Here is a 96925-nt window from a genome sequence, read left to right on the forward strand (position 1 = left end):
CTTCGGTTCAGCCGACATGGTCGGTCCGATCGGCGCCCGTACCCAGTCCTCCCCCGGGTACGCCAGGGGGCTGCCATCTTCACAAGATCACTGCACGGCCCCCCAAGTCGGGCGCGTCACGGCTGCCGGGGCGGCCGGTCCGTGATCCCGGATGAGTAGCTTTCGCCGTTCTGGCAACCGTGGTAAGGGGGGCCGGGCGACAGCGGTAGGAACCACGACAACCGGCCGGGGCGACGGCCGGGGGAAGGGCGGTATGGCTACAGAGCCGCGTTGGGACAAGGCCTGGCCGTTCGAGGCGGTCGAGAGCCTCGTCGCCGACTTCAAGGGCGAACTGCACGATGTGACGGATGCGAGGCTGGCCGCCGAGGGCTTTCTGCGCCGGCTGGCGCGGGCGTCGCCACCGACGAGTCCCGACCACTGGAACGATGTGCTGCTGGTGGTCGACGAGCTGGCCGCGAATGCCGTCCAGTACGCGCCGGGTCCCTTCGCGCTGCGGATGCGTCCGACGTATGACGGGATTCATGTGACCCTGCACGACACCAATACCACTCCGCCTGCTCCGCGCCCCTTCCGTCCGGGGCGTCCTGGCGGGATCGGCTGGCATCTCGTGCACACGCTGTGCGACCAGGTGAGCGTGGTCGTCCAGCCGGAGGGCAAGGACGTGCACGTCTTCCTCCCCTGGTAGAGGGCGTACGCAGGGCATCGGCGCCCCTCAGGCGACCTGGCGCCGCAGCCCGGGACCGCCCGGCGCGACCGGGCCGGTCTCCGGCCGGACTGCGGCCTCCGCCGGAGTGGGCGGCGCGTTGTCGGGAGACTGCACGGGGACGGCACGCAGATGGCGGCCGTCGCCGGCGGCGGGGGCTTCCTCGACGTCCAGTGGGCCCAGCAGGCGCTCCTCGTACCGTCCGAGGGCCGGCACCAGACAGAGCAGGGACACGGGTATCAGCAGGGACACGGCGATCATGCGGGCTCCCTCCACGGGTGTCCCGATCCGCGTTGCCGCTCCTCGCCCGTGAAAACACAGTCGGCCGCAGTCAGCCGCACGGACATGCGTCATCGCCGGTACGGAGCCGGGCGGGGCCCTCATCCGCCCAGCTCGGAACCGGTACGCAGGGGCACGAGAACGCTCACGAACTTGCCGCCTTCCGCACACCGCTCGATGACGATGTCCCGCGCCAGCTGGATGATCAACGGCCAGCCGTAGCCGCCGCCGTCGTGCCCGACGGGAAGCGCTCCGGAGCCGAAGGCCGCGATGGGGATGTGGGGACTGCGGTCGTACACCGTGAGCCGGACCCCGTCCCGGGTGGCTGCCGCCTCGAAGGCCGTGAGTCCGCCTCCGTGGCGGATCGCGTTGGACACCAGCTCCGAGGTGACCAGCAGCAGATCGGTGACGGACTGCTCGGCGGGGCGACGGTCCGGGGCGTCCCAGTGGCTCCGGACGACCGTCAGAACCTGCGCGCGGGCCGAGGCGGCACTGATGACCGGGGACGCGGGCGCCGAGCCCTCCTGCCGGACGCCCTCGCCGCCGCGCGCGTGCGCGGCGGCCCGTTCCTCTCCCCCGAGGGCCGGGTTCTCGCCGTCCCGTGCCGGCCGCTCGGCTGGTCTCATCGCTTGCTCGCGTGCGGTTCGGGCAGGACGCGGTGAACGGACGGGACCGGCGACCGCGGGGCGGCAACCCACGGCGTCGGGCAGCCGGCCTTTGCCGTTCGCCGGGTGCGGTCGGTATCCCGCCGCCCGATGTGCGGTGGGTGGTGCGGGCAGCGCCCGTAGGCGCGCGGAACACGTCCGTGCGGCGCCCGTCCGCGACTCTCCTCGGCGCGACCCGTACCGCCGGGGCGTTCGCCGCCGGGCCGACGGCACGTGGCCTCCCGGAGTGCACAGGACGAAGCGGCGTGTTCTCGTACGTTCATCACCCCTCCTCTACCCGGCCTCGTCGAAGCCATGGGTCCGGCCGCCCGGCCGTTGCCCACCGTCCCCGGAGACCGCGCCCACCGGGGGGCGCGGTCTCCGCCGGGCATGGTCGGGGCCGCCGTACCGGCCGGCAGGGCGCCCCGGGGCCCGGCCGACGGTCATTCCGCGCTTGGCGGCAGGCCGCGGTAATAGGCGTCGACTCTGGCGAGATACTCCGGATCCAGTGTCTCCCGGTCGGTGCGGAACAGCGGCGCGGCCTTCACCTCCTCCTTGGAACAGGCCAGCGTGATCCGCCGTGCCCCGGTGTCTATGCCGGTGACGACACCCGCGGGTATGAGCACGCTCTTGCCGAAGACCCACACCCCGGTGTCGACGATGAGATGGCGCATGCCCGGGCTGTCGGCCTGCCGGTCGACCTGTCCCACGACCCCGTCGGTGGCCTCGACGGTGAAGCCGGTCAGGTCCTCCCCTTCCATGTGGCCGGTCGCCCGGTCGTACGTCCACGGTCTGTCGATCGTCACAAAGCTCCCTCCCTCGGTGGGTGTGGAGCAGCGAATACCCGCCTCCGAGGGCGGCATTCGAGAAGTGACGGCCTTCTGGCGGCCTTTCGCCGTCAGCCCGCCCCGGACTGCTCCCCGGCGCGGCCGTCCTCACAGGGAGCGGTGAGGTGTTCGAGAGATCCCGTGAGCTCAAGGAGTCGCTGGAGCGCCGGGGGACGTTCGTCGAGACTGAGGTCGATGGCCGCCGCGTCCGTACGCCTGCGGATCGTCAGCAGGGCGGACAGACCCATGGAGTCGACGTCCCCGAGCCCCGCGAAATCGAGGTGCAGCGCGGTCAGCGGGGAGCCGTCCCCGGGCCACTGGGCCAGCTGACGGTCGACGGTGCTCACCAGTTCGTCGCACGTCTCGTAGTCGAGGTCCCCGGCGACGCGAACGACGATCGCGTTCCGCTCGATCTCGACCCTGAGCGTGAGGGAGGGTGTGTGAGAGGGCGTCATCTGGACTTTCCGCGGGCTGCGGGTTTTCGGTGCTGCGGGGCGGGCCGTCACGGCGTCGTGCGCCTCGCCGAGAATACGACGAGCCCGCGGGAAGACTCCCAACCTGGTCGCGAGAAACTCCGGCGCCGGGCACGACGGGCGGGGACGCCACGGGCCGTCACGACGTCCGCGGTGCACCGGATGAACGCGACGAACAGGCAGGCGTCGTCGAGGACCTCGGCAAGCAGCCGGGCGGGCAGGACATGCCATGCCCCGTCCCCGCAGGCCACCGTGGTGCGGGCCCGGCCGGGTGGCTCGCCGCGGTGTTCGTGGTGGAGGGCGGGCGCGGCGATCACCCGGTCGTGCATGGCGGTGACCGCATGCTCCTGCGCGACGGTGAGGCGGCCCGCGGCCCATACCGTGCCGACTCCGTCCTGCACCGGGGCGAGGGGGTCCGGCACGGCGGCCTCCATGCCGGTGCCGTCCCGCAGGGCGGCGGGCACCGCCGCGCAGGCGGTGTGTTCGTCTCCCGCCCGGACGGCCCGCCAGAGCCGGTCGCGCAGCACGTCCGGTCCGGCCGTCGCGGCGGACCGGACGGGTGTCGTGGTCACGCGGTGTACCTCCCCCGGGTGTGCCCGTCGACCGCGCTGAGGTGCGCGTGGTGCGGTGCGGTCACGGCGACGACCGCCATGTCGTCGTTGCGGCCGCTGCCGACCCATTGCGCCGCGAGTATCTGCACATGCTCCACCACCGCTTCCGCGGGCATGCCGGCGCACTGCGTCAGCGCCGCCTTGAGGCGGTCGGTACCGAACGGTTGGTTCCCCCAGGGCCGGCCGCCGGCCTCGATGATCCCGTCGGTGAACAGCAGACAGGTCTCGCCGGGGGCGAGTTCGAGGTGTGCGGTAGTGGAAGTGATCTGGGGGAAGACGCCCACCAGGGAGCCGCGCGTCTGCGCCTCTTCGACGCGGCCGTCGGCCCGGACGAGCAGCGGCGCCGGGTGTCCCGCGCTGGTGACGCGCAGCCGTACGGTGCCGCCGCGGCGGATGGCGGACGCCAGCGCGAGGGTGGCGAAGCGTGTGTGATGCGAGTTGATCAGTGCGCCGTTGAGCAGTCCGAGCACGCTGTGGTGGTCCGCGGCCAGCGGCAGCAACGCCTGGAGCGTGTTGCGGATCTTCCCGGTGAGTACGGCCGCCTCGAGTCCCTTGCCGCACACGTCGCCCAGGACGACCAGGGTCTCCTCCTCGTCGGTGGCGCCCGGGTGCACGTCGTAGAAGTCGCCGCCGACGCGTTCCTCCTGGCCGGAGGGCTGGTAGGCGCCCGCGAACTCGACGCCGCGCACGCTGTGCAGCTGCGGCGGCAGCAGCTCGCGCATCAGGGTCGTGGTGATGGCGGCCTGGTCGGCGTACATCCGTGCGGCGGAGATGGCGGCCCCGGCCCGGGCGGCGAAGAGCCGGGCGAAGACCTCCTCGCTCTCGCTGAACGCCCTGCGGTCCTCGGTGCGCAGGAGGACAAGTGCTCCCGCGGGTTCGCCGTGCCCCGGCAGCGGTGACACCACGACGGAGCCGACCGGTCCGGCCAGGCCCTCGGGCACCGCCCAGTCCGGGAGGGCGGCGGGGTCGATCCAGCGGGACGGTACGGGCGGAAAGCCGCGCAGTGCCTCGCCCAGGCCCGGCAGGTCCTCCGGGTTCGCGTGCACCGTCGTGTGCGTGACCTCGCCCGAGGGGCCGCAGGAGGTGACGGGGTGGCCCCGGCCGCGGCCCGGGGCCACGGTGACGGCCGCGTCGGCGAGGTGCTCGACGGCCAGCCGGGCGGTGGCCTCCATACAGGTCTCGACGTGCAGCGAGGCCAGGAGCGCGGTGGAGGCCCTGGCCAGGAAGGCGATGCACTCTCGTTCGCTTCGGAGCGCGTCTTCGGCGGCACGGCGGTCGGTGTCGTCCACCAGCCACCACACCACGTGGTCCGGCTCGGACAGCGAGGGGTGGGCTTTGTACGAGCGCTCACCGATCCGCCCGGACGCCGGGGTCACGTCGGTGGGGTACTGTCCGGCCCGGTCCGAGGTGAACCGGTCGTGGGCCTTGACGAGCCACGGCGGTACGACGTCCCGCAGACTCGCCCCGTGCCTCGCGGCCGGTAACAGGCTCGCCGCGACGGCGTTCAGCTCCACCATGCGGCCACGCCTGTCCGCGATCAGGACCGGGCAGGGGGCGCTGCCCCACGCAGTGTCATGGCCGTTGCCGCGCGGGGCGGCGGAGGACCGCTGGGAAGTGTCCACAGGCAGGGCTCTCGCGTCCGCGGCCAGTTCCTTTCTCTGTTGCACCAGCGACGAAACCGTTGTCGCACGGCAACCATCTCGCGTTCGGCGGTCATCCGCAAGCGGCTCGTCCCTGCGCCCGGCCTGAACTCGCGGGACTCAGGCGGCCAGTGTGGACGCGAGTTCCGTGGCGGCCTCGACCAGCGCGGCGTCGGGCTCCGTGAGCAACTGCCGCAGGGTGCCGCGGTCGGCACGCACGGCGCTCCGGGCCTCCCGCTCCCATCCCACGTAGTTGTGACGGTGATGGAGCAGCTTGGGATACACGGAGGCGGTCGTCTCCCACTGACGGGCGGCGGCGATGCACTTGAGCAGGTGGATGATCTGCACTCGGCACGTCACCTGGGGCTGCTTGGCCAGCTCCCACAGGAAGGGAACCGTGGCGGCCGTCGCCTGGTCGACGACGAAGCCGTACTGGCAGATGCGCGCCCGCAGATCGCCCAGTGCCGCTCTCGCGGCGGACTCGTCACCTCGGGCGACGGTGCGGAGCAGACGCGGGATGGCCTCCGCGGATCCGCTGGAGTCCTTGATCGTGCCCCACGGCACACCCTCCAGGCCCTTCAGTGGTGTCGCCATGTCCGCTCCCCGCAAACAGTGTGGCGCCGGGCCCCCGTCGTCCCTGCCCCGCGCGCGGCCCCGCCGAGAGGGCCTGGCTTCCGGTACCCAGGTGATGACACGACATCTCCCTGATGCGACGTCAGCAAGTGGCGTCCATCGTGCGATTGACGCCGCCGCTATTATCCACGCAGTCAGCACCGTTGTGCAATTGCATGGGAAATTGCATGACGGGTAGGAGAGTCACGGGCGTCAGGACGTGCACCCCGCCCGTGTGCTCGGGTGCCCCGTGGCAGAACGTCAACGAGGAGACTGCGGTGTCTTCAGTGCCAAACGGAGTGCGGGCCAACGCCTTGGACGCCCGCTGGATCAAGAGCCGGCACAGCAATGCCGAGGGCAACTGTGTCGAGTTGGCCGCCCTGGCCGACGGGAGCGTCGCGGTGCGCAACTCACGGGATCCGGAGGGCCCGGCCCTTGTGTACACGCCCGCGGAGGTGGCGGCGTTCCTGGCCGGCGCGAAGGACGGGGAGTTCGACCACCTGACGTGAGGTGGTGCGGAAAGTCCTCTCATCGGCGCATGCGGCAGCACCCTGTCGGATGCGATACTGCAGGCCTGCTTTTCTGTCGGCCAGCAGGGAGCCACGATGTCCGCCGAGTCGCACCGCATCTCCCGCCTCGAACCGTATCTGACCCGGACGGAGCCCGCTCCGACTCTGCTGAAGATGCTGGTCGGCGTGCAGTTGGCGGGTATCCGGGAGGGAGCCGGTCTCTCGCAGGAACAGGCGGCCCGCGCCCTGGGTTTCAGTCCCGCGAAGCTGTCACGCATCGAGGCGGGCAAGGGCCGCAGGCCGCCCACGGAAGGCGATGTCCGCGCCCTGCTGCGGCTGTACGAGGCGGACGACCACGAGGCCACCGTCCTGGTCAAGCTGCTGCGACGGGCCGGTGAGCCCGGCTGGTGGCAGCGCTACGACAAGCGTCTGATGCCGGAGTGGTTCGACCGTCTGGTCGGGCTCCAGGAGGCGGCCGCAGCCATCCGCACCTTCGAGATCCAGTACGTTCCCGGACTGTTGCAGACGGCGGCCTACACCCGGGCCGTGGTGGAGCGCGGCCTGCCGACCGCTTCGGCCGCCGAGGTGCAGCGCCGGGTGGAGCTGCGCATGCGCAGGCGGGAGCTGCTGTCGCGCGCCGACGCCCCTCAACTGTGGGCCATTCTCGACGAGTCGATCCTCATGCGGGTGCTGGGCGACCGCGAGGTGATGCGCGAGCAGCTCGAGCACCTCGTCGAGATGGCCCGGTTGCCTCATGTGACCGTGCAGATCGTGCCGTTGGACGTGACGCACGCGTCGGCCCCGGCGATCCCGGTGACCTATCTGCGTTTCGGCGGTCTCGATCTGCCGGACATCGTCTACCTGGAGCACATCAGAAGCGCCAACTTCCTGGAGGACCGGGACGAGACGGAGGAGTACCGGGTGGTACTGGACCGGCTCGCCGACGAGGCCCTCGACCCCCGCGCGTCCCTGGAGCTGTTGCGGGAGACTCTCGAGCAGCGCTACTCGGCCCGCTGACTCGCGGTCAGCGGGCCGCAGAGAGGGAACCGCGTCAGAGGATGCGCCCCACTCCGCCGAACTCGATCCATTCCTGGGTGAGTTGACGCGGAGCCACTTCCGTGTCCGGCCGCCAGGTGGAGACCTCCACCAGCCCCGGCTCGAGGATGTCCGTCCCCTCGAACCAGGCGGCGACGTCCTTCTCCTGACGCACGCGGCCCCAGTGTCCCTGGGTCGCCTGGTCCATGAATCCGGTGACGAAGTCCCGGACTTCCGGGTCCTCGCTGACCAGCTGGCACATCACCAGGTAGCTGCCGGGCACAAGACGCTCGGTCACCCGGCGCACCAGGGCGGGCGGGCCGTCGGTCTCGCTGTCCGGGATGCAGTGCATCACCGAGTTGAAGAGCACGGCCACCGGCTGCGAGAAGTCGATCAGGCGAAGGGTCTCGGGGTGGGAGAAGATGGCCTCGGTGTCCCGCATGTCGGCCTGGATGACCACGGTCCGCTCGTCCTGCTCCAGCAGCGCCCGGCCGTGGACCAGAACCATCGGGTCGTTGTCGACGTACACCACGTGGGAGCGGGGGTCGATCCGCTGCGCGATCTGGTGAACGTTGTTCTGCGTGGGCAGGCCGGATCCGTGGTCGAGGAACTGCCGGATGCCGTACTCCTCCGCGAGTGTACGCACGACGCGCTGAAGGAACCTCCGGTTGTTCAGCGCGAGCGCCCGCGTGCTGGGTACGACCTTGTCCAGCTCTTCGCAGGCCGTCCGGTCGACCGCGTAGTTGTCCTTGCCGCCGAGGTAGTGGTCGTACATACGGGCGGCCGTCGGCACCGTGGCGTCGATCGCCGTGGACAACTGCCTGCCTGGCTCCATCGCTCCCCCAGATCCATGCCGTGCCGTCGAGACCGGCTCGGCGTTGCTCCCATCCTAGGGAAGGGACGTTTGCCGGTGCCAGTCCTCCGGCGAAGGACGAGGGGGCGAGTACGGCGGCACCGGGGCGTGGTCAACTCGCTTGCAGCGACGGCAGGGTGGGGAACGGTTGCAGTGGCGTACGGCGGTCGCGAAAGGGGCACACCGCCCGGAGCGGCCCTTGGGCGCGCAACGCCGCCGGCGCGCGATCGGCATGCGTGCTCACCCGCAGCTCGCTGCGCACCACCTCGAGGACCGCGCGGTCCTCGCCGATGACGAAAGTGACACGCTCGGTGGGGGCGAGGGCGAAGCCGGTGCCGTCGGGCTCGACCTCTCCCCCCGCCGCTCAGGGTGAGCGCCGTGCGCCCGGTGTCACCGGCTGCGGTGCGACGGAGCCGGTGACACCGGACGGGCAACTTCGTCAGGACGCGGGACACTCCTTCCAGGCCAGGTGGTAGACGGTGCTGATGTCACCGTCCGTCGAGTCCATCGTCATGAAACTGCTGCTGCCGGGCGCCGACGTGCCGGCGCTGACCCGCAGTTCGGTGTTGATGTTGAAGTTGCGCTGCACTCCGCAGGGCGCCCACACCAGCTGCGCCCAGTCCGTGATGTCCGTGGCCTGCCAGTTGTCGTTGTAGGGGCCGGAGAACGGGTGGGTGCGCGCCGCCGTGCTCGATGAGCCCTGGAAGTAGTACGAGGCCTTCTGTGTGCTGCTCGCCCCGCGCTGGAGGGAGGCGAAGCCGCGGTAGTCCGCGCTGGCGACGGCGTACGTGAAGCCCTGCGGCACATGCACGAGCAGGTTGAGCTGGCAGTTCTTGCGGAACGCGGTGGGGTCGGCGTTCCCGCCGACCTGGGCCAGGTAGTCGCTGTAGGTCACCGTGAAGGCCGTGTTGTCCGGGGAGACGGCGACCGCGGTGGTGCCTTGGGGACAGCCGGAGCCGTTCACCGTGGCGACCTTGATGACGATCTTGTCCGGGGGCGGGTCGGTGAACCCGCCGGACGGGTCCTGCGCGGGGATCGCGGTGGCGACGAGCGCGGCGATCGCGCCGCCGAGGAACAGTCCACCAGCCATGGTTCTCCCATCCGTTGCATCGGTTCTCCGGCGGTGCGGCACCGCCGGGTATCGAGGGGGGTGCGGCCCCGCGCGCAGGCGGGACCGTCGCGGACCAGGTGCGTTGGATCAGATGTTCGATCATGCGCATGCCAAGTCGGCAGGCGTGCCATCCGGCCTGTGAACGAGCTGTGAAGACCGGGAGCGACCGCATCGTATGTACTGCACGACAAATCCGGAACAGCCATCTCCGGCCAATCGTTCACCGCGCTCTGCCGCCCGGCCGCCGGGGCACGCCCGGCGGCCCGCCGCTCCCCCACTTCCGGAGCGGCGGGCCGGGCCGGCCCGGTCAGTGGGCGGGCCAGCCGTCCAGGTGGCGGTGGAGGGTGACGGTGGGCTGCTCGGCACCCTTGGGCGCGTTCGCGACCGCGTTGTGGAGCACGGTGTTCACCTCGGCGGCCAGGGCGTCGGCCCGCTTCCTCAGGTCGGTGGCCGGCAGGGTGGAGCGGGTCAGGCCGTCCAGCCGCCGGTGGATGTCGGCGAGGTGCCGCTTGGTCTCCTGATCCAGGGTGAGGGGACGGGGGGTGGAGACGACGAACTGATAGGCGCCCGCGAGGGTCTGGCAGCCGCCGCAGTGGTTGTTGACCGCGTCGCCGCGGTTGAGGGCGTTCAGTTGGGCGTGCTCCCCGGCCATCGTGACGATCTGGAAGGACAGGGCGACCGAGCGGCAGTGGTCGTCGACCGAGCAGCCCACCCCGACGGCGTTGGCCTGGTTGCGCACGGTGGCGGCGTCGACCGTGCCGAACTGCCGCACGGTGAAGGAATCCCTGGCCTGCGTGTGGTGATGGAAGTCGGCGCGGCTGAAGGTCTGGTCGACGGCGATCGCGGTGTGCTGCGGTGTTCCCGTCGCAGCCTGCGCGGGTACGGCGGTGGCGATTCCGGCCGCTCCGGCGGCGAACAACCCGACCCGCACGGCGCGTTGGGTGAAGGTGGAATGGGTACGGGGTTTGCGGTGCTGGTTCACTTGGCTCTCCTGCTGGAGTGATGTCGACGGACGGAGCGCCGCCGGACCGGGACGCACGGCACTCCCGGCCGGCGACGTGGACCGGCCCCGGGCCCGGGGCCGGTCCGTGGGGCCCCCGGGCCGCAGCCCGGGGTGTTCAGGACGCGGTGGGCGTCGGCGACCCGGCGGGTGGCTCGCTCGGACTGACCGGCGCGGACGGGGTGTCGGCCGGGGACGACGGCGCGCTGGGCGAGACGGAGCCGGGGGTCGCAGGAACGGACACCGGGGGCCCGCTCGCGGCGGGACTGCCGGTGGGCTTGCCGCCAGGGGCCTCGGAGGACGTGTTCGAGGTGCTGGGCCCGGGGCTCTGGGAGCCGGACGGGCTGACCGAGGCGGAGGGAGCGTCGGAGGCACTCGGGGACGCCGTGCCGGAGGGCACACCCGCGGCCGTCGCCGAGGCCGTGCCCTGGGGCCGGTCCGGTGTCGTGGCGCGCCGCGCGGGCGGGGCCGAGGTGGACACACCGGGCTGAAGAATCGGGGCGATCGGCGGCTTCTTCGGCAGAGGGTCCGGCGTGAGGCCCGACACCCAGGCGTAACTGAGCCCGCCCAGTCCGGCCAGGACCACCCCGCACAGCGCCACGCGCAGTACCGGCCGTCCGGCCGTCGACTTCGCCGCGCCCCGCCACAGGCGTCCGCCGAGTTTCACCGACAGATAGACCACGCCCGCCATGGGGCACAGCAGCATGACGCAGCCGACCACGCCCATCAGGCCCGCCGCGATCTGTCCGTGCGCGAACGCGCCGCCGGTGCCGAGGACTTGCTCGGTGAGTGAACGGACCATGGTGGTGGTGATCCGGGGCAGGTTCCACAGCGCGTAGCCCAGTTCACCGACCAGCAGGGGCACCATGGTCAGCACCCAGGTGGCGACGATGACGCGGGCCGACTTCTTGAGCGCGGCGACCTCACCGCGGGCCTTGCGCCCCTTCGCCCCCGGGACCAGGCTCAGCAGGATCGGCTTGATCTTGCCGTAGAGGTCGGGAACGCCGGCGAGGTCTCCGAGGATGTAGTAGCCGTCGAGGCGCACGGCGGGCATCAGCTGCTCGAGGATCTCGAAGTGCCCCAGATAGACGGCGGCCAGGAAGAACGCCTGGCCGCTCACGGCGTAGGCACCGGCCATGGCCAGCATGAAGACGACGTTGAAGTAGACGCCGCCGAGGTCGGTGCGGAGCCGGCCCGCCCGCCCGATGCGGTACACGTCGGTGACGTCCGTGTACATCGAGGGCCAGATGAGGAACAGGCCGCAGCCGATACAGCCGGGCCGGGCGCCGCCGTAGCGGCAGGCCGAGGCATGGCCGAACTCGTGGAAGACCAGGGACGCCACGGTCAGCACGAACACCACGAGCAGCAGCACCGGCTGGTCCAGCACCTCGAGCACGGGCGTGATCGCGCCGAAGAACAGGAACAGCCAGACGTCCAGCACGGCGACGCCCGCGAGCACGGCCACCACCACCAGGGGGCGGTGCAGCCAGGCCAGCGCACGGGCGATCTTCGCCACCCGCCGCTCGTTGAACAGGACGCGGTGACCCTTGAGGGCGAGGAGCAGGTCCGACCGGGGCGCGGAGACCTGGTCGTCCTCCTGGCCCTCGGGAACCGTCACTCCGAGCGGGTCCAGTTTGTTCTCGATCAGGTAGCGGACGTTCTCCGCGCTGACCTCACGCCCGAACCGGGCGCTGACCCGGTGGGCAATTGTCTCGATGTCGCGGTTGCCGTCGACCGACGACGCGACCAGGTGCAGCAGCCGGGACAGCTGCACGACCTGCCCGTCCCCCCGACGGGCGATGTACTTGGGCTCGGTGAAACCCGATCCCTGGTATTCGCCGTGCAGTTGCAGCCCGGCGCTGAGCCGCGGCACGACCGGCTTCTCGAGGCCGATGACGGTCGTGGCGCCGGTGGCGACCTGCTCGTAGGTCACCGGCATCCCCCCGGGCCCGGGTACCGGGCCGGTGTCGTACAGTGCCGCGGCGTTGTCCCCCAGCAGCGTCATATGCGCCTTTCCTCCCCCCAGAGGCGGACCGCGCGTGCCCATGCGCGGTCCGCCGAACGTGCCCTCGTCGTACGGGGGTTACTGCTTGATGGTGATCGACTGAGTGGCCTGGGACTCGGCGACCGACCATGCGGAGTGGTCGTTGAGCGCGGCCGACTCGTTGTGCGCCGAGACGTTGGCGACGTGCTTGCTGACGTTCACCGTCTTGCCGAAGCTGAACTTCAGCCGGCCCAGCGCCTCACGGCCCGGCAGCAGCTGTGCGGACTCGGCGTCCAGCTCGTGCGCGTTCATGCTCATGGCGTGTCCTTTCCGAAAGACCTTCGTTGACAGACGTGATGGGGCCGGGCGGGCTCAGGCACCGCCCGGCGAGAGGTGGTGACGTGTCGTCGCTTTGCGGAGCCAGGTGGGATACCGCCGCGGCGGGCGGAGGTGTGTGGTGATGCGTCGCCGCGGCGGTACCCGATGCCGCACGGTGCCGAGTCACCGACCCGTGCGGCACCGGATCACTGGCTGATGTTGATGGACTGGGCGGCGCCCGAGTCCGCCACCGACCACGCGGAGTGGTCGTTGAGCGCGGCCGACTCGTTGTGCGCGGAGACGTTGGCGACGTGCTTGCTGACGTTTACGGTCTTACCGAAGCTGAACTTCAGCCGGCCCAGCGCCTCACGGCCCGGCAGCAGCTCCGCGGACTCGGCGTCCAGCTCACGAGGATCCATCATGATCGATTCCCCCTCAGGGTTCGCGATGTGTTCCCGTCGGACACGGTCAGGTCCCCCCGGATCGTGTCCAACTCCGTCGGACGGACTGTCCAACGAGATTGGACACTAGGGGCCGGGACCGCTGTGACGCAAGCGGTTCGGGAGAACACCTTCCGTCACTCACCCAAGTCGCCCCTAGAATGATCCGACACGGAAGAGTTCCGCCCGGCGGCGAGCAGGAAGTGACCATCGGTGGCCAACGCACTGCAGCAGATCATCCGCGACCGGCTGGACGGCGAGCGCTGGTCGTACGGCGACGTCGCCCGCCGCGGAGGTATCCCGCGCTCCACGGTCCACCACCTGGCCACGACCGATCACATGGCCCGTATGCCCCAGCCGGCCACGCTCGAAGGGCTGGCTCTGGGCCTCGGGCTGCCCCTGCGGACCATCCGCCAGGCCGCCGCGGAGGCCTGCGGCATCCACCTCTACGCCGCGGCCGGCGAGCCCGCACCCGCCTCCGAGGCCTCCGGCGACCCCGAGGTCGACGTGCTCATCGCCAGCGTCCAGCGGCTGTCGGCCGAGGACCGCCGCCATGTCGCGGCCCTGGTCGAGTCGCTGCTCCAGCGCGACTCGGACCCTTCCTGAGCACGGGCGGCGGCAGGCGGAGCGGACCCGTACCCCAGCGGCCACTTCCGCAAAAGAAGCCACTCCCGCACAAACACCCATGATCCGCCGCTAGTCTCTCCTCCTGCCCGGGACCCGTGAGCCGAACGCCCCGGGCTCACTGGGGGGAACTTTGCTCTTCGTACACGGCGGCCCCACCACCGCCATCGTCAAAGGGCCGACGGGAGAATCCGTGGTCCTGCTCGCCGGCGAGTTGCCGGCTGACCTGACCGACGCCGCCATCGGTGAACTGCTCGACCTCGCCGCGGCCGTGCTGAGCGAGGAGGAGCTCGCGCTGTTCGACCAGTGCCTCGCCATGCTCCGCCGCGGCGAGGGCCCCACTCCGCAGCGCATCGAGGTGAACGGCGCCGTGCTCACCGTCTACCGCGAGTGACCGAGGGCGACCGTCGGGCGCGGGGATGACCTCGTACGCGATTCCGGGCGTCAGGAGAGTGGCTAGACGTCCCGGAGCAGGGCACCATCACGACCATGGGAAAGACCGCACCGCCGCACCACCGCCCCGTCCTCCGGGGAGCGCCATGAGCCCGGCCCGTATCCCCGGCCTGATCGTGCCGCTCGCCCTCCTGTTCGCCCTCCTGGCCGGTGCCGTGTGGTACTGGCGCCATCGTGGCGACTAGGGGGCTTGGTCTGGATCAGCCCGGTCCTCGTTCCGCCTGCTCACGCAGGAACGTGCTGATCTGTCCGGCGAGGGTCTCCGACACACCCTCGGGACGGGTGCCCGTTCCGGGCATGCCGTCCGGTGCGTTCAGGTCGCCGGACCACAGATACCGCTCGGCCCACTCGTCGCCCGCTTTCAGCTGCACCTGGATGTCGACGAGCGTCAGGCAGGACTCCGGGGCGGCCGCGTACAGCAGCGCCGTCGCGCGGCGCAGCGGATAGAGATCGAAGCCCTCGATGAATTGTGAGTTGCGCCAGTCGAGGAACGCGCTCTCGCCGTCGGGGCCGGTGCGGATGTCGAGTTGGCCGTCTTCGAGGTGGATGCCGACGACGTCCCCTCCACGGTTTTCGACGGTCACCCGGAAGCGGAAATACGTCAGACCCTCGGCGGACTCGTCCCGCCCGCGCGGCGGCTCCGCCTTTTCCAGGCGGTGTACGCGGATACGCAGACCGGCGTGCTCGTCCGAGCATTCCAGCCAGTCGCCGATCACATGGGGCTCGCGCACAGTCCACCTCTCCACTTCCGCGCCATGTTTCCTATCCGCGCGCGCAACAAAGTGTCAAATGCGGCGAACACCGCGTGGCCAGCGTGTTTGCCTCTCTTGATCACCGATCAAGCCGTGCGCAGCACGGATCGCCCGAAGTGGCCGTGAGGGACGAGCGCGCACGTGTCGCACATCACGCCCGCGGCCGGCCGGAACCGGGTTCCCCCGGGGCACAGCGGCGGCTGGCACACTGCACGCCATGGCCCCGATCACGCCCGCCCGTGCACTGCGCCTGCTCGTCACCGGGCTGGTCTGTCTGACGACCGCGTGCGGCGCCCTCATCGGCGCGCTCTTCGGTGGGGCCCGGACCGCCCTGGCCGCCGCGGCGTGCGCCGGTGCGGCGACCGCGCTCGGCGCGTTCTTCCTCCGCCGACGGGCGCTGGCGCACTTCGCCGCGGCCCGGCGGCAGGCCGGTGTACGCGGCTACTCCGAAGGCATCGCCCACGGAGTGCTCCTGCACGTCGCCGCGTACGAGGCCGCGGTCTTCCCGCGCACGGGGCCGACGGGGGTCACCGCCGAGGAGCGGGCGGCGCGTCGCGCGGTCGCCTATCGGATGGCCGCGCTCGACGAAGTGCCCCGGCTGGTGCGGGAGGCCGCGGCCGACGCCCTCGCCGCGCTCGACGTGGCCGACCCTGCCCGGGCGGAGGAGGCCCTCGCCCACCTCGCGTCCACTGTTCGGCAGGAGTACGCCCGCCCCTGAACTGCCCGGCAACCGCGCTGTGGTCCCTTCCCTTTCCGGTTCGGGCGAAGCCGATCGCGACCGCGTCGCCCGTTGAGCAAGCTCCTACCGTGCCGACGTAGCAAAGGACATGACGACGTATGAACCGCGGGCGCTCCTCACGGCCGGCGACCCGCGCACCTCGGCTCCCGGTGCGGCGCCGGCCGATGGGCGGCAGGGCGGGAGCCGCCGGGAGCGGCTGCGGCGCCACCGGCGGCCGCTTCTCGCGCTGCTGGTGGTCATGCTGCTGGCGCAGATGGCCGTCGCGATGGTCAGCACCGCCGTGCGGCAGACGCCCACCATCGACGAACCCGTGTACGTGGGCACGGCGGTGGTGTACGTCCGTGAGCACAGCCTGCGGTTCAACCCGGAGCATCCGCCGCTCGGCAAGCTGATCGTCGCGAGTGGCACGGTGTTCGCGCATCCGCGCCTGGAGCCCGGATTCCGCGGCGATCAAGGGCGGTTGGGGCGGCGGCTGCTGTACGAGTCCGGCAACGACCCGTGGCGGGTGATGTTCTGGGCCCGGCTGCCGGTGATGGTGGTGACCTTGCTGTTCGGACTGGTTATCTTCGGATTCGCGTGCGATCTCGTGGGAGGGCTGGGCGGACTTGCGGCGCTCGCCCTGTACACCTTCTCCCCCGATCTGATCACGAACGGCTCTCTGGCCACCCTGGACGTGCCCGCCGCGGGGTTCGTGGTGACCGCGGTGTGGATGCTGTGGAGGGCACGGCGGCGGCCGCTGCCGTATCTGCCCCTCGCGGGTGTGGCGGCGGGCGCCGCCGTCGCCACGAAGATGAGCACCCTGCCCGCGATCCCCGTCCTGCTGGCGCTGGCCGCCTGGTCGTACTGGCGGGCGACGGGAGGTACCGCTTCCCGGTGGCGGCGCGCGGCGCATGCCCTGGCGGCGGCCACCGGTGTCGCACTGATCCTGGTGGGAGTCGTGTGGGCCGCGTATCTGGCCGTGGACCCCCGGCTGCGGTGGACGCCACCCGCGCACGTACCGACGGTGCACGGTCCGCGGGCCCTGCTGATCGACTGGCTGCCGTTCCCCGACGCGTACCGCGACGGGATGCGGATCCAGTTCGGCTTCGAGAACGCGCGGTGGCACGGCTATCTGTTCGGACGCCTCTACACCGGCTCCCTGTGGTACTACCTGCCGGCCGCGCTGCTGGTGAAGACGCCGCTCGGCATGCTGGCGCTGTGGCTCGCCGGCACCGGGACCATGGCGGCGGTGCCCCCGCTGCGGGCCGCCGTGCCGTATGTGCTGGTGGTACCGGCGGTGCTGCTGACGGCGGCCATGCAGGGCTCGCGCGACCTGGGGGTGCGCTACGCCCTGTTCGTGCCGGTGTTCCTGGCCGTCGCGGCCGCCTGTGTGCTCGCCCTGCGGCGGCGGTGGGCGTACGCCGCGGCGGCGCTGCTGGTGGTGTTCGTCGCGGTCAGTTCGCTGCGGGCCTACCCGTACTATCTGCCGTACTCCAATGAGGCGTTCGGCGGTCCCGCGAAGACCCGTCTGAGGCTCCACGACTCCAACGTCGACTGGGGCCAGGACCTCGGGCGGCTCGCGGACCGGCTGCGCGAGCGCTACCCGCGGGAACGGGACGTCTGGCTCGTCTACAAGGGCAGCGGTGTGCCCTCCTGGTACGGCATCCACGGGCGCGACCCGCTGAAGGTGCCGCCGGGCCGCGTGCACGGGCTGCTCGTCGTGTCCGACACGTCGATCGCCAAGGCCCAGGGCCGGCTGAAGCGGCTGATCCGTGGCAGCAGGGCGATCGACGACGTCGGTCACTCGATCACGATCTTCCGGCGGCCCTGAGTCAGGGGTGGAGGGCTTGCCCGCCGTGCCGATCCGGGTGCGGAACAGCTTTTTTCGCCGAGGTCCTTGCCCGACAGCCGCCGCGAGAGACGGACGAACTGGGCCGTGGTCCCGTGCCCGCCGAGGTGTTCGGCCGCCCAGGCGCGCAGGAAGCGGGGGAAGACCGTGTCGCCGACGGTCGTGCGCAGCCGGTGCAGGGCCATGGCGCCCCGGGCGCGGACAGGCGTGTCGAACAGATGGGCCCCGCTGCCCGGATCGGCGGCTCTGTCGGGTCAAGTTCCTTCCCCTCGAGCCCGTTGACCGGACCGGGAGCGCGGATCTGTTCAAGGCCGTGGAGAGGTGATGGAGTTCGTTCCATGACAGATCAGTTGCCACCGTGGACCGCGGAACCTGTGAGGGTGGGGCTCGTCGGGGCGGGCCCCTGGGCACGCGCCGTGCACGCGCGGGTGCTCGCGGCCGGGCCCGAGACCCGTCTGACGGCGGTGTGGGCGCGCCGCGAGGAGGCGGCCCGGGAGACCGCGGCCCCGTACGGCGCGAAGGCCACCACCCGGTTCGAGGAACTCCTTGACGCTTGCGAGGCGGTGGCCTTCTCGGTGCCTCCGGCCGTCCAGGCCGAACTGGCCGCGCAAGCCGCGCGGGCGGGCAGGGCCCTGCTGCTGGAGAAGCCACTCGGGCAGGATCTGTCCCCGGCACGGCGGCTCGCCGACGCGGTCGAGGAGGCGGGCGTCGTCTCCCAGCTCGTCCTGTCCAACCGCTACCATCCCGCGGCCCGCCGGTTCCTGGCCGCCGCACGGGAGACGCAGATCTCCGGCGCGCGCTCCCACGGGCTGAGCGGCGCCTTCCTCGGCGGGGACTTCGCGACCCCGTGGCGACTGGAGCACGGCGCGCTGCTCGACGTGGGGCCGCATCTGCTCGACCTGCTGGACGCGGCGGTCGGTCCCGTCGCCCGGGTACGCGGCACCGGGGATCCCCGCCGCTGGATCGAGCTCACGTGCGAGCACACCACCGGGGCGATCAGCCAGTGCTCGCTGTCGGGCTCGGTGAACGTGACGCAGGGCGGCACCCGCGTCGAGCTCTTCGGACCGCGGCCTCCCCTGGTGTACGACACCGAGGGGCTCGACTACGAGGAGGCCTGGCCGGTGCTGCGCCACGAGTTCGCCACGGCCGTACGCACCGGGGTGTCCGGCGGGCTGGACGCCCGGCGGGGGCTGCGGCTGCAGGAGCTGATCGCTCAGGCCGCACAGGGATAGCCCGGGCGCCGTTCAGGGGAAAATGCCGGGCCGGGGCGCGTGGCTGCGCCCGGCGGCGTCCAGAACTGACCCGTGAGACTTCCGCTGATCGCCCCCATGCTCGCCACTCCCGGCTCACTGCCGCCCGCCCGCCAGGACGACCAATGGGCGTACGAGACCAAACAGGACGGGCAGCGGGCGGTGGTGTATCTGCCCGGCGACGGCAGCCTGGAACTGCGCGCCCGGTCGGGGGAGGTCATCACGGGGGCGTATCCGGAGCTGCGTCCGCTGGGGGGCGTCCTGGGCGCGACGCCCGCCGTGCTGGACGGGGAGGTGGTGGCCCCGGACGAGCGGGGACGGGGGGACTTCCAGAGGTTGCAGTCCCGCATGGGACTGGCCCACGCCCCGGCGCTCGCGGCGCGCCGCGCGGCACAGACCCCCGTGCACCTGGTGCTGTTCGACGTGATGTTCCTGCGGGGCGACCTGACCAAGCTGCCCTACACGCGACGGCGTCAGGAGCTGGAGGCGCTCGCGCTGGCCGGGCCGCACTGGTCGACGCCGGGCGTGATCGTGGGGCACGGCGCCCAGGCCCTCGAGGCGACCCGGGAAACCGGTCTGGAGGGGCTGGTGTGCAAGCGGCTGGACTCGGTGTACGAGCCGGGGGTGCGGTCCCGGTCCTGGATCAAGATCCGCAACGTACGGGCCGTGGACGTGATCGTCGGCGGCTGGCTGCCCGGCCAGGGCCGGCTGTCGGGCCTGCCCGGGGCGCTGCTGGTGGGGCAGCGGGAGGCGGGGCGGCTGCGCTATGTGGGCCGGGTGGGGACGGGCTGGAGCGAGGCGGAGCGGGCGGAACTCGCCCGGATGCTTCAGGCCGTGGAGTCGCGGGTGTGCCCCTTCGACCGGGACCCCCGGGTGCCGGGTGCCCGCTGGGTGCTGCCGAGGCTCGTGGGCGAGGTCCGCTACAGCACCCGCACCCGGTCCGGTCTGCTCAGACAGCCGTCATGGCTGCGGATGCGCCCGGATCTGACGCCGGAGGAGTCGGCGGCCGATCTGCCGTGACGGGCGCACGTCACGGCACCGCGTGCCGGGCGCGGTGCCGGAGGGCTGTGTCCGTGCCGGGGCGCTGGTCGGCGGCTCAGACGTGGCCCGGGCCGCCGCTGCCGAACGCCCCGCTGGAACCGGGGAGCCAGCGCTTGCGGTTCTGGTCGTCGCAGCGTTTGCTCGCCGCGTGGTGGAGCTGGTACGGCATGAGCCGTTCGCTCTCCTGACCGGCGTGCGGTACCTCTTCGGGCTCGCGCGCCTCCCGCTCCTCCAGGACCGGGCCGCCGTCGGGCAGGTGGGGCTGCTCCTCGGGGCGGGGCGGTTCCGGCTCCCGGTCCCGTACGGACATGCCCATCCGCACGGCCCAGATCAGTGCTCCGGAGACGACCATGCCGCCGAGGAAGGCGGCGAACACGTTGACCTGTTCCTGCGTCACGGCCAGCAGTACATAATTCACCGTATTCATGACTTGACCATACTCCGGCCGAATAGGAATCGCCCCCCGGGAATTTCCCGGGAAAACGCCGGGAAAGCCCCGGGATATTCGGATGCCGTGCGGTCGGGGATTATCGGGTTCGCGGGTCCTGGTCGATACCGGGACGGAGCGCCGGTCAGATCCGGTATTCGCGCAGGGCCGGTGTCGCGAGGGCGAGGCCGAGGGTGGCCAGTACGACCAGGAGGCCACCGCCCGCGATGGCCGTGCGGACGCCGACGGCCGAGCCGACCGTACCGTGCAGGACGTCCGCGAGACGCGGGCCCCCCGCGACGACGACCGTGAACACCCCCTGCATCCGGCCGCGCATCTCGTCGGTCGCGGCCGACAGCAGGATGGCGCCGCGGAAGACCATGGAGACCATGTCGGCCACTCCGGCGGCCGCCAGGAACGCCACGGCCACCCAGAGGTTGGTGGTCAGTCCCAGCCCTGTGACGGCAACGCCCCAGGCGATCACCGCAGCGATGACCATGAGCCCGTGGCGGCGGGCGCGGGAGAACGTACCGGACACGAGACCGCCCAGCACCGCCCCGACCGGAATGGCAGCGAACAGCAGTCCGAGCGCGAGGCCTTCACCGTAGGACGCGTAGGTGCGGGCGGCGAGCTGCGGAAACAGCGCCCGGGGCATGCCCAGCACCATGGCGATGATGTCGGCGAGGAAGGACAGCAGCAGCACCTTGTGCAGCGAGAGGTAGCGGAAGCCCTCTGCTATCGACTGCCAGCCGGCGCGGTTCTTCGCCGCCGCCGTCAGGGGCGGCAGAGCGGGCAGCCGTACCACGGCCCACACGGTGACGCAGAGGGCCATGGCGTCGATCAGATAGAGCTCGGACAGGCCGATCACGGGGATCAGGACGCCCGCCAGGAGGGGGCCCGCCACCAGACCGGTCTGCATGACGGTGGAGCTGAGGGCGTTCGCCGCGGGGAGTTCGTCCGCCGGGACCAGGCGGGCGATGGAGGCGTTGCGGGCTGGGGAGTTGAGGCCGAAGAAGGCCTGCTGGAGGGCGAGCAGCACCATGAGCACGAAGACCGAGTCCAGACCGATGGCGGCCTGCACCCAGAAGAGCACGGATGTGACCGCCAGGCCGGAGTTGGTGAGCAGAAGGAGTGTGCGGCGGTCCATGCTGTCGGCGATCGCACCGCCCCACAGGCCGAACAGGGCGAGCGGCAGGAGACCCGCGAGACTGGCGTAGCCCACCCACGCCGAGGAGCCAGTGATGTCGTAGATCTGCTTGGGTACGGCGACTGCGGTGAGCTGGCTGCCGACGGCCGTGACGATCGTCGAGGACCACAGGCGGCGGTAGGCGGGGCGGCGCAGCGGCCGGGTGTCCATCGCCCATCGGCGCCAGCCCCGGCCCTTCGCTCCCGCCCCGTCCTGCCCGTCGCCCTGCGCCGCTGTTCCGTTGTCGGTGGTGCTCTCGCTCGTGTCCACGGACGTCCTAGCTGCCTCGTACACCTTTTGATTCCCGGTTCACTATCACCGATGGTTCGGCGTCCTCCGCAGGCGGGCCCCCCGGGCCGGGCTCGGGTTCGGGTTCCGGTCCGGGTTCTCGTTCAGGTTCGGGTTCGGGTTCTCGTTCGGGTTCGAGCTCAGGCTCGCTGGCGAGGGCCGCGCCGAGGCCGACGGTCCAGCGCAGCGGTCCTTGGCCGGCGGCGAGGGAGCCGAGCAGGAAGACGGTGTCGAGGTAGACGTGCGGGTCGAGCCAGGTTGTCGCGAGGCAGGTGAGCACGGCTCGCCTGGGGAGCGCTCGGCGTCACCCTCCAGTCGCATGGCCGGGGGCCGTAGGGTGCGGCGGGCGGCCAGGGCTCCATAGACCAGCAGGAACCGCCACCGATCAGGCCGACCGCGGTCAGCGCTCCGCGGCGGTGGCGGAGGTGGTCGAGGCGACGGCCGCGGACACGCTCGGCACGGCGCCACGCGCGTGACCCGTCGGCGAGGGGGCCGCGGCCCGCGCTCGGGTCAGTCCTCCGCTACGACGAGTACGAGCGGGATGCCGTCGCAGGGGACGAGCCGCAGACCCTCGTGGCGGCCCGGCCGCGCCTCGGTGAACAGTGTGCCGAAGTCGGGGCCCTTGGTGAGTGAGCCGACCAGGTGCGCCGGGTCGGCCGAGGCCGCCACCCGGCCGCGGGCGTTGACCAGGTGCGCGGGCCCGGGCAGCTGCTGGAGCAGCGGCATCACGGCCGCCTCGAAGTGCCTCAGGTAGACGTCGGCCGCGGCGACCCCGGTGAACCGGCCCGCCACGTGTACCGGTGCGGACAGCGTCAGGCTGTACTCGTCGGAGCAGAGGTAGTCGACGTACGGTCCGGCGACGGCACGACGGCCGGTGTCGCGGGGCAGAGTGAACCAGTCCCAGTGCGTGTAGTCGGAGTACGCGGACTGCCGTGGGTCGAGGTCCAGCAGCAGCGGCCGCACGGCCCCGTCGGAGCCGGTCTGCCACCACTCCAGCCAGGCCGGTGCGTCGCCGAGCAGCCCCGGCACCGTCACGAAGCCGACGCCGGAGACCAGTGCCTGCCGGGCGAGGTCCCGTTGGAGGCCGGGGCGCAGCGCGGCGAGGTCGGCGGTCACCGGGGAGCGGCCCTGGGCGGCGATCCGGGTCAGCAGGTCCGTGGTGTCGGCCCGGACCCGGGCGACGGTGTCGAAGACGGCTTCCAGGGTGCGGCGCACCCGGGCCGCCACGCCCGCCTCCGTGGGCGCGTCGAGCGTCGCCGTGGCCGCACCCGTGTGACGGCCGCCGTCTCTCACGGTGGGACCGGGGCCCGTCGGAACGGCCTGGGGTACGAGGCACGGCGAGGAGCCGGGCTGCTGCGGGAAGTCGGACATGAACGCGACGGTATACGCCCGGTTCGCTTCACCGCATCTTGACTCTCCGTCAACTTACCTTGCACAGAGGGAAGTTGATCGGATTAGCGACACTCCATAAGGTGTTGGCCACCCCGTCCCCCAACGGGGCCGACCTGTCCTGCCGACGGACTCCGGGCCCATGAACGGCCTGGTCCCGACGCCGGATGCGGTGCACGGCCGTACCGGCTGTGCCCTTCGTTCGCGTCGCATCCTGCTTGCCCCATGCACCGACCGCCACCCGCCGCCGCACATCCGCCCCCGATCCCCCCCACTTCCCCACACCGTGGAGATTTCCGTGCGTCTGAAAAGATCCATCAAAACGACGGCCGCCGCCTGCGCACTGCTGCTCGTCAGCGGCTGCGGGCTGTTCGCGAAGTCGAGCGCGTCCTCCTCGGCGGGCTTCAACCCGCCGGACCTCAAGGCGAAGTCGAAACTGGGCCCCACGGAGGGTCAGGTGAACCTGATCGCCTGGGCCGGTTACGTGGAGGACGGTTCCACGGACCCGAAGGCCGACTGGGTCACCCCCTTCGAGAAGCAGACCGGCTGCCAGGTCCACACCAAGGTGGCGGCCAGTTCGGACGAGATGGTCAAACTGATGAAGACGGGCGCCTACGACGCCGTGTCCGCCTCGGGTGACGCCTCTCTCAGGCTCATAGCCTCCGGTGACGCCGCGCCGGTGAACACGGACCTGGTGCCCAACTACCAGGACGTCTTCTTCGGGCTGAAGAACCAGAGCTGGAACTCCGTCAACGGCACGGCCTACGGAATCCCTCACGGCCGGGGCGCCAATCTGCTGATGTACAACACGCGTGAGGTCTCACCCGCGCCGACGTCCTGGTCCGCGGTGTTCGACGACGCATCCCGGTACAAGGGTCACCTCACGGCGTACGACTCGCCGATCTACATCGCGGACGCGGCCCTGTATCTGCGTGAGACCCGGCCGGGGCTGCACATCGAGAATCCGTACGCGCTCGACCAGAAACAGTTCGACGAGGCCGTCGCCCTGCTGAAGAAGCAGCGTCCCGACGTCGGTGAGTACTGGAACGACTACCTCAAGGAGATCGCCGCCTTCAAGAGCGGCGACTCGGTCATCGGCACCACCTGGCAGGTCATCGCCAACCTCGCGCAGAGCGAGGGCGTCAAGGTCAAGGCGGTCCTTCCGGAGGAGGGCGCCACCGGGTGGTCCGACACCTGGATGCTGTCCGCCAAGGCGAAGCACCCCAACTGCGCCTACAAGTGGATGGACTGGATCATCTCCCCCAAGGTCAACGCGGAGGTCGGCGAGTACTACGGCGAGGCGCCCGCCAACATCAAGTCCTGCGACCACACCAGCGACCCGGCGTTCTGCGACACCTTCCACGCCACCGACGAGAGCTACTGGAAGGACATCGCGTTCTGGACGACCCCGATCGAGCAGTGCCTCGACGGGCGGACGAACGTCAAGTGCGTGCCCTACTCCCGGTGGGTGCAGGCCTGGACCGAGATCAAGGGCTGAGCCGGTCCCACGGGTGAGGCCCGCCGTAGCGCGCGGCGGGCCTCACCCGTGGGAAGCGTCGGCGGTGGCGCGCTGACGGCGGGCCAGGGCGTGGCCGATGTCGCGGGTCGCCGGGTACAGCCGCAGATAGAGGTCGTAGAGACCGTCGTAGCGGGACCGCCTGGCGGCATCCGGCAGGATGCGCTCGCGCACGGGGTTCCAGAAGTCGATGTCGGCGTCGCCGACCGCGTTCGCGGCCAGGAACGCCGCCCCGTAGGCAGCACCGAGGGTCACGGTCCTGATCTCCTGTTCCAGTCCTGTGGCGTCGGAGACGATACGGGTCCACAGACCGCCCCGGGTGCCCCCGCCCACCGCGACGACCCTGCGGATGTCGGCGCCGGCCGCGCGCATCGCCTCGACGTTGTGCCGCACCCCGAAGGCGGTGGCCTCCAGCGCGGCGCGGTACAGGTCGCCCCGGGTGTGCTCCACGGTCAGCCCGGCGATGACCCCCCGGGCGTCCGGGTCGGCGACCGGGGTCCGCTCCCCCGCGAAGTAGGGCAGCATCACAAGGCCTTTGGCGCCGACCCCGGACGCCTCGGCCTCGGCGAGAAGCACGCCGGGGTCGAAGACACCGAGCAGTTCCCGTAGCCAGTCGGTGATCGCCCCGGAGGTGGCCATGCCGCCGGCGAGGCTGCGGGTGCCGGGCAACGCGCCGACCGTGCTCCACAGTTGCGGCACGAGAAGCCGCTCCGCCACGGTGTTGATCAGGAACATGGTGCTGCCATACATGAGCATCAGGTCTCCGGTGTGCTGGGCGCCGACGCTCAGCGCCTCCGCCCAGGCGTCGATGGTGCCGGTGACGACCGGGATGCCGGCGGTCAGTCCGGTTACGGCTGCCGCGTCGGCGGTGACCCGCCCGGCGATCTCACCGGGCCAGCGCAGGGGCGGGAGTTCGAGGTCCGGCGCGATACGGCGCGCCCAGGGTCGGTACCACTCCTGGGCGGTGGAGTCGTACAGCGGTACGGACTGGCTCGCCGAGTGGTGGTCGAGGACATAGGCGCCGGTGAGCCGGTTCACCAGGAAGGAGCTGGGCATGTACAGTCGCCGGGCGCGGGCGCTGATGCCCGGGCGGTGCTCCGCGAGCCACACGATCTTGGGGCCCACCGCCTGCGTGGACAGCAGGGATCCGCAGCGCTGAAGGACGGCGTCGGAGCCGAATTCGGCGTCGAGCCGCGCGATCTGGGCGGTGGCGCGGGTGTCGACGCCGTACAGGATGGCCGGGTGCAGCGGCGTGTCGTGCTCGTCGGCCAGGGCCACACACGGGCCCATGCCGCTGACGCCGACCGCCTCGACGGTGGTGCCGGGCCGCACCAGCTCGCGGGCGAGTGAGGCGAACTCCTCCCACCAGACGGCCGCGTCCATCTCGACATGGCCCGGCCTCGGCCGGCTGACCGCATGGGGTCGTACCGCCGTGGCGAGAACCGTCCCGTCCGCGTCGACCAGCACACCCTTGCTGCTGGACGTACCGATGTCGACCCCGAGCACCGTCATGCGCCCACCGTCCTCCGCCTCGAGACTCCCGGGACATCGTTCCCCTCTTGCGGGACGCTCACTGGCCGAAAGGGGGAAGTCGGTGCGGCCCGGGCCGAGCGGGCGGTTCAGCGGGCGAGGGATGTCGCGTCGCCAGGGGGAGGCGGTCAGGACGGCCGCTGGTGCACGTATTGCTGTGATCATGCGTTCGACTCGGGCTCATGGATGTGGGAAATTCGTCAGGCTGGCGCACGCTGCTCGGGCGGTGGGCCGAGTACCCCGGGGAACGCGTCGACTTGTTGCCGTTTCAGAACATCCCCGGCCTTGGCGGAGCCTGATCTTCCGGGCCACCATGCGCCCATGAAGGGTGATCTCTTTTCCAGCGACCACATGGTGCAGCCGGCCGCCGGGCCGGGCATGTCCGTGCAGAACGCCAAGTCCATCCGGTACGTCGTGAACGGCGAGATGCTCGCGCGGCAGGGCGCGATGGTCGCCTACCGCGGGAACCTCCAGTTCGAGCGCAAGGGCCAGGGCGTGGGCGGGATGCTCAAGCGGGCGGTCACCGGTGAGGGGCTGCCGCTGATGGCCGTGCGCGGCCAGGGCGAGGCCTGGTTCGCGCACGAGGCGCAGAACTGCTTCATCGTGGATGTCGAGCAGGGTGACGAGTTCACCGTCAACGGGCGCAACGTCCTGTGCTTCGACGCGACACTGGCGTACCGGATCCAGACCGTGAAGGGTGCGGGCATCGCGGGCGGCGGCCTGTTCAACAGCGTGTTCACCGGGCACGGCAGGCTGGGACTGGTCTGCGAGGGCAATCCGCTCGTCATCCCGGTCTCGCCGCAGCAGCCGGTCTTCGTGGACACCGACGCCGTGGTGGGCTGGACGGCACGGCTGCACACCTCGCTGCACCGGTCGCAGTCCATCGGGTCGATGCTGCGCGGAGGTTCGGGGGAAGCCGTCCAGCTGAAGCTGGAGGGCGAGGGCTATGTGGTGGTGCGGCCCAGCGAGGTGACCCCGCAGAAGGAGCACTGACCTCGGGGCCCCGCCGCGTGGCTTCTTGAACGTGCGGCCGTCGCCGTACGGCATGCGGCCCGATGGCGCCCGGCCTCCGGTCCCCGCGCGGCGGCGACCGGAGGTGAGAGGGCTCAGACGGTGCGCCGGGTCAGGGCCGACAGCAGGCCGCGCACATCCGCGGCAGCGCGCGGGGAGGACGGCACCGAGTCCAGGAGGGCGTCCGCCAAGGCGAGTTGACGACGGGTCTCGCGCAGGGCGGCCGCACGGCCGCCGGACCGCGCCACGAGGTCGGCGGCACGCTCCGCCGCATCGCCGGCGGTGAGCAGTTCGGCGAGCTCGGGGCCGTGCGAGCCGCCGAGTGCGGCGAGGACCGGGAAGGTCTTCTTCCCCTCCCGCAGATCGCCGTGGACGGGTTTGCCGGTGATCTCGGGATCGCCCCAGATGCCCAGCAGGTCGTCGACGATCTGGAACGCCACGCCGAGGTGGCGGCCGACCCGGTCGAGGGCGGCCGCCGTGCCGTCGCTCGCCCCGCCGAGGTGGGCACCCAGAGCGAGGGCACAGCCGAGCAGCGCTCCCGTCTTGCGCTCGGCCATCGCCTCGTACTCCTGAATGGTCACGGCCTCGGGGCCGGTCCAGGGGCGGCGGGCGAAGAGCAGGTCGTCGGCCTGACCGTGGACGAGATCGCCGAGGGCACCGGTGAGCCGGCGTACGGCCGACGGGACGGTGCTCAGCGTCTCCACGCCGAGGGCGAAGAGCGCGTCGCCCGCGAGGACGGCCGGGCCGGTGCCGTACGCCTTCCACAGCGCGGGGCGGCCCCGGCGCAGGGCGTCGCCGTCCATGATGTCGTCGTGCACCAGGGAGAAGGCGTGCACGAGTTCGACGGCCACGGCGGCCGGTACGCCGGTGTCGGCGGGCGCGCCGGCCAGTTCGGCACCGAGCAGGGCGAGTGCCTGGCGCACCCCCTTGCCTCCTCGGGGGCCGGTGTCCGCCCCGTGGCGGCCGAGCGCGTACCCGGCCATCTCGGCGACCCAGGGGTGCAGGGTGGCGACGGCGTCCGAGAGGGCGGGGGCGACCAGCTCACGAGCCCGGTCGAGGATCCGCCCGGCCGCGAGGTGCTCCCCCGGGCGGCCGAGGAGGGCGTCGGTGGCCGGGGCGGTCATCGTCCGGTTCCTTCCGGGGAGGCGAGGCCGAGTTCCTCGTAGGCCCGCAGGACCATCGCACGGCCGTGCCGCAGTCCGATCCCGTCCAGGTTCCGCGCGAGCCCGTGGAGGTCGTCGGCCGTCTCGGCGCGGTCACGGCCCAGGCGGGCCAGCGACTTGACGAGTCCCAGGCGGGCGAGGGCGGTCCCGCGCGGCTCGTCCATGCCCTCGAACTCGGCCAGCGCCCGGGCGTAGACGTCGCGCGCCTCCTCGTAGCGCCCCGCGCGGTAGAGGACGTTGCCGCGCATCTTGTGGTTGTAGGCGAGCGCGCCCGCCAGGTTCATCTCCCGGCAGGTCGTCTCCGCCTCACCGAGCAGTTCCAGGGCCCGCTCCGTGTCGCCGTCCCGGACGGACAGGATGTCGGCGAGACCGCGCAGCGCCCAGGCGTGACCACGGCGGTCGTCGGCGCGGGCGGCGATCTCGGCCGCCTCCTCGAACATGGCGTAGGCGGTGTCGTACGCCCCGGTGTTGCGGTGTATCTGCGCGATGCCCTCGAGCGCCCACACGGTGTGGCGCGCCTCGCCGCGGCGGCGGGCCTCGGCCAGGAGCTGCTCGTGCAGGGCGGTCACGGCGTCGTAGTCGCCCTGGATGCGACCGGTCTCAGCCATTCCCGCGAGCGAATATCCGCGCACGACGACATCGCCGGCCCGCTCGCCGAGGTCGGCGGCGAGCCGCAGCAGCCGCCACGCCAGGGGCAGGGCGCCTCGCTGCCGGGCCAGGGTGCCGCCGCTCCACAGGGCCCAGGCCATCGCCGCGGTGTCACCGGCCTCCCTGGCGGTGCGGTAGCTCGCCTTCCAGGCCCGGTCGGCGTCGGCGACCTGGCCGAGCCGGCGGTGCGCCTCGGCGACCGCTAGACCGGAGCGGGCGGCCTCCTGCCGAGACCCGGCACGCTCGGCGGCCCGCAACTGCTCGGTGCCCGCGGCCAGGACGTCCGTGAGCGAGGAGTTTACGGACAGGGAGGTCAGAGCGCCCTGGTACTCCGGGGCGAAGGCCTTGCCGTACATGAGTGCCTTTCGGTCTGCCGTCGGCCCGGTGCCTTGGCACACGGTCGACGGGTGCTGGCTTTCAGCGGCGGCGGTCACAGCGAGGACCCGACGCTCCACTCCGCGTATACACGGCATGTATACGCGACATGTATACGCAATGGGTATACATGGAGCGCATAGAGATCCGGACACCCGCCCGGGGACCCCTTCGGTGATCGACCGCGCCACCGCCCGTTGTTGATCAGGACGTCACGCGCACCCGCCAGGTTGCTTCGCAGCAAAGCAGTTGACGTACGCCACACCGGCACGCGATGCGGCATAGCAGCGACCAGAACACATTTTCGAATAACGGAGTACGCTACCTCCATGGGCACGCACCTCCAGGGCTCACTGTTCGACCAGACCGACGACCTCCGGCTCGGCCCGCTCGACGAGCTGCAGCGCACCCCGCTCGGCGCCGGGGCATGGATCGACCTCCTCCCGGGATGGCTGAGCGGGGCCGACGCGCTGTTCGAGCAGCTGGCCGCGGAGGTGCCGTGGCGCGCCGAGCGACGGCAGATGTACGACCACACGGTGGACGTGCCGCGGCTCCTCGCCTACTACCACCCCGGCGAGCCACTGCCCCACCCCGTCCTCGAGGAGGCGCGCAACGCCCTGTCCGCGCACTACGCGGACGATCTGGGGGAACCCTTCGTCACGGCCGGGCTGTGCTACTACCGCGACGGCCGCGACAGCGTGGCCTGGCACGGGGACCGGATCGGCCGCGGCGCGCGGGAGAACACCATGGTCGCCATCCTCTCCGTGGGGGCACCCCGCGATCTGGCACTCAGGCCGCGCGGCGGCGGGGAGACCCTGAGGCGCCCGCTCGGGCACGGTGACCTGATCGTCATGGGCGGCAGCTGCCAGCGGACCTGGGAGCACGCGGTACCGAAGAGCACCCGGGCCACCGGACCTCGGATCAGCATCCAGTTCCGGCCGCAGGGAGTGAACTGACCTCGGTTCGCGCCGAAACGCCGTCCGCACCGTCGCGTGACCGAAAGGCAGGCGGTGCGGCAGTTCGCGTCAGATCGCGGACGTGAGCCGCGCCACGAGCGGGGCGCCCGAGGCGAAAGATCCTCTTCCGGAAACTCCCAACGGGGTGGAACTTTCCCGTCCGGTGCACGCACAGCCCTGCCCACAGGAAGATCATCTTCGTTCAATCTTGCAGGAGTTGTGGGCAATTGTCCTGATCGTAGCCAACCCGTCGTCCAAGATTTCCCGGGCCCGGCAGCCGGCGGATAGGCAGGGGGACGTCAACCCCCAGCGACCCAGGAGCACTTCGCATGCCCGAACTCACCCGCCGCCGCGCCCTCGCGGCCGGGGCCGCCATCGCCGCCACGGGCGGTCTCGCGGCACAGGCCCCCTCGGCCCCCGCCGCCACCCCGTCGGACCTCGCGCCGGCCTCCGCCGCCATGGTGGCGGGGCACGATCACGGCGGGCCCGCGCCCTTCGACGAGGTCTACCGGGGCCGCCGAATAGAGGGCCGCCCCACCGCGGGGGGACACCACGGCTCGGGGTACGGCGTGTTCATCGACGGCGTCGAACTGCATGTGATGCGCAACGCGGACGGCAGCTGGATCAGCGTGGTGAGCCACTACGAGCCCGTGCCGAGCCCTCGCGCGGCGGCCCGCGCCGCCGTCGAGGAGCTGCGGGGCGCCCCGCTCGTCCCGTTCAACTGACCCCTCCCGCACAGGACTTCCGGAGCCTTCCGCACATGACCGTACGCAAGAACCAGGCGAACCTCACCGCCGACGAGAAGCGCCGACTCGTCGCCGCGTTCATCCAGCTCAAGCGAAGTGGCCGCTACGACGCCTTCGTCACGACCCACAACGCCTTCATCATGGGCGACACCGACACCGGTGAACGAACGGGCCATCGCTCACCGTCGTTCCTGCCGTGGCACCGCAGATTCCTCGTCGAGTTCGAGCGGGCCCTGCAATCCGTCGACTCCTCGGTCACACTGCCGTACTGGGACTGGACCACCGACCGCACCCCGCGCTCCTCGCTGTGGGCGCCGGACTTCCTCGGAGGCACGGGGCGCAGCCTGGACGGGCGGGTGATGGACGGACCGTTCGCCGCGTTCGCCGGAAACTGGCCCATCACCGTGCGCGTGGACAGCCGCACCTATCTCCGGCGCTCTCTCGGAGGGGGCGGACACGCGTTGCCGACCCGGGCCGAGACCGACTCCGTGCTCGCCCTGTCCACTTACGACACGGCGCCCTGGAACAGCGCCTCGGACGGGTTCCGCAACCACCTCGAAGGGTGGCGGGGCGTCAACCTCCACAATCGCGTGCATGTGTGGGTGGGCGGTCAGATGGCCACCGGCGTCTCCCCCAACGACCCGGTCTTCTGGCTGCACCACGCCTACATCGACAAGCTGTGGGCCCAGTGGCAGCGCCGGCATCCGGCGTCCGGCTATCTGCCGGTGGGCGGTACACCGGACGTCGTCGACCTCGACGAGCCGATGAAGCCCTGGAACGACGTCCGCCCGGCCGATCTGCTGGACTACACGGCGTACTACGCGTTCGACACCGACTGAGGTCGCGGCGGCCGGGACCTCCTGGGCTGGGCTCAGGGCGACGGTGTCCGGGGACCGGCGCCGCCGGTGCGCTCGGCGGCGCTGCACGCAGGAAGCCTCGGGCCGTGTTTCACGCCCGAGTGCCCCGCAGGCAACGTTTGCCCGGCAAGGTGCGGCGAGAGTGCGTGCCGGGCGTCGCGGGGCAGGCGGGGCTCTCGAAAACCGCCCTAGTCCTGGCCGGTCGTGCGGCACTCCGGGTGGCCCCAGCCCTGGGCGTTCTTGGCGATGGGGTCACCGGCCGTGTACGGGCGGCCGCAGACGCAGCGGCCGGGGAACTTGGCCTTGAGGGTGCGGGCGGAGCCGCGCTTTCTCGTGGGCGCGCCACCCGCGCCCGCCCCGGCGGCCGCCGGGGCGGGCGCGGGTGGCGGCTCCGGGGAGCCGTGCTCACTGCCCGCCGGCTGCTGAAGGGTGGCCGCCTGGCTGGCGGCGCGGTCCGCGAAGTCGTTGAGGGGGTCTCCGCCCACCTGGTGCGCGGGGACGTAGCGGAACTCGACGTCACGGCCGTCGAGCAGCGCGTCGATCCGCACGACCAGGTCCTGGTTGGCGACGGGCTTGCCGGCGGCGGTCTTCCAGCCGTTGCGCTTCCAGCCGGGCAGCCAGGTCGTGACGGCCTTCATCGCGTACTGGGAGTCCATCCGGATCTCCAGCGGGACGTCCCGGTCGACGGCGGTCAGCAGACGTTCCAGCGCGGTCAGCTCGGCGACGTTGTTGGTCGCTGTGCCCAGCGGGCCGGCTTCCCAGCGGCCGGGGATCTCGTCCTCGGAGGCGACGACCCAGGCCCATCCGGCAGGCCCCGGATTCCCCTTCGAAGCCCCGTCGCAGGCGGCCACCAATCGTTCAGGCATGCCTCTGATCATGCCACGGCAGGGTGACCGCCCAGGGTCCCGGGTCCGGGCCGGCGCTCCGGCCCGAGCGCGTCCGCCGCCTACACCTCGGTCATGGCCGGCATCTCACCGCGGGTGGTGGTGACGTCGATGACGGAGAAGTTGGCGCCCTGGGGGTCGCTCAGCGCGGCGAACCGGCCGAAGGGACTGTCCATCGGGCCGAACCGCAGGATCCCGCCGTGCCCGGACGCCCGCTGGACGGCCGCGTCGCAGTCCTCGACGGTGAAGTACACGTTGACATAGGGCGGGACCTCCGGCGGGAAGTCGTCTGTCATCTTCATGCGTCCGAGCACGGGCACGCCGTTCAGTTCGAAGATGCGGAAGTCGATCGCCTCGTCCTGGAGCTGCCTGGCCTCGTAGGGGAAGACCGCGGGGAAGAAGGCGTCGGACTTCTCCGGTTCGCGGGTGAAGACCTCGGCCCAGCAGTACGCGCCGGGCACGCCCGTGGCCTCGAAGCCCTCGTGGGTGCCGGCCTGCCAAAGGCCGAAGACGGCGCCGCTCGGGTCGCGGGCCAGGGCCATGGTGCCGAAGTCGCCGACCTGCATCGGCTCCATCAGCACCTCGCCCTGCTGGTCCCGGACCTTCCGTGCCGTGGCGGCGGCGTCCCCCGTCGCGAAGTACAGGCACCAGGCGGACTGGCCCTCCTGCCCAGGCATGGGCGGTACGACCGCGGCGACCGCCTTACCGTCGGCGTACGCCTGGGTGTAGTGGCCGTACTCGGGCGCCGACTCACCGAACGTCCAGCCGAGGACCTCGCCGTAGAAGCGTTTGGCGCCCTCGATGTCGCTGAACATCGCGTCGGCCCAGCAGGGCGTCCCCTCCGGTTGTACCGCCATGGCGTCCGACCTCCCGGTGCGACGGCTCGGTCCCCGCTCCTCACGGTAGCCAGGGCCGGGGCGCGGCGCGCGCCGGCCCGCGCGCCTGCCCGACACTGGAACCGAAGCAGTCGTCAACGGGGCAGTCGTCGGGAGACGGGGGTCGGGCGATGCGCGCATGGGTGGTGGACCGGCCGCGTCCCGTCGAGCGGGAGCCGCTGCGGTTGGTGGAGCGGCCGGTGCCGGTGCCGGGGACCGGCGAATTGCTGGTGCACGTGCGGGCTTGCGGCGTGTGCCGTACGGATCTGCATGTCGCCGAGGGGGACCTGCCCGTGCACCGGCCGGGGGTGACGCCCGGGCACGAGGTGGCGGGCGTGGTGGCCGGGGTGGGCGCGGCGGCGGGTACGTGGGCCGTCGGAGACCGGGTGGGGGTCGCGTGGCTGCGCCGTACGGACGGCACCTGCCGGTACTGCGTGCGAGGATCCGAGAACCTGTGTCCCGGCTCGGAGTACACCGGCTGGGACGCCGACGGCGGATACGCGGAGTACACGACCGTGCCCTCCGCCTTCGCCTACCGGCTGCCGGCCGACGTGGACGACGTGGCGCTGGCTCCGCTGCTGTGCGCGGGCATCATCGGCTACCGGGCGCTGCTGCGGACGTCGCTGCCGCCGGGCGGGCGCCTCGGGCTGTACGGGTTCGGCGGCAGCGCCCATCTGTGCGCTCAGGTCGCGCTGGCACAGGGGGCGAGAGTGCACGTCCTGACCCGTGACGAGGCGTCGCGGCGGCTCGCGCTCGCCCTCGGCTGCGCGTCGGCGGGCGGTGCCTACGACGTGCCGCCGGAGCCGCTGGACGGGGCGATCCTGTTCGCGCCGGCCGGTGAGCTGGTCCCGGTGGCGCTGCGGGCACTGGACCGAGGCGGTGTGCTGGCGGTCGCGGGCATTCATCTGAGCGATGTACCGGTGCTGCGCTACGAGAGCGAGCTGTTCTACGAGAAGGAGGTGCGCAGCGTCACCTCGAACACGCGCGAGAACGGCCGGGAGTTTCTGGACCTCGCGGCCCGTTACGGCGTCCGCGCGACGACGCACCCGTATCCGCTCTCGCAGGCGCAGCGGGCCCTCGGTGATCTGAAGGCGGGGCGCTTCGACGGGGCGGCCGTGCTGGTCAACGATCTCTGAGGGGCGGCGCGGATGCGGGTCCGGCCGCCCAGAGGCCGCTGCAGACCCGCCGCACGGCGTCGAGGAGGCCCTCGAGTCGATCGGCACGACGCTCGACGAGCGGACCACGTGCAAGGAGCTGGCCGCCTATGTGTGCGGCTGGGTGTGCGACGCCGCCGCCGTGGACCTGCTGCCCGAGGACGTCCCGTCGGCGCGGCCCGCCTCGAGGCCCCCGCCCGACCTCGAGCGGGTCGCCAAGGCGGGCCGCACCGACCTGCTCGAGGCGTGGAGCACGAACGGCGCCCGCCCGCTGTCGGTGCGTGCCCTGGACGAGGGGCATCCGATCACCGCGTCGGTGGACCTGTCGGGGCCCCTCCCGCGGCAGGTGATGACCGTGCCGCTGCTGGGGCACGGCCGGCTGTACGGCGTGCTGCTGGCGGTGCGGCAGGGCCCGCCGTTCTCGGACCGGGACACCGCCCTCACGCACTACGCGGCCCGGCTGGCGACCGTGCACCTCGGGCACGCGAGGCATCACGCGGCGGTGCGCGACACGGTGTTCCGCCTCCAGCGGGCGCTGCTGGCAGAGCCGGGGCGGCCCCATCCCAATCTGGACCTGGCCACGTGCTATCTGCCTGCGGGGGGCGGGACCCTGGTGGGCGGCGACTGGTTCGAGACGGTGCGGCTGCACTTCGGGCGGACGCTGCTGGTGATGGGTGATGTGATGGGGCACGGACTGGACGCGGCGGTCGACATGAACGCCTACCGTTCGATGCTGCGCTACATGGCCTCCACGGACCTGCCGCCGCACCGGGTGCTGCGGCGGCTGGACGCCGCCGTCTGCGAGGAGGGCACCCGACGGCCGGCCACCTGCCTGCTCGTCCAGGTGGATCCGGCACGCGGTACGGCGTCGCTGACCAGCGCGGGGCATCTTCCACCTGCGCTGTTCGCCGGCGACGGCACCGCGGAGTTGCTGGACGTGCCGACCGGGCCGCCGCTGGGGACGGGGGTCGGCGGCTATGAGCCGACGACGCGCGCGCTCGCGCCGCAGGACACGCTCCTGCTGTTCACGGACGGTCTCGTGGAGCGCCGCAAGGAGGACATCGATGTGTCGCTGGCCCGGCTGGCCGAGCTGCGGGTGCGGCCCGGGGCCGGCGTGGAGGAACTGCTCTCGGACGTCCTGGACCGTCTGGACGCCCAGCACGCGGAGGACGACGTGGCGGTCCTGGCGGCCCGCATCCGGCGCCGCCCCGAGGTGGGAGGGGCGCTCCCGCAATAGCCCCGCGGTGCCCGCCGCCGGTGCTCAGGGTGTGGGCAGGTGCAGCAGGCGGGCGATCGTGCGCAGGACGCCGTTCTCCGTGTTGGCGGGCGCCAGGTGGCGGGCCCGCCGGATGACGTCCGGGTGGGCGTTGGCCATGGCGAAGGACCACTCGGCGGCGTCGAGCATCTCCAGGTCGTTGAGGTAGTCGCCGAACACCACCGTCTGCGCGGGCGTGATGTCCAAGTCGTGCTGGAGGCGCCGTAGGGCGGCGCCCTTGTTGGCGGTGGCGTTCATGATGTCGACCCAGTGCTCGCCCGAGACGACCACCTGCTGTGTCGCGGTGAACGGCTTCAGGGCGGGGGCGGTGGTCCGCTCCACGGGTCCGAAGTCGAAGAGGGCCACCTTGAGGAACTCGTCGTCGACGGTGCTGAGGTCGTCGACCGTCTCGAGCAGGGCGTAGTACCGCTTGGCCTCGGCCAGGAAGGCGTCGTCGGTCCGCTCGACATAGGCCGACCTCTTCCCGCACAGCACCGCTCCGACGTCCACACCGTCGGCCGCGAGGCGCCGCGTCGCGGCGACGACGCGGCGCGCCACCACCTCGTCCAGCGGGTCGGAGCTGAGTTCGACACCGTCGCGTACGACGTAGGTGCCGTTCTCCGCGACGAAGACCATCCCGTCGCCCGCCCCGTCGAACTGCCGGGCCAGCGTCGCGTACTGACGGCCGCTGGCCGGGCTGAACAGCACGCCCCGTCGGCGCAGTTCGCGGAGGAGCGGCCACAGGCCCTCGGGTATCCGCCCGCTGCCGTCGAGAAGGGTGCCGTCCATGTCGGTGACGACGAGCCGGATGTCGACGGGATCGCTCGGGAGATCGGGGGTGGTCCCGGCGGTGCTGAGGAGGCACGAGGGCGTGGCGGACATGTTCTGCTTTCTGTGGGGCGAAGGTGAGGGCGAGCCGGGCCGGACGGGTGCGGGTACCCGCGTCCGTGTCAGCCGGTCACACGGCCCGGGCGTGGGTCCAGGGCGGGCGCGGCCACGGTCCGGGTTGGGCGCGGGCGCGGGCCCCGGTCGGGACCGCAGACGTTCCGCTCGGTCGGCTCCCGCTCCGGAGCCGTGCTCGGCACGGCGGCCCCGGCGAGCGCTCGGTGGATCTCCATCTCACCTCTTGCGGTCGGATCTCTTGTCGGCGGCGCCATTGCCTCGTCGTGGCCCTCATCGTACGGGCTGGCGTCGGACCTGCGGCGAAGGGCCTGTGGACATGACTCGGGACCGGCGGCGGTGGGCCGAGGGGGCTCGTCCGGGGTCCGTCTCACCGGCTACGCGCAGGTGCCGCTGCTCCCCCCACACCGTGGCGGTGTCAAGACATCAGGACCTTGCTTCACCTGGTCGAGTGAACTCGATCTTGCCAAGGCGGCCTCCGGGGATGTTTTCGCGCTGGGCGGGGTAATTACGCAGATCAAACGCCTACTCCCCTGCCGAGGAGGAGTCATCCATGTCCTCCGAACCGGTGGCGGCGAACCCCTTCGCCCGTAGTTACACCTTCGGCCCGTACACGGTGGTCGAGGTGTCGGGCGAGATCGACTTGGCGACGGCGGGCTCCTTGGCCGAGCACCTGGAGGCGGCCACCGGCCGGCCCGAGCCCGATGTGCTCGTCGACCTGCGGCCGGTCGTCTTCTTCGACTGCTCGGGCCTGCGCGCGCTGTGCCGGGCGGAGGCCAGGGCCCGGGAGCGGGGCGGCCGGCTGCGTCTGGTCTCGGACCGGCCCCGCCTCCACCGGCTGCTGCGCGCCGCGGGCCTGCTCCGACGCTTCCCCGTGCTTCCCACGATTCCCGGCCCCGCGCCGCCGCCGGAAGGGCCGGAGGAGTCCGGAGCGGGACCCTTCCCCGACGGGGAACCCAGCGATACGGGCTGAGGCGCTGAAGCGCCGCCGGGGGCGGGCCGGGCAGCGCCGTACCGGCGGGTGCCCGCACGTTCCGTACCGGCGGGTCGTTCCGTAGGGCGGCCGGCCGCACGTTCGGCAGGCGGGTGCCCGCAGGCCCCGTACCGGCGGGTGCCCGCAGGCCCCGTACCGGCGGGTGCCCGCAGGCCCCGTACCGGCGGGTGCCCGCAGGCCCCGTACCAGCGGGTGCCCGCAGGCGCATCGGCCGCGTGGTACCGCCTCAAGTCCGTGGCACGTCGGCCGTATACGACGTGGACCACCGCCCAGTGGCGGCATCCGTCCCTGGAGAACGCATGATTCCGGGGGCCGGCCGGACGGCCCCACTCCGTCCGACCGGCCCCCGCCGCGAGATCTCACGGTCGCTGCGACAGGGCTCGCACTCCCCAGTTACGAGCCCGCGGTCCACGCTCGCGGCGACCGCGCGATCCCGGTCCTCAGAACGCGAAGAGGGCGTTCCCGTAGGAGCTCTTCACGCACTCGTTGGCGAAGGTGCGCTCGTAGTCGACGCGCTTGCCCTGCCACACCCCTTGCACCGTGACGACCACGGGGTCGTACAACTTGGTACACAGGACACCCTCCCGGGCCCGCAGAGCGCCGGGCTCGCCGCCGACGGCGCGCAGTTCGGCGCAGGCGTCGGCCGCGGCGGGATGGGTTCCGGAGGCCGTCGGCGCACAGGTCAGCGTGACCGCGCGCTGGGGGGTGGCCGTGGCGGTGCTCTGGCCGTGACCCGTCGTCAGGACGAGGGCCGAGGGGGCGTACAAAGAGGCGGGGGCGTTCGGGGCGGCGAGCGCGGACCCGGCTATGGGGCCGCAGACGGCGGTGGCCGCGAGGGTGAGGGTCGCTGCCCAGCGCGCGGTGTTCGGCATTGTGTGCATCCTTCCGCTGGTATCGAAGTGACGTTTCAGCTCCGGTCGTACGTGCGCCGGAGCCGTTCCGTCCGGTGCCGGTTCGGCGTGCGGGAGTCTGCCGAGTCCGCGCCGGAAACTCACATCGACCCCCCGGATTTCGGTAACTTTGAGTATTGAATCAGTGGCGCGAAGTCACGGAGTTCCCGCACACACCCCCTGCAACGGCACGGTTCCCGCTCGTCCGAGGCCCCCCTCTGGCCGGTTTCCCATGGCTCGGCAATCGGCCTGAAACATTCCGTTTACAGATCCCGGTAAGCGCTGTCTTCCGCCCCGTCGCAAACGGCTACGGCCGGCGCCGCAGAGCGGCAGGTCCCCGCGGCGACGGCCGCCCCTCCCGCGGCCCCGCGCGGCCGTCGCCGCCGTGCTCCGTCTCGGCACCCCCACCGGCCACGGTGCCGGCCGCCGGGGGCGGGCCGGTGACGGTGACGCGCGCGGGGCGTAGCAGCCGGTCGCCCACCCGGTACCCGAGGCTGAGAATCCCGGTGCAGGTCAGACGCTCCGCATCCGCGACGACCACGTGTGTCACCGCCTCGTGGCATGCGGGGTCGAACGGTTCGCCCTCCTCGCCGAACGCATTCAGGCCCAGGGAGCCCAACTGGGCCTGAAGGACGTCGGCGACGGCCTGGAGACCGGGAGTCATGGCCTCCTGCCGACGGGCCCCCTCCACGGCGTCGAGTACGGGCAGCAGCGCCCGCAGCACGTTCTCCGCCGCGATCTCACGCACCGCCATGCGGTCGCGCCGCACCTGCTTGCGGTAGTTGTCGTACTCGGCCTTCACCCGCTGCAGGTCGGCGGTGCGCTCGTCCAGCAGACGTCGCAGCTCCGCGCTCCGCGGCTGGATCCGGTCGTCCATGGTCAGCCCGTCCGTGAAGTGTCGTCGTCGTCCACGATCTCGGCATCCACGACGTCGTCGCCATCCTTGGCGCCGCCGCCGGCCGCGCCCTGCTCCGCCGCCGTGCCGCCCTCGGTCCGCGCCCGGTCGTACAGGGCGGTGCCGATCTTCTGGGCCGCGGCAGCCGCCTTGTCCAGGGCCCGGCGGATCTCCGCCGTGTCCTCCCCCTTCAGCGTCTCCTTCAGTTCGGCCAGGGCGCCCTCCGTCTCGCTCCGCGCGTCCCCGGGGATCTTGTCCTCGTTGTCCTTGATGAGCTTCTCGGTCTGGTAGACGAGCTGCTCGGCCTGGTTGCGGGTCTCGGCGGCCTCGCGCCGCCTGCGGTCCTCCTCGGCGTGCTGCTCCGCCTCGCGGACCATGCGGTCGATGTCGTCCTTCGGCAGCGCGGAGCCACCGGTGACGGTCATCTTCTGCTCCTTGCCGGTGCCGAGGTCCTTCGCCATGACGTGCATGATGCCGTTGGCGTCGATGTCGAAGGTCACCTCGATCTGCGGGACGCCACGCGGCGCCGGCGGCAGACCGGTCAGCTCGAACATGCCGAGCTTCTTGTTGTACGCCGCGATCTCGCGCTCGCCCTGGTAGACCTGGATCTGCACCGACGGCTGGTTGTCCTCGGCCGTGGTGAAGACCTCCGAACGCTTCGTCGGGATCGTGGTGTTGCGCTCGATCAGCTTGGTCATGATGCCGCCCTTGGTCTCGATACCGAGCGACAGCGGCGTGACATCGAGCAGCAGAACGTCCTTGACCTCACCCTTGAGGACACCGGCCTGGAGCGAGGCGCCCACGGCCACGACCTCATCGGGGTTGACGCCCTTGTGCGGCTCCTTGCCGGTCAGTTCCCTGACCAGGTCCGTCACCGCGGGCATCCGGGTCGAGCCGCCCACGAGGATCACATGGTCGATGTCGGACACCTTGATCCCGGCATCCTTGATCGCCTGATGGAACGGCGTCTTGCAGCGGTCCAGCAGGTCGGCCGTCAGCTGCTGGAACTGTGCGCGTGTCAGCTTCTCGTCCAGGTGCAGCGGCCCCTCCGACGAGGCCGTGACATAGGGCAGGTTGATGGTGGTCTCGGAGGAACTGGACAGCTCGATCTTCGCCTTCTCCGCGGCCTCCCGCAGCCGCTGCACGGCCATCTTGTCCTGGGACAGGTCGATGCCGTAGCCGTTCTTGAACTGCTTGACCAGGTGGTCGACGATCCGCTGGTCCCAGTCGTCCCCGCCGAGGTGGGTGTCACCGTTGGTGGCCTTGACCTCGATGACTCCCTCACCCATCTCCAGGAGCGACACGTCGAAGGTGCCGCCGCCGAGGTCGAAGACGAGGACGGTCTGGTCGTTCTCCTTGTCGAGTCCGTACGCCAGTGCCGCCGCCGTCGGCTCGTTGATGATCCGCAGGACGTTGAGACCGGCGATCTCCCCGGCCTCCTTGGTGGCCTGCCGCTGGGCGTCGTCGAAGTACGCGGGCACGGTGATCACGGCGTCGGTGACGTCCTCGCCCAGGTACGCCTCCGCGTCCCGCTTCAGCTTCTGAAGCACCCGCGCGGAGATCTCCTGTGCGGTGTACTTCTTGCCGTCGATGGTGCCGCTCTCCGGGAAGCGCCACGCCTGTTCGCCCATGTGGCGTTTGACGGAGCGCGCGGTGCGCTCGACGTTGGTCACCGCCTGCCGCTTGGCGACCTCGCCGACGAGCACCTCGCCGTTCTTGGCGAAGGCCACGACCGACGGCGTGGTCCGGGCGCCCTCCGTGTTGGTGATGACGGTGGGCTCGCCGCCCTCCAGGACCGAGACCACCGAGTTTGTGGTGCCGAGGTCGATACCGACCGGACGTGCCATGGGGGTGCTCCCTCCTCGTCGCCCCTCGTTGTCGTTCTCGTCAGATGCCGCGTCCTGCGGGGACCGGGCTCGGGGCCGTGCACCGACGGCGGTCGTGGAGCGCCCGGGGACACCCCTTCCAGACTGCGGTTTTGTCCTGAGTTCCCTACCAGCCTGAATAAAACTTGAGTGCCCTCTTGTCAAGGCGATGCCCTGGAGGGCCAGCGGCTCTTTCATCGTCCGCTTCGATCGGGCGGACGGCGATCCGAGACGTCTCACCGAGATGGGGAGGTGGAGGAAACGTCCATGCGGTGCAGCCAAGTTGGATGAATTGTCCTCTGGTGCGGGGCTCGCGGGGCGCCTTAGCGTCGGCGCACCCCTTACGGACGGTCCCGTCCGGCCCCCGCGCACCCCTGCGGCGGCCCGGTGCCGTCCGGCCCGCCGCGCCATGAACGCGCTCCACCGCCCGTCCCCCGCTGGAGCTCCCGTTGCCCGAGAACCCCGACTCCTCCCCCGCCGCCGCACCCCCGTCCCTCACCGAGGTCGAGACCTACGGCGTCGAGCGCATCCCCGACGCGGACCGCACCGCGACTCCGCTCGATCTGTTCCGGGTCGCCTTCGGTGGCGCCAACACCTTCTCCACCTGTGTCCTCGGCGCCTTCCCGATCCTGTTCGGCCTCTCCTTCTGGCAGGGGCTCGCGGCGACGGTCCTCGGAGTGGTCGCGGGCGCGCTGATCCTGTGCCCGATGGCGGTGTTCGGCCCCGTCAACGGCACGAACAACGCGGTCGCCTCCTCCGCGCACCTCGGTGTGCACGGCCGTGTGGTCGGCTCGTTCCTCTCCCTGCTCACGGCCATCGCCTTCTTCTCCATCTCGGTGTGGAGTTCGGGAGACGCCCTGGTCGGCGGCGCGCACCGGCTCTTCGGCCTGGGGCGCGGCAACCTGTCGTACGTCGTCGCCTACGCGCTCTTCGCGGGCCTGGTGCTCGCCGTGTGCGTATACGGCTTCCGGTTCATGCTGTTCATCAACAAGATCGCGGTGACCTCGGCGACCGTGCTGTTCCTGCTCGGGGCGGTCGCCTTCGCCGGGGACTTCGACGCGTCGTACGCCGGTGTCTTCACGGCCTCGGCGGACCCTGCGACCAAGGCGCTGTTCTGGCCGTCGTTCATCGGCGCGGCGCTGATCGTGCTGTCGAACCCCGTGTCGTTCGGCGCGTTCCTCGGTGACTGGTCGCGTTACATCCCGGCCGGCACTCCGCGCCGCAAGGTGGTGGGCGCCGCCTTCCTGTCCCAGATCGCGACGCTGCTGCCGTTCGTGTTCGGCCTGGCCACCGCGAGCATCATCGCCCAGCAGGCGCCCAAGTACGTCGACCCGGCGGCCCCGGACTTCGTCGGCGGTCTGCTCGCGATCTCGCCGACCTGGTTCTTCCTGCCGGTGTGTCTGCTCGCGCTGATCGGCGGGATGTCGACGGGGACGACCTCGCTGTACGGGACCGGGCTGGACTTCTCGTCGGTGTTCCCCCGGCTGTCGCGGGTGCAGGCGACGCTGGTGGTCGGCGTCCTGTCGATCGCCTTCATCTTCATCGGCCGGTTCGGCCTGAACCTGGTCCAGTCGATCTCGACCTTCGCGACGATGATCATCACCTGTACCACTCCGTGGATGGTCGTGATGATGCTCGGCTTCTACACCCGGCGCGGCTGGTACGACCCGGACGCGCTCCAGGTGTTCAACCGCCGCCAGCGCGGCGGCCGCTACTGGTTCGCGCACGGCTGGAACTGGCGGGGCATGACCGCCTGGTGGGTCTCCGCGGTGATCGGCGTGCTGTTCACCAACATTCCCGGGCAGTTCGTCGGCCCGCTGGGTGACCTGGCGAACGGTGTCGACATCAGCCTGCCGCTGTCGCTGGCCGTCGCGGCGGTCCTCTTCCTCGCCCTGCTGCGGCTCTTCCCCGAGCCCCGGGCCGTGTACGGGCCCGAGGGCGCGCGGCTGGCCCGCACGGTCGAGGCGCCGGTCCCGCCGATCTCCGGGCCGGGGGCCGGACAGGAGACGGCTCCGGCGCTCGCGGTCGAGGGGAGCTGATGGAGTCCTGGCTCGATCTTTCGGTGCCCGTGGTCAGCGGGATGCCCGTGTATCCCGGTGACCCGCAGGTCGAGGTGGAACAGGCGCTGCGGGTGGCCACGGACGGGGTCAACGTCCTGGCGCTGCACCTGGGCTCGCAGTCCGGGACACACGTCGACGCGCCTTACCACGTGGACTCGGCCTGGCCCGCGCTGGACGCGCTGCCGCCGGAGCGGTTCGCGGGCCCGGCGGTGGTGGCGGACGTGCGGGGGCTGCCGGCCCGTAGCCCCATCACTCCCGAGCTCCTCGGGCCCGCGCTCAACCTGCTGCGGCTTCAGCCGGGCGGGATCCTGCTGCTGGCCACCGGCTGGTCGGCGCACTGGGGCACCGACGCCTGTCTCGCCCATCCCTGGGTGACTTCGGAGGCGATGCGGGCGGTGGTCGACGCGGGCGTCCGCACGGTCGGCGTGGACGCGCTGAGCGTGGATCCGACCGGCGACCCGGATCTGCCCGCCCACCGTGTGCTGTGCGGCGCCGGCGGTGTGATCGCCGAGAACCTCACCGGGCTCGACCGGCTCCTCGCCGCCCAGCGGGAGGGCCGCCCGGTGGAGGTGTTCCTGTTCCCGCTGCACCTGCCGGGTGCGGACGGCGCCCCGGTCCGGGCCATGGCCCGCGTGGGCGGACGCGCGGGGTAGGGCGGCAGCCCCAGCCGGACGCCCCGCCGCACCGGCCGTTCGCGCCGGATGCCCGGCGGGCAGGGGCGCCCGACGCGCGACGCGCAGGGTCGAACACCCTGACACCGCCGGGACGTCGTCCGCCCGCCTCAGACCCCGATCGTGCGGGCGACATCCAGGGTCAGACGCTGCCATGGGTCCCGGGGGTCACGTGAGGTCAGGGCGTGGATCCGGCGCAGACGGTAGCGCAGCGACTGCGGGTGCAGATGGAGCGCGCGGGCGGCCGCGGTGGCCGAACCCGCGTCGATGTACGCGGTCAGGGCCTGGAGCAGATGGCGCCGGCCGGGCTCGGTCAGCGGGCCCAGGACGAGATGGGCGATGTGATCGGGGGCGGCGGCCGGGTGCCCGGTGAGCAGGGCGAGGACATGGGCGTCGGCGTCCGTGAGGAGGCGGCCGGAACGGTGGGCGTGGGCGGGCGCCGTGTCCAGCGCGTCGGCGGCGAGCCGGTGGGCCACGGCGACCCGGTCCAGGTCCTCCCCGGTGATCGCGCAGGCCCGCCAGGCCCGCTCGTCGAGGGCGGGCGGCGCCCGGTGGACCGCCGTCGCGGGCAGCAGAAGAACGGCCCGGGAGCCACGGACCGTCGACAGTGCCGAGGGTGACGTTCCGCCGTCGCCGAGCGCCGCGAGCAGTCCCGCGGCCGCCTCGTACGACATGTCGGCGCCACCCTCGGTCGTCGGCTCGGCCACCAGCAGGCAGTAGGGGTCGGGGAGGCGCACGCCCAGCCGGGCCGAGCGGGCCGTCAACGCTCCCGCGGAGGCGTGCCGGCCCGCGATCAGGTCGTCGAGCAGCAGCCGCAGTGCCCGGTCGCGGTCCCCGGCGAGGTCCTCGGAGGTGGCCGCGTAGGCCGTGGCCATCTCCTCCGACAGCGTGTCCAGGGCCGTCAGCAGCACCCGGGCGAGCGCGAGGCCGTCCCCCGCGGTGAGGTCCGCGGCCCGGGCGGCCACCTCGTCGGTGAGCACGGTCGCCGCCACCCGGTAGGCGCGCAGCACCGCCTGCACGGGCCTGCCGTCGGCCGCGCGGGCCGCCGCGATGCCACGGAGCCGGCGCAGGTCGGAGGGTTCCAGCGTGCCGTCGGCGGCCCACAGGTGCAGCATCCGGTCCACTCCCCAGGCGGCGATGGCCCGCACCTCCGGCAGTCTGCTGTCGTCGAGCGCGGCGTACACCGGCACCTGGGCATGGACGGCGGCGACGACCTTCTCCAGGACCCGCCGGTCGGCGAGGATCTCGTCCCGCACCCGGCTCCGGTTCATCAGGGACTGCGACAGGGACTGCGACAGGGGCTGCTTTGTCACAGTGTGATGATGGCAGCCGCGCGTTGTGCGCACCACAGTGGACGGGCCTTGTCACGTTCGTAAAGCATCGTCGGCATACCACGCGGTCTCAGGGACGAGAGGCGGGACGCACGGGATGGCGAAACACTGGGCGGACTTCCAGTACGAGATCTATCTGAACGGCATGACGGGCGCCGTGCCGCGGCTGCCCACCGATCTGACCCGGCTGGAGGAGCTCACCGAACAGCGGCTCGGGCCGGGGCCGGTCGGCTATGTGGCGGGCAGCGCGGGCAACGGCAGTACCGCCCGGGCCAACCGGGCCGCGATGGAGCGCGTCCGGATCGTGCCGCGCATGCTGCGCGACGTGCACGAGCGGGACCTGTCCGTCGAGGTGCTGGGGCGGCAGCTGGCGGCGCCACTGGCCCTGGCTCCGGTGGGCGTGTTGTCGATCATGCATCCGGACGCGGAACCGGCGGCGGCGCGGGCGGCCGCCTCGCAGGGTGTGCCGTTCGTCCTGTCCTCGGCCTCCAGCACGCCGATGGAGCAGGTGGCGCAGGCCTCCGGGGACGGCGAGCGATGGTTCCAGCTGTACTGGCCCAGGGACCGTGAGGTCAGCCGCAGTTTTCTGGGCCGGGCGAAGGCGGCCGGGTTCACGGCCCTGTTCGTCACGCTCGACACGCCGTTGCTGGCTTGGCGGCCCCGGGACCTGGACCAGGCCTATCTGCCGTTCCTGCACGGGGTGGGCACCGCCAACTACTTCACCGACCCGGCCTTCCAGGCCGGTCTGGCGAAGCCGGTGCACGAGGATCCCAACGCCGCTGTGCTGCACTTCGTGGGCATGTTCGCGGACCCCGGCAAGACCTGGCCGGACCTGGCGTTCCTGCGGGAGAACTGGGACGGGCCCATCGTGCTGAAGGGCGTCCTGCACCCGGACGACGCCCGCCGGGCCCTCGACGCGGGGATGGACGGCGTGGTCGTCTCCAACCACGGGGGCCGGCAGGTGGCGGGGTCCGTCGCGGCCGCCGACGCGCTGCCGCGGGTGGTGGAGGCGGTCGGTGACCGGCTCACCGTGCTCTTCGACAGTGGGATCCGCACCGGAGACGACGTCTTCAAGGCCCTCGCGCTCGGCGCGCGCGCTGTGCTCGTGGGACGGCCCTACGTCTACGGCCTCGGGCTCGACGGGCAGTCGGGCGTCGAGCACGTCATCCGCTGTCTGCTCGCCGAGTTCGACCTCACCCTCGCACTGTCCGGACACGCCCGTCCCGCGACCCTCGGTGCCGCCGACCTGCACCTGGAGACCTCATGACCGACATCAAGAACGTGCTGGCCGTCATCTCGCCCCACGTCGGCGGGCGCACGGCGGGCTCCGCGCTGTCCACCGTCTTCCCCGGGCAGGCGAACATCACCGTGGTGGAGCGGACCGACGAGGACCGGGCGGCACTGCGCGCGGCGCACGTCATCGTCACGGGCCTCGCCCCGGTCACCGCCGAACACATCACGGCGGCACCTCGGCTGGAACTCGTCCAGTGCGCGAGCCATGGCTTCGACTACGTCGACCTGAACGCGGCCCGCGCCCGGGACGTTCCCGTGTGCAACATCGGCTCCAGCGGCGCCGAGAAGCAGAACGTGGCCGAGCAGACCTTCGCGCTCATGCTCGCGCTGGCCAAGCAGCTGGTGCCGGCGCACACGGCGCTCGTCGACGCCGACTGGGCGCTGCCCCGGTTGCAGCAGTCCATCACCGAGCTGTCCGGCAAGACCCTCGGCATCGTCGGACTCGGCCATATCGGCGAGGAGGTCGCGCGGCGCGCGGTCGCCTTCGACATGACGATCCTGTACGCGGGTCCCGCCCGCGTGGACGCGGAGACGGAGGCACGTCTCGGCGGTGCGCGCCATGTGCCCCTCGACGAACTGCTGCGCACGTCCGACTATGTGACGCTGCACGCGCCGCTCACGGAGGCGACGAGGCACCTGCTCGACGCCGACCGCCTGGCCCTGATGAAACCGACCGCGTACGTGATCAACACGGCCCGGGGTGCCCTGATCGACCAGGACGCCCTGGCGGACGCGCTGGCACGGGGCACGCTTGCGGGGGCGGGCCTGGACGTCTTCGACCCCGAACCCCCCACCGCGGCCCTCAGGGTGCTCAAGGCACCGAACGTGGTGCTGTCCCCGCACGTCGCCGGGGTCACCCGAGAGACACTGGTGCGGATCGCACTGGCAGCCGTGCGGAACGCCGCTGACTTCCTGGCCGGGAAGGAGCCACGGGACATCGTCTCCTGACGGCACCTCAAGGGCGGCCCGAGAGGGGCCGCCGGAATTCGCACGGCCGGCGGGCTGCCCCGCACGGCCGGGCGCTCCCTTACCTCGAGGAGGACCGCCGAACCCGCAGCACCGACCGGTGTTCGTCCGACCCGGCGATCGACAGCGACCGGGGCGCCGCCGACTGACCGTCGGTCTCCCACCGCTGGGTGTCGGAGCCGTCGCGGGTCCTGACGACGACGTCGGCGTCCGCGTCGGTGCTCGCGGGTGCGACGGCGAGGTTCCCGGCCCTGCGCGGCAGCAACTCGCCCCGCACGGTGAGGTCGTAGCGCATGTCGTCCGCGTGCGCCTCGCCCGCGTCGACGCAGTGGGCGAGCGTCACGACCCCGTCGGCGGCGCGGGAGTCGAGGCACAGCCCCGGGTCGGCGACACTGCGCAGCAGACCGTCGCTTTCGTACGACCACTGCTGCGTCCACGCCGCCGAGCACGCCGCGAGCCGGGTGCCCGCGCCGACCCGCACCGTGCCCTGGATGTCCAGGCAGAGGCCGACGGCGACGTCGCGCAGCCGGGTCCGCCGCGGGGCCACGGGGTTGCCGGCCGTGCCGGGCTGTGCCCCCGCCCCGGGAGGGGGTGAGAGCGTCGTACCCGGGTCGCTCGCGCGGGTGGAGGCGACCGGGTCGGCTCCGCCGTCGTCCGACCACAGGCCGGCCACCAGGAGCGCGGCGAGCACGGCCGCGGCGGCGCAGCCGACGCCGGTCAGCAGTGCCCTGGTGTTTCGCTCCGGCGCAACCCGGTGGCCCTGCGCGGGAATCCGGGAGAGCAACCGCCGGCGTCCGCCGCCCGCGTGTCTGCCGCCCGGGCCCGAACCGGCCCGGGCGGCGGCGCGGTACGACGCGCGGCCGGGCCGGGAGTCGAGATAGCGCCGTGCGCCCCAGCCGAGGACCGCTTCGGCGAGTAGTCCGCCGAGCGCACCCTCGAAATGACTCAGCTGTTCCGCGGCGGAACGGCAGTAGGGGCACGCCAGGAGATGCTGCTCCACCTCCGGCAGCAGGGCGCCGCCACGGCGCAGGGGCACATCCAGGAGCCGGTTGTGGAAGCGGCATGCGTCGGTCGGCGCGAGTTCCCGGTGGGCCCGTACACAACCGGCCCGGAATTGCTCGCGCGCCTGTTCCAGTGCCGCCGCCGCGGCCTCGGAGTTCATGCCCAGCACTACCGCAGGGACCGATATGTGCTCGGCCTCGACCTCGGTGTGCCACAGCAGGCACTGGGCGAGTTCGGGGAGCGCGTGGAAGGCACGCTCGGCAAGGACGCGGTTTTCGGGGGTCGGGGACTTCGCGGCGCGCATACCCCGGCCCCCCGCGGGTTTCCTCAGTTCCCGAAGAGCTGCCGATATCCGCTCGTCGGCGGCCCACTCCCTGGCCGTGTTCCGTACCTCCACCAGAATCCGGGGCCGCAACGCGCCCGCGGATCCGGAGCGCATGAGCTGGCCGAGGATCCGGTGAAAGGCGGTGGCGGTGACCATCGAGGCGGTGTCCGCCGATGAGGCGAGGCAGATGACCGCGTACTCGTGCGCGGGCTGCCAGTGCCGCGCCATCAGCAGCGCGACGGGCTGGGTGACCTCGCCCACGGGCCGGCCTCTGAGCCGGGCGGCCAGGCCCTCGTCGGATTCCCCGGGAGCGAGGCCGGGACGGGGCGGATAGGACGGACGCGGCGGGGTGTGCACTGAGCGGGTTCCTTCCAAGGCGCAAAGCGGCTCACGGGGTCGGGGTTGCCGAAATGGCCCGGGGCCGGTGCGGACCAGTCCGGCGGGAGCGCCGGGAGCAAGGCGCGGGGGAAGGCCGCACGGCGGCCGCCGGAGGTTGAGCTTTGTGAGCTCGCCGACGGCCGGGAACGGAGAGTGGCGATTCCGAGCGGCCATGGCCCATGCGCGGGAAGGTCACCTTCGCACAGGTCACTCATGGCCAACAAGGCGCGTGAACAACATCGGTACCAGGGAAAAGGCGGCGGACGTCCTCCCAACTCCGCACACTCGTACCGGCTTTCGGCATTACCCGCGCGCGGTGGGGCATTGCCCCGCGCGCCCCGCGTGACGACATTCCCCACGTCCCGGCCGCGTCATTCCCCGTGCCCGGTCATGCCGTTTTCCGTTCCCCGTGTCCGGTCATGCCGTTTTCCACGCGCCGTGTGGGCCGCGCCCCGCACGGGTACCGTACGCGCGCTCCCGGCGCGGGGAACGCCGTGGTCCCCTGGTCAGATGAGGTACCGGAACCACCTGACCGCCCGCCGGGTGGTCCGCGGTCCGGTGGCCTGACCGATCGCCTCCGCCCATGGCGGTACGGAATCCGGCCACGGACTAGTCTGGAACTCGAGCGATGCGCTTGTTCACCGAGAGTGTGCGCAAGGGAGTGGCGATGAGCCCGGTCCATCCTCCCGGCGAAGCTGCCACGGCTCGGGCAGTCATCGACGACAACGGCATCCTCGTGCACTGGAACGAGGACGCCGGACGGCTGCTGGGCTATGCGCCCCGGGAGGTCGAGGGCCGTCCCGCGGCGGAGCTGCTCGCCCCCGGCAGCCCCCTGCCGCGGCCCGAGCCGGACAGCACCCGCTGGAGCGGCACGGTGCGGCTGCGCCACCGCGACGGAAGCGTCCTGCCGGTGTGGCTGCTCGCCCACCATCGCCCGCACACCCAGGGCGGGGAATGGCTGGTCGTCACCCCCGTGGGCGGCCCCGCCGCGCACCCGCAGGACGATCCGTCGATGCGGACGGTGCTGACCTGCTCGCCCTGTGCCCTGGCCGTCTACGACGAGAACCTGAGGCTGTGCGCCTTCAACGAGGCGATGGCCGAGCTGATCGGACTTCCGCAGGAGCGTGTCCGGGGTCTGCGGCTCGCGGAGATCGACGGCGGGCCCGAGAGCGAGGAACTGGAGCGTCAGGCCCGTGAGGTGCTGGTCAGCGGCCGGCAACGGGATGTGCAGACCTCTGTGAGCAGCGGTGCCGGGAGCCGTGCGCATGCCTGGCTCGCGCGGTTCGCCCCGCTGACCGACGGCGGCCGGGTGCGCGGGGTGTGCATGACCGCGCACGACTTCACCGAACGCGATCTCGCCCGGGAGCGGTTGCAGTTGGTCAACGAGGCCAGCGTGCGCATCGGCACCACGCTCGACGTCACGCGCACGGCACAGGAGCTGGCCGATGTGTGCGTGCCCCGGCTCGCCGACTTCGTCAGCGTGGATCTGCTGGATCCGTCGGACGACGAGGCCCGGCCCGGGCCCTCCTCGGTCACCGCGCCGGTGGCGCTGCGCCGCGCCGCCCACCGGTCGCAAAACCCCGGCTCCCCGGAGGCGCTGATCGAACCCGGCCGGGTCGGCCTGTACCCCGCCTCCTCTCCGCAGGCCTCCTCTCTGGTGGCCGGCCGGACCACGGTCGCGACCGATCTGGCCTCCACACTCAGCGAGTGGCTGGAATGGGACCGGGTCCGAGGGGAGCGGGTCCGTGAGCTCGGGGTGCACTCCACGATGTCGGTGCCCATCCAGGCCCGTGGCGGGAGGTTCGGGGTGGCCGTGCTGCGACGGTTCCGGCGGCCGGACCCCTTCACCCCGGACGACGTGCTGCTCGCCGAGGAGATCACGGCCCGGGCCGCCGTCTGCATCGACAACGCCCGGCGGTTCGGCCGCGAGCGCGAGACGGCGCTCGCCCTCCAGCGCAGTCTGCTGCCGCGCAGTCTGCCGCGTACCGCCGCGGTGGAGGTCGCCTCCCGCTATCTGCCCGCGGCCCGCGCCGGTGTGGGCGGCGACTGGTTCGACGTCATCCCGCTGTCCGGATTGCGGATCGCCATGGTCGTCGGTGACGTGGTCGGACACGGTATCCAGGCCTCCGCCACCATGGGGCGGCTGCGCACCGCCGTGCGGACGCTCGCCGACATCGATCTGGCGCCGGAGGAGCTGCTGACCCATCTCGACGATCTCGTCATCCGCATGTCCCAGGAAGCGGGGCTCGAGGGCACGACCGGCGAGGTGGGCGCCACCTGCCTGTACGCGGTGTACGACCCGGTCTCGCGTCGGTGCGCGCTCGCGCGGGCGGGCCATCCCGCCCCGTTGATAATGCCGCCGGGCGGGACGCCCCGGGAGATCGGGCTGCCCGGCGGGCCGCCCCTGGGGCTCGGCGGGCTGCCCTTCGAATCGTTGGAGATCGAGCTGCCCGAGGGCACGGTGCTCGGCCTCTACACCGACGGGCTGATCGAGAGCCGTGAGCGTGACGTCGACACCAACCACCGGCTGCTGTGCTCGGCGCTCGCCGGGCGCCCGACCGGCCCGGACTCGCTGGGCGAGGCCTGCGATCGCATCCTGCACACTCTGCTTCCCCCCGGCGGTGTCCCGGACGATGTGGCCCTGTTGCTCGCCCGCACCCGCGGACTGCCCCCCTCACAGGTCGAGACCTGGGAAATCGCCGCCGATCCCGCGCTGGTCGCGACGGTCCGCAAGGAGGTCGTGGGGCAACTGGAGGTGTGGCGACTGAGCCATGCGGCGTTCACGGCCGAGCTGGTGGTCAGCGAGCTGGTCACCAACGCCCTCCGGTACGGAGAGCCTCCGATCCGGCTCCGCTTGATCCATGGCGCCACCACGCTGATCTGCGAGGTCTCCGACGGCAGCCATACCGCTCCGCATCTGCGCCGGGCCCGGACGTTCGACGAGGGCGGCCGGGGGCTGCTCCTGGTGGCTCAGCTCACCCAGCGCTGGGGCAGCCGCCACACCACCGAGGGCAAGACCATCTGGGCCGAGCTGAGCCTGCTCGAGTGAGGCCGCGGCCGGTCCCGGTCAGTGGCCGCCGCCCTGCGCCGGACGGACCCCGGTCCGGGTGCGGCCTCGGCGCCCCGGTGAACCGTCTGCATCCGCAGCGCGTTCGAGGTGTCCGCGTGCCGGCGCTGGGTGTCGCCCCCCGTCCGCGGCTTGAGCACGAGGCCCGCGTCCCGGGCGGAGGAGACGGGGACCAGGGCCAGGTCCTGGTTCCCGCGCGAGACCAGCGCGGCCTGGAGGGTGAAGTCGTAGCAAAGGTCCTTCGCGCCGGGCTGCGCCGCCCCCGCGCCCGGCAGTTCGGTCGCTGTCCATAGCCGGGCGGCAGGTGGAACGCACGCGCGCCGGTCCGGCAACCGGACCCCACCCGGCGTCCGCCCGTCAGCGCTGCGGGAGCAGGTCCAGGACCCGCTCCCACCGGAACCCGGGACGCTCGCCGCCCTCGTCCGTCCCTCCGGCATAAGGGTCCCCGAACCGCACTCCCATGGCGCCCAGCCGCTCAAGGCTGGCGCGGTAGGCGGGATGGGCCGCCAGCGCCTCGCTCACACAGGGCAGGACGGCGATCGGCACGCCGAGCCCGTACGCCTCGCACAGCGTGCCCAGAGCGAGGGTGTCGGATATGCCGGCGGCCCACTTGTTGACGGTGTTGAAGGTGGCCGGGGCCACGACGACCGCGTCCGGGTCCGGAAACGGGCGCGGGTCGCTCGGAGCACGCCAGGCGGACCGGATCGGGCGGCGCGTCCGCGCCTCGACGTCGGCGGTGTCGAAGAAGCGGAGGGCGAGCGGGGTGGCGATCACGCCGACCTCCCACCCGGCCTCCTGGGCGGCCGCGATCAGCTTGCCGACGTCCTGTGCGATGCCCGCGGCGCAGACGACGACGTACAGGAAGGGTTTCGAGGCGTCCTGGGTCACCTCTGCACTTTAGTGCCCCGGCAGATCCGGGACGGCGTTGCCGGCCCCGCCGCTGCTACCGTGGAGAACGCTGGTTCTCTCGGTCAGGGGCCCTCAGGAGGAGCTCGTACATGGACACCGAAGTCGTCCGCGACCGGGCGCTGGACGCCGCGGAGAAGCTGTTCTACGGCCGTGGCATACAAAGCGTCGGGATGGACGACATCCGCGGCACCTCAGGGCTGTCGCTCAAGCGGCTGTACCAGCTCTTTCCCGCCAAGGAGCAGCTGGTCGAGGCGTATCTGGAGCGGCGTGACGTGCGCTGGCGGCAGCGGCTGGCGGAGTACGTGGACCGGCACGCGGACCCCGTGGTGCGCCTTCTGGCCGTGTTCGAGTGGCTGCGGGAGTGGTTCGGCGAGCCCGGCTTCCGCGGGTGCGCCTGGATCAACTCGTACGGCGAACTGGGCGCCACCTCGCCCCGGGTACTGGCCCTGGTACGCGCCCACAAGCAGGCGTTCAAGACGTACCTGGCCGGTCTGGTGGCCGACGCCGGACTGCCCGCACCCCTCGGCGACCAGCTGTTCCTGCTGGCCGAGGGCGCCATGGTGACCGCCGGTATGGAAGCGTCCACGGAGCCCGCCGACCAGGCGGGCCAGGCCGCCGAGTTGCTGCTGGCGGCCCACCGGTAGGGGGCCGCCGGGAAGCCACCGACCTGGTCGGCGCCGCAGCGCCGCAGCTCCTGGGGGCCGCCCGCGGTGACCGCCGAGGACGGCCCGGAGATCGTCCTCGACGTCCTCGACGGGTGGGCCGCGGTCTCAGTGCGCCCGGGAAGCCTCCACTCCTTTCTCGGTGACGGTGATGGCGCTCACCGGGCAGGCCCGGGCCGCCTCCCGCACCAGCGGGTCGCCGCCACCGTCCTCCATGCCGGGCAGGACCTCGCTGTAGCCGTCGTCGTCCTGGGTGAAGACGCCGGGCGCGGTGAGAGCGCACTGGCCCGCACCGATGCAGACGTCCCTGTCGATGGAAATCGAGATGTCATCGCTCATGGTCGCCAGCCTCTTACCAGGTCACGGGGAGTTCCAGCATCCCCTGGATCGTGTCGCCCGGTTTGAAGGGGATCTCCTCCGCCGGAGCGGCGAGCCGCAGCCCGGGAAGCCGCTCGAACAGGGCGCGCAGGGCGATCTCCAGCTCGGCCCGGGCCAGGTTCTGGCCGAGGCACTGATGGATGCCGAAGCCGAAGGCGACGTGATGGCGGGCGCTGCGGTGCCAGTCCAGCTCGTCCGGCTCGGGGAAGGCGGTGGTGTCCCGGTTGATGACGGACGTCGAGAACAGGACCCCCTCGTCGGCGCGGATGGTGTTCCCGGCGACCTCGATGTCCTCGGTGGCCACCCTCATGATCCCGTCGGCGATGGACAGGAAACGCAGCAGTTCCTCGACCGCGGCGGACATCAGACCCGGGTCGGCGCCCAGCTCGGCGAGCTGCTCGGGGTGCCGTAGCAGCGTGAACGTGCCGAGGGAGATCATGTTGGCGGTCGTCTCATGCCCGGCGACCAGCAGAAGCGTGGCCAGGGAGACCATCTCGGCCCGGTCCAGCGTTCCCTCACGCAGCTGCTCCTGGATCAGCTCGTCGAGCAGTCCGTCCCCCGGCTGCTCGCACTTCGCGTCGACCAGCTCTCCCAGGTACGCGTCCATACGGTCACGAGCGTCCTCGGTGTCGGCCGCGGTCGGGCCGCGCAGCAGCCTTCGGGACTGCTCCTCGAAGAACTCGTGGTCGGCGTAGGGGACGCCGAGCAGCGCGCAGATCACCATCGACGGCAGGGGGAGCGCGAAGGCGCTCACCAGTTCGGAGGGCGGGCCGGCGGTCTCCATGGCGTCCAGCAGCCGGTCCACCGTCTCCTGGATGCGCGGGCGCAGGGTGGTGACCCGCTTGAGGGTGAAGCTCGGCACCAGCATGCGACGCTGCGTCCGGTGCTGGGGGTCGTCCACGCCGAGCAGGGTCAGCCGGCGGTTTCTGGCCGCGGCGAAGCGTGCGTTGGTGGCCGGGAACGCCTCCCGGCTCCGGTCGGAGGACAGGCGAGGATCCGCGAGGAGTTCCCGGGCCGCGGAGTGGCCCGTGACCACCCAGACGTCCCGCCCGTCGTAGAGGGTGACGCGGCTCAGGGGCCGTTCGGTGCGCAAGGAGTCGTAGCCGGCGGGCGGGTGGTAGGGGCAGGTGCGGTCCTGGGGGAAGGCGACGGTTTCTGACTGGGTCACAGCGGGTTTCGTCATGAATGACCTCGCACGCGAAGATTCGCTCTTGCCGATCATCATCATTAGATGCCCGGGGCATCTACAGGGCCACTCGAAGTTCGGCCAGATCCGCCGGATGCCGTACGTGGCCGAAGCCCGTCGCCGGGCCGACGGTGGCGGGCGGGAGGTGGTCGTCGGACCGAAAGCCGTCCTCGGCCCGCGGCCCGTGCCGCCGCACCCGGCGGGAGTGCGTCGCGTGTTCCCGTAGTGACCATCGTAATTCGCTTGCCCGTGCCTCCGCCGCTCCCCCAGGATCCAGGCATGCCTGCCCTCACGATCGCGCTGCCGCCGACCTCCGCCGCCGCATCCTCCGGCCGGGGCCGACAGCAGCCCGGCCGTCCCCGGAGGCCCTCGCCGCCCCGGTCGTGACCGCCGCGCTGGTGGCTGGACTGGTCGCGGGGTACGGCATCGCCGTGCCCGTCGGAGCGGTCTCGGCCTATCTGCTCTCCCTCACCGCCCGTACGTCCCTGCGCACCGGTGTGTGCGCCGCGCTCGGCATCGCCACCGCCGACGGGCTCTACGCCCTGGCGGCGACCATCGGCGGCACCGCCCTCGCCGCCGCGATCCAGCCGGTTCTGGTCCCGCTGCGGTGGGTGTCCGCGCTGGTGCTGGCCGCTCTCGCCGCGCGCGGCGCCGTCGGCGCCCTGCGCCAGTACCGCTCCGACGGTGAGATCGCCACGGCCCGTGCCGCGCCGTCGGGACCCGGGCGGGCGTATCTGGGGCTGCTCGGCGTCACCCTGCTCAACCCGACCACGGTGCTCTATTTCGCCGCGCTGGTGCTCGGGGGCCGCGCCGCGGACCCGGTGCGGCCGCTGGAGCAGGGGCTCTTCGTCGGCGCGGCCTTCGTCGCGTCCGCGAGCTGGCAGCTGGCCCTGGCCGGGGGCGGTGCGCTGCTGGGCCGGGCGCTGACCGGGCGGCGCGGGCGGCTTGCGACGGCGCTCGTCTCCAGCGCGGTGATCGCGGCGCTGGCGGTGCGAGTGCTACTCGGGCCCGTGTGAGGCGAAGGCTGGGGCCTCGCTGGTCCCGCCTTCGTGCCGGGAGCGTGGTGAGGATGAAACCGGCGGCGGCCGGTGTTCAATCGTGCAGCGCCCGACCCCGCGGCAAGGCCGTGCGGCAGCGGCGCGACGAAGGACCACGGCAAGTCGTACGCGACGATGGGACGGATGCACATGCCTCTTCAGGGCGAGTACGAACCCAGCCCCACGCAGTGGGTGCGCGAGCAGGTGGAGTTGTACGAGAGTTCCGGCGGCACCAAGGGGACGACGCTCCTCGACACGGGGATGCCGGTGATCATCCTCACGACCCTGGGCGCCAAGAGCGGCAAGATTCGCAAGACTCCGCTGATGCGCATCGAGCACGACGGCCGCTACGCCGTGGTGGCCTCGCTGGGCGGCGCGCCCAAGCACCCCGTCTGGTACCACAACGTGACGCAGCATCCCACGGTGGAACTCCAGGACGGGCCGGCACGCCAGGAAATGACGGCCCGTCAGGTGACGGGTGAGGAGAAGGCGCTGTGGTGGGAGCGGGCGGTCGCCGCGTATCCGCCCTACGCCGACTACCAGAAGAAGACGGACCGTGAGATCCCCGTGTTCGTGCTGGAGCCCACCGGGAAGTGAGCGAGCGGGCACGAGAGGCCGCACGGCACCCTGCGCGTGCGGCCCGTCGGCCCCGTCCGGCGGCCGTGGGTCAGTCGGGAAGGGGCTGTTCGGCCCAGATCGTCTTTCCCTCGTCGGTCTGCCGACTGCCCCAGCGCTCGGTCAGCTGGGCGACCAGCAGCAGTCCTCGGCCGCCCTCGTCGAAGGCGTGTGCCCGGCGCAGATGCGGTGAGGTGGAGCTGCCGTCGGAGACCTCGCAGATCAGCGAGCGCTCACGGATCAACCGCAGCTGGATGGGCGGCCCGCCGTACCGGATCGCGTTGGTCACCAGCTCGCTGACCACCAGCTCCGTGACGAACGCGGTCTCCTCCAGGCCCCACCGGGCCAGCCGCTCGATGGCCTGCTGCCGGGCGGTGGCCACATACGCCGGGTCCGCCGGGACGTCCCAGGTGGCCACCCGGTCGGCGCCCAGGGCCCGGGTGCGGGCCAGCAGCAGGGCCACGTCGTCGCCGGGCTCCTCGGAGAGCACGGCCTTCAGCACCGAGTCGCACAGGGCGTCGAGGGATTCCTGCTGAACCTCCAGCGCGCGGCACAGGTCGGCTGCGCCGCAGTCCAGGTCGCGTCCGCGGCCTTCGATCAGCCCATTGGTGTAGAGGGCGATCAGCGAGCCCTCGGGCAGTTCCATCTCCGTCGCCTCGAAGGGCAGGCCGCCTACTCCCAGGGGCGGGCCGGCCGACATGGTGACCAGCCGGGCGCTGCCGTCGGACGGCAGGACGGCAGGGGCGGGGTGTCCCGCTGCGGCCAGATTCAGGCGGCGCGAGACGGGGTCGTAGACGGCGTACAGGCAGGTCGCGCCGAGTTCGGCGACCTCGTCACCGGCCTTGTCCGCCGCGAGGTGGGCGACAAGGTCGTCGAGGTGGGTGAGGAGTTCGTCGGGCGCGAGGTCGACGTCCGCGAGAGTGCGTACGGCCGTGCGCAGACGGCCCATGGTCGCCGAGGAGCGGATGCCGTGTCCGACAACGTCGCCGACGACCAGGGCGACCCGGCTGCCGGACAGCTGGATCACATCGAACCAGTCCCCTCCGAAGCCGGCCGTCGACCCCGACGGGACGTAGCGGTGGGCAACCTCGAGCGCGACCGGGCCGGCCAGGCCGCTCGGCAGCAGGCTGTGCTGGAGGGCGAGCGCGGTCGACCGCTCGCGTTCGAAGCGGCGGGCGTTGTCGATGCAGACGGCCGCCCGGCTCGCGAGTTCCTCGGCGAGGACGGTGTCGTCGGCGGCGTACGGATCCGGGTTGGCGATACGCACGAAGACCGCGCAGCCCAGGGTGGTGTCACGGGCCTTCAGCTGTACCGCCACCAGGGAGTGAGCGCCTTCGCGGGCCGCGGGGTCGCCGACCCCCCTGGTGTTGCGCTCCCGCAGCCAGCGGTCGAAGTCGGGCTCGCCCGCCCTGCGCAGCACGGCCCGGCACTCCCGCAGTGCCCGTGCGGGGGGCGAGTGGTGCGCATAGGTATCGTCCTCGCCCAGCCTGACCGCTGCCTCGGGTGTCCCCTCGGTGACGGAACGGTGCGCCACCCGGTTCATGACCAGGGCGTTGCCGCGTTTCATGGGCCGTTCGTCCTTGCCGAGAACCCAGTCGAACAGGTCCACGCTGCCGAAGTCGGCGAACCGCGGAACGACCACCTCCAGCAGTTCTTCGGCGGTGCGCGTCACATCCAGCGTGGTGCCGATGGCGGTCGCCGCCTCGTTCAGCAGGACCAGACGGTGACGGGCCCAGTACTGCTCGCTGTTGTCGACGGCGGCTGTGGCGACGGCGGTCACTTCGCCGGAGCCGCTGCGCACCGGCCACATGTCGATGGTCCAGGTGTGCTTCCGCCCCTCGGAAGCGGGGCGGGCCTGGCTCTCGTAGTGCACGGGAAGCCCTGTCTCGGCGACTTGGCGCAGATGGCGGTGGAAGCGCAGACCGGGCTCGTCGCCCGCGCTCAGGGTGTCGGCGAAGTTCCGCCCCAGCAGCGTGTACCCCTCGACCTCCAGGATCTCGGCGGCCCTGTTGTTGGCGCGCAGATAGCACTGCTGTGTGTCGAAAACGGACATCGCGATCGGCGCCTGCTCGAAGGCCTGGGCCACCGGCAGCGCCTCCGCCGCTTCGGGCACGGTGGTCACGACGAATCCCTGGGGCTCTGCGTCCGCGCCCAGCACGGGGCACACGCTGACGCACAGGGGGACGGAGCGGCCGTCCTTGTGCCGTAGGACTACGGTGCCGGTCGGCGCGGTCAGTGCCGGAGGGGACACGTCGTCGGCGAGCAGCTCCTGCGCCGCGCGTCCCACGACCTCCTCGGCCGCGTATCCCGTCAGCCGCCGGGCAGCCTCGCTCCATCCCGCCACCGTGCCTCGGGCGTCGATGATCGCCGCAGCGGCGACTTGCTCCATATGCTCCAGAATGATCCCTCCAGGACGTCGCCTCAACCCGGGCACTCGGCGCGGTGACGGCGGTCGTCCGCTAGGGGCCGGCCCGCCGGGACGGGCCTTCTCTGACGGGCGCGGCGGGGCGTGGGCGAGGGACAAGGGTGTGAAGCGACCCGGGGGTGCGGGAGCGCATGGCTCGTAGGTCGAGAGGGGCGCCGACTTGTGGACCGACAGCCCAGCTCGTCCATCAGCCTGTCGGCTTCGACCAGCTCCGTGAAGCCCGCCACGGGCCCGCCACGACCGTCTGACCTCGCTCCGGCCGGGCCAACGTGCCGGTCAGGAGCCGCCGTGTTCCCGCGCCGCGGCGGAGCTCCCCGCGGCGTCCCGCGCATCGTCGTCCCCGCGCCGCTCCGCCGCTCGGGTCGGTGCGTCCGTGATGTCGAGGAAGATCTGATGGGCCTCCGGGACGGTGTGCGCGACCGAGCGTTTGATGCGTACCGCCACATCCTCGACCTCTTCGCTGTCCAGGCCGGGGACCAGGTCGACGCGCGCGGCCACCAGGAGGGACTGGAGGCCCAACTGCATGGTGAGCAGCGACTCCACACTGTCGATCTCGGGCTGCGCCTGAAGCAGCGCGCGGATCCGGCGGCTCAGCTCCGGGTCGGCGGCCTGGCCGATCAGTTGGTCCCGGGCGTCCCGGCCGAGCCGGTAGGCGACGAACACGAGAAGCGCACCGATGGCGAGCGAGGCGGACGCCTCCCACACGACGTTACCGGTGACCATGTGCAGCGCCATGCCGACGATCGCGAGGATCACGCCGAGCACCGCCGTGCTGTCCTCGGCGAGCACCGTGCGCAGCGCCGGGTCCCGCAGCCCCTGCGCGACCGTGCCTTGCTGCCGGTGCACCTGGTGCAGGGCCCGCAGCAAGGAGACGCCCTCCGACAACAGCGCCACCGCGAGCACGACGAGCCCCGCCACATAGCCGCTGTGCGACTCCTTCGCGCCGCCCTTCAGGGCTTCGAGGCCCTGGAAGAAGGAGAAACAGCCGCCCATCACGAAGATGCCGACGGCTGCGAGCAGCGACCAGAAGAACCGCTCCTTGCCGTAGCCGAAGGGATGACGCCGGTCGGCCGGGCGGCGGCTGCGGCGCAGGGCGGCCAGCAGGAAGATCTCGTTCAGACTGTCGGCGACGGAGTGCGCGGCCTCCGACAGCAGCGCGGGTGAGCCCGCGAGGAGCCCGCCGACGGCCTTGGCCACGGCGATCAGCAGGTTCGCGCCGAGTGCCACGAGCACCGTCACACGGGTCTTGGAGTCGGAGTTCTCGCCGTGGCCGCCGGACCCGTGGTCCGGCGGGCCGCCGTCCGGGGACGGCCCCGCCGACCGTGGCCGCGCCGGCTTTTCCGCGTTGGAAGATGTCCTGCTCACGTCGCCCGATTGCCCCCGTCCGTAGGTCTCACACGGTGTCGAGGCGCAAAACGGGGAACTCAGCTTCCATACGGGTGAACGCGCGCGTCAGGAGAGGCGGCATGGGCGACGGCAACAGTGCCTATGGGAAGAAGCAGTTCAAGCGGTCCAGGAGTCACTTCGCCGACCGCATCACGGCGGACGGACGCGACGGCTGGCCGACGGCGGAAGGCCGCTACCGGCTGGTGGTCAGCCGGGCCTGCCCCTGGGCGAGTCGCGCCGTGATCTCGCGGCGGCTGCTCGGCCTGGAGGACGCGTTGTCGCTGGCCATCGCCGATCCGGTGCAGGACGACCGCAGTTGGCGCTTCACCCTCGATCCCGATGGTCGTGACCCCGTGCTCGGCATCCGCTTCCTGAGCGAGGCCTACGACGCCCGGGAGAACGGCTATCCGGGCGGCGTGAGCGTGCCCGCGATCGTGGACGTGCCGAGCGGACAGCTGGTCACGAACGACTTCCAGCAGATCACCCTCGACCTGGCCACCGAGTGGACGTCGCTGCACCGCGAGGGCGCGCCCGACCTCTACCCCGAGCGACTACGCGACGAGATCGACGACGTGATGGGGGTCGTGTACGAGGACCTCAACAACGGCGTGTACCGGGCCGGTTTCGCCACCGGCCAGAAGGAGTACGAGCAGGCGTGCACGAATGTGTTCCGCCGCCTGGAGTGGCTGTCCAAGCGCCTGGCCGGGCGGCGGTACCTGGTCGGTGACACGATCACCGAGGCCGACATCCGGCTGTTCACCACACTCGTACGTTTCGACCCCGTCTACCACGGCCACTTCAAGTGCAACCGCTGGAAGCTGGCGGAGGACCCGGTGCTGTGGGCGTACGCCCGCGACCTGTACCAGACGCCCGGCTTCGGTGACACCGTCGACTTCGACCACATCAAACGGCACTACTACCAGGTCCACACGGGCATCAACCCGACCGGCATCGTGCCGCTCGGACCGGACCTGGCCGGCTGGCTCACGCCGCATGGCCGGGAGCACCTGGGCGGGCGTCCGTTCGGCGACGGGACACCGCCCGGATCGGTGCGGGCGGCCGAGGAGGTCCCCGCCTCCGGGCGGCCCTGAGAGCGGTCGGGGCGGCGGGGACGAGCGCGGCGCTCGGCTCACGGGCGCCGAGGACAGAGACGACAGAGAAGGAGAGGAACGTGGCCAAGGACAAGAAGGGGAAAGCCAGCCTTCCGCTGGTCTACAAGCCGGTGGGGTTCGCGCTCGGCTGGGCGAGTGGCGCCCTCGCGGGGATCGCCTTCCGCAAGGCGTGGAAGGCGATCCGCCACGAGAACGACGCGCCCGACGCGCTCGACAAGGACCGCGGCTGGGGCGAGGTACTGATCGCGGCGGCCGTCCAGGGCGCCCTCTTCGCCGTTGCCCGCAGTGTGGCGGACCGTGCGGGGGCGAAGGCGATCGAGCGGTCGACGGGTGTGTGGCCGACCACGGCGAAGGGCGGCCGGGACTGAGTCCCGTGCCGCCGCGCGGCCAGGCGCACCTCATCCCTGCTTCGGTGCCGTGGCCCTCCTCAGGCGCAGGGTGAAGGAGTGTCCGGCGGGATCGGCGTAACCGCGCTCCTCGAACGGTCCCGCCGCGTCCTTGGCCTCCAGCGGGCGGCCGCCGAGACCGACGATCCTGCGCTCCGCCTCGTCGAGGTCGTCGACCAGGAAGTCCAGATGGACCTGGAGGGAGTTCTCGGGACGGGGCCAGCTCGGCGGGGTGGCGTTCGTGTCGCGGCGGAACGCCAGCCGCATACCGTCCGAGCTGCGTATCTCCACCCGGTTCGCGGTGGCGTCGGTGTCCTCGGCGCCGAGCAGTGCCTTGTAGAACACGGCGAGCTTCTCGGGCTCGGCGCAGTCCAGGACCACGACGCCCGCCACTACCACTGACATGCTTCCTCCGTACGCGTCCGGGGCGGGCGGCGCCCCGCCCCTATCCCTCTCCGGATATCCCCCTCCCCCGCATTCAGTCGGCCCGCGCCCCGCCGGGGCGGCACCAACGGGCCTACGGTGCCCTGATCCCGGCCAGCCGAGCGGCCACCGCGGACAGCAGCAGGTCGAGCGCGGCCGGATAGGAGCTGTGGCGCATGTCGGCGACGAGGTGACGGGCCGTCGCCGCGATGTTCGGGTGCGTGTCGGCGGACAGCCGGGCATAGGTGGCGCGCCACACCGCCGCCTCCGCCGCCCGCGCGGTACGCGGCAGGGACGCGTTGGCCGCGTCCAGGGCCGCGAAGGCCAGGGCCTGGTCGACGAAAGCGTGATAGTTCCGTACGGCCTCGGCGTCCGGGAAGCCGGCGCCGCGCAGCACGCCGAGGATCGTCTCCACGGCCTCGATCTCATGCACCCTTCCCGTGACCCGGTAGGAGCTGAGCACCGCCGCCTGCGGATGGGCGAGCGCCCTCGCGTGCATGCGCAGCCCCAGGTCCCACAGGTCGGCGCGCCACTCACCGGTGGGGAACCAGTCGCGCAGCGTGCGGCCGATGAGGGCGTCGGCGATGGCGAGCAGCAGGTCGTCGGTGTCACGGAAGTACCGGTACAGGGCGGTGGGATCGGCTCCGAGGGCGCGGCCGAGGCGGCGGACCTGCTCGCCGGGCTGCTTCACGCCCAGCGACGGCTGCACGCGCTCGGCGTCACGGCCTGGCAGGACGCCCTCGTCGGCGACTTCCTCGGGATGGACGACCCGTCCGGGGCCTATCTGGCGGCCGCCCGCGACGGCTCGCTGACCGCGCGGGTCGTGGGCGCGCTGTGGTGGGACCGCGAGCGCGGCACCGAGCAGATCCCCGAACTGCTCGAGCGCCGGGACGCCTTGAGCCACGGCCGGTTCCGCGCGGGCAGCGTCAAGCTGATGCTGGACGGGATCGCCGAAACCGGCACGGCGGCGCTGCTCGAGCCATATCTGGACCGGTGCGGCTGCGCCACCGCGCAGCGCGGCACCAGTTTCCTGGACTCTGCCCGACTTCCCTCCTACGTCACCGAGTTGGACGCGCTCGGCTTCCAGTGCCACTTCCATGCGCTGGGCGACCGGGCCGTACGGGACGCGCTGGACGCCGTCGAGGCGGCCCGCAGGGCCAACGGACCCGGCGACACCAGGCCGCACCTTGCCCATCTTCAGATCGTGCACCCGGACGACGTCCCTCGCTTCTCGCGGCTCGGCGCCACGGCGAACATCCAGCCGCTCTGGGCCGCACACGAGCCGCAGATGGACGAGCTCACGATTCCGTTCCTCGCCCCGGAAAGGGCCGCCCGCCAGTACCCGTTCGGTGCCCTCCTGCGCTCCGGGGCGACGCTCGCGGCGGGCAGCGACTGGCCGGTCAGCAGCCCCGACCCGCTGCAAGGCATCCATGTCGCGGTCAACCGGGTTCTTCCAGGCAGCTCCGCTCCGGTCTTCCTGCCCGCGGAACGCGTCGACCTCACGGCGGCGCTGACGGCGTACACGGCGGGGTCGGCGTATGTGAACCACCTCGACGACACCGGACGCGTCCGCCCCGGGGCACTGGCGGACCTGGTGGTGCTGAACCGCGATCCGTACACCGGCCCGCCCGAGGCGATCGGCGACACTCGTGTGGCGCTCACGTACGTCGGCGGTGAGCGCGTGTTCACGGCGCCCGACGCCTGACGCCCGGCGGGGCCGGACGGACCCGTTGCACCTGCTCACTCCGGGCAGTGGCGGCCCGCTCGGCCGGGTCCTGCACCCGAATCTGCGAAACTGCGGGCCTTCGCGGGCGTGCCGGCGGTTGGCTGCACAGTCGGGTGGAAGCGACATCGCGTCAGATCTCCGACCTGACTGGCGGTTGCTGGTCGCCCTGCAGCACAGCCGGTGAACGGGTCCCCGTCAGCGGGCCGTCTGGAACGTGCGCCGGTACGCCTGCGGTGACACGCCGATCGCCGCGTGCAGGTGCTGCCGCAGCGAGGCCCCCGTGGCGAAGCCGACCTCCCCGGCGATCTGGTCCACCGGCAGATCGGTGGACTCCAGCAGGTGACGGGCGCGGGCGACACGCTGCTGGATGAGCCAGCGGCCGGGGCTCATGCCCACCTCCTCCTGGAAACGGCGGGCGAAGGTGCGCAGGCTCATCCCGGCGTGACGGGCGAGGTCGGCCAGCGCGAGAGGCTCGTCGAGGTGTTCGAGAGCCCAGGAGCGGGCCGCGGCCGTGCTCGCCGCCCCGTGCTGGGGGACCGGCTGCTCGATGTACTGCGCCTGGCCCCCGTCCCGGAAGGGCGGTACCACGCACCGCCGGGCCACCGTGTTGGCCAGCGCGCTGCCGTGGTCCGTGCGCACGATGTGCAGACAGACGTCGACTCCGGAGGCGGCTCCGGCGGAGGTGAGGATCCGTCCGTCGTCGACGAAAAGGACGTCCGGGTCGAGATCGACGTGCGGGAACATCCGGCGGAACTGGTCGACGACCTGCCAGTGGGTGGTGGCCCTGCGGCCGTCGAGCAGACCGGCCGCGGCGATCACGAAGGCCGCCGTACAGATGGAGACGATCCGGGCGTCCGGAGGGATCTGCGCGAGTGCGGCGGCCACCTCCTCCGGAAGTTCCGCGGCGATCCGGGAGGGCACTACGGACGCGACCACCACGGTGTCGGCCGTGGCCAGGGCCTCGGGCCCGTGCTCCACGTTGATGGAGAAGTCCGCGTTGGTGCGCACCGGGCGCCCGTCGACCGAACAGGTCAGCACCTCGTACCGCCCTTCGGCCGCGCCGAAGATACGGCTGGGGATGCCCAGCTCGAAGGGATAGACGCCGTCCAGCGCCAGGACCACGATCCGTTCCACTTGCCGCATGGCACGATCCTATCGAAGGTTGGCAATCATGCCATTTTCCCGGGGGGCGGGCCCCGGCAGGCTGGGACACCATGAGCACTGTGAACACCATGCGAGCCATCAGTCAGGACGTCCTCGGCGGCCCCGAGGTCCTCAAGGAAGTACGGCTGGAGCGCCCCACGCCGCGGCCCAACGAGGTGCTGGTGCGGGTACGCGCGGCCGGGGTCAACCCGACCGACTGGAAGCACCGCGCCACCGGCGGATTCCTCGGCAAGCCGCCGTTCGTCCTCGGCTGGGACGTCTCCGGCGTGGTCGAGGAGACCGGAATCGGCGTCGCCCTGTTCCAGCCCGGGGACGAAGTCTTCGGAATGCTGCCCTACCCGTTCGGCCACGGTTCGCACGCCGAGTACGTCACCGTCCCCGCCCGCGCCCTCACCCACAAGCCCTCGGAAATCGACCACACACAGGCCGGCGCGCTGCCGCTGGTCTCGCTGACCGCCTGGCAGGCCCTGGTCGAGACGGCGGACCTCCAGCCGGGGCAGCGGGTGCTGATCCACGCGGCCGCCGGCGGCGTCGGTCACGTTGCCGTCCAGATCGCCAAGGCGCGCGGCGCATACGTCGTCGGCACGGCCAGCGCGGGCAAGCACGACTTCCTTCGCGGACTGGGCGCGGACGAGCTCGTCGACTACCGGGAGACCGACTTCGCGGAGACGGTCCGCGACATCGACGTGGTCCTGGACACGATCGGCGGCGACTACGTCCAGCGCTCGCTGCGCACCCTGCGTCCGGGCGGGATTCTGATCACCATCCTGCCGCAGGGATCGAAGGAGCTGCCCGAGGAGGCGGAGAAGCTCGGGGTACGCGCCACCGAGATGCTCGTCGACGCCGACCACCACGGCATGAGGGCCATTGCCGGACTCGTCACGGAGGGCAGGCTGCGCGCCACGATCGCCGGGACCTTCCCGCTGGCCGATGCCGCCAAGGCGCACGAGATCGGCGACGCCGGCCGCACCACGGGCAAGCTGGTCCTGCTGGTGGACTGACGAACCCCGCGCGGCTGCACGCGCCAGGGGAAGACATATGTCAATCGAACGTGCTGGAATTCATTCCATCGAGGTAACTTGCAGAGTGGGCAAGGCTTTTGAGCCCACTCATGCCGGGCGTCGGTGGAGGCGATGTCGATGCAGCACGGCCCCGCACCGCTCCCCCGGTATCTGCGCATCCACCGGGACAGCGGTCACCTGGTGCTCGAATTCCACGGCGAGATCGACGTCGTCGCGGCCCTGGAGATCACGCCGTTCCTGGACTCCGCGACGGGCCGCCCGGCACCGCGGATCGTCATCGACCTGCGACCGGTGGAGTTCTTCGACTGCTCAGGGCTGCGCCTGCTCTTCCGCGCCAGGCGCCGGGTGCTGGCACAGGGCGGCACACTGCACCTGGTCTGCACCCACCCGCTGACGCTGCGCATCCTGCGCCTGACCCGACTGGCGGAGTCACTGCCGCCCGCGGCGTCGCTGGACGAGGTCCTCGGCCGGTCGGAGGCGGCTGGGCCGTTGGAGATCAACTGATCCGCCGGGACCGCGTCGGCGGCCCCGGCCGGGACGAGGGGAAAGGCGGCGGGACCTGCCGGGCAGGTCCCGCCGCCTTCATGTGCCGTCCGCGAGCAGGATCACACGGACCTGCGTCCGATACGGCGCAGGAGCACCAGACCCGCGATCACGAGCACCGCTCCGGCCGCGGCCGGCCACAGATGGGCGCCCGTCTCGGCCAGGCCACCCGTCACCGCCTGGGGCTGGGGCTGCGGTGCGATGGACGGAGCGGCCGCGCCCCCGGCGGAGGGCTGCCCGGCGTCCTGCACGGCGCGGCTGTCGTCCGAGACGCTCTGCGGTGCGGTGGACGCCTCGCTCCGGGCGGGCGAGGAAGTGGAGAAGACCCTGGGATTCGCGCCGCCCTGGTCACCGCCCGAGCCGCCGGCCGCAGGGGTACCCGGCGTGCCGGCCGTGGGCTGCGCTGTCTGCTTGCCACCGGAGCCGGCACCGGATTCGTCACCGGACGAAGAACCCTTACCCGTGTCGCCACCGGACGAAGAGCCCGCGCCCGAACCCGGGTCGCCACCGGACGAAGAGCCCGCGCCCGAACCCGGGTTGCCGCCGGGCGAGGTGCTCGGGTCGCTTCCGTTCGTGCCGCCGGACGAGGAGCCCTGGTCTGAGCCGGAGTTGCCGCCGGAGGACGGGTCGGGCGACGGCCCGGGCGTGTTCGGCGGCTGGTCACCGGCGTCGGCCCCGCACTGGCGACCGCTGTTGACGCAGTCGACGACCTGGTTCATCAGCTCGTCCGTCATGACGTTGATGAAGTCGTCGTGATCGGTGATCGGCTTGTGCAGCTGCTCGGGGAAGCCGTCCACCGCGTAGGGGTTCTTCACCTGGCCGTTGTCGATGACCGGCTGCGGTACGTCGTACACCAGACGCATCGTGAGCTGCGGGATCGCCTTGAAGCCGTTCTCGCAGTTGCCGCCGGCGTCGGCGAAGGCGACGTGCGTGCGGTGGTTGGCGCTGTCGGTGTTCTGGCCGTCCCAGCAGCTCTGGAAGGCGAACGTGCGCACCACGCTGCTGCCGGTGGGGCAGATCGGGTACTTGTCGGTCAGCTGACGGTCCTCGAAGCCGGTGCAGCTCCAGTGGGCGTTGGCGTTCTTCGGCCCGTTGGTGAACGCCTTGGCGTCACCGGTGATGATCCGCAGGAAGCGCGGCATCGCGACGACCTTGCCGGCCGGGCTGCCGACGAAGGAGATCTCGGCCTGCTTGGCGACCAGAATCTTGCCGACGTTGCCTTCCTTGCCACCGCCGTCGTTGTTCTGGTCGAAGTCCTGCGTGCCGTCCTGCACACGCACCACCGGCCAGTAGTACGACGACTTGTCCTGCTGGTTGTCGCAGCTGGTCTGGGCCGCCGCGAACGTCTCGTCGGTGGCGAAGGCGTCGTTCGACTGGTTGCCGACGTAGTCGTGCAGATGGTGGGCGCCGTTCTTCACACCCGGCGCCACGATCACGTTGTCGGTGTTGTGGTTGCCGTTGGCGTTGACACCGCACTTGGTCACGAACGTGCCGGTCGAGGCGCCGGCCTGCCGAGCGGGCTTCTGGACGTTCGGCTGAACGCTCCGGATGTCCACGAAGTCCGAGGCGACGGGACCGCCGGCGGCCTGCCCGCCGTTGCCCGGCTGCCGCCCGTCCTGGCCGCCGCCGTTCTGGCCACCGCCGTTCTGGCTGTCGGCCGGGGGCTGCCCCTGGTCGGCGGGGACCCCGGTGCACGGGGCCATGCCGTCGATCGCGCCGGGAGCGGTGGCGCCGGCCCGCTGGTAGTCGGACTTGATCCGGTCGATCACCGCGGCGCGCTTGTCCTTCAGCGGGCCGAGGATCGCGTTGTGAACGTAACTCCCGTCGTCCGCCTGCGCCTGGCGCGTCGAGGCCAGCCGGTCGTACGCCTCGGTGATCTGCTTGTCGAGAGCCGCCAGTTCCGTGTCGACCTGCGACTGTGCCGGGCCCGGGACATCGGTCAGCTTCTGGCCGACGTCCGGGCAGTCGAGAGTGACCGTTCGCGACGTCAGGACCTGGTCGCCACTCTGGTCGGATGTGCCGCCCCAGCCGCCTTCGCTCGCCGAGGCGTAGACGTTCGCTGCTACCAGCCCCCCTCCGCCCAGGATCAGCGCGACTGCTGCAAAGGTCGCGCGCCGTGCGCCTGTCGGGCGTCTGCGCGTGTTGCGTCTCAAGGGAGTACTCCTACACGTCATGGCGGGCCTGGCACGAAAATCCCCCTCCTTGTACGCGGCCGGGCCATGGTGTGTTCAAAAGCATCACGAATTCACAGCAGTCCCACCGGCGGTCATGACAACTGCGCAGGTCACGGGGTCCGTGGGGTTGCTGCTCTTTGTCTATTCGCTCCGGGGCGCGTCGAACAGGGCGCTGACGGACTCGCCGTTGTGAATACGGCGGACGGCCTCGGCCAGGGCGGGGGCGATGGACAGGAGCCGCAGCTTCCCGGTGCGTTCCTCGACCGGGACCGGCACCGTGTTCGTGCACACGATCTCCAGCACGTCGGGCTGCTCGCTGAGCCGTTTGAGGGCACCTGCCGCGAACAGGCCATGGGTGCAGGCGACGCGGATGGACCGCGGACCCGACTCCCGCAGCCGCTCCAGGAGTTCCAGTACGGTACTGCCCTTGGCGATCTCGTCGTCCAGCACGATCACATCCCGTCCGGCGACATCGCCGATGACGGAGCTGATGCTGACCCGGTCGTCCGCGAACCGCTGCTTCGCGCCCGCCGCCACCTGCGCCCCGATCATCCGAGCGAAGGCCGCCGCCTCCTTGGCGTTGCCCAGGTCGGGCGAGACGACGGTCGCGTGCGACAGGTCGTACTGATGGAAGTGCGCGGCCAGCTCCCGACGGGCGTGCAGGTGATCGACCGGGACCGAGAAGAAGCCGTGGACCTGGGGCGAGTGGAGGGTCATGGCCAGGACGCGGCCGGCCCCGGCCGCGACCAGCAGGTCGGCCACCAGCCGCCCGCCGATCGAGATCCGCGGCGCGTCCTTCTTGTCCGACCGGGCGTACGAGTAGTGCGGCATGACCACCGTGATCCGGCCGGCGGAGGCGCCACGTGCCGCGTCACACATCAGCAGCAACTCGACGAGGTGTTCCTGCACCGGGGCGACCAGAGGCTGCACGAGGAAGACGTCACGCTCGCGACAGTTGGCCTGGAGCTGCACCTCCAGGCAGTCGTTGGCGAACCTGCTGACCCGCACCGGGCTGAGCGGCACCCCGAGGTGCGCACACACTTCCGCCGCCAGCTCGGGATGGGCACTGCCGCTGAAGACAGCGATGTCACGCACGATCCGCTCCTCGCATGATCGAAAACGGGCTGCGCGCCCATGCTACTGACGGGCTCTCGCGCCGCTCGGCCACGCGGTCCGCGCGGCGGGCGGCGGACGCCCCCTTCGCCGGTGCGAGGGGACATCCCGCGGACGCGGTACCCGGAGCGGACGCGTGCGCCGCCCCCGTACGGCGCACCGCCGAGCCGGCGGAAAGCCTCCATGGGCGCGCCGGGACCCGGGCGCGCGGCCGTCCGCCGCCCGCCGTCCGCCGTCCGCCGTCACAATCGGCGAACTTCGCGTTCCTCAGGGGGTCGTGGTGGGAAACCGGCGAGAAGAAGGGAGGACTGTCGATATGACGACGTCCACGAAGCAGAGGCCCGAACCGACATCCGTGCGACGGCGGACGCCGGGCTGGGCCAAGGCGGTCATCGCGCTCGTCGCGGTGCTCGCGGTGCTGTTCGCCGGCCTGCGCCTGAGCGTGCTGCCGGGACTGCGTGACCTGTTCGGCACGGACACGCACGACCGGTCGGGCCCCGCGCTCCTGGAGTCCATCCAGGACATGAGCCGCTACGAGGCCGCTTCCGGCAACTTCCAGGTGGTCGTGGACCTGGAGAAGGACGCCAAGTACCTGCCGTCGGCGATCCGCGGCACCCGCACGCTGTACGTGGGCGCGGGCACGGTGGACGCGTACGTCGACCTCGGCAAGGTCGGCAAGCAGGACGTGACGGTCAACGGCGACCGGACGTCCGCCACGCTCCGACTGCCGCACGCGGCGCTGGGCAAGCCCACGCTCGACCCCGACCGCTCCTACGCCGTCTCCAAGCAGCGGGGTCTGCTGGACCGCATCGGCGACCTCTTCTCGGACAACCCCAACAGCGAGCGCTCCGTGCAGAAGCTGGCAGTCCAGCACATCGGCGAGGCCGCGAAGGAGAGCGAACTGACCGCGCGCGCCGAGTCGAACACCACCAGCATGCTGGAGGGGCTGCTGAAGTCCCTCGGCTTCAAGGAGGTGAAGGTGTCCTACGGCACCTGAGCAACCGCTCCTCAGCCGGTCAGGATCCCGGGCAAGGCCAGTGCCCCGAGCAGGGCCGTGCCCAGCAGGACCCAGGCCACGTAGTCCCCGATGTGCCCGGACTGCAATCGGCGCAGCGGCCACGTCCAGGGCCGTTCGCCAAGCAGTTCCGGGCGGGTGACGGCGATCGCGGCCAGGGCGAGGGCCCCGGCCGTGGAGACCACCCCCAGCAGGACACCGGCCACGGTCCAGTGGGCGGAGGCGAGCGCCCCGCCGGACCCGGCCTCGTTCACCGAGCGCGCCACGATCCCCGCGAAGCCCGGCACCACGCCGACGGCGAGCGAGCCGGCGAGCAGCAGGGCGGGCACGGCCGTCATGGTGTCCGGGATCCGGCTCAGCCGGTGCCGGGTCTCGGGCTCCTCGCCGGTGCCGGTGGTCTCGTACGCCGACCCGTCCCGCGGCTGGGGTCCCAGTCCGTAGAAGACCCGCGCGGCGACCCGGAGCACCGCGCCGCCCGTCACCGCGGACACGAGGAGGTACACCACGGTCAGCGGCCCGCCCACGGCCTCCTCGGTGACCGCCTTGCCGAGTGAGGTGCCGAACGGCGGCAGTCCGGCGAGCGCAAGGCCGCCGAGCACGAACATCACCGCGACCCCGCGCAGCGGCCGGCCCCGCCCGTGCAGCGCGTGCTCGTCGACCGAGCCGAACCGGTCCAGCAGCAGACCGGTGCAGGCGAACAGGGCGGCCTTCGCACCGGCGTGGCCCAGGAGGTACAGCGCGACCCCGTCGTCGGCCTCGGGCAGCAGGGAGCCGATGCCGACGAGGAACAGACCCATGTGGGCGATGGTCGAACAGGCGAGCAGCCGCTTCACATGCCGCTGGAACCAGCACATCAGGGCGCCGACCACGCCGGTCAGGACCCCGAGCACGGTGAGCGCCCGCTCCAGGTCGGCCGCCGGGATCCCGCCCGGTCCGGAGAAGACGGCGCCGTAGACACGCCAGACTCCGTAGACGCCGAGTTCCACCATGACGCCGGACAGCAGCATGCAGACCGGGGTGGGCGCGACGGCGTGCGCGTCGGGCAGCCAGAAGTGGAAGGGCGCGGTGGCGGCCTTCACCAGCAGCCCGGTCATGACGAGGACGAACGCGGCGAGGGTCAGCGCGTCGGGGCCGCCGTGGGTGTCCAGTCCCCGGCCGATGTGGGTCAGCGAGAGCTCGCCGGTGCGCGCGTAGAGCAGCCCGATGCCCATCAGCATGGCGTATGCGCCCAGCGAGTTGATCACGCCGAAGGTCAAAGCGCCCTGGACGGCCTTCGCCTCCTCGACGCGGTAGCCGGTCAGGGCGTAGGCGGCGGCGCTCATCAGTTCGAAGAAGACGAACGCGTTGAACAGGTCGCCCGTGATCGCGAACCCGCACATGCCGCCCTGGAACAGCAGCATGAGTGCCGGGTAGGAGCCGGCGTGCCGGCGGGGCGGTTCGTCGAAGTAGCGCCAGGAGTAGGCGAGGGAGGCCAGCGTCAGCAGGGAGGCCAGGGCGGCCATGCCGAGGCCGGGTCCGTTGCCGATGAGGACGATGCCGACGCTCGTGCCGTCGCGGGGCGTCCAGGCTCCGACCCATTCGGTCAGCGGGGGTGTGGAGTTGAGGCACAGCCAGGTCGCGAGGGCCGCGGTCCCGGCCGATACGGCGCAGCCGAAGCTCTCGGCGGCGATGCGCGGCAGCCGGCGGCCGCATGCGGTCAGCAGGCCGGCACCGAGCAGCGGGGCGGCGACGAGCAACGGCAGCAGGTGGTTCATCAGCCGCGCAGCTCCCGCAGTTCGTCGGGGTCGACCGTGCCGTGGCGCTTGGAGACCTGCATGACGAGGGCGAGCAGCAGGGCGGTGACGGTGGCGCCGACGACGATGTCGGTCAGGGTGAGGGCCTGCACCACCGGGTCCACGACCGGCCGCGAGCCGGGCTTGATGTCGGAGTAGACGGGCGCTGTCGCGCCGGCGCGGTAGCCGACGGCCAGCAGCAGGACATAGGTGGCGGACTGGCAGACGGCGAGGCAGCCGACCGCATGGATGAGATTGCGGCTGGTCGCGAGGCCGTAACAGCCGGTCAGAAAGATCCACACGGCGACGAGGTACGGCAGTACGGTCATCGTTTCCCGTCGTCCTCCTCGATCTCGACGGCCTGGTCCAGGAAGCGGGCGAGCAGGACGACGACCGCGCAGGCGACCTCCATGCCGATGGCGGCGTTGAGCAGCGGCACGGTCCCGCCGGACGACAGCGTGTTGAAGGTGCCGTACGGAAGCAGGGTGTTGGCGAGGAAGGACGTGCCGGCGAGGACGCCGGCGAGCCCGGTGACCAGGTACGCGGAGGCCGAGAGCGCGTCGCCGACCTCGAACAGGCCCATGGGCCGGATGCGTTCCAGGGCGCGGTAGTCGGCGCCGAGGTAGAGCAGGTGCAGGGCGGTCGCCACGACGACTCCGCCCTGGAAGCCGCCGCCGGGGCTGAGCTGCCCGTGGGCGATCACATAGAGGCCGGAGACGAGTGCGACGGGCAGGACGACGAGCGCGTACCGGCGGACGGGGAGCGCGACCTGCTGCGGCTGCGGTTGTCCGCGCTTCTCGTCGCGGGTCTGTCGCAGCAGCACCACGGTGCCGAGGACGGAGGCGAACAGAATGCTCATCTCCCCGAGCGTGTCGAAGGCACGCTGGTCGAAGTTGACGGAGGCGATGGTGTTGGCGGTTTGCCGGGACAGAGCGGCCCTCACGGCCCGGTCGCCGTAGGGGTGCCGGTCGCCGCCGAAGCCCGGCAGGCCGAGGCACGCGGCGACGAGCAGGGCCGCCAGGCCGGCGCCGCCGAGGGCCAGGACGATCAGTCGCACGCGCCGGGTCATCGCGCCTTTCCCTTCCCGTCCTTCTGCCTCCGTCTGACCTTGCGCACCGAGAGCATGATCAGGAGCGGGGTCACCGCGGATCCCACGGCGAGTTGTGACAGACCCACGTCCGGCGCCTGCGCGACGGTGAACAGCAGGGCGAGGCAGACGCCGAGCACGGCCAGGACAAGGGCCTGGCGCTCGGGGTCTCGCACGGCGACGGCCGCGGTCGCCGTGGCGGCCACCAGCAGCAGCACGACGACGATCAGCGGGTCATCCACGGCGGCTCCCTGTGAATCCGCCGGACAGCGCGCGGGAGGCCACGAGATTGCCGCCGATCAACAGCGCCCCGATGACCAGCAGCTTGACCATCGCCCGCCCGGGGCCGGTGACCGCGCACAGGACCAGCACCACCACGGCCCCGTACCCCGCGACGGCCAGGGTGACGGCCCGGGACCGCGGCGGGTCCTCGGCGAGGTCGTCGGCGAGCAGCCGGGCGAAGACGAGGGTGCCGACCGGGCCGAGCAGGGCCAGGAGGAGGGCGAGATCGACGTACGCGGGGCGCCCGTAGCCCTGGGCGAGCAGGAGCAGTCCGGGGGCGGCGAGCGCGCTGCACAGGTTCTGTGCGACGACACGGCGGCGCAGCGGCCCGGTGACGACGCCCCACACGGTGGTGCCGACACCCGCGCCGAGCGCGATCGTGGCCGTCCAGGTCCAGCCGTTCACCGTGCGCCTACCGCCCGCCGCGCGGCGCGTGCCGCGACCGCGCCGGCGAGCGCGGCCAAGGCCCCCACAACCCACTCCAGAGTGTCGACGGTGCTGATGAGGACGAGCCAGAGCAGGGTGAGGGCGACCCACCAGGCGAGCACTTCCAGCGCGGTGCCGAGTGCCGTACGCGCGTTCATGCCCCACCTCCATCCACCGCTACCTCCAGAAATATCCGACATGTCATCCAAGCATCGTGGCGCCCCCTCGCCACGGCGGCGCGCGAACGGCTGGTGCACGGAGTGCCCCGCCCGCGGGAGCGGAAACCGCGGCGGCACACCTCGGCCACACTGGGCCGACGACTCCCCCAGCTGCGGCACCGCTCGGCATCAGCGCATCCGTCGGGGGTAACAGGCAGTACCGAGAGAGCACTTGCAACCGGGAGGGTGGGATGGCACGCACAGTTTCGACCGCACGGACCGCGCAATTCAGTCGTCGCCGGGGCGGGGAGGCACCACGGGAGCGACGGCCGCTCCCGCTCCTTGTCCGGCTGCTGGTCATGGCACTCGCCTTCGTGGCGATGGTGGCCTTCGCCGCGGCGCTGGCCCGGATGACGCTGGAGCCGTCGCCCGCCTCCCAGGCCCTGATCCACAACAACCTGCATCCGGGCCGTTCGCTGCGCGCCTATCTGGATCAGCCCGCGGCACGTGGCGCCATCAAGCAGATCGGCGGAAACATCCTGCTCGGCGTGCCGTTCGGGATTCTTCTGCCGGTGCTGGCGCCCGGCACCCGGGGCATCCTGCGCGTGGGCATCGTCACCGCGCTCGTGATGCTGCTGGTCGAGCTGGCCCAGGGTGCGCTCGTGACCGGCCGCGCGTTCGACATCGACGACGTCATCCTCAACACGGCGGGCGCGCTGCTCGGTTATCTGCTGCTCGGACGACGGCTGGGGCGCGCGGTGCACGCACGTGTGCGGCAGCGCGGCAAGGACTGAGCGGCGGCAAGGACAGGGGGAAAGCGCAGGTGGGGCGGCGGGCTCCGGCCAAGTCTGTACCAAAGTCTTGACGACCCATTAGCTCACCTCTTGAATCAAGGGCTGAATCAACACCTCGCTTGTGGCGCGCCCGGCACGTCCGGCCGCGTCGCCGCCCCCCACCTCAGTCGGCCCGCCCGTGTCGGGGCGGCCGTACGGAAAGTGAGCCCATGGATTCCCCACGCCTGCTCCGCAGATGCCTCCTCGCCGCACTGTCCGCCGTGCTCGCCGCGTCCGCCTTCACGCCCGCGGCCCAAGCGGCCCCGCAGGCGGCGGACGCGACCGTGTTCTCCGACACCTTCGACGGCCCCGCCGGTGCCGCCGTCGACTCCTCCAAGTGGCAGATGGAGACCGGCGACAACGTCAACAACCACGAGCGGCAGTACTACACGTCGGGCAACAAGAACGCGGCGCTGGACGGCCAGGGACACCTGGTGATCACGGCCCGCCGCGAGAACCCGGCGAACTACCAGTGCTGGTACGGCACCTGCCAGTACACCTCGGCCCGGCTCAACACCTCCGGGAAGTTCACGGCGCAGTACGGCCATGTCGAGGCCCGGATGAAGATCCCGCGCGGGCAGGGCATGTGGCCGGCCTTCTGGATGCTGGGCAACGACATCGGGCAGGTCGGCTGGCCCAACAGCGGTGAGATCGACGTGATGGAGAACGTCGGCTTCGAGCCGGGCACCGTCCACGGCACCATTCACGGACCCGGCTACTCGGGCTCCGGCGGTATCGGCGCCGCCTACTCCCTGCCGAACGGCCAGGCGTTCGCGGACGGCTTCCACACCTTCGCCGTGGACTGGGCACCCGACTCGATCACCTGGTCCGTGGACGGCACGGTCTACCAGCGGCGTACCCCGGCCGATCTGGGCGGCAAGACCTGGGTGTTCAACAAGCCCTTCTTCCTGATCCTCAACCTCGCCGTCGGCGGCTACTGGCCCGGCGACCCCGACGGCTCCACGGTGTTCCCGCAGCAACTCGTCGTGGACTCGGTGCAGGTGACGACGAGCGACAGCCCCAGCGGCACCGGCGTCCCGATCACCGGGCTCGCGGGCAAGTGCGTGGACGTGGCGGGCGCGAACTCCGCCAACGGCACCCCCGTCCAGCTGTACGACTGCAATGGCACGGCCGCCCAGAAGTGGACGGTGGCGTCGGACGGTACTCTGCGGGCGCTCGGCAAGTGCCTGGACGTGGTCGGCAACGGCACCGCGGACGGCTCCAAGGTGCAGCTGTGGGACTGCACCGGCGGGCCCAACCAGAAATGGACGGTCACCGCGGCCCACGACATCGTCAATCCACAGGCGAACAAGTGCCTGGACGTGACGGACAACAACTCCGCGAACGGCACACGCCTTCAGATCTGGTCGTGCTCCGGTGGCGCCAACCAGAAGTGGACCGTCGGCTGACCGACCGTCCGTGTGTCCGGCGGCAACCGCGGACGTACGCGGCGGGCTTCGGCGAGGACGACGAGGCCCGCCCGTGCGTGCGCGTCCCCGGACAGCACACCTAGTGCCGCGTCCAGGTGAATTTGTCGCCGCCCACCCACCGGACCACGTCGGGGTCGTCGAGGTCGTGGACCGGGATGCCGGCCTCCGAGGCCACCGCCAGCACGTCGGTGAGCGACCTCGCCTCGCCGACCACCTGGCCGTCGATCTCCACGATGCGAAACGGCGGGTGGCCCGGCTGGACCCCGAGCACCGTGATCCGCGGATGGGAGATGTGGGGGCTCGCGATTTCGGTCATGAATAGAGCGTAGATCGCCCGGGCAGCCGGAGCGCTTCGGGCAGCCCACGGCCCGTGGGGCTCCCGGAGCCTCGCCGGCGCCGTACCGTCCACGCCCCGACGGCCCGGCCTCCACAGGTTCGTCCGGCCGGGTGAACGACGCCCGGGCGGCGCCCACCGTGCGAGCCGGGCACGCCTGGGCAAGGCTGGAGGGTGAGGAGGTGTCGATGGGCCCCGTCGCAGCACTGGACCGGATCGCGTTCCTGCTGGAGCGCGCCGGGGCGCCGACGTATCGCGTACGGGCCTTCCGCACCGCGGCCGCCGTCCTGGCCGCGCTTCCCGAGGACGAGGTGGCCGAGCGGGCGGCGGCGGGCACGCTGGAGTCGCTCCGTGGGATCGGCCCCAAGACCGCCCAGGTGGTGCGGGAGGCGCTGGCCGGGCGGGTCCCAGGCTACCTGGAGCAGTTGGAGCGGGAGGGCGAGAAGCCGCTGACGCAGGGCGGCGAGAGTCTGCTGGCGCTGATGCGCGGGGACTGCCATATGCACTCCGACTGGTCGGACGGCGGCAGCCCCATCGAGGACATGGGCAGGACAGCCGCGCGGCTGGGACACGAGTGGGCGGCGCTCACCGACCACTCCCCCCGGCTCACCGTCGCCCGTGGGCTGTCCGCCGAGCGGCTGCGCGAGCAGGTGGAGGTGGTCGCCGCGCTCAACGCGCAGTGGGCGCCGTTCCGCCTGCTCACCGGTATCGAGTGCGACATCCTCGACGACGGTTCGCTGGACCAGGAGCCGGAACTGCTGGAACGGCTGGACGTCGTGGTCGTGTCGGTGCACTCGAAGCTGCGCATGGACCCCCGCTCGATGACCCGCCGGATGATCGCCGCCGTCCGCAATCCGCTGGCCGACGTGCTCGGCCACTGCACGGGCCGGCTGGTCACGGGGCGCGGGCGCCCCGAGTCGGAGTTCGACGCGGAGGCGGTGTTCGCCGCGTGCGCCGAGTCCGGTACGGCCGTGGAGATCAACAGCCGGCCCGAGCGGCTGGACCCGCCGCGTCGGCTGCTGCGGCAGGCGGTGGAGGCGGGCGTGCTGTTCGCGATCGACACCGACGCGCACGCGCCCGGGCAGCTCGACTGGCAGATCAACGGCTGTGCCCGGGCCGAGGAGTGCTCGGTGCCCGCCGAGCGCGTGATCACCGCCTGGACCGCGGACGAGCTCTTGACCTGGACCCGGGAGCGCACGGTTCCCGCACGTGTGGCCGGTGCGTCCGGTGGTACCCGAGCCCGAACCTGAGGGAGGAAGATCATGGGTCGGGCGGCCGTTTTCGACGTGGACGGGACCCTCGTCGACACGAATCATCTGCATGTCACGACGTGGTGGGAGGCATTCCGGCAGGCGGGTCACCAGGTGCCGATGCACGCCATCCACCGGTCGGTGGGCCTCGGGTCCGAGGACCTGATCGCCCATCTCGTGGGCGGCCGGGACCGGGACGAGGTGGACATGCTGGTGGCCGCGCACACGGCCCTGTACGGGACGTTCTTCGACCGCCTGCCTCCGCTGAAGGACGCCGGACGGCTGCTGCGGCGGCTGGACCATGACGGCTGGAACGTCGTACTGGCCACATCGGCGAGCGGACGGGAGCTGTCGGCGCTGCGCCGGGCGATAGGGGCGGACGACGCCATCGCGGCGACGGCGAGCTCCGACGACGTGAAGGCCGGCAAGCCGGCACCCGAACCCGTCGAGCACGCCCTGGAGCTGGTCGGGGTGCCACCGGAGTCGGCGGTGTTCGTCGGCGACACGGTGTGGGACATGAAGGCGGGCACCCGGGCCGGGGTGACCTGTGTCGGCCTGCTGTCGGGCGGTATTCCGGAGGCTGATCTGCGGGAGGCGGGCGCCGGCGCCGTCTATCGGGATCCGGCGCATCTGCTGGCGATGCTGGGGGACAGTCCGCTGGCAGCGGACGCCTAGAGAGCAGAGGACGCCTAGAGAGCACAGGAGAGCCCCGACCGGACGGGGGGATCACGGTCGGGGCGGTCTGTGGTGGGCGCGGACGGCGGTCGCCTCTCGGCGAAAGGCTCCACAGGGCTTCAGCCGAACGATCGTCCCTGTGGGCGAGAGATGAGGCCCGGGGACACTGTCCCGTCCGTACCCACGGCTGATTTAACGGGAAACTACCGGTCAGTGTTCCGGAAAGGCTACGCCTTTGACGTGATCTGCGTCACCTGGCACGAGCGGTCGGAAACGAACGCCGTGGGGGACGAACGCCGTCGGACGAACGCCGTTCCGACCCGAAGGGGCGGGGGCCGGCGCCGGGTTGACTTGGAGCGCGCTTCAATTCGTAGCGTCGTCCCATGAGCACTGCACAGCACAGCATCGGGTCGGGCTTCGGCGCCAGGAGTACCGCGAAGGACGCCCTGAGCGGCATCGACCTCTCCGGCAAGCTCGCGCTCGTGACCGGCGGCTATTCCGGGCTCGGCCTGGAGACGACGCGGGCCCTCACCGAGGCGGGCGCCCGGGTCGTCGTCCCCGCGCGGCGCCGGGTCGCCGCCGAGGAGGCCTTGACGGGCCTGGACCGGGTGGAGGTGGACGAGCTGGACCTCGGTGACCTGGAGAGCGTACGCGCCTTCGCCGAACGCTTCCTCGCCTCCGGCCGCACCCTCGATCTCGTGATCAACAACGCCGGCGTCATGGCCTGCCCGGAAACCCGGGTGGGCCCCGGCTGGGAAGCCCAGTTCGCCACCAACCACCTGGGCCACTACGCGCTCGTCAACCGTCTGTGGCCGGCCATCGAGCCGGGCGGGGCCCGGGTCGTGTCCGTGTCCTCCGCCGGGCACCACCGCTCCCCGATCCGCTGGGACGATCCGCACTGGACGCGGGGTTACGACAAGTGGGAGGCGTACGGGCAGGCCAAGACCGCGAACGTGCTGTTCGCCGTGCACCTTGACCGGCTCGGCCGGGAACACGGCGTTCGCGCCTTCTCCTTGCACCCCGGCGGCATCCTCACCCCGTTGCAGCGCCATCTCACCCAGGAGGAGATGGTCGAGCGCGGCTGGATCGACGAGACCGGTGCCCTGGTGGACCCCGACGCCTTCAAGACCCCCGAGCAGGGAGCGGCCACCCAGGTGTGGGCCGCCACCTCGCCCCAGCTCGCCGGCATGGGCGGGGTGTACTGCGAGGACTGTGACATCGCGGAACCCGCGCCGGCGGACGGCGGGCGCCGCGGGGTCAAGGACTGGGCGACCGACCCGGAGCAGGCCGCTCGCCTGTGGGAGCTGTCCGCGGGCCTCACCGGCGTCGACGCGTTCGCGTCCCGCTCCTGAGACGGGTCGACGCAGTCGCGTCCCGCCCCCGAGGAAACCACCGGGAGGGGGCCGACCGCGCATCCGGCCTGCCCCGGTCACGCTCGGGACAGGCCGGTGCGGGTCAGTCGGAGGGCTCGTCCGGAACGGGGTGCTCGGGGTGGACCGAGCCCGACTGGGGGGCGCCCCGCCTGCCGGTGCCCGCCTCGTCGGTGTCGGGTACGTCGTTCGCGGACTCTTCGGTGTCCGGTGCGCGTGCGCTGTCGTCCCGGGCGGTGCGGACGTCCCACGGGTCCTCGGCATTACGGGCCTGCTGGTCCTGCATGTCCCGCGGGATCGGGCGGGTCTGCTCGCCGGGACCCTGGTGCCGTTGTTCGGTCACGGCGCTTGCTCCGTTCTTCGCTCATCGAGCAAACGGGGCCCGCGAGCGGATGCGGGCCCCGTTCGGGCGAGGCGCGAGTACCCGGTGACGTGTCCGTGAAACGACCGGGCGCGCCGTTCGAGCCACCCGGCTCGAACGGCCGATCGAGGCCCCCGTCAGCGCGGCGTCCGTTCCTCGAGGGCCGTCCGCCAGGTGGGCCGTCTTCCCTCGTGCGCGGGCTCCGCGCGCCGTCCGCCGCGGGCGAAGAAGTCCGCGAGCGGGAGGATCGCCGCACCGACCGTCACCGCGTCCGGACCGAGCCTGCCGAGGTCGATGGTGACCCGCTCGGCCGGATACCGCAGGGCGTAGGCCCTCGCGTGCCGGCGTACCGCCGACAGGAACCGGGAACCGAGTTGCAGACCCGCCCAGCCCCCGATCAGGATCCGCTCGGGCTGGAAGAGGTTGATCAGGTCGGACAGGCCCGCACCCAGGTACTCGGCGGTCTCCTCCAGGAGGGCGAGCGCCACCGGGTCCGTCTCGGTGCCTTCCGGCGGGTAGGCGGCGGCCAGCAGGGCGGTCAGCGCCGTCTCCTCGTCGGTGTGCTCGGGCGGTCGCCCGCCCTGTTCGCGCCAGCGGTCGATGAGCGACTCCGCACCCGCGTACGCCTCCAGGCAGCCGAGGGCACCGCATCGGCATCGCCGTCCCCGCACCCGCACCGTCAGGTGACCCCACTCCACGGCGCGCCCGCTGCCCACCTCCTCGGTGACCAGGCAGGCTCCGACGCCGGAGCCGAAGAGGACCACGACCGCGCTGTGGGCGCCGCGCCCGGCGCCGAACCACATCTCGGCCTGGCCGAGGGTCTTCGCCCCGTTGTCGATGAAGTAGGGGACGGAGTCCGGGAGCCGGCACGTGGAGCGGAGCAGGGATTCCACCGGCACGGCGTCCCAGCCGATGGTCTGGCCGTGCACGACGGCGCCCCGCTCGGGGGTGCGCGCCACGATGCCGGGTACGCCGATACCGGCGCCCAGGAGCTGTTCGGGGGCGATGCCGGCGGCGGCCAGGACCTCCTCGATGCCGTCGCGGATGTGCCCGACGACGACCTCGACGTCGTAACGTTGGTGCTCCAACGGCCTGTCGGTCCGGGCCAGTTCGGTGAGGGCCAGGTCGAACAGCTCGACGCGGACGCGGGTTTCGCCGACGTCGACGCCGATCATGTACCCTCCGGCGGGCGCGACGCGCAGCAGGGTGCGCGGGCGGCCGCCGTCGGAGTCGACGCTACCGGCCTCCTCCACCAGTCCGTCCGCGACCAGTTCGGCGACCACGTTGCTGACGGAGCCGGAGCTCAGACCGGTCGCCGGGCCCAGTTCGAACCGGCTCATCGGACCGTCGAAGTACAGTCGCCGCAGCACCTCGGCGCGATTGCCCCGGCGCAGGTCACGTACCGTGCGCCCGTTCCGCCCCGCCATGTGACTCCCTCCGGCCCTGCCCGACCTGCACGATACCGCCGCGCCGTCCTCGGGGCGCACGTTGACCCGTTCTTAAATCAGGCCCTAATTTAAGGCATGACAGGTGCGGCCGCCTCACTGCCCTGCCGCGCCGCCCAGGTGACAAGGGGCATGTGCGTCAACTGCCTTTCGCCGTAAGGGATTAGTGGTCCCCGTCTGAGCGCCGACCGGTGGCGGTCCGCGCTTTGGCGCCATATGAATCCGCGGTGGAAACTCCACGCCGCCCCTTGCCAGGTCGGCGGGGGCGCGCACGTCGCGGCCGAGTGCGGCGCCGGGACCTGTTCCAGGGCCGACCGGTCGATCTCCGTGCCTGTCGAGCGGGTCGTGAAACCCGGCCCCGACCAGCACGCCTAGGATCCGGGGCCGTGGCGAAGACCTTTGAAGAGATCGTGGAGATGCAGCGAGCGGCGAGTGAGGCGGAGAGGAAGGCGGCGGGGCTGCGGGAGATGTACGGCCCGCCCACCGCTACCCCGTGGACCAAGCAGCAGTCCGACCTGTACGAAACCGCGGTCCGTGCCTGGCGTGACCTCGATCGCGACCTTCGGGCCGAGATCGCCGACTACGCCAAGGAGCGCGGCAGGACCCGGAGCGACGTCGAGGCCGAGGTACGGGCGCAGGCGGGCACACCGGAGGAGGATGCCTAGGGGCCGTGAGCAGCGAGGGCCGGCCCCGCGGGCGCGACCCCGTGGGCAGGCCGCTCAGCCGGGCTCCGGGCGTCGAGCCCACCGGGCTCCACGCCTCAGGGCCACCGGGCTCCATGGCTCAGGGGCTGCCGAGGTCCACTCGCCAGTCGTTGCTGGTGATCCAGGTGCCCTTCGGGTACTCGAAGTCGACCGGCCCCAGCAGTTCGAAGCCGGCTTTCCGGCACACCGCGTTCGAGGCGACGTGGTGGACGCTCGGAAACGCGTGCAGATACCGGTGCTTCCCGGTGGCTCCCGCCGCCTCGACGACCGCCCGGGCCGCACGTGCGGCAAGGCCCCGTCCCTGGAACTCGGGCAGGACCCCCCATCCGGCCTCCCACACTGTCGTCTCCCGCCACGCCCGCTCCCAGAAGCCGATGGAGCCGACCGTCTCGCCGGTGTGCGCCAGCGTGACCCGGTACATCTGTCCGGGGTCCACGGCGAGATAGCGCCGGTGGCGCGCCAGGAGCCGCTCCTCGGTCTCGGGTCCGCCCACGTGCTCGGTCATCTCGGGACCGTTCGTCCTGCGCAGCAGCCACGAGTCGCCCTCCGCCCAGGGCTCCAGCCGCACCTGCCACTTGTCCATGCCGTCCATGCCGTCCACGGCGCCACCCTAGAGCTGGGGTCCGACAGTCACCTCGGGCCCGCGCTGGGCGTACTCGTTGCCAGAGGTGGCCGCCGGTGGTGCCGCCGGCCGAGCCACGGGCGCGAGCGCCGCAGGTCCGCCGCGCGTACAGACCGGCGGCTCCGGAAAACCATTGGTTCTCCCCCGTTCCGCCTCGCTAGTTTAGGGAAAAACCTACGCACCCTAGGTTCCCGAAGGACTCCTCATGAAAGCGCTCACCGAGCAGGACATCCGCAACTCGTTCATCAACTGCTCGAAGGGAGAGTCCAAGCGGCTGGCGGTTCCCCGTGACCTGGGCGAACGCCCCTGGGACGACCTGGACTTCCTGGGCTGGCGGGATCCGGGGGCACCGGACCGCAGCTATCTCGTCACCGAGCGCGCCCGCGGACTCGTCGGCATCACGCTGCGCTTTCCGTCCTCGCAGCGCGGCTTCCTGCACCGGAGCATGTGCTCGCTCTGTCTGACCACACACCCCGGCAACGGCGTCTCCCTGATGACGGCCCGCAAGGCGGGCGCGGCGGGGCGCGAGGGGAATTCGGTCGGTGTCTACATGTGCACGGACCTCGCCTGCCCCCTGTACATACGCGGAAAGAAGGTGCCCGAGGCCGGTGGCCGTTTCGAGGAGAGCCTCACCACGGAGCAGCAGATCGCCCGGATGATGGACAACCTGTCGGCGTTCCTGGACAAGCTGCACGCCTGACCCGGCCGCACACGGTGACCCTCCCCACCCATACGTTCGATGCCCAGGTGGACGGGGAAGAGCCATAGGGATGCGAGATGTGCGTGAGGCATGGGCGAGGGCCACCGCCCGGATCGTGAAGTGGCGCCAGGTGCCCGAGGTCGTCCAGGCTGTTCGTTCGACCGCGGCCGCGACCATCGCCTACGTGGTCGCCCTGCGCCTCAGTCCCGAGCCGGCCCCGCTGACCGCGCCTCTGACAGCCCTCCTGGTCGTCCAGGTGACGCTCTACGCGACGATCACCAACAGTGTGCGCCGGGTGAACTCCGTGGTGACGGGCGTCATCATCGCCATCGGCTTCAGTGTGCTGGTCGGCCTGACCTGGTGGAGCCTGGCTCTGATCATCCTGGCCTCGCTGGCCGTCGGCCATGTCGTACGGGTCAGCGAGTACGTGCCCGAAGTGGCGATCAGCGCCATGCTGGTCCTCGGGGTGACCCAGGTCGGCAGCACGGCCTGGGCCCGGGTCCTCGAGACCGTGATCGGCGCGGTGGTCGGCCTGGCGACGAACCTGTTCTTCGCTCCCCCGGTGTGGGTGAGCACCGCCGGAGAGTCCATCGAGGACCTCGCGCGCCGGATGCGCCAGCTGATGCTGCGCGTCGGCGAGCAGGCCTCAGGCCGGGTGCCGGCGGCCCTGGCTACCGTGCGGCTGTTCGAGGCGCGTCGGCTCGACCACGACATCGTCGAGGTGGACGCCGCGCTGCGGCAGGCCGAGGACAGTCTGAAGCTCAACCCCCGGGTCCGCGAGGGTCTGCTCCACCGGATCGTGCTGCGCACCGGTCTGGACACGCTGGAGATCTGCACGGTGGTCCTGCGGGTGATCGCCCGGACCCTCGCCGACCTGGCAAAGGCACGCGATCCCGAGCCGCTGTTCGAGCCGGAGACAGGGGCGACGCTGGAGCGGCTGCTGTCCGAGATCGCCGATGCCGTGGTCAGCTTCGCCGTACTCGTCACCACCGACGTCAGCCGCAGCGCCGAGTCCGCGGAGGGCCGGCTCGCCGAGCAGTTGGCCACCGCGGGCGCCACCCGCGACAAACTGGCCCAGTTGTTGCTGGAGAACGTGCAGCGGGACGCACAGTACTGGCATTTGCAGGGCGCCGTGCTGACCGAGGTCAACCGGATCCTGGACGAGCTGGACACGGAGCACCGCACCCGCCGTCTGCTGGAGGAGCTGGACCGCGGCGCCCGCGAGCAGCGCGAGCGGAATCCCCTCCTCGCCCGGATGCGGGAAAAGATGCTTCGCCCCGGCCTCTCCCGGTTGCGCACATTCCCGCGGGGCCGGAACCGTCCTGGGCCGCCCGGTCGTTCCTGATGACGAACGATGGGCGGGAAAGCGGGGGACGGATGGGCGCGGCACGGATCGAGGTGTACGGCTCCGGTTCACGCGGAGCCTTGGCAGCAGCCGTCAGCACGAGGTGAAGCCGCTCGGCGACGCCCCGGGCGGCCCGTGAAGGACGGCGGCCGGTGAAACGATCGACGACGACGCACGCCCGTTGCGCTTTGCGCAACGGGCGTTGCCCGCCTTGCACTTCCCGTCGATACGGGCCATGGTGGCTGTCGCAGACGAGGCCGTCGACTCTGAAGGTGCGGGATGCGCAGGCGTACGGAACCGACGCGGGCTTCGTCCGGCGGGGGCTGGAGCAGGCGCCGTCTGCTCGGCGCCGCCACCGCCGCGGCGGCGATGGCCACGATCCCGGCACCCGCCGCGCCCGAGCGGGCCACGCCGCACAGGCAGCCCGACCAGGCTGCGGACGCTCCCCGGCCGACCGCGGCCGACACGTCTTCGCCGTCACGCCGTTCCTCCGGCCCCCGCCCGCTGCTCCTCGGCACGTACACCTCTGTCGAGGGCGGCGGCCAGGGCATCGGCCTCGCGTCGTACGACCCGGGGAGCGGCAGGATCACCGGGGGGGGCTCGCTGACCGGTGTGCCCGACCCTTCGTATCTCGCGGTGCATCCCGACGGGCGCACGCTCTACGCCGTGGACGAGCGACAGGACGGCTCGGTGACGGCCGTACGCCTGGACGGGCACAGGATCCTAGGCACCCGCGGCACGGGTGGCGCGGGGCCCTGCCATCTGTCGGTGCATCCGAGCGGGCGGTGGCTGCTGAGCGCCAACTACCTCTCGGGCAGCGTGGCGGTGCATCCCATCGACCCCTCGGGTGCGCTGGGCGAGCGTACCGACCTCGTGACGCACTCCAGCCCGCCGCCCGGGCCGGGGCAGCAGGGACCGCACGCCCACCAGTTCCTCACCGGTCCCGACGGCGGCCATGTACTCGCCGTGGACCTGGGCACCGACACCGTCTACACCTACCGTCTCGACCTGTCCCGCGGCACGCTCAGCGAGGTCTCCCGGGCGCGGACCCGGCCGGGCGCGGGGCCCCGGCATCTGACGTTCCACCCCGGCGGCCGCTTCGCCTATCTCGCCAACGAGGTCGACAACACGGCCGTCGTCTGCGCCTACGATCCCGAGACCGGAAGCCTCACCCCGGGCGAGCCGCAGTCCACGGGCACGGGCGCCGGGACGAGCTATCCGGCACAGTTCGTGGTGACGGCGGACGGGTCGTACGCGTATCTCGCCAACCGGGGCCACAACAGTCTGACCCGGTACGCGGTCGAGGCGGGCGGGGCCAGGCTGCGGCTGCTGGACACGGTGCCGGTGGGCGGTGACTTCCCGCGCCATATCGCGCTCTCCCCTGACGGGCGGTTGCTGTTCGCGGCGAACCAGCGGTCCGGCACGGTCAGTGTCTTCCACGTCGACCGTGGGAGCGGCGGCCTGCGGCGTGCGGGCGAGCCGTTCGCCTCACCGGTCGCGGTCTGTGCGCTGCCGCTGTAGCGCCCGAGGGCAGGCGGCCCGCGCGGCCTGCCCGAGCAGCACGTGCACGCGTTCGGTCAGTTGGGCGGTGTCATCGGCGGGCCGGTGGAACGTCAGGCGTACGTCGCCGTGGCCGCGGGCCCGCTCGATGCGCAAGGTCAGTCCGTGGCGGTCGACGGCGAGCGGCTGGACGCGTACCGCGCCGTGCAGGCTGTCGGGCTCGACGAGACGGGTGAGCCGGTCGACCGCTTCGGGGTGGGCGTCGGCGAGATGGGTGAGCAGCCCGGCCTCGGCCGTGGCGAGCGGATCCGGTTCGGCGGCCGCGTACTCGTCGGCGTCGACTGCTGTCACGCCGTTCGCCCGGCGCAGCGCGATACGCGTCGGCCGCAGGACGAGCTGCCCCTCGTCGGGCACGAACGAGCCGGCGAGCCACAGCCGGGCGCGGATCCGGGACCGTACCGGGACGGGTGCCACATCGGCGAATTCCAGTACCGCGGACGGCTCCCCGCGCGGCCCAGCGGTCAAACTCACCTGTCAATCGGTCAGGATCGCCTGTCAAAGGACAGTCGGCCGGACTGTTCAGCAGCGGACGGTAACCGGACTCGGGCCGTGTCACGCTGATCAGGCACGAGGCCCGGATCGGGGTCCGGGCCCGTGGTTCCGGGCCGAATCGGCCGCGTGACACCCGAGCGTGACAGCCGGACGGGGTGCGTGACACCCCCTGGGCGTGACAGCGTGACAGTCACCTTCCGTGATCGTCACGGGCTGCGCCTCCCAGCTATGTCACAGGGTCACCGGTCATCTCCCAGAAACGCGTCTGCCTGGGGAAACGGCCTCCCAATGTCACAGGCGTAACAGGTATATCGGGCATTTTTGGCTCTCAGGCTCCCAGACCTGTCACAGGTCTCGCAGGGGGATCTGGGAGCCTGGGAGGTTGCAGAGGGTGAGATCACAGGAGGGCCGGGCGGGGGCACCGGCACAGCTCGCAGTCGGCGCAGCCGGCGCACTCCATGCAGAAAGCCTGTGGTGTGCGCGGGCAGTGGCAGATCGGGTTGTAGTCGGGGTCGTCCTCGCCGGGGTAGTACGTCTCACCGATCGGCGGTTCGGTCCACGCGTAGACGGTGCCGTCGGCGAGCAGCTCCTCGAAGTGCCGGCCGATGGCGCTGGCGGTGTGCCAGACCGCGACGACCTCCGGCTCCTGGTCGTGGGTCATGCCGGGCTCCCTGCGGTGTCGGCCGGCTCGGTGGTGCGGGTGAGGAGCGCGGCGAGGTCGGCGGTGGCCTCGGGGTGGGCGGTGGCGAGCCGGGCCGCGAACGTCAGCTCGCCGGCGCGGCGGTGGGGACCAGGGGGGCGAGCGCGGACAGCAGCGCGGCGTGCGCGAGGACGGGCTGCGGCAGGAGGCTGGCTGCGGTCTCGCGGGCGGCCGGGTCGGCGTAGTGGCCGTGGTGCGCGGCCAGGGCGTGGGCGAGTCAGGCGTCGACGTCGACTGGGATGTAGCCGCCGGCGCGGCGGGCGAGTTCGTCGCGGACGGCTTCGTCGCCCTCGCGGGGCTCGGCCTGCTTCAGGGTGCCCAGCTCGCGCAGCGCCTGGAGGTCGTCGGCGCGGGCCGCGATCCGGGCGGCTTCGCGGAGCTCGGCTTCGCGGGCGGCGGCCGCGGCTTCGGCGGCGAGCTCGGTCTGGACGACGTCGTCGGCGTCGGGGTCGTAGACGGTGCCCGGTGCCGCGTCGGTGAGCATCTGGTCGATTCGCTCCCACTCCGCCAGCTCCGCCCGGCCGCGCGTGTCGTCGGCCAGGTGCTCGTGCCGGGAGTCCTGGCGCGCATCGAACCGGGCTTCCTCGAGGGCGCGGGCCACGGCGGCGGCGTCCATGCCCTTCGCGCGGCGGCGCACGACGCGCTGGCCGATGCGGGCGTGGTCGACCGGCTCGCGGGGCGCGGCGACGCGTGAGGCGATCGGGCGGCGGATATCGTGCCGGGGCGACCAGGGCGTGGTCATCGGGTCCTCATTCGTCTGCAGATTTGGGTGTGGGCCGCCGCCAGAGCGCTGTGCGGCGGCCCGCGAATATGGGTTATAGCAGGCCCTGAATTCCGGACGGGTCAGAATTGAAACTCGATCGACCGAACGTCTGTGAAATCAGCGCGCAGCCCGTCAGCCCGGGTGCCCCAATCCGTGAAATACGACTCGGTGATCGCCTCGGCGACGATCGGATGCAGCTCCTCCTCCGTCGCACCGGCCTCCTGGATCTGGAGGATCTGGGAGGCGTAGGTGGGTGATATCGGCGTGGTGATGGTGCGCTCGCGGCCGTCGTCCGAGCTGCCCGTGCAGGTGAATCCGAAGTAGGCCGTCACCTCCACCATCATCCCGCTGGAGGTGGCCGCTCGTTCCCTCGCCTGTGCTCTGACCTGCGGTTGCCACTGGGATTCGGTTTCCTCGACGAGCACGGCTTGGAGGCGCTTGTGGGGCTTCTTCAGCTGTCCGGCGCGGTAGCGCTGCACGGTGCGGGTCGAGACGCCCAGGCGTTCGGCGAGGGCCTTCGTGGACCGCTTGGCCCGCGTGTAGAGGAATTCCATCTGAGCCTTTGCCGATTTCGGCGCGGGCCGGGTGAACACCTTCCGCTCCGCCCGTACGAGGGCGTCCAGGACCTTGCCCCGGCGTGGGGTCGGCTGCTGCGAGTCGTGCTGATCGTCCATGGGAGAAGCGTCCGTCAGGTCACCTGTGGACAGATGACGGCGAGCACACCCCCGCGTCGTACGGACGGCGCTGTCGGAGGGTCGAACTACTGTTGGGCCGTGACGACGTACGCCTATCCCGACGATCTCCTCGAGGCGCAGCGGGCCCTGAATGAGGTGCGCGCCAGCCTGAAAGCGCTGGTCAAGACGCTGCCGTACTCCGTGGAACCGATGGAGGCCTGGGAGCGCCCCGACGGCTACTGGCTCGCCACGTCCCGGTCGTATCCGGACTCGCCGGGCTGGTCGGAGCAGGAGCAGAAGGAGGTCGCCGCGCTGCGGGAGAAGGAACGCGATCTCACTGCCGTGATCCTCACGCACGCCTTCTGGGGCGAGGTCGCCGCACCCGAGCGGGCCGATGCCCGGTCCCAGCTCAAGCACGCCCTCGAACGCGAGGACGGCGAGGGCCAGGAGGCGGCGTAACCGTGGCGGACACGCCGCACGAGCCGCCGCCCATCACTGTGGTCCTTCCCGACGGCCAGGAGGTCGCCGGCCGCCTCCAGGAGCGCCAGCAAGTCCCGGATGCCTGGCTGTACAAGGTGGCCGTCCCGGCCTGGCAGAACACGCCTGAAGGCCGGGTGGAGCCCGCCTGGTACGTGGTGTGGGTGAAGGCCCCCGACCACGTGAAGCCCGTGCCCGGCGTCTCGTACGACGACGTCCCCACGACACGGTTGCCCCCGCCGCCGGCGGAGCGCGAGATCCTCGGGCCGCGCCGGCCATCGGGCTGGGTGCTGCAGACGCTGGAGCGCGGCCGCCGCATCATCCATGCCGTTGACTGCGAGGAAGCACCCGCCGGGGCGCCGGTGCTGGCCCTGGACAAGGCGCTGGACGCGGCGGAGCACCCCGGAACTCGGCTGTGTTCTCTGTGTGGTGCGGCGGCCGAACTCGATCCCGTGCTCAGGGGGTTCGAACATGGCTTCGGCGGTGCGGAAAACGGAGGTAGGGAACCGTCGTGATCGTCACACTGGCGGGATGAGCCTGTTCGACGCCGACGCCTACGATCCCGACGACATGATGGTGCACCCTCGCCATCAGGCGATGCAGCCGGTCTTGGCTCAGCTCATTCAGCAGCTCCGCGACTGCGAGACGGTGGAGGCCGGGGTCGAGTTCCAGCGGGACCTGCTCACTCGCCTGCTGGAGGTGGAGAAGGACCGCGCGGGGTTCAAGCGTGCCGCCAAGCGGATGCGCAGCGGAAAGGGTCCGCACCCGGAGGCGCCGGAGCCCCAGTCGGGCCGGGACCTCACCGACGTGGCGACCTGGCGGTTCGAGCAGGACGTGTGCGAACGGCTGGCCCGCCAGCTGCGCTCGGTGGGTGACGCGCTGGCCTGGCGGGTCTTCGGCTTCCACCGCCCGTTCATCCTCGCTCTGTGCCGCAACGACTCGCCCGGCCTGATGTACGGCAAGGCAGGGCTGCAGGCGGAACGCGAACGTGTCGAGAGGGCCTTCAAGGAGGACGGTGCCTTCGCGCTCCTGCACGACCTGACCAACTGCCTGCGCATCGGCGACATCACGGTCTGGGACGAAGTGCACCCGCCCCGCACGGAAGAGATCAAGACCAACCCGAACAACACCAAGAGCGCTCAGCTACGGCGGATCAACCAGGCCCGCGAGGCGGTGCTGGACGGCGGCCCGCTGCCGGGGGACAACGCCTCAGAGCTCCTCTACGACCTGAACCTGCCGCTACGCACGCACCTGGACGTGCTGCGCGAGGCCCTCGAGCGGGCCGCAAACGAGGGGATATACGCCACCGACGTTCCTGGCAGCCGGGCCCTGTTCGTCATCGACCAGTACGGATGTTCCCAGCAAGGACTGTCCTCGAAGCAGTTCAACGAGCGCCTTCGGCAGAACGTCGACGCGGCATTGCAACGGGCAGGGATCGCGGCCGGCCGCGAGGACCACAACATCCACGTCACCAGTCTCGACAGCACGGCCCGCGACCCGCTGCGGGTGCCCTGGGCGAACTACCCGCTGCATCCCGTGGCCTGCGCCCGCCTGATCGGCGACTACGCCGTGGCCACCGTGGAGACCTCCGGTCCTCTACTGACCCGCCTGCTGCAGGTGGCCGGCCTGGACGCACGCTGGGTACGCCCGCCGGGAAAGGCGGACCTGCAGCAGGGCGAGGTCATCATGGAGATCCACCAGCAGGAACAGCTGCGGGCCGTAGCACTGCCGGGGGGCCTGACGATGACGCCGGGCTGGACGCTGCAGATGCGCCGGTCCGAACTGGACCGCTACCTGATCGAGCTGCTGCGGCCGGGCTCGTGGGTTGCGGGCATCAAACACGTCCTCGCCGCACGGCAGGCCGGGCGGCCGTGGCCGCACTACCGCAACGAACACGAGATCTGGGTCTAGGTGGCGCGCTCCACAGCGCACTGCTCGATCCAGCGGGCGAGGACGCTCAAGGTCGCCAAGTGCTCCAACGCCTCCTGTTCGGTCCAGGTCACCTCATCCTCGTGAGCGGCGACGTTCCGCAGGGCGAGGAAGGCGCCGACCGCGAGGTACTTGGCGCCTTCCTGGCGGGCGCGCCACGTAGGTGTGTTGCGGTCGCCGTCGAAGCGCAGGCGTGGTTTCCCTGCGACAGGTTCCTTCATGTCGAAGGCCTGCATGCACAAGTCCGTCTCGCCGATGTCGTGGCGCCCCAGCTTCTGCTGGAGTCGGCGATTCACGGTGCGGGCAGCAGCCAGGACGGCGTCCTGCCGGGCCTCTGCGCCCCACAATGGGGCGGCCGGCTCCCACACCCAGGGGTGGAACTGATCAGCGGGCAGGGTGGGTGCATCTGGTACGAGCCGGGCGGCCCATTCGTCCATGTCGGCCAGAATGCCCAGGCCCCGATGAATCTCGTTGCGGGCCATGTCTTCGCCTGCCATCTGATCGAGATTGATCTTTTCGGCAAGCTGCGGGTCCAGGAGCCGCAAGATCTGCTTGACCGTGGGCTCTGCGCGATGCAGCTGCTCATACAGCGCCGCATCGCCTATGTAGTCGCCGGGCCGTGTACTTCGTTCGTAGCGCAGGGCCAGGTCGTCGAACGCCTCAAGCCGCTGTCGCATCCAGTCTCGATCCACGGGCCGCATCCTAGGAGCGGAGTCTGACACTCCCACTTCCTGCCCACAGGCTCGGCAAAGCCAGGAGCAGCAGCAAGGGCCCGAACCCAGAAGTGTGACTGAGCGCTTCAGTTGGCGAGTACGCGTGCGCCAGGACGTCAGTGGCTTGCCGTCGGACAGTAGGCCCGCGCAAAGTCGAGCATCGATTCATGGGGCGTGGTCACTCGCGCCAAGGGCTCAAGCCCAAAATTGCTCGGCCGAACTCTCAGCACTGCATCTTCGGCCACCTACCCGTTTTCACATCCGGGAAGACCATCCCAGTCCAAAAAGTCGAATCGGCTCGCCAGTTGCCCTGACGAGCCGACTCGGATACCGAAGTTACGACCTCTCAGGAGTCATAGGCAATCTTGAGGTCGCTGGTGTAAGGCGTGTCCTCGGTGCTGCCACTGTCCTGCGCAGTCATGGACGGAGTGATCCCGTCGAAGAGGGAATAGTTGAAGCTGAAGCCCAGGTCGGCCTTGCCGGTCCTGCCGCCGACCTTTACGGGAAACGTGCAGTTCCCGTAAAGCGTGTAGTTCTTGTTGCGCCGATTGTTGGGGACTGTCGAGTGCCAGAAATAGTCGACGCCGACATTGGCGTGACTGTCGTGGTAGGGCAGTTGCATGTGGCCGGCCGAGCATGTCATTCGACCTGTTGCTATGGCCTGTATTGCCGGGGAGGTGCGGAACGACCAGGCCATGGGAGCGGGGCGCCCGACGGTACCGGCCATGTTCACCTGCCCGGTGAAGGTGCCGTTGCCGTCTGTCTTCGTGTAGGAGGGGTCTGAGACCTTGAACGTGAAGCTGCCATGCTGCGTCCCGGCGTGAGCGGGCACGGCACCCAGAGCGAGAACTGCGGCCAGTGCAGCGGAGCCGAGTGCAGCAATCTTTTTCGTGGACTTCGAAGACACGAGATTCCTGTCTGAAGCGCACAACAGCAGGGACCACGCCACTGCTGCGCATGCTGATACGAGAGATTCGGTCGGTTACCGATACTGTGTCAGGAATCGAACCTGATGTTCAGGTCGGATGAATAGCCGGGCTGCTCGCCCTCGTTGGGCGAGCGTCGCGCTCCAGCTCCAGGCCAGACGGACACGGCACGCCAGCAGTACTCGTCCTGTTCAGCCTGCTCGACTGAGAAGGTGACGGACTGGCCAACGGTCAGCTCTCGATAGCCCTCGGCCTGGATGACCGAATAATGTGCCCACACCCTGTCCGGGAGGGCATCGGAAGCAAGAACTCCCCAGCCCTCCTCGCTGTGCCACTCAAGCACGCGGCCGGAAAGCACCTCTGCTGACTTGGTGTCAGACATTTTTTCGGGTTCCCCCTTGCAACACCGGTAAGTCGCCGTTCCGGCGTACGCTGTGGTCAGCAGCGCTCGACCGAACCGCAGTCACGTTAACAGATGAACCGGAACCGAGCGATCTTGTTTTGGCCCTGTGTTCGACAACACGTCGGTTCCCCCTTGGCAAGCAGGGCCTCGGCCGGGCGGCCCAGACATAACGGGTCGTACCTTGTAGCCGCCTCGGCCCTTCACCGCTCGGCCCGCAGCGCAAGCGCACTAGATCGAGGAGGGACAGCAGTGAACACGAGCGTCGCCGCTCCTCGATGCCTACGCCCCCCAGCTCACCCGGGCCCTCGGCGTTCCCGCTCCGGTCGCCAACTCGCGCGTTCACTCGCCAACTGAAGCGCTCAGTCACAAGAAGGCAGTTCGGGCCCTTGCTGCTGGGAGATCTACAGGTCGAACTCGAGGTGCTCGATGTCTGTGAAGTGGACCTCCTCCAGGGAGCCGGCGCGGCGGCCGCCGTCCTGGAAGTAGACCTCCTTGAGCGCGTCGGCGGCGATCTGCTGGAGCTGCTGGTCGCTGGCCCCCTGCTCCTGGGCGTCGAAGAGGCGGGCGGCGTAGCGGGGCGGTAGGGCGACGGTCAGGTGCCGGATGCGGTCCTCGTCCGTCGTCCCGATCGGCGCGACGTAGCCGAGCCGGGCGCGGGTGTCGATGACGATGCCGCCGGTGGTGGCCGCCCTCTGCCGGGCCTTGGCCCTGATCTGCGGCTGCCACCGCTTTTTGACCTCGCGCTCCAGGCGCGCGGCAAGGTCCGGGCGGGGCTTTTTGATCTGGTCCTTCACGTACCGTTCGACGGTGCGCTGGGAGATCCGCAGCATCTGGGCGACCGGCTTGGTGCCCTTGAGCTGCTTGACCAGGTACCGCATCTGCGCGGGCGCGCTCTTGGGCGCCGGGCGGGTGAACGCCTTTTGCACCGCGGTGTCCAGGCCGTCCCCGAACAGGCTCATCGCCCTCTCCTACTCTCCGGTGTCGGCGTCGGTGACGGTGCCGTCCTTGATGTAGCGGGCGAGGTTGAGTTCCGGGGCGTTGAACCGCTCGCGGACCTCTTCGCCCCACAGGACGCTCTGGGTGCCCTCGTGCTTGACCAGGCCGGGGTTGATGCCGAGCTTGAAGCCGCCGGGCAGGGGCTTGCCGTCGCGGTAGGGCAGGAAGTCCAGCGGCGATTCGCCGTTGGCCGCGTAGACGACGCAGTCGGACAGGATCGCGATCGGGTACTGACCGGTGAACGCCGCGTGCTTGACGATTTTCCGGTGCAGGTTGATGCGCGTGCGGGAGATGACCGCCGCGCGGATGTCCGGCCGCCACGTCGGCCGGGACAGGGCCCGCCACGACTCGCCCGGCCGCCAGCCCTCACCGCGCGGCCGCTCGCGCAGCTTGCCCAGGCCGCCCTTGACCGTCGCCTTGATCGCCGAGACGACGATCGCCAGCTGCGGGTCGCGCTCCTTGTAGCCGTCCATTGCGGCCAGGAAGTCGGCCGGCTCCATGTCGGCGTGCACGCCGAGGTCGGCCATCGTGGCCAGGTACGCGTCCCGGAGCCGGTTGTACCAGCCGTCCAGATAGCGGCCGTTCTCGTACCGGACCCA

The 96925-nt window shown here is 71.5% G+C and carries 98 protein-coding genes and 6 pseudogenes; 43 read left to right on the forward strand and 61 right to left on the reverse strand.

What is annotated here, in order from left to right:
- Positions 1 to 253 precede the first annotated feature (253 nt).
- On the forward strand, positions 254 to 685 hold the full coding sequence (locus ABZ823_RS10490) for an ATP-binding protein (protein ID WP_361656589.1): 432 nt from the start codon (positions 254 to 256) through the stop codon (positions 683 to 685).
- A gap of 27 nt (positions 686 to 712) precedes the next feature.
- On the opposite strand, the gene ABZ823_RS10495 is transcribed toward ABZ823_RS10490, so the two are convergent.
- From ABZ823_RS10495 to ABZ823_RS10525, 7 genes are all read right to left on the reverse strand, one after another.
- Positions 713 to 964: a hypothetical protein gene (locus tag ABZ823_RS10495; protein WP_361656592.1), complete on the reverse strand. Its 252-nt coding sequence runs from the start codon at positions 962 to 964 to the stop codon at positions 713 to 715.
- 119 nt (positions 965 to 1083) lie between these two features.
- Positions 1084 to 1608 carry an ATP-binding protein gene (locus ABZ823_RS10500; RefSeq protein WP_361656594.1) on the reverse strand — a complete coding sequence of 175 codons (525 nt, stop codon included), beginning with the start codon at positions 1606 to 1608 and terminating at the stop codon, positions 1084 to 1086.
- Between the two features lie 461 nt (positions 1609 to 2069).
- On the reverse strand, positions 2070 to 2432 hold the full coding sequence (locus ABZ823_RS10505; RefSeq protein ID WP_361656597.1) for a PRC-barrel domain containing protein: 363 nt from the start codon (positions 2430 to 2432) through the stop codon (positions 2070 to 2072).
- Between the two features lie 92 nt (positions 2433 to 2524).
- The gene (locus ABZ823_RS10510; RefSeq protein WP_361656600.1) at positions 2525 to 2908 is read right to left on the reverse strand and encodes an STAS domain-containing protein; all 384 of its coding nucleotides are present in this window, start codon (positions 2906 to 2908) and stop codon (positions 2525 to 2527) included.
- A gap of 47 nt (positions 2909 to 2955) precedes the next feature.
- Positions 2956 to 3498: a B12-binding domain-containing protein gene (locus tag ABZ823_RS10515; protein WP_361656603.1), complete on the reverse strand. Its 543-nt coding sequence runs from the start codon at positions 3496 to 3498 to the stop codon at positions 2956 to 2958.
- On the reverse strand, positions 3495 to 5054 hold the full coding sequence (locus tag ABZ823_RS10520) for a PP2C family protein-serine/threonine phosphatase (protein WP_361656870.1): 1560 nt from the start codon (positions 5052 to 5054) through the stop codon (positions 3495 to 3497). Before ABZ823_RS10520 ends, ABZ823_RS10515 begins: the two co-directional genes overlap by 4 nt.
- A gap of 243 nt (positions 5055 to 5297) precedes the next feature.
- Entirely contained in the window at positions 5298 to 5771 is a 474-nt protein-coding gene (locus ABZ823_RS10525; RefSeq protein ID WP_361656606.1) for a hypothetical protein, read from the reverse strand.
- A 296-nt stretch (positions 5772 to 6067) separates the two neighbouring features.
- On the opposite strand from ABZ823_RS10525, the gene ABZ823_RS10530 reads away from it, so the two are divergent.
- Both ABZ823_RS10530 and ABZ823_RS10535 read left to right on the forward strand, forming a co-directional pair.
- Complete coding sequence (locus ABZ823_RS10530; RefSeq protein ID WP_361656609.1) at positions 6068 to 6298, forward strand: DUF397 domain-containing protein; 231 nt, start codon at positions 6068 to 6070, stop codon at positions 6296 to 6298.
- Between the two features lie 96 nt (positions 6299 to 6394).
- Positions 6395 to 7315, forward strand: a complete 921-nt coding sequence (locus ABZ823_RS10535; protein WP_361656612.1) for a helix-turn-helix transcriptional regulator — start codon at positions 6395 to 6397, stop codon at positions 7313 to 7315.
- 34 nt (positions 7316 to 7349) lie between these two features.
- Here ABZ823_RS10535 and ABZ823_RS10540 read toward each other — a convergent pair whose 3' ends face one another.
- The 7 genes and pseudogenes from ABZ823_RS10540 to ABZ823_RS10570 all read right to left on the reverse strand — a co-directional run bounded on the left by ABZ823_RS10540 (position 7350) and on the right by ABZ823_RS10570 (position 13018).
- Positions 7350 to 8168 carry an SAM-dependent methyltransferase gene (locus tag ABZ823_RS10540; RefSeq protein WP_361656615.1) on the reverse strand — a complete coding sequence of 273 codons (819 nt, stop codon included), beginning with the start codon at positions 8166 to 8168 and terminating at the stop codon, positions 7350 to 7352.
- Between the two features lie 220 nt (positions 8169 to 8388).
- Positions 8389 to 8517, reverse strand: a pseudogene (locus tag ABZ823_RS10545) (peroxiredoxin); the annotation flags it as partial.
- Positions 8518 to 8625: 108 nt separating this feature from the next.
- Positions 8626 to 9276, reverse strand: coding sequence for a DUF4360 domain-containing protein (locus tag ABZ823_RS10550; protein ID WP_361656618.1), 651 nt, complete (start codon positions 9274 to 9276; stop codon positions 8626 to 8628).
- Between the two features lie 328 nt (positions 9277 to 9604).
- Positions 9605 to 10279 (reverse strand): hypothetical protein, encoded by a 675-nt coding sequence (locus tag ABZ823_RS10555; RefSeq protein ID WP_361656620.1) that lies wholly within the window; start codon positions 10277 to 10279, stop codon positions 9605 to 9607.
- Between the two features lie 136 nt (positions 10280 to 10415).
- Positions 10416 to 12302 carry a hypothetical protein gene (locus ABZ823_RS10560; RefSeq protein WP_361656622.1) on the reverse strand — a complete coding sequence of 629 codons (1887 nt, stop codon included), beginning with the start codon at positions 12300 to 12302 and terminating at the stop codon, positions 10416 to 10418.
- A 78-nt stretch (positions 12303 to 12380) separates the two neighbouring features.
- A complete protein-coding gene (locus ABZ823_RS10565) occupies positions 12381 to 12599 on the reverse strand; it encodes a hypothetical protein (protein ID WP_361656625.1) in 219 nt (72 codons plus the stop codon).
- Positions 12600 to 12805: 206 nt separating this feature from the next.
- Positions 12806 to 13018: a hypothetical protein gene (locus tag ABZ823_RS10570; RefSeq protein WP_361656873.1), complete on the reverse strand. Its 213-nt coding sequence runs from the start codon at positions 13016 to 13018 to the stop codon at positions 12806 to 12808.
- Positions 13019 to 13252: 234 nt separating this feature from the next.
- Between ABZ823_RS10570 and ABZ823_RS10575 the strand changes: the two genes are divergently transcribed.
- Positions 13253 to 13645: a transcriptional regulator gene (locus tag ABZ823_RS10575; protein WP_361656627.1), complete on the forward strand. Its 393-nt coding sequence runs from the start codon at positions 13253 to 13255 to the stop codon at positions 13643 to 13645.
- A gap of 211 nt (positions 13646 to 13856) precedes the next feature.
- Positions 13857 to 14057: a hypothetical protein gene (locus ABZ823_RS10580; protein ID WP_361656630.1), complete on the forward strand. Its 201-nt coding sequence runs from the start codon at positions 13857 to 13859 to the stop codon at positions 14055 to 14057.
- A 259-nt stretch (positions 14058 to 14316) separates the two neighbouring features.
- On the opposite strand, the gene ABZ823_RS10585 is transcribed toward ABZ823_RS10580, so the two are convergent.
- Positions 14317 to 14847, reverse strand: coding sequence for a hypothetical protein (locus ABZ823_RS10585; protein WP_361656633.1), 531 nt, complete (start codon positions 14845 to 14847; stop codon positions 14317 to 14319).
- Positions 14848 to 15085: 238 nt separating this feature from the next.
- Between ABZ823_RS10585 and ABZ823_RS10590 the strand changes: the two genes are divergently transcribed.
- Both ABZ823_RS10590 and ABZ823_RS10595 read left to right on the forward strand, forming a co-directional pair.
- Positions 15086 to 15586, forward strand: a complete 501-nt coding sequence (locus ABZ823_RS10590; protein ID WP_361656636.1) for a hypothetical protein — start codon at positions 15086 to 15088, stop codon at positions 15584 to 15586.
- Between the two features lie 259 nt (positions 15587 to 15845).
- Positions 15846 to 17417 (forward strand): phospholipid carrier-dependent glycosyltransferase, encoded by a 1572-nt coding sequence (locus ABZ823_RS10595; protein WP_361656876.1) that lies wholly within the window; start codon positions 15846 to 15848, stop codon positions 17415 to 17417.
- Between the two features lie 3 nt (positions 17418 to 17420).
- Here the strand turns inward: ABZ823_RS10595 and ABZ823_RS10600 are convergent.
- Positions 17421 to 17674 (reverse strand): annotated as a pseudogene (locus ABZ823_RS10600) (M1 family peptidase); the annotation flags it as partial.
- A 99-nt stretch (positions 17675 to 17773) separates the two neighbouring features.
- Between ABZ823_RS10600 and ABZ823_RS10605 the strand changes: the two are divergent.
- Both ABZ823_RS10605 and ABZ823_RS10610 read left to right on the forward strand, forming a co-directional pair.
- On the forward strand, positions 17774 to 18667 hold the full coding sequence (locus ABZ823_RS10605; protein ID WP_361656638.1) for a Gfo/Idh/MocA family oxidoreductase: 894 nt from the start codon (positions 17774 to 17776) through the stop codon (positions 18665 to 18667).
- A 72-nt stretch (positions 18668 to 18739) separates the two neighbouring features.
- Positions 18740 to 19705, forward strand: coding sequence for an ATP-dependent DNA ligase (locus ABZ823_RS10610; protein WP_361656640.1), 966 nt, complete (start codon positions 18740 to 18742; stop codon positions 19703 to 19705).
- Between the two features lie 76 nt (positions 19706 to 19781).
- Here the strand turns inward: ABZ823_RS10610 and ABZ823_RS10615 are convergent, their stop codons facing one another.
- The 4 genes and pseudogenes from ABZ823_RS10615 to ABZ823_RS10630 all read right to left on the reverse strand — a co-directional run bounded on the left by ABZ823_RS10615 (position 19782) and on the right by ABZ823_RS10630 (position 22998).
- A complete protein-coding gene (locus ABZ823_RS10615) occupies positions 19782 to 20153 on the reverse strand; it encodes a DUF6479 family protein (RefSeq protein WP_361656643.1) in 372 nt (123 codons plus the stop codon).
- 145 nt (positions 20154 to 20298) lie between these two features.
- Positions 20299 to 21609 (reverse strand): MFS transporter, encoded by a 1311-nt coding sequence (locus ABZ823_RS10620; protein ID WP_361656646.1) that lies wholly within the window; start codon positions 21607 to 21609, stop codon positions 20299 to 20301.
- 166 nt (positions 21610 to 21775) lie between these two features.
- Positions 21776 to 22025: pseudogene (locus tag ABZ823_RS10625) on the reverse strand (LysE family transporter); the annotation flags it as partial.
- A 112-nt stretch (positions 22026 to 22137) separates the two neighbouring features.
- A complete protein-coding gene (locus tag ABZ823_RS10630) occupies positions 22138 to 22998 on the reverse strand; it encodes a hypothetical protein (RefSeq protein ID WP_361656649.1) in 861 nt (286 codons plus the stop codon).
- A gap of 316 nt (positions 22999 to 23314) precedes the next feature.
- Here ABZ823_RS10630 and ABZ823_RS10635 point away from each other — a divergent pair, with 316 nt between their 5' ends.
- On the forward strand, positions 23315 to 24514 hold the full coding sequence (locus tag ABZ823_RS10635) for an ABC transporter substrate-binding protein (protein WP_361656652.1): 1200 nt from the start codon (positions 23315 to 23317) through the stop codon (positions 24512 to 24514).
- Between the two features lie 42 nt (positions 24515 to 24556).
- Here the strand turns inward: ABZ823_RS10635 and ABZ823_RS10640 are convergent, their stop codons facing one another.
- Positions 24557 to 26044 carry an FGGY-family carbohydrate kinase gene (locus tag ABZ823_RS10640; protein WP_361656654.1) on the reverse strand — a complete coding sequence of 496 codons (1488 nt, stop codon included), beginning with the start codon at positions 26042 to 26044 and terminating at the stop codon, positions 24557 to 24559.
- 339 nt (positions 26045 to 26383) lie between these two features.
- Between ABZ823_RS10640 and ABZ823_RS10645 the strand changes: the two genes are divergently transcribed.
- Positions 26384 to 27055, forward strand: coding sequence for an AIM24 family protein (locus ABZ823_RS10645; protein WP_361656657.1), 672 nt, complete (start codon positions 26384 to 26386; stop codon positions 27053 to 27055).
- A gap of 113 nt (positions 27056 to 27168) precedes the next feature.
- Here the strand turns inward: ABZ823_RS10645 and ABZ823_RS10650 are convergent, their stop codons facing one another.
- Positions 27169 to 28197 (reverse strand): polyprenyl synthetase family protein, encoded by a 1029-nt coding sequence (locus ABZ823_RS10650; protein ID WP_361656659.1) that lies wholly within the window; start codon positions 28195 to 28197, stop codon positions 27169 to 27171.
- Positions 28194 to 29240: a tetratricopeptide repeat protein gene (locus ABZ823_RS10655; RefSeq protein ID WP_361656662.1), complete on the reverse strand. Its 1047-nt coding sequence runs from the start codon at positions 29238 to 29240 to the stop codon at positions 28194 to 28196. Before ABZ823_RS10655 ends, ABZ823_RS10650 begins: the two co-directional genes overlap by 4 nt.
- A 348-nt stretch (positions 29241 to 29588) precedes the next feature.
- Here ABZ823_RS10655 and ABZ823_RS10660 point away from each other — a divergent pair, with 348 nt between their 5' ends.
- The 3 genes from ABZ823_RS10660 to ABZ823_RS10670 all read left to right on the forward strand — a co-directional run bounded on the left by ABZ823_RS10660 (position 29589) and on the right by ABZ823_RS10670 (position 31800).
- Entirely contained in the window at positions 29589 to 30215 is a 627-nt protein-coding gene (locus ABZ823_RS10660) for an alpha-ketoglutarate-dependent dioxygenase AlkB (RefSeq protein WP_361656665.1), read from the forward strand.
- Positions 30216 to 30544: 329 nt separating this feature from the next.
- The gene (locus ABZ823_RS10665; protein ID WP_361656667.1) at positions 30545 to 30940 is read left to right on the forward strand and encodes a tyrosinase cofactor; all 396 of its coding nucleotides are present in this window, start codon (positions 30545 to 30547) and stop codon (positions 30938 to 30940) included.
- A gap of 35 nt (positions 30941 to 30975) precedes the next feature.
- A complete protein-coding gene (locus ABZ823_RS10670) occupies positions 30976 to 31800 on the forward strand; it encodes a tyrosinase family protein (RefSeq protein WP_361656670.1) in 825 nt (274 codons plus the stop codon).
- Between the two features lie 206 nt (positions 31801 to 32006).
- Here ABZ823_RS10670 and ABZ823_RS10675 read toward each other — a convergent pair whose 3' ends face one another.
- Complete coding sequence (locus tag ABZ823_RS10675; RefSeq protein ID WP_361656672.1) at positions 32007 to 32696, reverse strand: ribonuclease H; 690 nt, start codon at positions 32694 to 32696, stop codon at positions 32007 to 32009.
- A gap of 68 nt (positions 32697 to 32764) precedes the next feature.
- Positions 32765 to 33559, reverse strand: coding sequence for a VOC family protein (locus tag ABZ823_RS10680; protein ID WP_361656675.1), 795 nt, complete (start codon positions 33557 to 33559; stop codon positions 32765 to 32767).
- A gap of 149 nt (positions 33560 to 33708) precedes the next feature.
- Here ABZ823_RS10680 and ABZ823_RS10685 point away from each other — a divergent pair, with 149 nt between their 5' ends.
- Positions 33709 to 34713 carry a zinc-binding alcohol dehydrogenase family protein gene (locus ABZ823_RS10685; RefSeq protein WP_361656678.1) on the forward strand — a complete coding sequence of 335 codons (1005 nt, stop codon included), beginning with the start codon at positions 33709 to 33711 and terminating at the stop codon, positions 34711 to 34713.
- A 130-nt stretch (positions 34714 to 34843) separates the two neighbouring features.
- The gene (locus ABZ823_RS10690; RefSeq protein WP_361656681.1) at positions 34844 to 35968 is read left to right on the forward strand and encodes a GAF domain-containing SpoIIE family protein phosphatase; all 1125 of its coding nucleotides are present in this window, start codon (positions 34844 to 34846) and stop codon (positions 35966 to 35968) included.
- Positions 35969 to 35992: 24 nt separating this feature from the next.
- Here ABZ823_RS10690 and ABZ823_RS10695 read toward each other — a convergent pair whose 3' ends face one another.
- Positions 35993 to 36868 (reverse strand): Cof-type HAD-IIB family hydrolase, encoded by an 876-nt coding sequence (locus ABZ823_RS10695; protein ID WP_361656684.1) that lies wholly within the window; start codon positions 36866 to 36868, stop codon positions 35993 to 35995.
- A 571-nt stretch (positions 36869 to 37439) separates the two neighbouring features.
- On the opposite strand from ABZ823_RS10695, the gene ABZ823_RS10700 reads away from it, so the two are divergent.
- Positions 37440 to 37859 (forward strand): STAS domain-containing protein, encoded by a 420-nt coding sequence (locus ABZ823_RS10700; protein ID WP_361656687.1) that lies wholly within the window; start codon positions 37440 to 37442, stop codon positions 37857 to 37859.
- Positions 37860 to 38320: 461 nt separating this feature from the next.
- Here the strand turns inward: ABZ823_RS10700 and ABZ823_RS10705 are convergent, their stop codons facing one another.
- The 3 genes from ABZ823_RS10705 to dnaK all read right to left on the reverse strand — a co-directional run bounded on the left by ABZ823_RS10705 (position 38321) and on the right by dnaK (position 41512).
- The gene (locus ABZ823_RS10705; protein WP_361656690.1) at positions 38321 to 38752 is read right to left on the reverse strand and encodes a protease inhibitor; all 432 of its coding nucleotides are present in this window, start codon (positions 38750 to 38752) and stop codon (positions 38321 to 38323) included.
- A 325-nt stretch (positions 38753 to 39077) separates the two neighbouring features.
- Entirely contained in the window at positions 39078 to 39647 is a 570-nt protein-coding gene (gene grpE / locus ABZ823_RS10710) for a nucleotide exchange factor GrpE (RefSeq protein WP_361656692.1), read from the reverse strand.
- A 2-nt stretch (positions 39648 to 39649) separates the two neighbouring features.
- Positions 39650 to 41512 (reverse strand): molecular chaperone DnaK, encoded by a 1863-nt coding sequence (dnaK, locus tag ABZ823_RS10715; RefSeq protein ID WP_361656695.1) that lies wholly within the window; start codon positions 41510 to 41512, stop codon positions 39650 to 39652.
- Between the two features lie 467 nt (positions 41513 to 41979).
- On the opposite strand from dnaK, the gene ABZ823_RS10720 reads away from it, so the two are divergent.
- A complete protein-coding gene (locus ABZ823_RS10720; RefSeq protein WP_361656698.1) occupies positions 41980 to 43569 on the forward strand; it encodes a cytosine permease in 1590 nt (529 codons plus the stop codon).
- The gene (locus ABZ823_RS10725) at positions 43569 to 44243 is read left to right on the forward strand and encodes a cyclase family protein (protein WP_361656701.1); all 675 of its coding nucleotides are present in this window, start codon (positions 43569 to 43571) and stop codon (positions 44241 to 44243) included. The genes ABZ823_RS10720 and ABZ823_RS10725 overlap by 1 nt, the downstream gene beginning before the upstream one ends.
- Positions 44244 to 44371: 128 nt before the next feature.
- Here the strand turns inward: ABZ823_RS10725 and ABZ823_RS10730 are convergent, their stop codons facing one another.
- Entirely contained in the window at positions 44372 to 45574 is a 1203-nt protein-coding gene (locus ABZ823_RS10730; RefSeq protein ID WP_361656704.1) for a helix-turn-helix domain-containing protein, read from the reverse strand.
- A 115-nt stretch (positions 45575 to 45689) separates the two neighbouring features.
- Here ABZ823_RS10730 and ABZ823_RS10735 point away from each other — a divergent pair, with 115 nt between their 5' ends.
- Positions 45690 to 46859, forward strand: coding sequence for a lactate 2-monooxygenase (locus ABZ823_RS10735; protein ID WP_361656707.1), 1170 nt, complete (start codon positions 45690 to 45692; stop codon positions 46857 to 46859).
- Positions 46856 to 47833, forward strand: coding sequence for an NAD(P)-dependent oxidoreductase (locus ABZ823_RS10740; protein WP_361656710.1), 978 nt, complete (start codon positions 46856 to 46858; stop codon positions 47831 to 47833). Before ABZ823_RS10735 ends, ABZ823_RS10740 begins: the two co-directional genes overlap by 4 nt.
- A 79-nt stretch (positions 47834 to 47912) precedes the next feature.
- On the opposite strand, the gene ABZ823_RS10745 is transcribed toward ABZ823_RS10740, so the two are convergent.
- The gene (locus tag ABZ823_RS10745) at positions 47913 to 49535 is read right to left on the reverse strand and encodes a ricin-type beta-trefoil lectin domain protein (protein WP_361656713.1); all 1623 of its coding nucleotides are present in this window, start codon (positions 49533 to 49535) and stop codon (positions 47913 to 47915) included.
- A 688-nt stretch (positions 49536 to 50223) separates the two neighbouring features.
- On the opposite strand from ABZ823_RS10745, the gene ABZ823_RS10750 reads away from it, so the two are divergent.
- The gene (locus ABZ823_RS10750) at positions 50224 to 52605 is read left to right on the forward strand and encodes a SpoIIE family protein phosphatase (protein WP_361656715.1); all 2382 of its coding nucleotides are present in this window, start codon (positions 50224 to 50226) and stop codon (positions 52603 to 52605) included.
- Here the strand turns inward: ABZ823_RS10750 and ABZ823_RS10755 are convergent.
- Both ABZ823_RS10755 and ABZ823_RS10760 read right to left on the reverse strand, forming a co-directional pair.
- Positions 52527 to 52955: a hypothetical protein gene (locus ABZ823_RS10755; RefSeq protein ID WP_361656718.1), complete on the reverse strand. Its 429-nt coding sequence runs from the start codon at positions 52953 to 52955 to the stop codon at positions 52527 to 52529. The genes ABZ823_RS10750 and ABZ823_RS10755 overlap by 79 nt on opposite strands.
- A gap of 25 nt (positions 52956 to 52980) precedes the next feature.
- Entirely contained in the window at positions 52981 to 53511 is a 531-nt protein-coding gene (locus tag ABZ823_RS10760; protein WP_361656721.1) for a flavoprotein, read from the reverse strand.
- Positions 53512 to 53621: 110 nt separating this feature from the next.
- On the opposite strand from ABZ823_RS10760, the gene ABZ823_RS10765 reads away from it, so the two are divergent.
- The gene (locus tag ABZ823_RS10765; RefSeq protein WP_361656724.1) at positions 53622 to 54176 is read left to right on the forward strand and encodes a helix-turn-helix domain-containing protein; all 555 of its coding nucleotides are present in this window, start codon (positions 53622 to 53624) and stop codon (positions 54174 to 54176) included.
- Positions 54177 to 54302: 126 nt separating this feature from the next.
- On the opposite strand, the gene ABZ823_RS10770 is transcribed toward ABZ823_RS10765, so the two are convergent.
- Together ABZ823_RS10770 and ABZ823_RS10775 are read right to left on the reverse strand one after the other, a co-directional pair.
- Complete coding sequence (locus ABZ823_RS10770; protein WP_361656878.1) at positions 54303 to 54521, reverse strand: ferredoxin; 219 nt, start codon at positions 54519 to 54521, stop codon at positions 54303 to 54305.
- A 25-nt stretch (positions 54522 to 54546) separates the two neighbouring features.
- Positions 54547 to 55755, reverse strand: coding sequence for a cytochrome P450 (locus ABZ823_RS10775; protein WP_361656727.1), 1209 nt, complete (start codon positions 55753 to 55755; stop codon positions 54547 to 54549).
- Positions 55756 to 56141: 386 nt separating this feature from the next.
- On the opposite strand from ABZ823_RS10775, the gene ABZ823_RS10780 reads away from it, so the two are divergent.
- Together ABZ823_RS10780 and ABZ823_RS10785 are read left to right on the forward strand one after the other, a co-directional pair.
- Entirely contained in the window at positions 56142 to 56774 is a 633-nt protein-coding gene (locus tag ABZ823_RS10780) for a LysE family transporter (RefSeq protein ID WP_361656729.1), read from the forward strand.
- Between the two features lie 171 nt (positions 56775 to 56945).
- Entirely contained in the window at positions 56946 to 57392 is a 447-nt protein-coding gene (locus ABZ823_RS10785) for a nitroreductase family deazaflavin-dependent oxidoreductase (protein ID WP_361656881.1), read from the forward strand.
- A gap of 70 nt (positions 57393 to 57462) precedes the next feature.
- On the opposite strand, the gene ABZ823_RS10790 is transcribed toward ABZ823_RS10785, so the two are convergent.
- Together ABZ823_RS10790 and ABZ823_RS10795 are read right to left on the reverse strand one after the other, a co-directional pair.
- Entirely contained in the window at positions 57463 to 59799 is a 2337-nt protein-coding gene (locus ABZ823_RS10790; protein ID WP_361656732.1) for a SpoIIE family protein phosphatase, read from the reverse strand.
- A 312-nt stretch (positions 59800 to 60111) separates the two neighbouring features.
- Positions 60112 to 61074: a cation diffusion facilitator family transporter gene (locus tag ABZ823_RS10795; RefSeq protein WP_361656884.1), complete on the reverse strand. Its 963-nt coding sequence runs from the start codon at positions 61072 to 61074 to the stop codon at positions 60112 to 60114.
- A 227-nt stretch (positions 61075 to 61301) separates the two neighbouring features.
- Here ABZ823_RS10795 and ABZ823_RS10800 point away from each other — a divergent pair, with 227 nt between their 5' ends.
- Both ABZ823_RS10800 and ABZ823_RS10805 read left to right on the forward strand, forming a co-directional pair.
- Positions 61302 to 62312, forward strand: a complete 1011-nt coding sequence (locus ABZ823_RS10800) for a glutathione S-transferase C-terminal domain-containing protein (protein ID WP_361656735.1) — start codon at positions 61302 to 61304, stop codon at positions 62310 to 62312.
- 80 nt (positions 62313 to 62392) lie between these two features.
- On the forward strand, positions 62393 to 62701 hold the full coding sequence (locus ABZ823_RS10805; protein WP_361656738.1) for a DUF4235 domain-containing protein: 309 nt from the start codon (positions 62393 to 62395) through the stop codon (positions 62699 to 62701).
- A 30-nt stretch (positions 62702 to 62731) separates the two neighbouring features.
- Here ABZ823_RS10805 and ABZ823_RS10810 read toward each other — a convergent pair whose 3' ends face one another.
- Positions 62732 to 63124 carry a VOC family protein gene (locus tag ABZ823_RS10810; RefSeq protein ID WP_361656741.1) on the reverse strand — a complete coding sequence of 131 codons (393 nt, stop codon included), beginning with the start codon at positions 63122 to 63124 and terminating at the stop codon, positions 62732 to 62734.
- Between the two features lie 112 nt (positions 63125 to 63236).
- Positions 63237 to 63851, reverse strand: a complete 615-nt coding sequence (locus tag ABZ823_RS10815; RefSeq protein ID WP_361656743.1) for a TetR/AcrR family transcriptional regulator C-terminal domain-containing protein — start codon at positions 63849 to 63851, stop codon at positions 63237 to 63239.
- Between ABZ823_RS10815 and ABZ823_RS10820 the strand changes: the two are divergent.
- Positions 63807 to 64847: pseudogene (locus ABZ823_RS10820) on the forward strand (amidohydrolase family protein); the annotation flags it as partial. The gene ABZ823_RS10815 and the pseudogene ABZ823_RS10820 sit on opposite strands and share 45 nt — an antisense overlap.
- A gap of 216 nt (positions 64848 to 65063) precedes the next feature.
- Here the strand turns inward: ABZ823_RS10820 and ABZ823_RS10825 are convergent.
- Complete coding sequence (locus ABZ823_RS10825) at positions 65064 to 66011, reverse strand: helix-turn-helix domain-containing protein (RefSeq protein WP_361656745.1); 948 nt, start codon at positions 66009 to 66011, stop codon at positions 65064 to 65066.
- A 71-nt stretch (positions 66012 to 66082) separates the two neighbouring features.
- On the opposite strand from ABZ823_RS10825, the gene ABZ823_RS10830 reads away from it, so the two are divergent.
- Both ABZ823_RS10830 and ABZ823_RS10835 read left to right on the forward strand, forming a co-directional pair.
- A complete protein-coding gene (locus tag ABZ823_RS10830; protein ID WP_361656748.1) occupies positions 66083 to 67033 on the forward strand; it encodes an NADP-dependent oxidoreductase in 951 nt (316 codons plus the stop codon).
- A 138-nt stretch (positions 67034 to 67171) separates the two neighbouring features.
- A complete protein-coding gene (locus tag ABZ823_RS10835) occupies positions 67172 to 67558 on the forward strand; it encodes an anti-sigma factor antagonist (protein WP_361656887.1) in 387 nt (128 codons plus the stop codon).
- 101 nt (positions 67559 to 67659) lie between these two features.
- On the opposite strand, the gene ABZ823_RS10840 is transcribed toward ABZ823_RS10835, so the two are convergent.
- Both ABZ823_RS10840 and ABZ823_RS10845 read right to left on the reverse strand, forming a co-directional pair.
- The gene (locus tag ABZ823_RS10840; RefSeq protein ID WP_361656751.1) at positions 67660 to 69771 is read right to left on the reverse strand and encodes a DUF1996 domain-containing protein; all 2112 of its coding nucleotides are present in this window, start codon (positions 69769 to 69771) and stop codon (positions 67660 to 67662) included.
- 141 nt (positions 69772 to 69912) lie between these two features.
- Positions 69913 to 70866 (reverse strand): ribose-phosphate pyrophosphokinase, encoded by a 954-nt coding sequence (locus ABZ823_RS10845; protein WP_361656754.1) that lies wholly within the window; start codon positions 70864 to 70866, stop codon positions 69913 to 69915.
- A gap of 334 nt (positions 70867 to 71200) precedes the next feature.
- Here ABZ823_RS10845 and ABZ823_RS10850 point away from each other — a divergent pair, with 334 nt between their 5' ends.
- Positions 71201 to 71881 carry a DUF4230 domain-containing protein gene (locus tag ABZ823_RS10850; protein WP_361656756.1) on the forward strand — a complete coding sequence of 227 codons (681 nt, stop codon included), beginning with the start codon at positions 71201 to 71203 and terminating at the stop codon, positions 71879 to 71881.
- Positions 71882 to 71892: 11 nt separating this feature from the next.
- On the opposite strand, the gene ABZ823_RS10855 is transcribed toward ABZ823_RS10850, so the two are convergent.
- From ABZ823_RS10855 to ABZ823_RS10880, 6 genes are read right to left on the reverse strand one after another with little or no spacing between them, the layout of a single operon-like run.
- Positions 71893 to 73653 (reverse strand): complex I subunit 5 family protein, encoded by a 1761-nt coding sequence (locus ABZ823_RS10855; RefSeq protein WP_361656759.1) that lies wholly within the window; start codon positions 73651 to 73653, stop codon positions 71893 to 71895.
- Positions 73653 to 74000 carry a sodium:proton antiporter gene (locus tag ABZ823_RS10860; protein ID WP_361656762.1) on the reverse strand — a complete coding sequence of 116 codons (348 nt, stop codon included), beginning with the start codon at positions 73998 to 74000 and terminating at the stop codon, positions 73653 to 73655. Before ABZ823_RS10860 ends, ABZ823_RS10855 begins: the two co-directional genes overlap by 1 nt.
- Positions 73997 to 74740 (reverse strand): MnhB domain-containing protein, encoded by a 744-nt coding sequence (locus tag ABZ823_RS10865; RefSeq protein WP_361656764.1) that lies wholly within the window; start codon positions 74738 to 74740, stop codon positions 73997 to 73999. The genes ABZ823_RS10860 and ABZ823_RS10865 overlap by 4 nt, the downstream gene beginning before the upstream one ends.
- The gene (locus ABZ823_RS10870) at positions 74737 to 75000 is read right to left on the reverse strand and encodes a DUF4040 domain-containing protein (protein ID WP_361656766.1); all 264 of its coding nucleotides are present in this window, start codon (positions 74998 to 75000) and stop codon (positions 74737 to 74739) included. The genes ABZ823_RS10865 and ABZ823_RS10870 overlap by 4 nt, the downstream gene beginning before the upstream one ends.
- On the reverse strand, positions 74993 to 75445 hold the full coding sequence (locus ABZ823_RS10875) for a monovalent cation/H+ antiporter complex subunit F (protein ID WP_361656768.1): 453 nt from the start codon (positions 75443 to 75445) through the stop codon (positions 74993 to 74995). The genes ABZ823_RS10870 and ABZ823_RS10875 overlap by 8 nt, the downstream gene beginning before the upstream one ends.
- A complete protein-coding gene (locus ABZ823_RS10880; protein WP_361656771.1) occupies positions 75442 to 75624 on the reverse strand; it encodes a hypothetical protein in 183 nt (60 codons plus the stop codon). The genes ABZ823_RS10875 and ABZ823_RS10880 overlap by 4 nt, the downstream gene beginning before the upstream one ends.
- 251 nt (positions 75625 to 75875) lie before the next feature.
- On the opposite strand from ABZ823_RS10880, the gene ABZ823_RS10885 reads away from it, so the two are divergent.
- On the forward strand, positions 75876 to 76418 hold the full coding sequence (locus tag ABZ823_RS10885) for a VanZ family protein (protein ID WP_361656773.1): 543 nt from the start codon (positions 75876 to 75878) through the stop codon (positions 76416 to 76418).
- Between the two features lie 209 nt (positions 76419 to 76627).
- Positions 76628 to 77866: a family 16 glycosylhydrolase gene (locus ABZ823_RS10890; RefSeq protein ID WP_361656776.1), complete on the forward strand. Its 1239-nt coding sequence runs from the start codon at positions 76628 to 76630 to the stop codon at positions 77864 to 77866.
- 100 nt (positions 77867 to 77966) lie between these two features.
- Here the strand turns inward: ABZ823_RS10890 and ABZ823_RS10895 are convergent, their stop codons facing one another.
- Complete coding sequence (locus tag ABZ823_RS10895) at positions 77967 to 78203, reverse strand: hypothetical protein (protein WP_361656779.1); 237 nt, start codon at positions 78201 to 78203, stop codon at positions 77967 to 77969.
- 206 nt (positions 78204 to 78409) lie between these two features.
- Here ABZ823_RS10895 and ABZ823_RS10900 point away from each other — a divergent pair, with 206 nt between their 5' ends.
- The 3 genes from ABZ823_RS10900 (at position 78410) to ABZ823_RS10910 (ending at position 81498) form a co-directional block, all read left to right on the forward strand.
- Positions 78410 to 79471: a PHP domain-containing protein gene (locus ABZ823_RS10900; RefSeq protein WP_361656782.1), complete on the forward strand. Its 1062-nt coding sequence runs from the start codon at positions 78410 to 78412 to the stop codon at positions 79469 to 79471.
- Positions 79472 to 79483: 12 nt separating this feature from the next.
- Positions 79484 to 80146 (forward strand): HAD family hydrolase, encoded by a 663-nt coding sequence (locus ABZ823_RS10905; RefSeq protein WP_361656785.1) that lies wholly within the window; start codon positions 79484 to 79486, stop codon positions 80144 to 80146.
- A 383-nt stretch (positions 80147 to 80529) separates the two neighbouring features.
- Complete coding sequence (locus ABZ823_RS10910; protein ID WP_361656788.1) at positions 80530 to 81498, forward strand: SDR family NAD(P)-dependent oxidoreductase; 969 nt, start codon at positions 80530 to 80532, stop codon at positions 81496 to 81498.
- Between the two features lie 103 nt (positions 81499 to 81601).
- On the opposite strand, the gene ABZ823_RS10915 is transcribed toward ABZ823_RS10910, so the two are convergent.
- Complete coding sequence (locus tag ABZ823_RS10915; RefSeq protein ID WP_361656792.1) at positions 81602 to 81859, reverse strand: hypothetical protein; 258 nt, start codon at positions 81857 to 81859, stop codon at positions 81602 to 81604.
- Between the two features lie 155 nt (positions 81860 to 82014).
- Positions 82015 to 83304 carry an ROK family transcriptional regulator gene (locus tag ABZ823_RS10920; RefSeq protein ID WP_361656795.1) on the reverse strand — a complete coding sequence of 430 codons (1290 nt, stop codon included), beginning with the start codon at positions 83302 to 83304 and terminating at the stop codon, positions 82015 to 82017.
- Between the two features lie 404 nt (positions 83305 to 83708).
- Here ABZ823_RS10920 and ABZ823_RS10925 point away from each other — a divergent pair, with 404 nt between their 5' ends.
- The gene (locus ABZ823_RS10925) at positions 83709 to 83987 is read left to right on the forward strand and encodes a hypothetical protein (RefSeq protein ID WP_361656798.1); all 279 of its coding nucleotides are present in this window, start codon (positions 83709 to 83711) and stop codon (positions 83985 to 83987) included.
- 118 nt (positions 83988 to 84105) lie between these two features.
- On the opposite strand, the gene ABZ823_RS10930 is transcribed toward ABZ823_RS10925, so the two are convergent.
- The gene (locus ABZ823_RS10930; RefSeq protein WP_361656890.1) at positions 84106 to 84618 is read right to left on the reverse strand and encodes a GNAT family N-acetyltransferase; all 513 of its coding nucleotides are present in this window, start codon (positions 84616 to 84618) and stop codon (positions 84106 to 84108) included.
- Between the two features lie 235 nt (positions 84619 to 84853).
- Here ABZ823_RS10930 and ABZ823_RS10935 point away from each other — a divergent pair, with 235 nt between their 5' ends.
- From ABZ823_RS10935 to ABZ823_RS10945, 3 genes are all read left to right on the forward strand, one after another.
- The gene (locus tag ABZ823_RS10935; RefSeq protein WP_361656801.1) at positions 84854 to 85348 is read left to right on the forward strand and encodes an FBP domain-containing protein; all 495 of its coding nucleotides are present in this window, start codon (positions 84854 to 84856) and stop codon (positions 85346 to 85348) included.
- 70 nt (positions 85349 to 85418) lie between these two features.
- On the forward strand, positions 85419 to 86693 hold the full coding sequence (locus ABZ823_RS10940; protein ID WP_361656804.1) for an aromatic acid exporter family protein: 1275 nt from the start codon (positions 85419 to 85421) through the stop codon (positions 86691 to 86693).
- A gap of 279 nt (positions 86694 to 86972) precedes the next feature.
- The gene (locus tag ABZ823_RS10945) at positions 86973 to 88214 is read left to right on the forward strand and encodes a lactonase family protein (RefSeq protein WP_361656807.1); all 1242 of its coding nucleotides are present in this window, start codon (positions 86973 to 86975) and stop codon (positions 88212 to 88214) included.
- On the opposite strand, the pseudogene ABZ823_RS10950 reads toward ABZ823_RS10945, so the two are convergent.
- The 4 genes and pseudogenes from ABZ823_RS10950 to ABZ823_RS10965 all read right to left on the reverse strand — a co-directional run.
- Positions 88182 to 88706: pseudogene (locus ABZ823_RS10950) on the reverse strand (DUF2470 domain-containing protein); the annotation flags it as partial. The gene ABZ823_RS10945 and the pseudogene ABZ823_RS10950 overlap by 33 nt on opposite strands.
- A 436-nt stretch (positions 88707 to 89142) precedes the next feature.
- Positions 89143 to 89406, reverse strand: a complete 264-nt coding sequence (locus ABZ823_RS10955) for a hypothetical protein (RefSeq protein ID WP_361656809.1) — start codon at positions 89404 to 89406, stop codon at positions 89143 to 89145.
- A gap of 256 nt (positions 89407 to 89662) precedes the next feature.
- Positions 89663 to 90187: a hypothetical protein gene (locus ABZ823_RS10960; RefSeq protein WP_361656812.1), complete on the reverse strand. Its 525-nt coding sequence runs from the start codon at positions 90185 to 90187 to the stop codon at positions 89663 to 89665.
- A 101-nt stretch (positions 90188 to 90288) separates the two neighbouring features.
- Positions 90289 to 90882 (reverse strand): terminal protein, encoded by a 594-nt coding sequence (locus tag ABZ823_RS10965; protein ID WP_361656815.1) that lies wholly within the window; start codon positions 90880 to 90882, stop codon positions 90289 to 90291.
- 99 nt (positions 90883 to 90981) lie between these two features.
- On the opposite strand from ABZ823_RS10965, the gene ABZ823_RS10970 reads away from it, so the two are divergent.
- From ABZ823_RS10970 to ABZ823_RS10980, 3 genes are read left to right on the forward strand one after another with little or no spacing between them, the layout of a single operon-like run.
- Positions 90982 to 91341: a nucleic acid-binding protein gene (locus ABZ823_RS10970; protein ID WP_361656817.1), complete on the forward strand. Its 360-nt coding sequence runs from the start codon at positions 90982 to 90984 to the stop codon at positions 91339 to 91341.
- A gap of 2 nt (positions 91342 to 91343) precedes the next feature.
- Positions 91344 to 91874: a DUF6233 domain-containing protein gene (locus ABZ823_RS10975; protein ID WP_361656820.1), complete on the forward strand. Its 531-nt coding sequence runs from the start codon at positions 91344 to 91346 to the stop codon at positions 91872 to 91874.
- Positions 91875 to 91890: 16 nt separating this feature from the next.
- Positions 91891 to 93270 carry a hypothetical protein gene (locus ABZ823_RS10980; protein ID WP_361656823.1) on the forward strand — a complete coding sequence of 460 codons (1380 nt, stop codon included), beginning with the start codon at positions 91891 to 91893 and terminating at the stop codon, positions 93268 to 93270.
- Here the strand turns inward: ABZ823_RS10980 and ABZ823_RS10985 are convergent.
- The 5 genes and pseudogenes from ABZ823_RS10985 to ABZ823_RS11005 all read right to left on the reverse strand — a co-directional run.
- A complete protein-coding gene (locus ABZ823_RS10985) occupies positions 93267 to 93980 on the reverse strand; it encodes a TIGR02391 family protein (RefSeq protein ID WP_361656826.1) in 714 nt (237 codons plus the stop codon). The two genes, ABZ823_RS10980 and ABZ823_RS10985, sit on opposite strands and share 4 nt — an antisense overlap.
- A gap of 367 nt (positions 93981 to 94347) precedes the next feature.
- The gene (locus tag ABZ823_RS10990) at positions 94348 to 94908 is read right to left on the reverse strand and encodes a hypothetical protein (RefSeq protein ID WP_361656829.1); all 561 of its coding nucleotides are present in this window, start codon (positions 94906 to 94908) and stop codon (positions 94348 to 94350) included.
- A gap of 89 nt (positions 94909 to 94997) precedes the next feature.
- A complete protein-coding gene (locus ABZ823_RS10995) occupies positions 94998 to 95309 on the reverse strand; it encodes a cold shock domain-containing protein (protein ID WP_361656832.1) in 312 nt (103 codons plus the stop codon).
- A 422-nt stretch (positions 95310 to 95731) separates the two neighbouring features.
- Positions 95732 to 96289, reverse strand: a complete 558-nt coding sequence (locus ABZ823_RS11000; RefSeq protein ID WP_361656835.1) for an XRE family transcriptional regulator — start codon at positions 96287 to 96289, stop codon at positions 95732 to 95734.
- Positions 96290 to 96298: 9 nt separating this feature from the next.
- Positions 96299 to 96925 (reverse strand): annotated as a pseudogene (locus tag ABZ823_RS11005) (transcriptional regulator); the annotation flags it as partial.

Origin of the sequence: Streptomyces sp. NPDC047079, from assembly GCF_040643755.1 — a bacterium.
GTDB lineage: Bacteria > Actinomycetota > Actinomycetes > Streptomycetales > Streptomycetaceae > Streptomyces.

Bases quoted from the DNA above. Each gene is read 5' to 3' on its own strand.
- ABZ823_RS10490 (WP_361656589.1), top strand. From the start codon at position 254: ATGGCTACAGAGCCGCGTTGGGACAAGGCCTGGCCGTTCGAGGCGGTC.
- ABZ823_RS10495 (WP_361656592.1), bottom strand. From the start codon at position 964: ATGATCGCCGTGTCCCTGCTGATACCCGTGTCCCTGCTCTGTCTGGTG.
- ABZ823_RS10500 (WP_361656594.1), bottom strand. From the start codon at position 1,608: ATGAGACCAGCCGAGCGGCCGGCACGGGACGGCGAGAACCCGGCCCTC.
- ABZ823_RS10510 (WP_361656600.1), bottom strand. From the start codon at position 2,908: ATGACGCCCTCTCACACACCCTCCCTCACGCTCAGGGTCGAGATCGAG.
- ABZ823_RS10520 (WP_361656870.1), bottom strand. From the start codon at position 5,054: ATGGTGGAGCTGAACGCCGTCGCGGCGAGCCTGTTACCGGCCGCGAGG.
- ABZ823_RS10525 (WP_361656606.1), bottom strand. From the start codon at position 5,771: ATGGCGACACCACTGAAGGGCCTGGAGGGTGTGCCGTGGGGCACGATC.
- ABZ823_RS10535 (WP_361656612.1), top strand. From the start codon at position 6,395: ATGTCCGCCGAGTCGCACCGCATCTCCCGCCTCGAACCGTATCTGACC.
- ABZ823_RS10540 (WP_361656615.1), bottom strand. From the start codon at position 8,168: ATGGAGCCAGGCAGGCAGTTGTCCACGGCGATCGACGCCACGGTGCCG.
- ABZ823_RS10550 (WP_361656618.1), bottom strand. From the start codon at position 9,276: ATGGCTGGTGGACTGTTCCTCGGCGGCGCGATCGCCGCGCTCGTCGCC.
- ABZ823_RS10560 (WP_361656622.1), bottom strand. From the start codon at position 12,302: ATGACGCTGCTGGGGGACAACGCCGCGGCACTGTACGACACCGGCCCG.
- ABZ823_RS10565 (WP_361656625.1), bottom strand. From the start codon at position 12,599: ATGAGCATGAACGCGCACGAGCTGGACGCCGAGTCCGCACAGCTGCTG.
- ABZ823_RS10570 (WP_361656873.1), bottom strand. From the start codon at position 13,018: ATGGATCCTCGTGAGCTGGACGCCGAGTCCGCGGAGCTGCTGCCGGGC.
- ABZ823_RS10590 (WP_361656636.1), top strand. From the start codon at position 15,086: ATGGCCCCGATCACGCCCGCCCGTGCACTGCGCCTGCTCGTCACCGGG.
- ABZ823_RS10595 (WP_361656876.1), top strand. From the start codon at position 15,846: ATGCTGCTGGCGCAGATGGCCGTCGCGATGGTCAGCACCGCCGTGCGG.
- ABZ823_RS10605 (WP_361656638.1), top strand. From the start codon at position 17,774: ATGACAGATCAGTTGCCACCGTGGACCGCGGAACCTGTGAGGGTGGGG.
- ABZ823_RS10615 (WP_361656643.1), bottom strand. From the start codon at position 20,153: ATGAATACGGTGAATTATGTACTGCTGGCCGTGACGCAGGAACAGGTC.
- ABZ823_RS10630 (WP_361656649.1), bottom strand. From the start codon at position 22,998: ATGTCCGACTTCCCGCAGCAGCCCGGCTCCTCGCCGTGCCTCGTACCC.
- ABZ823_RS10640 (WP_361656654.1), bottom strand. From the start codon at position 26,044: ATGACGGTGCTCGGGGTCGACATCGGTACGTCCAGCAGCAAGGGTGTG.
- ABZ823_RS10645 (WP_361656657.1), top strand. From the start codon at position 26,384: ATGAAGGGTGATCTCTTTTCCAGCGACCACATGGTGCAGCCGGCCGCC.
- ABZ823_RS10650 (WP_361656659.1), bottom strand. From the start codon at position 28,197: ATGACCGCCCCGGCCACCGACGCCCTCCTCGGCCGCCCGGGGGAGCAC.
- ABZ823_RS10655 (WP_361656662.1), bottom strand. From the start codon at position 29,240: ATGTACGGCAAGGCCTTCGCCCCGGAGTACCAGGGCGCTCTGACCTCC.
- ABZ823_RS10660 (WP_361656665.1), top strand. From the start codon at position 29,589: ATGGGCACGCACCTCCAGGGCTCACTGTTCGACCAGACCGACGACCTC.
- ABZ823_RS10665 (WP_361656667.1), top strand. From the start codon at position 30,545: ATGCCCGAACTCACCCGCCGCCGCGCCCTCGCGGCCGGGGCCGCCATC.
- ABZ823_RS10670 (WP_361656670.1), top strand. From the start codon at position 30,976: ATGACCGTACGCAAGAACCAGGCGAACCTCACCGCCGACGAGAAGCGC.
- ABZ823_RS10675 (WP_361656672.1), bottom strand. From the start codon at position 32,696: ATGATCAGAGGCATGCCTGAACGATTGGTGGCCGCCTGCGACGGGGCT.
- ABZ823_RS10680 (WP_361656675.1), bottom strand. From the start codon at position 33,559: ATGGCGGTACAACCGGAGGGGACGCCCTGCTGGGCCGACGCGATGTTC.
- ABZ823_RS10685 (WP_361656678.1), top strand. From the start codon at position 33,709: ATGCGCGCATGGGTGGTGGACCGGCCGCGTCCCGTCGAGCGGGAGCCG.
- ABZ823_RS10695 (WP_361656684.1), bottom strand. From the start codon at position 36,868: ATGTCCGCCACGCCCTCGTGCCTCCTCAGCACCGCCGGGACCACCCCC.
- ABZ823_RS10700 (WP_361656687.1), top strand. From the start codon at position 37,440: ATGTCCTCCGAACCGGTGGCGGCGAACCCCTTCGCCCGTAGTTACACC.
- ABZ823_RS10705 (WP_361656690.1), bottom strand. From the start codon at position 38,752: ATGCCGAACACCGCGCGCTGGGCAGCGACCCTCACCCTCGCGGCCACC.
- grpE (WP_361656692.1), bottom strand. From the start codon at position 39,647: ATGGACGACCGGATCCAGCCGCGGAGCGCGGAGCTGCGACGTCTGCTG.
- dnaK (WP_361656695.1), bottom strand. From the start codon at position 41,512: ATGGCACGTCCGGTCGGTATCGACCTCGGCACCACAAACTCGGTGGTC.
- ABZ823_RS10725 (WP_361656701.1), top strand. From the start codon at position 43,569: ATGGAGTCCTGGCTCGATCTTTCGGTGCCCGTGGTCAGCGGGATGCCC.
- ABZ823_RS10735 (WP_361656707.1), top strand. From the start codon at position 45,690: ATGGCGAAACACTGGGCGGACTTCCAGTACGAGATCTATCTGAACGGC.
- ABZ823_RS10740 (WP_361656710.1), top strand. From the start codon at position 46,856: ATGACCGACATCAAGAACGTGCTGGCCGTCATCTCGCCCCACGTCGGC.
- ABZ823_RS10750 (WP_361656715.1), top strand. From the start codon at position 50,224: ATGAGCCCGGTCCATCCTCCCGGCGAAGCTGCCACGGCTCGGGCAGTC.
- ABZ823_RS10765 (WP_361656724.1), top strand. From the start codon at position 53,622: ATGGACACCGAAGTCGTCCGCGACCGGGCGCTGGACGCCGCGGAGAAG.
- ABZ823_RS10775 (WP_361656727.1), bottom strand. From the start codon at position 55,755: ATGACGAAACCCGCTGTGACCCAGTCAGAAACCGTCGCCTTCCCCCAG.
- ABZ823_RS10785 (WP_361656881.1), top strand. From the start codon at position 56,946: ATGCCTCTTCAGGGCGAGTACGAACCCAGCCCCACGCAGTGGGTGCGC.
- ABZ823_RS10790 (WP_361656732.1), bottom strand. From the start codon at position 59,799: ATGGAGCAAGTCGCCGCTGCGGCGATCATCGACGCCCGAGGCACGGTG.
- ABZ823_RS10800 (WP_361656735.1), top strand. From the start codon at position 61,302: ATGGGCGACGGCAACAGTGCCTATGGGAAGAAGCAGTTCAAGCGGTCC.
- ABZ823_RS10810 (WP_361656741.1), bottom strand. From the start codon at position 63,124: ATGTCAGTGGTAGTGGCGGGCGTCGTGGTCCTGGACTGCGCCGAGCCC.
- ABZ823_RS10825 (WP_361656745.1), bottom strand. From the start codon at position 66,011: ATGCGGCAAGTGGAACGGATCGTGGTCCTGGCGCTGGACGGCGTCTAT.
- ABZ823_RS10830 (WP_361656748.1), top strand. From the start codon at position 66,083: ATGAGCACTGTGAACACCATGCGAGCCATCAGTCAGGACGTCCTCGGC.
- ABZ823_RS10835 (WP_361656887.1), top strand. From the start codon at position 67,172: ATGCAGCACGGCCCCGCACCGCTCCCCCGGTATCTGCGCATCCACCGG.
- ABZ823_RS10840 (WP_361656751.1), bottom strand. From the start codon at position 69,771: ATGACGTGTAGGAGTACTCCCTTGAGACGCAACACGCGCAGACGCCCG.
- ABZ823_RS10850 (WP_361656756.1), top strand. From the start codon at position 71,201: ATGACGACGTCCACGAAGCAGAGGCCCGAACCGACATCCGTGCGACGG.
- ABZ823_RS10855 (WP_361656759.1), bottom strand. From the start codon at position 73,653: ATGAACCACCTGCTGCCGTTGCTCGTCGCCGCCCCGCTGCTCGGTGCC.
- ABZ823_RS10860 (WP_361656762.1), bottom strand. From the start codon at position 74,000: ATGACCGTACTGCCGTACCTCGTCGCCGTGTGGATCTTTCTGACCGGC.
- ABZ823_RS10865 (WP_361656764.1), bottom strand. From the start codon at position 74,740: ATGACCCGGCGCGTGCGACTGATCGTCCTGGCCCTCGGCGGCGCCGGC.
- ABZ823_RS10880 (WP_361656771.1), bottom strand. From the start codon at position 75,624: ATGAACGCGCGTACGGCACTCGGCACCGCGCTGGAAGTGCTCGCCTGG.
- ABZ823_RS10885 (WP_361656773.1), top strand. From the start codon at position 75,876: ATGGCACGCACAGTTTCGACCGCACGGACCGCGCAATTCAGTCGTCGC.
- ABZ823_RS10890 (WP_361656776.1), top strand. From the start codon at position 76,628: ATGGATTCCCCACGCCTGCTCCGCAGATGCCTCCTCGCCGCACTGTCC.
- ABZ823_RS10895 (WP_361656779.1), bottom strand. From the start codon at position 78,203: ATGACCGAAATCGCGAGCCCCCACATCTCCCATCCGCGGATCACGGTG.
- ABZ823_RS10900 (WP_361656782.1), top strand. From the start codon at position 78,410: ATGGGCCCCGTCGCAGCACTGGACCGGATCGCGTTCCTGCTGGAGCGC.
- ABZ823_RS10905 (WP_361656785.1), top strand. From the start codon at position 79,484: ATGGGTCGGGCGGCCGTTTTCGACGTGGACGGGACCCTCGTCGACACG.
- ABZ823_RS10910 (WP_361656788.1), top strand. From the start codon at position 80,530: ATGAGCACTGCACAGCACAGCATCGGGTCGGGCTTCGGCGCCAGGAGT.
- ABZ823_RS10920 (WP_361656795.1), bottom strand. From the start codon at position 83,304: ATGGCGGGGCGGAACGGGCGCACGGTACGTGACCTGCGCCGGGGCAAT.
- ABZ823_RS10930 (WP_361656890.1), bottom strand. From the start codon at position 84,618: ATGGACGGCATGGACAAGTGGCAGGTGCGGCTGGAGCCCTGGGCGGAG.
- ABZ823_RS10935 (WP_361656801.1), top strand. From the start codon at position 84,854: ATGAAAGCGCTCACCGAGCAGGACATCCGCAACTCGTTCATCAACTGC.
- ABZ823_RS10940 (WP_361656804.1), top strand. From the start codon at position 85,419: ATGCGAGATGTGCGTGAGGCATGGGCGAGGGCCACCGCCCGGATCGTG.
- ABZ823_RS10945 (WP_361656807.1), top strand. From the start codon at position 86,973: ATGCGCAGGCGTACGGAACCGACGCGGGCTTCGTCCGGCGGGGGCTGG.
- ABZ823_RS10955 (WP_361656809.1), bottom strand. From the start codon at position 89,406: ATGACCCACGACCAGGAGCCGGAGGTCGTCGCGGTCTGGCACACCGCC.
- ABZ823_RS10960 (WP_361656812.1), bottom strand. From the start codon at position 90,187: ATGACCACGCCCTGGTCGCCCCGGCACGATATCCGCCGCCCGATCGCC.
- ABZ823_RS10965 (WP_361656815.1), bottom strand. From the start codon at position 90,882: ATGGACGATCAGCACGACTCGCAGCAGCCGACCCCACGCCGGGGCAAG.
- ABZ823_RS10980 (WP_361656823.1), top strand. From the start codon at position 91,891: ATGAGCCTGTTCGACGCCGACGCCTACGATCCCGACGACATGATGGTG.
- ABZ823_RS10995 (WP_361656832.1), bottom strand. From the start codon at position 95,309: ATGTCTGACACCAAGTCAGCAGAGGTGCTTTCCGGCCGCGTGCTTGAG.
- ABZ823_RS11000 (WP_361656835.1), bottom strand. From the start codon at position 96,289: ATGAGCCTGTTCGGGGACGGCCTGGACACCGCGGTGCAAAAGGCGTTC.